104 protein-coding genes, 1 tRNA gene and 3 pseudogenes (2 of these 108 running past the window's edge) are annotated in these 115343 nt (G+C 33.5%); 41 read left to right on the forward strand and 67 right to left on the reverse strand.

Going from position 1 to position 115343, the window contains the following annotated elements; all coding sequences use genetic code 11:
• A protein-coding gene (locus EV145_RS04315) for an ATP-dependent helicase (RefSeq protein ID WP_133523999.1) crosses the window boundary here: on the reverse strand, nt 1-1008 show its start. 1329 nt of this gene lie to the left of the window's left edge; 1008 of the gene's 2337 nt are visible here — the first part of the coding sequence; the start codon lies at nt 1006-1008; its stop codon lies beyond the left edge, outside the window.
• Nucleotides 1009-1320: 312 nt separating this feature from the next.
• Nucleotides 1321-2088: a sulfite exporter TauE/SafE family protein gene (locus tag EV145_RS04320; protein WP_133524000.1), complete on the reverse strand. Its 768-nt coding sequence runs from the start codon at nt 2086-2088 to the stop codon at nt 1321-1323.
• Between the two features lie 126 nt (nt 2089-2214).
• On the opposite strand from EV145_RS04320, the gene EV145_RS04325 reads away from it, so the two are divergent.
• A complete protein-coding gene (locus EV145_RS04325; protein ID WP_133524001.1) occupies nt 2215-2736 on the forward strand; it encodes a hypothetical protein in 522 nt (173 codons plus the stop codon).
• A 76-nt stretch (nt 2737-2812) separates the two neighbouring features.
• On the opposite strand, the gene EV145_RS04330 is transcribed toward EV145_RS04325, so the two are convergent.
• The 3 genes from EV145_RS04330 to EV145_RS04340 form a co-directional block, all read right to left on the reverse strand.
• Nucleotides 2813-3712 (reverse strand): patatin family protein, encoded by a 900-nt coding sequence (locus tag EV145_RS04330; protein ID WP_133524002.1) that lies wholly within the window; start codon nt 3710-3712, stop codon nt 2813-2815.
• A 180-nt stretch (nt 3713-3892) separates the two neighbouring features.
• Nucleotides 3893-5953: a M1 family metallopeptidase gene (locus EV145_RS04335; RefSeq protein ID WP_133524003.1), complete on the reverse strand. Its 2061-nt coding sequence runs from the start codon at nt 5951-5953 to the stop codon at nt 3893-3895.
• An 8-nt stretch (nt 5954-5961) separates the two neighbouring features.
• Nucleotides 5962-6600, reverse strand: a complete 639-nt coding sequence (locus EV145_RS04340) for a transposase (RefSeq protein ID WP_133524004.1) — start codon at nt 6598-6600, stop codon at nt 5962-5964.
• Nucleotides 6601-6695: 95 nt separating this feature from the next.
• Between EV145_RS04340 and EV145_RS04345 the strand changes: the two genes are divergently transcribed.
• Nucleotides 6696-7430: a diphthine--ammonia ligase gene (locus EV145_RS04345; RefSeq protein ID WP_208110897.1), complete on the forward strand. Its 735-nt coding sequence runs from the start codon at nt 6696-6698 to the stop codon at nt 7428-7430.
• A 117-nt stretch (nt 7431-7547) separates the two neighbouring features.
• On the opposite strand, the gene EV145_RS04350 is transcribed toward EV145_RS04345, so the two are convergent.
• Nucleotides 7548-8090: a DUF1697 domain-containing protein gene (locus EV145_RS04350; protein ID WP_133524006.1), complete on the reverse strand. Its 543-nt coding sequence runs from the start codon at nt 8088-8090 to the stop codon at nt 7548-7550.
• A 228-nt stretch (nt 8091-8318) separates the two neighbouring features.
• On the opposite strand from EV145_RS04350, the gene recG reads away from it, so the two are divergent.
• A complete protein-coding gene (gene recG / locus EV145_RS04355) occupies nt 8319-10427 on the forward strand; it encodes an ATP-dependent DNA helicase RecG (RefSeq protein ID WP_133524007.1) in 2109 nt (702 codons plus the stop codon).
• A 351-nt stretch (nt 10428-10778) separates the two neighbouring features.
• Here recG and EV145_RS04360 read toward each other — a convergent pair whose 3' ends face one another.
• The 3 genes from EV145_RS04360 to EV145_RS04370 form a co-directional block, all read right to left on the reverse strand.
• Nucleotides 10779-11381, reverse strand: coding sequence for a PAS domain-containing protein (locus EV145_RS04360; RefSeq protein WP_133524008.1), 603 nt, complete (start codon nt 11379-11381; stop codon nt 10779-10781).
• Nucleotides 11382-11466: 85 nt separating this feature from the next.
• On the reverse strand, nt 11467-12327 hold the full coding sequence (locus EV145_RS04365; RefSeq protein WP_133524009.1) for a hypothetical protein: 861 nt from the start codon (nt 12325-12327) through the stop codon (nt 11467-11469).
• A gap of 24 nt (nt 12328-12351) precedes the next feature.
• Nucleotides 12352-12948, reverse strand: a complete 597-nt coding sequence (locus EV145_RS04370) for a thioredoxin fold domain-containing protein (RefSeq protein ID WP_133524010.1) — start codon at nt 12946-12948, stop codon at nt 12352-12354.
• 530 nt (nt 12949-13478) lie between these two features.
• Between EV145_RS04370 and EV145_RS04375 the strand changes: the two genes are divergently transcribed.
• From EV145_RS04375 to pheT, 5 genes are all read left to right on the forward strand, one after another.
• Nucleotides 13479-14537 (forward strand): efflux RND transporter periplasmic adaptor subunit, encoded by a 1059-nt coding sequence (locus tag EV145_RS04375; protein WP_133524011.1) that lies wholly within the window; start codon nt 13479-13481, stop codon nt 14535-14537.
• Nucleotides 14538-14627: 90 nt separating this feature from the next.
• Entirely contained in the window at nt 14628-17726 is a 3099-nt protein-coding gene (locus tag EV145_RS04380; protein ID WP_133524012.1) for an efflux RND transporter permease subunit, read from the forward strand.
• A 64-nt stretch (nt 17727-17790) separates the two neighbouring features.
• Nucleotides 17791-19101, forward strand: coding sequence for a TolC family protein (locus tag EV145_RS04385; RefSeq protein WP_133524013.1), 1311 nt, complete (start codon nt 17791-17793; stop codon nt 19099-19101).
• Between the two features lie 29 nt (nt 19102-19130).
• A complete protein-coding gene (locus EV145_RS04390; RefSeq protein ID WP_133524014.1) occupies nt 19131-19994 on the forward strand; it encodes a bestrophin family protein in 864 nt (287 codons plus the stop codon).
• A 180-nt stretch (nt 19995-20174) separates the two neighbouring features.
• Complete coding sequence (pheT, locus tag EV145_RS04395) at nt 20175-22595, forward strand: phenylalanine--tRNA ligase subunit beta (RefSeq protein ID WP_133524015.1); 2421 nt, start codon at nt 20175-20177, stop codon at nt 22593-22595.
• A 393-nt stretch (nt 22596-22988) separates the two neighbouring features.
• On the opposite strand, the gene EV145_RS04400 is transcribed toward pheT, so the two are convergent.
• Nucleotides 22989-23501, reverse strand: coding sequence for an adenine phosphoribosyltransferase (locus EV145_RS04400; RefSeq protein ID WP_133524016.1), 513 nt, complete (start codon nt 23499-23501; stop codon nt 22989-22991).
• 114 nt (nt 23502-23615) lie between these two features.
• On the opposite strand from EV145_RS04400, the gene EV145_RS04405 reads away from it, so the two are divergent.
• Nucleotides 23616-23689 (forward strand) — tRNA-Arg (locus tag EV145_RS04405).
• A gap of 617 nt (nt 23690-24306) precedes the next feature.
• Here EV145_RS04405 and EV145_RS04410 read toward each other — a convergent pair.
• The 12 genes and pseudogenes from EV145_RS04410 to EV145_RS22560 all read right to left on the reverse strand — a co-directional run.
• The gene (locus EV145_RS04410; protein WP_133524017.1) at nt 24307-24894 is read right to left on the reverse strand and encodes a hypothetical protein; all 588 of its coding nucleotides are present in this window, start codon (nt 24892-24894) and stop codon (nt 24307-24309) included.
• Nucleotides 24895-25114: 220 nt separating this feature from the next.
• Nucleotides 25115-25507, reverse strand: a complete 393-nt coding sequence (locus EV145_RS04415; protein WP_133524018.1) for a hypothetical protein — start codon at nt 25505-25507, stop codon at nt 25115-25117.
• A 172-nt stretch (nt 25508-25679) separates the two neighbouring features.
• A complete protein-coding gene (locus EV145_RS04420) occupies nt 25680-26528 on the reverse strand; it encodes a hypothetical protein (protein ID WP_133524019.1) in 849 nt (282 codons plus the stop codon).
• 164 nt (nt 26529-26692) lie between these two features.
• Nucleotides 26693-27235 (reverse strand): STM3941 family protein, encoded by a 543-nt coding sequence (locus tag EV145_RS04425; protein ID WP_133524020.1) that lies wholly within the window; start codon nt 27233-27235, stop codon nt 26693-26695.
• Between the two features lie 196 nt (nt 27236-27431).
• Nucleotides 27432-28154, reverse strand: coding sequence for an SMI1/KNR4 family protein (locus EV145_RS04430; RefSeq protein ID WP_133524021.1), 723 nt, complete (start codon nt 28152-28154; stop codon nt 27432-27434).
• A 422-nt stretch (nt 28155-28576) separates the two neighbouring features.
• Nucleotides 28577-30772: a hypothetical protein gene (locus tag EV145_RS04435; RefSeq protein WP_133524022.1), complete on the reverse strand. Its 2196-nt coding sequence runs from the start codon at nt 30770-30772 to the stop codon at nt 28577-28579.
• Nucleotide 30773: 1 nt separating this feature from the next.
• Entirely contained in the window at nt 30774-31049 is a 276-nt protein-coding gene (locus EV145_RS04440; RefSeq protein WP_133524023.1) for a hypothetical protein, read from the reverse strand.
• 3 nt (nt 31050-31052) lie between these two features.
• A complete protein-coding gene (locus tag EV145_RS04445; RefSeq protein WP_133524024.1) occupies nt 31053-31334 on the reverse strand; it encodes a helix-turn-helix domain-containing protein in 282 nt (93 codons plus the stop codon).
• Between the two features lie 98 nt (nt 31335-31432).
• A complete protein-coding gene (locus EV145_RS04450) occupies nt 31433-32977 on the reverse strand; it encodes a hypothetical protein (RefSeq protein ID WP_133524025.1) in 1545 nt (514 codons plus the stop codon).
• A 57-nt stretch (nt 32978-33034) separates the two neighbouring features.
• Nucleotides 33035-34381 carry a tyrosine-type recombinase/integrase gene (locus EV145_RS04455; protein ID WP_133524026.1) on the reverse strand — a complete coding sequence of 449 codons (1347 nt, stop codon included), beginning with the start codon at nt 34379-34381 and terminating at the stop codon, nt 33035-33037.
• 759 nt (nt 34382-35140) lie between these two features.
• Nucleotides 35141-35407, reverse strand: a pseudogene (locus tag EV145_RS04460) (IS6 family transposase); the annotation flags it as partial.
• Between the two features lie 18 nt (nt 35408-35425).
• Nucleotides 35426-35587: pseudogene (locus EV145_RS22560) on the reverse strand (hypothetical protein); the annotation flags it as partial.
• A 102-nt stretch (nt 35588-35689) separates the two neighbouring features.
• Between EV145_RS22560 and EV145_RS04470 the strand changes: the two are divergent.
• Complete coding sequence (locus EV145_RS04470; RefSeq protein ID WP_133524027.1) at nt 35690-36487, forward strand: alpha/beta hydrolase; 798 nt, start codon at nt 35690-35692, stop codon at nt 36485-36487.
• A 145-nt stretch (nt 36488-36632) separates the two neighbouring features.
• On the opposite strand, the gene EV145_RS04475 is transcribed toward EV145_RS04470, so the two are convergent.
• The gene (locus EV145_RS04475) at nt 36633-37379 is read right to left on the reverse strand and encodes an SDR family NAD(P)-dependent oxidoreductase (protein ID WP_133524028.1); all 747 of its coding nucleotides are present in this window, start codon (nt 37377-37379) and stop codon (nt 36633-36635) included.
• Between the two features lie 78 nt (nt 37380-37457).
• The gene (locus tag EV145_RS04480; RefSeq protein ID WP_133524029.1) at nt 37458-38405 is read right to left on the reverse strand and encodes an NADP-dependent oxidoreductase; all 948 of its coding nucleotides are present in this window, start codon (nt 38403-38405) and stop codon (nt 37458-37460) included.
• 116 nt (nt 38406-38521) lie between these two features.
• On the opposite strand from EV145_RS04480, the gene EV145_RS04485 reads away from it, so the two are divergent.
• A complete protein-coding gene (locus EV145_RS04485; protein WP_133524030.1) occupies nt 38522-38866 on the forward strand; it encodes a winged helix-turn-helix transcriptional regulator in 345 nt (114 codons plus the stop codon).
• Between the two features lie 388 nt (nt 38867-39254).
• On the opposite strand, the gene EV145_RS04490 is transcribed toward EV145_RS04485, so the two are convergent.
• Nucleotides 39255-39611, reverse strand: a complete 357-nt coding sequence (locus EV145_RS04490; protein ID WP_133524031.1) for a winged helix-turn-helix transcriptional regulator — start codon at nt 39609-39611, stop codon at nt 39255-39257.
• A gap of 135 nt (nt 39612-39746) precedes the next feature.
• Between EV145_RS04490 and EV145_RS04495 the strand changes: the two genes are divergently transcribed.
• Both EV145_RS04495 and EV145_RS04500 read left to right on the forward strand, forming a co-directional pair.
• Nucleotides 39747-40529, forward strand: coding sequence for an SDR family oxidoreductase (locus EV145_RS04495; protein ID WP_133524032.1), 783 nt, complete (start codon nt 39747-39749; stop codon nt 40527-40529).
• A gap of 20 nt (nt 40530-40549) precedes the next feature.
• Entirely contained in the window at nt 40550-40873 is a 324-nt protein-coding gene (locus EV145_RS04500) for a nuclear transport factor 2 family protein (RefSeq protein WP_072970865.1), read from the forward strand.
• Nucleotides 40874-41102: 229 nt separating this feature from the next.
• Here the strand turns inward: EV145_RS04500 and EV145_RS04505 are convergent, their stop codons facing one another.
• Nucleotides 41103-41201: a transposase gene (locus tag EV145_RS04505; protein WP_208110890.1), complete on the reverse strand. Its 99-nt coding sequence runs from the start codon at nt 41199-41201 to the stop codon at nt 41103-41105.
• A gap of 155 nt (nt 41202-41356) precedes the next feature.
• On the opposite strand from EV145_RS04505, the gene EV145_RS04510 reads away from it, so the two are divergent.
• From EV145_RS04510 to EV145_RS04520, 3 genes are all read left to right on the forward strand, one after another.
• Nucleotides 41357-41938 (forward strand): Crp/Fnr family transcriptional regulator, encoded by a 582-nt coding sequence (locus EV145_RS04510; protein ID WP_072970867.1) that lies wholly within the window; start codon nt 41357-41359, stop codon nt 41936-41938.
• Between the two features lie 89 nt (nt 41939-42027).
• Nucleotides 42028-42918: an MBL fold metallo-hydrolase gene (locus EV145_RS04515; protein WP_133524033.1), complete on the forward strand. Its 891-nt coding sequence runs from the start codon at nt 42028-42030 to the stop codon at nt 42916-42918.
• Between the two features lie 65 nt (nt 42919-42983).
• Nucleotides 42984-43373 (forward strand): nuclear transport factor 2 family protein, encoded by a 390-nt coding sequence (locus EV145_RS04520; RefSeq protein ID WP_133524034.1) that lies wholly within the window; start codon nt 42984-42986, stop codon nt 43371-43373.
• A 66-nt stretch (nt 43374-43439) separates the two neighbouring features.
• Here the strand turns inward: EV145_RS04520 and EV145_RS04525 are convergent, their stop codons facing one another.
• From EV145_RS04525 to EV145_RS04540, 4 genes are all read right to left on the reverse strand, one after another.
• Nucleotides 43440-44486 carry an alpha/beta hydrolase gene (locus EV145_RS04525; RefSeq protein ID WP_133524035.1) on the reverse strand — a complete coding sequence of 349 codons (1047 nt, stop codon included), beginning with the start codon at nt 44484-44486 and terminating at the stop codon, nt 43440-43442.
• A gap of 48 nt (nt 44487-44534) precedes the next feature.
• Nucleotides 44535-45017: a cyclophilin-like fold protein gene (locus tag EV145_RS04530; protein ID WP_133524036.1), complete on the reverse strand. Its 483-nt coding sequence runs from the start codon at nt 45015-45017 to the stop codon at nt 44535-44537.
• Between the two features lie 17 nt (nt 45018-45034).
• Nucleotides 45035-45625, reverse strand: coding sequence for a DapH/DapD/GlmU-related protein (locus EV145_RS04535; RefSeq protein WP_133524037.1), 591 nt, complete (start codon nt 45623-45625; stop codon nt 45035-45037).
• Between the two features lie 85 nt (nt 45626-45710).
• Nucleotides 45711-46589 carry a helix-turn-helix domain-containing protein gene (locus EV145_RS04540; RefSeq protein WP_133524038.1) on the reverse strand — a complete coding sequence of 293 codons (879 nt, stop codon included), beginning with the start codon at nt 46587-46589 and terminating at the stop codon, nt 45711-45713.
• Between the two features lie 549 nt (nt 46590-47138).
• On the opposite strand from EV145_RS04540, the gene EV145_RS04545 reads away from it, so the two are divergent.
• Complete coding sequence (locus EV145_RS04545) at nt 47139-47318, forward strand: hypothetical protein (protein ID WP_035644081.1); 180 nt, start codon at nt 47139-47141, stop codon at nt 47316-47318.
• Between the two features lie 581 nt (nt 47319-47899).
• Here the strand turns inward: EV145_RS04545 and EV145_RS04550 are convergent.
• Nucleotides 47900-48481 (reverse strand): Crp/Fnr family transcriptional regulator, encoded by a 582-nt coding sequence (locus EV145_RS04550; RefSeq protein WP_133524039.1) that lies wholly within the window; start codon nt 48479-48481, stop codon nt 47900-47902.
• A 215-nt stretch (nt 48482-48696) separates the two neighbouring features.
• Between EV145_RS04550 and EV145_RS04555 the strand changes: the two genes are divergently transcribed.
• Complete coding sequence (locus EV145_RS04555; protein WP_035644083.1) at nt 48697-49431, forward strand: SDR family oxidoreductase; 735 nt, start codon at nt 48697-48699, stop codon at nt 49429-49431.
• Nucleotides 49432-49471: 40 nt separating this feature from the next.
• Here the strand turns inward: EV145_RS04555 and EV145_RS04560 are convergent, their stop codons facing one another.
• The 10 genes from EV145_RS04560 to rpiA form a co-directional block, all read right to left on the reverse strand.
• The gene (locus EV145_RS04560) at nt 49472-49651 is read right to left on the reverse strand and encodes a DUF2867 domain-containing protein (protein ID WP_410501074.1); all 180 of its coding nucleotides are present in this window, start codon (nt 49649-49651) and stop codon (nt 49472-49474) included.
• A 330-nt stretch (nt 49652-49981) separates the two neighbouring features.
• Nucleotides 49982-50887 (reverse strand): carbohydrate kinase family protein, encoded by a 906-nt coding sequence (locus EV145_RS04565; protein WP_133524040.1) that lies wholly within the window; start codon nt 50885-50887, stop codon nt 49982-49984.
• Nucleotides 50888-50910: 23 nt separating this feature from the next.
• Nucleotides 50911-52467, reverse strand: coding sequence for a glycoside hydrolase family 32 protein (locus EV145_RS04570; RefSeq protein ID WP_035644086.1), 1557 nt, complete (start codon nt 52465-52467; stop codon nt 50911-50913).
• Nucleotides 52468-52488: 21 nt separating this feature from the next.
• The gene (locus EV145_RS04575; RefSeq protein ID WP_133524041.1) at nt 52489-53886 is read right to left on the reverse strand and encodes a DUF4960 domain-containing protein; all 1398 of its coding nucleotides are present in this window, start codon (nt 53884-53886) and stop codon (nt 52489-52491) included.
• 19 nt (nt 53887-53905) lie between these two features.
• A complete protein-coding gene (locus EV145_RS04580; RefSeq protein WP_133524042.1) occupies nt 53906-55597 on the reverse strand; it encodes a RagB/SusD family nutrient uptake outer membrane protein in 1692 nt (563 codons plus the stop codon).
• 15 nt (nt 55598-55612) lie between these two features.
• Nucleotides 55613-58717: a SusC/RagA family TonB-linked outer membrane protein gene (locus EV145_RS04585; RefSeq protein ID WP_133524043.1), complete on the reverse strand. Its 3105-nt coding sequence runs from the start codon at nt 58715-58717 to the stop codon at nt 55613-55615.
• An 18-nt stretch (nt 58718-58735) separates the two neighbouring features.
• Nucleotides 58736-60343 carry a glycoside hydrolase family 32 protein gene (locus EV145_RS04590; RefSeq protein ID WP_133524044.1) on the reverse strand — a complete coding sequence of 536 codons (1608 nt, stop codon included), beginning with the start codon at nt 60341-60343 and terminating at the stop codon, nt 58736-58738.
• Complete coding sequence (locus EV145_RS04595; protein ID WP_035644095.1) at nt 60306-61664, reverse strand: sugar porter family MFS transporter; 1359 nt, start codon at nt 61662-61664, stop codon at nt 60306-60308. Before EV145_RS04595 ends, EV145_RS04590 begins: the two co-directional genes overlap by 38 nt.
• A gap of 230 nt (nt 61665-61894) precedes the next feature.
• Nucleotides 61895-64633 (reverse strand): substrate-binding domain-containing protein, encoded by a 2739-nt coding sequence (locus EV145_RS04600; RefSeq protein ID WP_133524045.1) that lies wholly within the window; start codon nt 64631-64633, stop codon nt 61895-61897.
• Between the two features lie 337 nt (nt 64634-64970).
• The gene (rpiA, locus tag EV145_RS04605) at nt 64971-65642 is read right to left on the reverse strand and encodes a ribose-5-phosphate isomerase RpiA (RefSeq protein ID WP_133524046.1); all 672 of its coding nucleotides are present in this window, start codon (nt 65640-65642) and stop codon (nt 64971-64973) included.
• A 294-nt stretch (nt 65643-65936) separates the two neighbouring features.
• Here rpiA and EV145_RS04610 point away from each other — a divergent pair, with 294 nt between their 5' ends.
• The 14 genes from EV145_RS04610 to EV145_RS04675 all read left to right on the forward strand — a co-directional run bounded on the left by EV145_RS04610 (nt 65937) and on the right by EV145_RS04675 (nt 79887).
• Nucleotides 65937-66410 (forward strand): Dps family protein, encoded by a 474-nt coding sequence (locus EV145_RS04610; RefSeq protein ID WP_133524047.1) that lies wholly within the window; start codon nt 65937-65939, stop codon nt 66408-66410.
• A gap of 46 nt (nt 66411-66456) precedes the next feature.
• A complete protein-coding gene (locus EV145_RS04615) occupies nt 66457-67152 on the forward strand; it encodes a LytR/AlgR family response regulator transcription factor (RefSeq protein ID WP_133524048.1) in 696 nt (231 codons plus the stop codon).
• A gap of 82 nt (nt 67153-67234) precedes the next feature.
• Nucleotides 67235-69442 (forward strand): hybrid sensor histidine kinase/response regulator, encoded by a 2208-nt coding sequence (locus EV145_RS04620; protein WP_133524049.1) that lies wholly within the window; start codon nt 67235-67237, stop codon nt 69440-69442.
• 421 nt (nt 69443-69863) lie between these two features.
• Nucleotides 69864-70421 carry a hypothetical protein gene (locus EV145_RS04625; RefSeq protein ID WP_111289319.1) on the forward strand — a complete coding sequence of 186 codons (558 nt, stop codon included), beginning with the start codon at nt 69864-69866 and terminating at the stop codon, nt 70419-70421.
• Nucleotides 70422-70471: 50 nt separating this feature from the next.
• A complete protein-coding gene (locus EV145_RS04630) occupies nt 70472-70903 on the forward strand; it encodes a lipocalin-like domain-containing protein (RefSeq protein WP_166638405.1) in 432 nt (143 codons plus the stop codon).
• 11 nt (nt 70904-70914) lie between these two features.
• Nucleotides 70915-71883: an NAD(P)H-quinone oxidoreductase gene (locus EV145_RS04635; protein ID WP_133524051.1), complete on the forward strand. Its 969-nt coding sequence runs from the start codon at nt 70915-70917 to the stop codon at nt 71881-71883.
• 45 nt (nt 71884-71928) lie between these two features.
• A complete protein-coding gene (locus tag EV145_RS04640) occupies nt 71929-72480 on the forward strand; it encodes an antibiotic biosynthesis monooxygenase (RefSeq protein WP_133524052.1) in 552 nt (183 codons plus the stop codon).
• A 244-nt stretch (nt 72481-72724) separates the two neighbouring features.
• The gene (locus EV145_RS04645) at nt 72725-73765 is read left to right on the forward strand and encodes a cupin domain-containing protein (RefSeq protein WP_208110891.1); all 1041 of its coding nucleotides are present in this window, start codon (nt 72725-72727) and stop codon (nt 73763-73765) included.
• Nucleotides 73766-73776: 11 nt separating this feature from the next.
• Nucleotides 73777-74496, forward strand: coding sequence for a YoaK family protein (locus EV145_RS04650; RefSeq protein ID WP_166638406.1), 720 nt, complete (start codon nt 73777-73779; stop codon nt 74494-74496).
• The gene (locus EV145_RS04655; RefSeq protein ID WP_133524055.1) at nt 74480-74932 is read left to right on the forward strand and encodes a redoxin domain-containing protein; all 453 of its coding nucleotides are present in this window, start codon (nt 74480-74482) and stop codon (nt 74930-74932) included. The genes EV145_RS04650 and EV145_RS04655 overlap by 17 nt, the downstream gene beginning before the upstream one ends.
• A gap of 13 nt (nt 74933-74945) precedes the next feature.
• Nucleotides 74946-75461 carry a DsbA family protein gene (locus EV145_RS04660; RefSeq protein WP_133524056.1) on the forward strand — a complete coding sequence of 172 codons (516 nt, stop codon included), beginning with the start codon at nt 74946-74948 and terminating at the stop codon, nt 75459-75461.
• 115 nt (nt 75462-75576) lie between these two features.
• Complete coding sequence (fdhD, locus tag EV145_RS04665) at nt 75577-76449, forward strand: formate dehydrogenase accessory sulfurtransferase FdhD (protein WP_133524057.1); 873 nt, start codon at nt 75577-75579, stop codon at nt 76447-76449.
• An 18-nt stretch (nt 76450-76467) separates the two neighbouring features.
• Nucleotides 76468-78834 carry an FdhF/YdeP family oxidoreductase gene (locus EV145_RS04670; protein ID WP_133524058.1) on the forward strand — a complete coding sequence of 789 codons (2367 nt, stop codon included), beginning with the start codon at nt 76468-76470 and terminating at the stop codon, nt 78832-78834.
• 234 nt (nt 78835-79068) lie between these two features.
• A complete protein-coding gene (locus EV145_RS04675; protein WP_133524059.1) occupies nt 79069-79887 on the forward strand; it encodes an alpha/beta fold hydrolase in 819 nt (272 codons plus the stop codon).
• A gap of 596 nt (nt 79888-80483) precedes the next feature.
• On the opposite strand, the gene EV145_RS04680 is transcribed toward EV145_RS04675, so the two are convergent.
• On the reverse strand, nt 80484-81149 hold the full coding sequence (locus EV145_RS04680) for an IS6 family transposase (protein WP_133524060.1): 666 nt from the start codon (nt 81147-81149) through the stop codon (nt 80484-80486).
• 545 nt (nt 81150-81694) lie between these two features.
• Here EV145_RS04680 and EV145_RS04685 point away from each other — a divergent pair.
• The 4 genes from EV145_RS04685 to EV145_RS04700 all read left to right on the forward strand — a co-directional run bounded on the left by EV145_RS04685 (nt 81695) and on the right by EV145_RS04700 (nt 87263).
• On the forward strand, nt 81695-84403 hold the full coding sequence (locus EV145_RS04685) for an outer membrane beta-barrel family protein (RefSeq protein ID WP_243739196.1): 2709 nt from the start codon (nt 81695-81697) through the stop codon (nt 84401-84403).
• Nucleotides 84404-84416: 13 nt separating this feature from the next.
• A complete protein-coding gene (locus EV145_RS04690) occupies nt 84417-85193 on the forward strand; it encodes a GLPGLI family protein (protein WP_243739197.1) in 777 nt (258 codons plus the stop codon).
• Nucleotides 85194-85626: 433 nt separating this feature from the next.
• The gene (locus EV145_RS04695) at nt 85627-86016 is read left to right on the forward strand and encodes a winged helix-turn-helix transcriptional regulator (protein ID WP_133524063.1); all 390 of its coding nucleotides are present in this window, start codon (nt 85627-85629) and stop codon (nt 86014-86016) included.
• 233 nt (nt 86017-86249) lie between these two features.
• Complete coding sequence (locus EV145_RS04700; protein ID WP_133524064.1) at nt 86250-87263, forward strand: zinc-dependent alcohol dehydrogenase family protein; 1014 nt, start codon at nt 86250-86252, stop codon at nt 87261-87263.
• A gap of 338 nt (nt 87264-87601) precedes the next feature.
• Here the strand turns inward: EV145_RS04700 and EV145_RS04705 are convergent, their stop codons facing one another.
• On the reverse strand, nt 87602-88081 hold the full coding sequence (locus tag EV145_RS04705) for an energy transducer TonB (RefSeq protein ID WP_133524065.1): 480 nt from the start codon (nt 88079-88081) through the stop codon (nt 87602-87604).
• A gap of 131 nt (nt 88082-88212) precedes the next feature.
• Nucleotides 88213-88362, reverse strand: a pseudogene (locus EV145_RS22565) (GNAT family N-acetyltransferase); the annotation flags it as partial.
• 298 nt (nt 88363-88660) lie between these two features.
• Between EV145_RS22565 and EV145_RS04715 the strand changes: the two are divergent.
• Nucleotides 88661-89080: a hypothetical protein gene (locus EV145_RS04715; RefSeq protein WP_133524066.1), complete on the forward strand. Its 420-nt coding sequence runs from the start codon at nt 88661-88663 to the stop codon at nt 89078-89080.
• 101 nt (nt 89081-89181) lie between these two features.
• Here EV145_RS04715 and EV145_RS04720 read toward each other — a convergent pair whose 3' ends face one another.
• The 5 genes from EV145_RS04720 to EV145_RS04740 form a co-directional block, all read right to left on the reverse strand.
• On the reverse strand, nt 89182-89760 hold the full coding sequence (locus EV145_RS04720) for a DUF4833 domain-containing protein (RefSeq protein ID WP_133524067.1): 579 nt from the start codon (nt 89758-89760) through the stop codon (nt 89182-89184).
• A 212-nt stretch (nt 89761-89972) separates the two neighbouring features.
• The gene (locus tag EV145_RS04725) at nt 89973-90404 is read right to left on the reverse strand and encodes a GtrA family protein (RefSeq protein ID WP_133524068.1); all 432 of its coding nucleotides are present in this window, start codon (nt 90402-90404) and stop codon (nt 89973-89975) included.
• A 1-nt stretch (nt 90405) separates the two neighbouring features.
• A complete protein-coding gene (locus EV145_RS04730) occupies nt 90406-91092 on the reverse strand; it encodes a CDP-alcohol phosphatidyltransferase family protein (RefSeq protein WP_133524069.1) in 687 nt (228 codons plus the stop codon).
• 153 nt (nt 91093-91245) lie between these two features.
• Nucleotides 91246-92052 (reverse strand): phytanoyl-CoA dioxygenase family protein, encoded by an 807-nt coding sequence (locus tag EV145_RS04735; protein WP_133524070.1) that lies wholly within the window; start codon nt 92050-92052, stop codon nt 91246-91248.
• 229 nt (nt 92053-92281) lie between these two features.
• The gene (locus tag EV145_RS04740; RefSeq protein WP_133524071.1) at nt 92282-93070 is read right to left on the reverse strand and encodes an SDR family NAD(P)-dependent oxidoreductase; all 789 of its coding nucleotides are present in this window, start codon (nt 93068-93070) and stop codon (nt 92282-92284) included.
• Nucleotides 93071-93329: 259 nt separating this feature from the next.
• Here EV145_RS04740 and EV145_RS04745 point away from each other — a divergent pair, with 259 nt between their 5' ends.
• Nucleotides 93330-94952, forward strand: a complete 1623-nt coding sequence (locus EV145_RS04745; protein ID WP_133524072.1) for a serine hydrolase domain-containing protein — start codon at nt 93330-93332, stop codon at nt 94950-94952.
• 387 nt (nt 94953-95339) lie between these two features.
• On the opposite strand, the gene EV145_RS04750 is transcribed toward EV145_RS04745, so the two are convergent.
• The 4 genes from EV145_RS04750 to EV145_RS22345 form a co-directional block, all read right to left on the reverse strand.
• On the reverse strand, nt 95340-96038 hold the full coding sequence (locus EV145_RS04750) for a DUF1826 domain-containing protein (protein WP_133524073.1): 699 nt from the start codon (nt 96036-96038) through the stop codon (nt 95340-95342).
• A gap of 358 nt (nt 96039-96396) precedes the next feature.
• On the reverse strand, nt 96397-96771 hold the full coding sequence (locus tag EV145_RS04755) for a nuclear transport factor 2 family protein (RefSeq protein ID WP_133524074.1): 375 nt from the start codon (nt 96769-96771) through the stop codon (nt 96397-96399).
• Between the two features lie 52 nt (nt 96772-96823).
• Nucleotides 96824-97330: a PRC-barrel domain-containing protein gene (locus EV145_RS04760; protein WP_133524075.1), complete on the reverse strand. Its 507-nt coding sequence runs from the start codon at nt 97328-97330 to the stop codon at nt 96824-96826.
• Between the two features lie 78 nt (nt 97331-97408).
• Nucleotides 97409-97564: a hypothetical protein gene (locus tag EV145_RS22345; RefSeq protein ID WP_166638407.1), complete on the reverse strand. Its 156-nt coding sequence runs from the start codon at nt 97562-97564 to the stop codon at nt 97409-97411.
• 230 nt (nt 97565-97794) lie between these two features.
• Between EV145_RS22345 and EV145_RS04765 the strand changes: the two genes are divergently transcribed.
• Nucleotides 97795-98532: a DUF3667 domain-containing protein gene (locus tag EV145_RS04765; protein WP_133524076.1), complete on the forward strand. Its 738-nt coding sequence runs from the start codon at nt 97795-97797 to the stop codon at nt 98530-98532.
• A gap of 179 nt (nt 98533-98711) precedes the next feature.
• On the opposite strand, the gene EV145_RS04770 is transcribed toward EV145_RS04765, so the two are convergent.
• From EV145_RS04770 to EV145_RS04825, 12 genes are all read right to left on the reverse strand, one after another.
• Nucleotides 98712-99824: an alkene reductase gene (locus EV145_RS04770; protein ID WP_133524077.1), complete on the reverse strand. Its 1113-nt coding sequence runs from the start codon at nt 99822-99824 to the stop codon at nt 98712-98714.
• A gap of 44 nt (nt 99825-99868) precedes the next feature.
• Entirely contained in the window at nt 99869-100825 is a 957-nt protein-coding gene (locus EV145_RS04775; protein WP_133524078.1) for a polysaccharide deacetylase family protein, read from the reverse strand.
• Nucleotides 100826-100855: 30 nt separating this feature from the next.
• Nucleotides 100856-101701 (reverse strand): oxidoreductase, encoded by an 846-nt coding sequence (locus EV145_RS04780; RefSeq protein ID WP_133524079.1) that lies wholly within the window; start codon nt 101699-101701, stop codon nt 100856-100858.
• A 75-nt stretch (nt 101702-101776) separates the two neighbouring features.
• Entirely contained in the window at nt 101777-102277 is a 501-nt protein-coding gene (locus EV145_RS04785; protein ID WP_133524080.1) for a nuclear transport factor 2 family protein, read from the reverse strand.
• Nucleotides 102278-102312: 35 nt separating this feature from the next.
• Nucleotides 102313-103686 carry an alginate export family protein gene (locus EV145_RS04790; RefSeq protein WP_133524081.1) on the reverse strand — a complete coding sequence of 458 codons (1374 nt, stop codon included), beginning with the start codon at nt 103684-103686 and terminating at the stop codon, nt 102313-102315.
• A 36-nt stretch (nt 103687-103722) separates the two neighbouring features.
• Nucleotides 103723-104742: an MBL fold metallo-hydrolase gene (locus tag EV145_RS04795; RefSeq protein WP_133524082.1), complete on the reverse strand. Its 1020-nt coding sequence runs from the start codon at nt 104740-104742 to the stop codon at nt 103723-103725.
• A gap of 146 nt (nt 104743-104888) precedes the next feature.
• The gene (locus EV145_RS04800) at nt 104889-106652 is read right to left on the reverse strand and encodes an amidohydrolase (RefSeq protein WP_133524083.1); all 1764 of its coding nucleotides are present in this window, start codon (nt 106650-106652) and stop codon (nt 104889-104891) included.
• A gap of 8 nt (nt 106653-106660) precedes the next feature.
• Nucleotides 106661-107680: an alpha/beta fold hydrolase gene (locus tag EV145_RS04805; RefSeq protein WP_208110892.1), complete on the reverse strand. Its 1020-nt coding sequence runs from the start codon at nt 107678-107680 to the stop codon at nt 106661-106663.
• A gap of 37 nt (nt 107681-107717) precedes the next feature.
• Nucleotides 107718-108515 carry an alpha/beta hydrolase gene (locus tag EV145_RS04810; RefSeq protein ID WP_133524084.1) on the reverse strand — a complete coding sequence of 266 codons (798 nt, stop codon included), beginning with the start codon at nt 108513-108515 and terminating at the stop codon, nt 107718-107720.
• A 170-nt stretch (nt 108516-108685) separates the two neighbouring features.
• Entirely contained in the window at nt 108686-110635 is a 1950-nt protein-coding gene (locus tag EV145_RS04815) for a sigma 54-interacting response regulator (protein WP_133524085.1), read from the reverse strand.
• A gap of 14 nt (nt 110636-110649) precedes the next feature.
• The gene (locus EV145_RS04820) at nt 110650-112260 is read right to left on the reverse strand and encodes a sensor histidine kinase (protein ID WP_166638408.1); all 1611 of its coding nucleotides are present in this window, start codon (nt 112258-112260) and stop codon (nt 110650-110652) included.
• 144 nt (nt 112261-112404) lie between these two features.
• Complete coding sequence (locus tag EV145_RS04825; protein WP_133524087.1) at nt 112405-112599, reverse strand: hypothetical protein; 195 nt, start codon at nt 112597-112599, stop codon at nt 112405-112407.
• 127 nt (nt 112600-112726) lie between these two features.
• Between EV145_RS04825 and EV145_RS04830 the strand changes: the two genes are divergently transcribed.
• Both EV145_RS04830 and EV145_RS04835 read left to right on the forward strand, forming a co-directional pair.
• Nucleotides 112727-113359 (forward strand): DNA-3-methyladenine glycosylase, encoded by a 633-nt coding sequence (locus EV145_RS04830; protein ID WP_133524088.1) that lies wholly within the window; start codon nt 112727-112729, stop codon nt 113357-113359.
• A 255-nt stretch (nt 113360-113614) separates the two neighbouring features.
• Nucleotides 113615-113818, forward strand: coding sequence for a hypothetical protein (locus tag EV145_RS04835; RefSeq protein ID WP_133524089.1), 204 nt, complete (start codon nt 113615-113617; stop codon nt 113816-113818).
• Nucleotides 113819-113834: 16 nt separating this feature from the next.
• Here EV145_RS04835 and EV145_RS04840 read toward each other — a convergent pair whose 3' ends face one another.
• Both EV145_RS04840 and EV145_RS04845 read right to left on the reverse strand, forming a co-directional pair.
• The gene (locus tag EV145_RS04840; protein ID WP_133524090.1) at nt 113835-115187 is read right to left on the reverse strand and encodes an AMP-binding protein; all 1353 of its coding nucleotides are present in this window, start codon (nt 115185-115187) and stop codon (nt 113835-113837) included.
• Nucleotides 115174-115343, reverse strand: the 3' portion of a protein-coding gene (locus tag EV145_RS04845; protein ID WP_133524091.1) for a hypothetical protein. It continues 412 nt past the right edge of the window; only the last 170 of its 582 coding nucleotides appear in the window; its start codon lies beyond the right edge, outside the window; the stop codon is at nt 115174-115176. Before EV145_RS04845 ends, EV145_RS04840 begins: the two co-directional genes overlap by 14 nt.

A 115343-nucleotide genomic window follows, 5' to 3' on the forward strand; every position in this document is an offset into this window, starting at 1 on the left:
ACGGCCTTCTTCAGCATCTGTCAAACTTCGGTGGACTTTAATTTTTGGTCCAAAATCATTCGCTGTCCAAACCACTTTATCCAGTTTGGTTTTGTTATGCTCCATAACCGTATTTGCTGCTTCAACAATATTTCGTGTTGAACGGTAATTCTGCTCCAAACGAAACATTACTACGCCTTCATAATCCTTCTGGAAATTCAAAATATTATTGATATTCGCTCCACGAAAAGCATAAATACTCTGCGCATCGTCACCAACCACACAAATATTCTGAAACCTGTCTGATAAAGCCCTAACAATCAAATACTGAGAGTGATTTGTATCTTGGTACTCATCAACCAAAATATAACGGAAACGATCTTGATATTTAGCTAAAACTTCTGGAAAACGAGTCAGTAATTCATTAGTTTTCAATAATAAATCATCAAAATCCATTGCGCCTGCTTTAAAACAACGCTCAACATACTGCTGATAAATTTCTCCCAGTCTTGGTCTTTTTGCCATTGCATCAGCTTCAACCAATTCTGGATTATTGAAATACGCTTTTACTGTAATTAAACTGTTTTTATAACTAGATATACGACCTAAAATCTGTTTTGGTTTATAGATATCGCGGTCTAACTGCATTTCTTTTATAATCGAAGAAATTAGTCTGGCCGAATCCTGAGAATCATAAATGGTAAAATTGGAAGGATATCCTAAATGATCTGATTCTGCACGCAGAATACGCGCGAAAATCGAGTGAAATGTTCCCATCCAAAGATTTTTTGCTTCACTCGCTCCTACAATATCCGAAATCCTGTGTTTCATTTCACGGGCGGCTTTGTTAGTAAAAGTCAGCGACAAAATATTGAAGGCATCAACACCTTGAGCCATCAAATAAGCAATCCTAATTGTTAAAACACGGGTTTTTCCCGAACCTGCACCAGCAATAATAATCATTGGCCCGTCTTTTTTAAGAACGGGTTGTCTTTGCGCTTCGTTGAGCTGGTCAATATATTTCTGCATGTAATTTATCTCCTTTTATGCAAAAATAAGAATTTAAAGAGAAAGTTCCTAAGATGCAAAAGAAAGGTTCTGAGGTTCTAAGATACTAAGGTTCTAAGTATTTTTTTGAAGCAGGGCAATTGGCATTTTTTTGAGACATAGTTCCCGCTTTCGGCTATATCTCTCCGTTCCACTTCGAGGATACCGCCTCTATCGGGGCTATTAAACAAACAATTGGCTTTTTTAAGTTGCTTAGATTCTGAGATGCTAAGGTTCTAAGATTATGCCACAAATTTTCTACACAGCAATAAAAAAAATCAGAACCTTAGCATCTTACCTAAAAAACACATCATAAGCAAACCGAATCAACGTTCCAACTACAACTACCAAAAAGAAAATCCTAATAAAACCATTTCCTTTATTAATTGCCAGTTTTGCACCAAGCCAGCCTCCAAGTCCGTTGCTTACCGCCATTGGAATCGCGATTGACCAGATTATTTTTCCTTTGATCATAAACAAACAAATCGAACCAAAATTAGTCGCCAGATTTACCATTTTAGCATTTGCGGAAGCGTGCAAAAAATCAAAACCTAAAAGTGCGATAAAAGCAACTACAAAAAAACTTCCAGTTCCTGGGCCTATAAATCCGTCATAGAAACCAACAATCATACTAATAACAACTGCATAAATAATCTGAGTTGTTTCCGAATGATCTTTTGCAACATGCTGACCAAAATTTTTCTTTGCATACGTATAAACAAACAACAATGACAAGACTACAAGCAAAAGCGGTTTCATAAAATCATTGCTTACCATTGTCAAAATGGTAGAACCCAAAAATGCCGATGGAACTGCCAAACACATCATTATGATTAATAGTTTCCATTGAATAACCACTTTCTTTAAATATTGAAAAGCTGCAAAAGCCGTTCCGCTGAAAGCCGGTATTTTCAAAGAACCAATTACGGTCGAAACTGGCAAATTAGGCAATAAAATTAATCCCATTGGAGTTTGGATTAGTCCGCCACCGCCAACAATTGCATCGATAAACCCAGCTGCAAACGCAGCTAAACAAAGAAAAAATATTATGTATGAATCCATTAAAAGTAGTATTGTGCAGATTTTGAAAACTAGTTGCAAAAATAAGTTTTCCGTTTTGTTTATTACCAAAAATTTAAAACGGATTTCTCCTCAAAAAGTATATTTTTGCTAAAAAATTTAACCCAAATGGATTTTACAAGAATTATAGAATTAGCCAGTTATACTTTGCCTGCAATTGTAACAGGATTTGTTGCCTACAGTTTTTTTGAACTGCATATTAAAAACAATGATAAAAAGAGTGCTTTTTTATTGAATAGAGACTATCAAAAACAATCATTGCCAATACGTTTACAGGCTTATGAGCGTATGACTTTATTTTTGGAGCGTATAAATTTGACTAAGTTATTAATTCGAATCGCGCCAATTTCGCAAAATAAACACGATTATGAAAACTACATAATCGATCAAATTGAACAAGAATTTGAGCATAATTTAACGCAGCAAATTTACATGTCTGACGAATGCTGGACGATTATCACAACTGCAAAAAATGCTACAATCCAAATGATTCGTAAAGCTGCAATGAGCGATAAAGTAGAAAATGCCGATAAATTGCGTGAAGTAATATTGAATGATTTATTAGAAAAACAATCACCGAGTAATGCTGCTTTAGGATATATAAAAAATGAAGTTGCTGAACTTTGGTAGAAATAACGTTTTAGACTGCAGATTTTAGATTTTAGATTACCGAAACAATCTAAAATCTAAAATCTGAATTCTAAAATTACCTATTATCACTCATAACTTCAGACTTATTCTGAGCATATTCATAACCTTGTTCCCACCATTCTTTCATTACTTCTTTATTAAAAATCAAAGCATTATCAGTAAGTTTGGTTGGTGTGTAATATAAGTTAAGTTTTACATTCTTGTTATTTGCCATAAGTTTTCCTATAGCAATATCATGTTTTTCAACCTGATCTAAAGCAATTCGGAATAAATCAATCATTAATGAAAACGGATTTTTACCGATAACGGTTTTATCCATATTCACTTCAGTTTCCAATATAATTACATCGATTTCTGTTGCCCCGCGATTAATCGCTTCACGAATTGGTACTAAACTAGAAAATCCGCCATCGCCATATTCAAAGTTATTGCGTTCAACCAAACTCATAAACGGTACATAATTACTTGAAATCCAAGACCAATCGCAAAATTCCTCATAAGTACAATCTTTAACCGATTTATATTCTGATTCGTTTTTTGTAAAATTGGTAACCGTAACCACAACATCGGTTTTTAATTTCTTAAGTTTATTAAAATCCGAAAGTGAGAAATTATTCTGAATGTATTTTTTCAAGCCTTTACTTTCACCAAAAGTTCTCTTTCCTTTAAAAAACTGTCTTAGCACATTAAAGTGATTAATAGTCACAATATCAACACCTTGTTTATTTTTAACTACAAACGGGCAAATATTAAAAATGCTTCCCATTGTAACATTAGTATAAACCGAATGAATTTTTCTAATATGTCCCAAAGCTAAATGCGGAATAAGCAAGCTTCCTGTAGAAGTGCCTAAAAACAAATCGTATTCATGATTTTTCTCTTCGATTAAATACTGCGCAACTCCTCCGGCGAAGGCGCCTTTACTTCCGCCGCCAGAAATAACTAATGCTCTCATATGTGGTATTGTAGTTTTTTTTAGAAGATAGATAAAAGAATAAAGAGCAAAGACTTTTCTATTCGTTTAAATCTTTACTCTTGCTTCTTTATTCTATTCTCTATATTCTATTCTCTATATTATTCTATATTCTATATTCTATATTCTATACTCTTTTCTCTTGCTTCTCGCTTCTTGATTCTATTCTTTCAGCAAACGATTCAACTGGAACTGCTCATCGGGGGTCAAATTAGGCAAAATTCTTTCAAACGAGGCACGCATTTCTGAATTTTTTAATAACAATCTTATTGTTTCTCTTCCAAATTTTGAAAACTGCCACATATGATGCGTTGTAGCCGAAACTAAATTACTCAAAACCTGATCGTTAATAATTTTGAAGGCTATTAACTTTTCAAGCGCATTTTGTCTCGTAGTAGCTTCATATTTAGTGGACGAAAAACCAATTAATTCGGCAACAAGTTCATCTGGATTATTGGCATAATTGGTTGTTGATAGCGCAAGCGAAAGCCACATAGTACGAAGGTTGTAATCATTAAAACCAATCCAGTCTTTTGAGTTGTTCAAATACTCGTTTCGATGATCTGGAAAATTTCTCCAAAGCCAGTATAAGGCAATTTCTTGTGTTTGATATGATTGGTCGTTTAAAAGCGTTTCATATTCTGACCTAAAATCATCTGGAATTTTGGTCAAAGTTTCTGCAACCGTTTGACGAATCTGAATGTTGTTTGTCTGCATGGCTAAAAGCAGTAGATCTTTTTTTGCTTCATACTTATCATTTTCTAATTGATCAACAATTGCTTCTTTTACTGTATGATAAACATCCGAATTTAAAGTTTTTATAAAGAAATCTCTTTTTTCTGCTAAAGGCGTTTTTTTCAATTTATCGACTTCAAGTCTCACCTGAATTGCTTTATTTTTACTCAATAAAGCATTCGCTGTCGGCGTATCAAACAACGTCGATTCCAGCCAGGTTTTCTGAAATTTATCCAAATCAAAATCAGATACTTTTTTAATTTCGTTAAAGAAATTTTCCGTATTTACCGTTTGATAAGCATATTTTTTCAGATAACTTTTTATTGCTTTTTTAAATGCTTTATCTCCAATTGATTCATGAAGAACAAACAACGCCCACGCTCCTTTTTCGTAAAAAGTAAGCGAACTTGCCTTTGGATTCAAAACCGGAATAGAATCGGTTCTTGAAGCAAACTTTATTTGCTGCGCAGTATCATAAAGTTTGGAATAAAAATAATCATCACCAAAAATTTCGCGCTCTGCAAGCGCTGCGTAATAAGTTGCAAAACCTTCTTGAAGCCAGTGATGCTTACTACTTTCGGCCGTTATTAAATTACCAAACCAATGATGTGCCAACTCGTGCGCATCTACATTAGTATAGTTTCTGTCGGTAAATCCAATTGAATCCACCACATATCGCGTTGCAAAAAGTGTCGAAGTTGTATTTTCCATTCCGGCATATAAAAAATCGCGAACCGGAATTTCCCTATAAATTTCCCATGGATATGAAACACCAATTTCTTTTTCTAGAAAATCAAAAATGCGTTTTGAATATCGAAAGGTCGGTTCAAAACGAGCTGCATCTTTATTTTCCAAATAATATTCAAGTGGAACATTCGATTTCGATTTCAAACTTTTTTTATCATATTTTCCAATCGCAAGCATCAAAACGTAAGAGCTCATGGGGTTCTCCATTTTGTACTGCCAATGAAATAAGTTGTCTTTTTTAGTTTTATCTTTTAAAATCCCATTCGAAACAACCTGATATGCGGCATCATAAGATATTCCCAAATTAAAAATCAGTTTTTCATTAACGTCATCAAAACTCGGAAACCAATTGCTTGTATATCGTCCTTGGCCTTGTGTCCAGATTTGAACATCTTTTCCTTCAATATCTACAAAATATAAGGCTTGTTTTGGTTTTGCAGTATATTCAAAAGTTAAATGATTTTCTCCTTTTTGAAAATTGCCAATAAGCTGTAACTGCTTGCCTGAATTAACAAAAACGACGTCTTTTTTATTGATTTGCACTTTAGAAAATTCCATGTTTTTAGCATCAATTTTTATGGTGTCAATCGGTTTTAAAATCATAAAGCCGTAATCTACAATACCAGAAATTGATTTTTCTTTGGTATTTAAGGTTAATTCTCCTGAAGCAGTTTTAAAATCAACAAATTGGGTTTGTTGTGCAAAAATAAATCCAGTAAAGAGCAAAAATATGTATTTCATTGAAAGTTTTATTTTAAGGAATCTGTTTCCCAAGATTGCGGATTATTTTTAATGTAATCATAAATTATTTCGAATCGTTTATAATTCCTAACAATATGATCATGATAATTAGTTTGCCAAATTGATTCAGTTTCATTTATTTGTTTTGTTGTAATTGATTTAAAAATAGCAACAAATGATGAAATAGAATTGGGTTTTCTAGACAAATTTGATTCGTTCGAGAATTTTGACAACGATTGATTCTGTAGAGACGCACAGCAGTGCGTGTCCGCAACGTTTGTCGTCAAAGACATATTATGTTCTGTTGTCGATATGCTGGACGGAGACGCACTGCTGTGCGCCTCTACGATATGTATTGTGGTTTGAAATTCGATTGGATTTTGAATTTCTATCAATAAATGAATATGATTTGGCATAATAATCCAATTATGAAAAAACCAATTTTTACGAATAGTAATTGATTTTAAAAGTTCTTTCTCAATAACCTTTCCATTTTCATTTAAAATCATTTTACTGTTTTCAATCGTTCCAAAAATACATTCTCTATTTTTAGCAACCATTGTAATAAAATATACAGCTTCACTTGAGTAATCCCAATTCTTCAATCTGGCTGAATCGGTTTTAAATTTATCTTTATATAATGACATATTTTGGCGTGTAAACTTCCAAAGTTACAAACCTTTCATCAACAAATAGAATGAAATTTGTAAGTTTACCGCATAAAAAATACCAAATCGTGTCAATACCAAAAAAAGCATTATTCAACTGGAGCAGCGGAAAAGATTCTGCCCTTTCTTTGTACAAAATTCTTCAGAATCCGGATTATAAAATCGAATATTTAGTTACCAGTGTGAATCAGCAATTTCAGCGAATTTCAATGCATGGTATTCGCGTAGAATTGCTAGAATCTCAGGCAAAAAGCATCGGAATACCATTAAAAATTCTTGAAATTCCTGAAATGCCAACTATGGAAGTTTACGAAAACGTAATGACAAAAGCCTTGACAGAATTAAAAGAAGAAGGTATTTCGCATTCGGTTTTTGGTGATATTTTTCTTGAAGATCTACGCAAATATCGTGAGGATCAATTAGCAAAATTAGGTTTTAAAGGTGTTTTTCCAATTTGGAAAGTTCCGTCTCACGATTTGATTCAGGAGTTTATTTCGCTTGGATTCAAAACGATTGTGGTTTGTGTAAACGAACGTTATTTAGATAAAAGTTTTGTGGGAAGAATTATCGATCAAGATTTCATAAACGATTTACCAGAAAATGTAGATGTCTGTGGCGAAAACGGCGAATTTCACACTTTTGCTTTTGACGGCCCCATTTTCTCTGAGCCAATAAACTTTGAAATTGGAGAAATTGTTTATCGCAAATATGAAAAACCTCAAAATGAAAATTCATCAGATACTGCTTGTGATACAAATAGTTCTGATGCTTTTGATTATGGATTCTGGTACTGCGATTTGATTGCTTAATAATATGAAAAAGTTTGCCACGAATTACACGAATTCACACAAATCAATTCGTGAAAATTAGTGGGATTTGTGGCAAAAACACTTCTACTTTGCTCATTTTAAAATCATTAGATTCTGTTATTCTTCAGAATACATAGCCAGCAAATTTGTAACTGTATTCCAGTTTCGCATTGTTACAATAACATTCAGCTTTTTCTCGATGTATTTGCCTTCCAATCTAGTTTTTCCCGCACCAATAGCGTATTTAATAAAAATTCTATTGCCATCAATACTGGCTTCATCAGGTTTAAACTGACTGATTTTTAGATCATTTATATTTTCTTTTTTTAATTCAGTTGAAACAAATGCAACGTACAGCTTTTTAGTATCTAAATCTTTTTCCTTTAAATACGGACTGTTTTTAAAACACATTTCTAAATCTTCTTTAGCAATTACAATCACAGGAACTTCATGTCCAAAAACCTTGAAAATTTCCTGTTTAATCATGAAACCAACTTTTGACGCTTCTTCTTCGCTATCAACAAAAACATTTCCGGATTGCAGGTATGTTCTGATATTTTGAAATCCCATGTTTTCCAGCATTGTTTTCAAAGCTTCCATTTTCATCATATTATGACCCGAAACGTTGATGCCGCGTAAAAGAGCTAAGTGTGTTTTCATTTTTTTGAAATTTATACTTCAAAGATATTATTATATGTTTGATTTCAAATAAATCAATTTTCAAATTTCCTAATTAAAATCTATCTTCGCTTTTCCAAAGAGAAAGAAAATAGAGTATAGAATAAAGAGAATAGATTTTTGTCTATATACCTTATTCTATACTCTATTTTCTAAAATCAAAAATCTCAGCCCGTCTAAAAATCTAACAATCTAAGAAGTCTAAAAAAAATGTCTAATAATCTTCTTGAAACTCCAATCGAATACTTAAAAGGTGTTGGCCCGAGCCGCGGTCAATTGCTTCGCAAGGAATTGGGAATTCATAAATATGGGGATTTGGTTAATTTTTTTCCGAATAGATATATTGACAGAACGCGTTACTACAAGATTAATGAATTGCAAAATACAGGAAGTGAAGTTCAGATTATTGGAAAAATAATCAATATCAAAACTGTTGAGTTTGCTAAAAACAAAAAACGTTTAGTCGCATCTTTCGTCGATGACACTGGGCAAATTGACCTGAATTGGTTTCAAGGACATAAATGGATTCGGGAAAGTTTAAAACTGAATGAACCGCTGGTCATCTTTGGAAAATGTTCTTTATATGGAAGTCAGTTTAGTATGGCTCATCCTGAAATTGAGTTATTAACCGAACATGAAAGAAGCCTTCGTTCTGCTATGCAACCGGTTTATCCTTCAACAGAGACACTTGCAAACCGCGGAATATCCAACAGGACAATTAATAAACTGATGGAACAATTGTTTATTGAAACTCAGGCTTTGTTTACTGAAACTTTTCCTCCCTACTTAATTGAAGAATTGAAGTTAATTCCGAAGAAAGCGGCTTTATTTAATATTCATTTTCCAAAAAGTACCGATGTTTTGGCGAAAGCCCAATTCCGATTGAAATTTGAAGAATTGTTTTTTATTCAGCTTCAATTAATAACTAAAAATTTAATTCGAAAGCATAAAATAAAAGGGCATCCGTTTACCAAAGTTGGTGAATTATTCAATGAATTCTATAAAAATCACTTGCCATTTGATTTAACCGGCGCCCAAAAAAGAGTGATCAAAGAGATTCGTACCGATATGGGAAGCAACGCCCAAATGAATCGCTTACTGCAAGGAGATGTTGGTTCCGGAAAAACGATTGTCGCTTTTATGAGCATGCTTTTGGCTATCGATAATGGCTTTCAGGCTTGTTTGATGGCGCCGACGGAGATTTTGGCTAATCAGCATTTTATTGGATTGTCTGCTTTTGCAAATAGTCTGAATATCAATATCCGAATTTTAACTGGCTCGACTAAAACATCCGAACGAAAAATTATTCATGAGGAACTTGAAAACGGAAGTCTGCAAATTATAATTGGGACTCATGCTTTATTAGAAGATAAGGTAAAGTTTAAAAATTTAGGCCTTGCGGTTATTGACGAACAGCACCGTTTTGGCGTGGAGCAAAGATCCAAATTATGGAAGAAAAATGATATTCCGCCTCACGTATTAGTAATGACGGCAACTCCTATTCCGAGAACTTTGGCGATGAGTTTATATGGAGATTTGGATATCTCTGTAATTGATGAATTGCCTCCAGGCAGAAAACCAATTCAGACGGTTCATCGTTACGACACAAACCGACTAAAAGTCTGGAAATTTCTTCGTGATGAAATTGCTTTGGGAAGACAAATTTATATTGTTTATCCGTTAATTCAGGAATCTGAAAAAATGGACTACAAAGACTTGATGGATGGTTACGAAAGTATTTCACGAGATTTTCCGTTGCCACAATATTCGATTTCTATTTTGCATGGAAAAATGAAACCCGCAGATAAAGACACTGAAATGAAACGTTTTTCTGAAGGCAAAACAAATATTATGGTTGCCACAACCGTAATTGAAGTTGGTGTAAATGTACCAAATGCCAGCGTTATGATTATTGAAAGTGCCGAACGTTTTGGATTATCGCAATTGCATCAATTACGCGGGCGCGTTGGCCGTGGTGCTGAACAAAGTTATTGTATTTTGATGACCGGCCATAAATTAAGTTCCGACAGCAAAACCCGAATGGAAACAATGACAGGAACCAATGATGGTTTTGAAATTGCAGAAGTTGACTTAAAACTTCGTGGTCCGGGCGACTTGATGGGAACACAGCAAAGCGGTGTCTTGAATCTACAAATTGCTGATATTGTAAAAGACAGAGAAATTTTGTCTTTGGCAAGAAACTATGCCATGAAAATTTTAAAAGAAGACAGCGCACTTCAAAAACCCGAACACGCAGTTCTGAAAGCCGTTTTTATTGAGCTTACTAAAAAGAAGAATATTTGGAATTATATATCTTAATCTAAGATGCTAAGGTTCTGAGAAACTAAGATACTGAGATACTAAGATACTAAGATACTGAGACACTTAGATATTTAGATACTGAAGTTCTAAGTTCGCATAGCTTTCGCCTTCGCTCAGGATGATACTCGGATTGATTTAGATTTTAAACTTTATTTGTCACTTTATTTTTTGCAGTTTTGAACTAAAAAAGACTAAGCAACTTAGCCTCTTAGCAACTTTAAAAAAAACTTCACTGCATCAAACTTTACAAAATATTCAATTAGCATTTCTAGGTGATTAGATTTGTTGGGGGACAAATTCAGCATTGAAGATTTTGACTGATACAGCAAAGTTTTTTTTAATTTATACTTATTTTTTAGGATTGTCTTTCTTTTCAAAAAGTCCGCTGAACAAACCTTTGCTTACTTTATTTTTATCATCTTTTCCAGTTGCAATAAGATGATCGATATATTCCATATATGTTTTTTTGCGTTCTTCTAAAAAACCAACTAAATATTCCTCAGACGCTGACATTCCGCTAGCTTCTTCAATATGCAGTAGTTTTTTGTACAACGGCTCAATAAATTTGACCACAATATCCTCAGGAACAGACTTTCTAGTTCCAAAATAACCTACAATTTCTCCATTTGAATCGGCAATAATTTTAAAATCGGTAATAACCCAATAATATCTGCCAGTTTTCGACATGTTTTTGATGATGACATGAATATTTTTACTCGCTTTAATACTATCCCACAAAAATTTAAAAATTACTTTAGGCATATCAGGATGACGTATTATGTTATGAGGCTGTCCAATGAGCTCAAATTCATCATAGCCAGAGACGTCAATAAAATCTTCATTGGCATATAAAATGGTTCCTTTTGTATCAGTTTTACTGAGTAATACTTTATTCTTGTTCCAATCAACTTCTCTGTCGGATGGAGTTGGGCGGGTAGTTCTGGTATCCATAAATTTCTGCATTTAAAAATTAACATGTTACGTTGCTACGTAAACTATTAAATTTGATAAAAATATTATTGTTAAGTTTGTTTAATTAATGTGAAGTCTTGCCACTAACTGATTTAAAATGAATATCATTAACCAGATCATCAATCTTTTTAGCGCTTTCTCTCATCATTTCTAAATAACTCAAAAGCTGATCATTGTCTGTGTGGCCTTTAGAAACATCAATAAGTTTTAATACTGAACTTACGGGCATTTTTAAATCTAAAGTTGTTTTATGGATAAAATCATTGTACTCTTTTGTCGCCGACATTGAACTGAATTTTGCCGACGCTAATTTGATGTTTTCCAATTCGTATTCATCAGAAATTTTAGAAATATGATTTTGGCTATGCGCTTTAAAATAATACGCCCAGTATCCATTCATAAAAAACACCGCGCCAGCTAAAACCACATGTACTAAAAAGGTCTCAACATCAAAATTTACTTGAGAAAAATAGATCTGCAGGCCATTTGCATCATTATAAACATAATTTTGAAGATAAGCCAATGCACCATGGTGCAAAATTACTAAAAGAGTAAGCGGAATCTGCAATTTCCAATTTTGATAAATAATTAAAATTGTACTGGCTACAAATACCGTAAAATGCATTTCAAACAAACCATGCATTTGATAAATATACTGTGCCATAAAAATTGCCAATACAACCGAAAGCACGTATTGATAAAATTTAGAATTTTTGATAAAGAATTTGGCCGAATAGTAAGCCAGCAAATTCAGCGTCCCTACTCCTGCACCAATTTCCCAAGTATCATATTTAAAAGATAATGCAATTCCAAGAAGGAAATAAACAGCAAGAACATAATTAATAATAACATCCGATTTTTCTGTCATTGTTGACACAAAACTATGCAGGTAGTCCTGCTCATTTAAACTAGCTTTTCTTTTCATAAATTAGGTAATTTAGGGTTAGATTTATTTAGTGCATTTTGGTAATGAACATCCATAGGCTCTTAGAGCCAAAGCATCAAATGAAGGGGCATTTGTATGACTTAATAAAGAATCGATGGCCTGCTGTGCATAATTCGTTTCGGCATCTGTGCAATATCTTGTTTTGTTGTAATTGCCACGAAAATATAAATTTTGCGAGCCATCAATCAAAACGGCTTGAGGAGTTGAAAAAACACCACAGCTTTTTGCTATTTGCTGGTCAAAGTAAACAGGAATTTTAGCTTTAAACTTCTTCTGAATTTCTTCAATAGTGACGCTCTTTTCATTATTGATCACAACAATTTTAAAATTAACACGGTCACCATATTTTTTAATCAATTCGCTTACATGAGGAACATTAAAACGAGAACAAGGACACTCTGGATTAAAAAAATGAAGAAAAACGGGTTTTTGATCTATTGTGCAGCATTTTAAATCAATTTTACTACCCATTGCAACTGCCTGGTAATCCTTCGGCATTGGTGTTGGCAAACTATACTGAAATTCGTTCTTCCAAAACAAAACCGAAATAGCTGCAAGAATCAAAGAAAACCATAAACCAAGAAGTAATTTTTTCTTCATAAATAAATAGATTTAATTTAAAAATATAAACAGTTGTTAATTTTGAAATTTTATTAACACGAAAATTTTAACTCTAAACAAATAAAAAACCTACATTTATCATGATCAACTACAGAAAAAACGGCTAAAATTGCATAAAAACGCAACTGTTTGTTTAACCTTATCAATGTTACAAATAAAATCGATAAAGCACAAAATAAATCAGATAAAATACATGTAAAAAAAACACATGTAATCTTTTTCCTAAATTAATTACGGGTATTTTTACGTTTTTAACAAATAAAAACTGATAAATAAAATTATTATATTTTAGAAGTAGCTGGGAATAAAATGGTTAAAAGCAAAAACAATATTTTTTATGTCCCAATATTAAACCATTGTAAACAAAAACAGTCTAAATGATAAGCAAAGCAAAAACTTGTACATACAAATGTTAAATTAAGAGGAAGCTCTTTCGTTTTCGTGTCAAAAAGTTAAATTTGTAAGCTTACTAAAAAAAACACCAAAAAAATACATTTACCTCAAAATTTATGAAAGTAAAAAATCTAATTTATGCCTTGCTAGTTATCGGACTTGGAGGATTTATTGCTTACCGAGTGGTATCAAATAAAAGCAAAAATGACGAATCTAAAAAGTTTGGCGACAAAGACAAGCCAACAACTGTTACGGGCATTGTCGTAAAAACTGCTGTTTTTGATAATAATTTATCATTATCAGGATCGATAGAAGCAAATGAGCAGATTGAAATAAGAAGTGAGGTTTCAGGAATTGTTGAAGGTATCTATTTTAACGAAGGAAGTTACGTGAATAAAGGTCAAGTCCTTTTCAAGGTAAATGATATTGAACTAAGAGCACAACTGCGTCAAGCACAAACCCGAGAAGGTCTGGCTGGCGAAAATGAAAGGAGAGCAAAATTACTTCTTCAAAAAGAAGCCATAAGCCAAGAAGAATTTGATGTTGCAAATGCTGATTATGCTTCTGCAAAAGCACAGACTCAATTAATAAAAGCACAAATTTCAAAAACATCTGTAAAAGCGCCTTTTTCAGGAAAAATTGGTTTGCGCTCTATTTCTCCGGGAACTTATATTACGCCAACAATATTAGTAGCAAAATTAGTGAACACAGGCAAATTGAAAATTACTTTTTCTATTCCTGAAAAATATGCTGCACAAGTAAATAATGGATCAAACATTGATTTCACTGTTTCTGGTTCAGACAAAGTTTACAATGCTAAAATATATGCTATAGAGCCTGAAATTGCTGTTGCTACACGTACACTGCAAATTAGAGCTATTGCAGACAATATGGATGGAAAACTTTTCCCTGGAACTTTTGCCGATGTAAAGTTGCCGTTAAACATTATTAAAGATGCAATTGTTGTTCCGTCTGAAGCAATCGTTCCTGTACAAGATGGAAAAAAAGTTTTTATCGCAAATATGGGCAAAGCCAAAGAAGTTATGGTTGAAGCAACTACACGTACTGATGCTTCTATTTTAATTTTATCAGGTTTAAAAGCTGGTGATACTCTTGTTACAAGCGGTGTTATGTCATTAAAAAATGACGCTCCAATAAAAGTTAAAATAAAATAGTCGTAAGTCAAAAGCCGTAAAGTCAAAGTTTAAAAATTAGAAATCTAAAATTTATCCCGAGACTTCGGAACTAAAATCTAAAATCTCATTATGAGTTTATCAACCACAAGTATAAGAAGACCCGTTTTAACGATTGTACTGAATCTTTTGATTATTTTATTCGGTTTCATTGGTTATACATTTTTGGGTGTTCGAGAATTCCCTTCAATTGACCCGGCACAAGTTTCTATCAGAACAAATTATACCGGAGCCAATTCTGATATTATTGAATCACAAATTACAGAACCTCTTGAAAAAGCTGTAAATGCTATTGACGGAATTAGAAATATTACTTCATCAAGTAATCAAGGAAGCAGTAATATTACTATCGAGTTTAATTTAGATAAAGATTTAGAAGAAGCCGCGAATGATGTTCGTGACAAAGTTTCTCAAGCCATCAGAAGTTTGCCACAGGATATTGATGCACCTCCAGTTGTATCCAAAGCCGATGCTGATAGTGATGCTATCATTTCGATGACCGTGCAGAGTGATTCACGAAATTCTCTTGAATTAAGTGATTATGCCGAAAATGTAATTTCGCAACGTTTAGAAACGATTCCCGGCGTCAGCGGTGTACAAATTTGGGGACAAAAACGTTATGCAATGCGTTTATGGATTGATCCTGCAAAACTTGCCGCATACGGTTGCACCGTAGCTGAAGTCCGCACTGCTTTAAATGCTCAGAATGTAGAGCTTCCATCAGGTAAATTGACAGGTAATAACACTGAACTTACTGTAAAAACCATTGGAAATTTATCAAAACCTGAAGAATTCAACAACATTATTATTCGTACTGACGGAGATAAAATTGTTCGTTTAAGTGATATCGGTATTGCGACATTAGGTCCAGAAAATATCGAAACAAAATTAAGCCAGTCTGGACTTCCAATGATTGGTTTGGCAATTGTTCCGATGCCAGGAGCCAATTATTTAGATATTTCGGCTGAATTTTATAAAAAATATGAGGCTTTAAAAAAGGATCTTCCAAAAGATATTAAACTGAATATTGCACTTGATAATACCATTTTTGTAAAAAAATCGGTTCTTGAGGTTGCTGAAACACTTGGAATTTCAATCATTCTGGTAATTATCATTATTTACTTATTCTTTAGAGACTGGGCAATTGCTTTCAGGCCTTTAATTGATATTCCGGTTTCCTTGATTGCTACGTTTTTTATCATGTGGCTATTCGGATTCTCAATTAATGTATTGACTTTATTAGCAATTGTACTGGCCACAGGTTTAGTGGTAGATGATGGAATTGTGGTTACCGAGAATATCTTCAAAAAAGTCGAAGAAGGAATGTCACCAATTGAAGCTGCAATTAAAGGTTCAAATGAAATTTTCTATGCTGTAATTTCGATTTCAGTAACTTTAGCAGCAGTATTCTTGCCTGTAATTTTCTTAGAAGGTTTCGTAGGCCGACTCTTTAGGGAATTTGGTGTAGTAATTGGAGCTGCCGTATTAATTTCGGCTTTCGTTTCGTTGACGTTGACACCTATGTTAAATGCCTATTTAATGAAAGGTGGCGAGCAGAAAAAATCTAAATTCTATATTAAAACTGAACCATTTTTTGAAAAGATGAACAGCACCTATGCCGAATCTCTTTCAAAATTTATGGATAAAAAATGGATAAGTTTTCCAATCTTGATTGTTTGTTTTGGACTGATTTACTTGTTCTTTACGATTCTTCCGAAAGAAACTGCTCCGTTGGACGACAGAAGCTCTGTAACAATGCGTATGACAACCCCTGAAGGTTCATCATATGAGTACACAGACCGTTTCATGCAGGAAATTTCAAAATTAGTCGATGATTCTATTCCAGAGAAAAAAGTGAGTTTGGTTATTACCGCACCCGGTTTTGGAGCTTCGGCAACGAACACAGGTTTTATCAGACTTTCATTGAAGGAAGCAGATGAGCGAAAAGCTTCTCAAAAAGACATTGCTGATAAATTAACAAAATGGACTAAAAGATATCCGGAAGCTAAAACTGCCGTTCTTCAACAGCCTACAATTGCTGTAAACAGACGTGGAGGTTTACCAATTCAGTACGTTATTCAGGCTCCGAATTTTGAAAAACTGAGAGAAAAAATTCCTCTTTTCATGGAAGAAGTTGGAAAAAGCGATGTTTTCTCAACAACAGACGTAAACTTAAAATTCAACAAACCAGAAATTAACGTTAGCATCAATCGTGAAAAGGCCGAAAGTTTAGGAATTTCGATTTTAGATATCGCACAGACTTTACAGCTTTCTTTGAGTGGACAACGTTTTGGTTATTTTATTAAAAACGGAAAGCAATATCAGGTTATTGGTCAGTTTGATCAAAAAGACCGTTCAAAGCCATTGGATTTAACTTCAATGTTTGTTAAAAACAATAAAGGCGAATTAATTCAGATGGACAACGTTGTAAATGTTGAGGAACAAAGTAATCCGCCACAATTGTATCATAACAACCGTTATATGTCGGCTACAGTTTCTGCAGGTTTAGCTCCAGGAAAAAGTATCAGCGACGGTATTCAGGAAATGGACCGAATCAAGGCTAAAGTTTTGGACGAAAGTTTCACAACAGATTTGAGTGGAGAATCGAGAGATTTCGTAGAAAGTAGCTCGAATACTTCGTTTGCTTTTGGTTTAGCTTTGCTTTTGATCTTTTTGATTTTGGCAGCGCAGTTTGAAAGTTTTATTGATCCATTCATTATTATTTTAACAGTACCAATGGCGGTTGCAGGAGCTTTATTTTCACTATGGCTTTTCAATCAGACATGGAATATTTTCAGTCAGATTGGAACCGTAATGCTTATTGGATTAGTAACTAAAAATGGTATTTTGATTGTCGAATTTGCGAATCAGCTTCGTGAACAAGGCAAACCAAAACTAGAAGCAATCCTAGAAGCATCAGAAGCGCGTCTTCGTCCAATTTTAATGACCAGTTTAGCAATTGCATTAGGAGCGTTGCCAATTGCAATGTCTCTTGGAGCAGCTTCAACAAGCCGAATTGGAATGGGAGTTGTAATTGTTGGAGGAACTATTTTTTCTCTTGCTTTGACACTTTTTGTAATTCCTGCCATTTATTTAATGTGGTCAAAACAAAGAAAACATTATCCAGAGTTTGATCATATTGACGAATACGAAAAAGAAAGTATAAAATAGTAGCTACAAAATCATGAATTTTACATCTTGTTAATTCATGATTTTTTGGCAAAAGAAAATAAATATGAATATTAAAAATATATACAGCACTTTACTAATTCTCTTCTTCTGCGTTGTAAAAACTAATGCACAAGCTGTTCTGACTATTGAAGATGCTACCAGAATCGCTTTAGAAAATAACTTTGAAATTAGAATTGCAAAGAATAACTCAAAAATAAGCGAAACAAATGTCACGATTGGAAATGCAGGAATATTGCCAACCGTTGCAGCGACTGTAACAGATAACAATAGCGTTACGAATTCATCACAAACTCGTCAGGACGGAACTACAACTTCTTTAGACAATGCAAAAAACAACAGTTTAACTTACGGAGTTGGCCTAAACTGGACCGTTTTCGACGGAATGAAAATGTTTGCACGATTAGATCAGTTAAAAGAACTTCAAAAATTAGGTGATTCTGAATTGAGAAGAACCGTTTTAATCAAAATTGTACAGGTAAATTCGGCTTATTATGATCTTGTACAGCAACAGCATCAATTGGCCGCTTTAGATACTACAATCGTAATTTCTAAGCAAAGATTGACATTGGCACAAAATCGTTTCAGCATTGGAAAAGCTTCAAAATTAGAAGTTCTAAATGCTCAGGTTGATTTAAACTCAGATCAGGTTGCTTTATTACGTCAAAAAGAAACTTATGCAAACGCTAAAATTTTACTGAACCAATATTTGGCACGTGATCCAAAAATTGATTTCACAGTAACCGATTTAGTTACAGTTGATAATGGAATGAATTTTGCTGAATTGTCAGATCTAGCACATAAACAAAATCCGGCTGTAGAAGCTCAAATTATTAATAAACGTATTGCTGAACTACAATTAAAGCAAGTAAAAGCAGACCGTTACCCGGTTGTAAACTTAACATCTGGATATAATTTTTCTGAAAATCAATCCAGTTTAGGTTTTACGAGCCAGTCGTCATCAAAAGGATTTAACTACGGTTTTAATGCACGACTGAATTTATTTGATGGTTTGAATCAGCACCGAAATGAAAAAGTAGCAAAAATGGAAATCGAAAATTCTCAAATTGCTATTGAACAGCAAAATATGATTTTGGATACACAGCTGAGCACTGCATTTCAAACGTACCAAACAAACTTAGGATTAATTGATTTAGAAGAAGATAACGTAACAATTGCTAAGCAAAACTTAGATATTACGTTAGATAAATTCAGAATTGGAACCATTACAACACTTGATTTCAGAACGGCGCAGTTAAATTATGTAAATGCTAAAGTTCGTTACAGCAATGCTCAATATCAAGCAAAATTATCTGAAATTGCCTTGAGAGAATTAGCTGGAAATATTAATTTTTAAATTAAATTTGTTTTAAAAATTAATAAAAAATGATCGCGTACAATACTAAAGAGTGGTTTACCTTTATCTTTCATTTTCATAAATCAGACACTATCAGGCAGTTATTCCCTGTAATGATTGGGATTGGTATTTACGCTGCCCTTGTTGGTTATATTGAAGTGATTTATTTTGGAATTGATGAAAAACATTACCTTAAAAATATTCCTGTTATGCACGGAATATTAGGTTTTGTGATTTCTCTTTTATTAGTTTTTAGAACAAATACAGCATATGATCGCTGGTGGGAAGCCAGAAAATTATGGGGCGGTTTGGTAAACAACAGCCGTAATTTTGCTATAAAACTTTCGGCTATTTTAAAAGATGAAAATGACCGAAAGTTTTTTAGAAAGTTTATTCCTGGCTACGCTTCCATCTTATATAAACATTTAAATAATTCTGAAACAGCTAAACAGCTTTTTGAAGATGTTGACTTGGAATTGGATCATCATAAACACAAACCAAATCAGGTGAAACGAATGATGTTTCATAAAATCAACGATTTGTATGATTCAAAAAAGATAACGGGCGATCAGCTTATCATTTTAAATGCCGAATTAGTGGCTTTTACAGATATATGCGGTGCTTGTGAGCGAATAAAAAACACACCTATTCCCTATTCTTACAGTGCGTTTATAAAGAAATTCATCTTCTTTTATATTATGACTTTGCCTTTTGGTTATTCTTTAAGTTTAGGCTATTATGTTGTTCCCGTAGTTGTTTTTATTTTTTATGTTTTGGCCAGTTTAGAATTAATTGCTGAAGAAATTGAAGATCCTTTTGGTGATGATGAAAATGATTTACCTATCAAAAAGATTTCAGAAAACATTAAAAAACATGTTGAAGAGTTGATTTAGTGATCTTGTTTTAAACATATAAAAGCGTAATAACAAAGTAAGTATCAGACTTTTTATTTACTGCATTATTTATAAATTTCGACGCGCGGCTATTTTTCAGGCAAAAACAAAATTTTTTTTTTCTTACTACAACACGCAATCCTTATATTTGTATCCTCATACAAGAATAATTAAGCTAACATGAAAATATCTTACAACTGGTTAAAACAATTTATTAAAACAGACTGGACTTCAGAACAAACTTCAGAATTGCTTACAGATTTGGGTCTGGAAGTTGAAGTGGTTGAAAAATACCAATCTATAAAAGGTGGATTGGAAGGCGTTGTTGTAGGTCATGTTCTTACCTGCGAAAAACACCCAGATGCTGACAGACTTAAAGTAACAACTGTAAACATTGGTTTAGAAGCACCTGTACAAATTGTGTGCGGTGCGGCAAATGTTGAGGCAGGTCAAAAAGTTCCCGTTGCTACTATTGGAACTGTTTTATACGATAAAGATGGTAACGAATTTACCATCAAAAAAGGAAAAATTCGCGGACAGGAAAGCCACGGAATGATTTGTGCCGAAGACGAACTAGGTTTAGGAACAAGTCATGAAGGAATCATGGTTCTTGATGAAAACCTAGTACCTGGAACTGCGGCGGCTGAAGTTTTTAAAATTGCAAATGACGAAGTATTCGAAATTGGCTTGACTCCAAACCGTGCTGACGCGATGAGTCATTTTGGAACTGCTCGTGATTTGAGAGCTGGAATGCTGCAACGTGGTGTAAACGTAGAATTGATTACGCCTTCTGTAAGTAATTTTAGAGTTGATATGCGTACGTTGAAAATTGACGTAAATGTTGAAGAACCTCATTTAGCACCAAGATATTGCGGCGTAACCATTTCTGGAATTTCAGTTCATGAATCACCATCTTGGCTTCAGGATCGATTGAAAGCAATTGGATTAACTCCAAAAAATAATATTGTCGATGTTACTAATTATGTTTTGCATGAATTAGGACAGCCGTTACACGCGTTTGATGCCGCTAAAATCAACGGAAAAGTAATTGTAAAAACACTTCCAGAAGGAACAAAATTCATCACTTTAGACGATGTAGAAAGAACATTACATAAAGAAGATTTGATGATTTGTGATGAAAAAGGTCCATTGTGTATTGCCGGTGTTTTTGGAGGAAAAAAATCAGGAGTTACAGACGGGACAACTTCTATCTTTTTAGAAAGTGCTTATTTTGATGCTGTAAGCATTCGTAAAACTGCAAAAAGACATCAATTAAATACAGATGCTTCTTTTAGATTTGAAAGAGGAATCGATCCAACAATTACTGAATATGCATTGAAACGTGCAGCACTTTTAATTCAAGAAGTTGCGGGCGGAAAAATCACTTCGGATGTTGTGGAAGTGTATCCTAAAAAAGTCGAAGATTTCTCTGTTTTATTAAATTTCAGTCACGTTTATAAAATTATTGGACAGGAAATTCCGAAAGATACCATCAAAAAAATATTAGTTTCTTTAGATATTAAAGTAAACAGTGTTTCTGATTCTGGTTTAGGATTAACAATTCCTGCTTACCGTGTTGATGTACAACGTGAAATTGATGTAATCGAAGAAATTTTACGTGTTTATGGTTACAATAATATTAATTTTTCTAAAAAATTCAATGCTACTGTAGCAAATTCTCCAAGAACAGAAGATTATAAAGTACAAAACGTAATTGCTTCTCAGTTAAATTCTCAGGGTTTTCATGAAATGATGGCCAATTCTTTGACCACTGCTGCGTATGCAAAACTTTCGGCTTCATTAAAAGAAGAACATAATGTAACAATGCTGAATCCTTTAAGTAGTGATTTGTCCACTATGCGTCAGTCATTATTGTTTTCAGGGCTTGAAGCTATTTCTTATAATATCAACAGAAAAAATGCCGATTTAAAATTATTTGAATTCGGAAAAAGCTACCACAAATATCTTAATGGATACGAAGAGCATAAACACCTCACCTTGCTTATTTCTGGAAACAGAAACAAAGAAAGCTGGACAAACCCTCAAAAAACTACGGATTTCTTTTTGTTAAAAGGATATGTAAAAGGAGTTCTAGCTCGTTTGGGAATTGATAAAATTTCGAATGCGCCAGTGCAATCTGATATTTTTTCTGAAGGAACAGCAATTTGCTACAACAATGACACTTTGGTCGAAATGGGTGTAGTAAAAAAATCAATTTTAAAGCATTTCGGTATTAAACAAGATGTCTATTACGCGGATTTTAACTGGGATTTAGTGCTGAAAATTATTACTGGAAAAATTAAATATACTGAAATTCCAAAGTATCCAGAAGTACGAAGAGATTTAGCGTTGCTTATTGACCAGAGTACAACATATGAAAGTATTTTTAATTTGGCAAAACAAACAGAAAAATCACTTTTAAAAGATGTCAACTTATTTGATGTTTATGAAGGAGAAAAACTTCCAGCTGGGAAAAAATCTTATGCGTTGAGTTTTACTATTCAGGATAATACAAAAACGCTTACTGATGCTCAAATTGATAAAATCATGTCAAAATTACAGCAGACTTTTGAAACGGAACTTGGCGCAAGCTTAAGATAAAGGAATACTATTAAATACAAAACCCGACTTTAAAAGGTCGGGTTTTTGTGTTTTAAAACGTAACGCGTGTTGATAATCTCCTCGCTCCTGCTGAATTTGGATGGATTTCATCTCTCCAAAATTCTGATGAATTCATTAAACCGCGATAATCTATAATTCGGCTTTGAAAACGATATCCATAACAGGTAAAATGATTTTTAATTTGACACAAAAGGGCATATAAGCTCTAAAACCTATACAATAAGCAAATCCCTATACAATCTCATATTTTCATTAACAATGCTTTAAACGATCAAAAAACAGGCTCTATAGTTTATTTGACAGACTAGAATAAAAACCCGAATTTGATTAGTGCTTTATATTATAAAAAACACAAAATTGTTTTGGTTTAAATTAATACGTAATCGCAGAAAATATTGGATACTCTTTTATCTTTTCTCTTCCATTTAAGAAAGACAGTTCCATCAAAAAATTACATTGCACGATTTCGCCTCCCAAACGTTCTACCAATTCACAAACCGCTTTTGCAGTCCCGCCGGTCGCTAAAACATCATCGTGAATTAAAACGCGGTCTCCTTGTTTAATGGCATCAGTATGCATCTCTAAACTATCTGTGCCATATTCAAGCTCATAGGAAGCTGAAATTGTTTCATATGGCAGTTTTTTAGGCTTACGAACGGGAATGAAACCAGCATTTAATTCCTGCGCTAATAAAATTCCGAAGAAAAAACCTCTGCTCTCTGCTCCTACTACTTTGTCAATTTTCTGTTCTTTTAAAGAATTAACCAAAACCGAAAGACATTCTTTTCTTGCAATTGGATCAATTAAGAGCGGCGTAATATCTTTAAACAAAATTCCTTCTTTTGGAAATCCCTGAATATCACGTATATAATTTTCTATCTTCATTTTTTTTAATTTTTATCTTATTTTATGTTTGTATATGTCACATTTATGTCTATCTTTGCACCCGCAATAAGCAATCAACAAAGCTAATAAAAATTAGCTTAATGATAACAAAAAGGCCTCGTGGCGCAACTGAATAGCGCATCTGATTACGGCTCAGAAGGTTACTGGTTTGAATCCAGTCGAGGTCACAAAATAAATCCTTAAACATACTGATTATCAGGAGTTTAAGGATTTTTTATTTTGGTATTTGTACGATTTTTGTATTGTAGCTTAAAAGTTCTTGTAAAAAGTACGATTCACGGCAAAATAAATCTGTCGTTTTTAGCTTCAATTTTACACTTTTGCACCAAATCAAAATACCAATACAAATTTAATTGCATTGTGTTTGATATTACAACTTAATTATTAGTTACGCACTCTGTACACGTGATGAGATAGGGATATATTAATTTAAAATCATTAATGATATTTTTTAACGGTGAGGTTACGGTGAGGATTGACCCTAATGTTACCCTAATTGATTAAATTTGAAAAAAGTTGATTAATCAAATCGTTACGCACGCGAATAGATAGGAATGAGCTTTTTATTTCCGAACCATTACGCGCGCGTATCGTTGTACTTTTGATATTAATTTGACCTAAACGCGCGTAACAGATAGTTGCATATTGTATTTCCCTATCTCATTACGCGTGACAGATAGTGCAAAACAAATCATTAAAAAACCATTAATGATTATTCACAACGGTAAGATTACGGTTAGGATTAAACCATAAAAAAACCGATCATCTCTGAACGGATATGCTTTTACATCATCAATAATTTTTCAATTGTTCCTACTGGAAAACTATCAGCTTTAAGTATTTTATTATTTAGCCTTTTGAAACGTTTCGTTTCTTTGCCGTTGTAATGTGTTTTAAAATACTTTTTAAAGCGTTCTTCATATACGTCGTCTGAAAGGTAACACGCATCAAATATTTTACTTAAATCCCTATTCTTTTTACTTTCTATTTGTTTTTGATACATCAAACTATTAAAGGCTTCACGATGCAAAAAATAACCACTATGCAAATATAATTTTCTACAATGCTTTTTAGTGCTTGGACAAACAAAATATAAAACCTCTCCTTTGCCTAAATTCGAGGGTTTACTAATTATCTTAACTTTATAATTTTTAGGTTCTCCATTACATTTATAATCCAAAATAATAAATGTTTCAAAATCATTCTTTGTAACTTTTATACCAATATTTGAATGTGGTGTTCCGTTCCTACTCCAACTAACTGTACCCGATTTAGTACCATTATAAGTTAAGTAATCCCATTCTTTGAGTTTCTTTAGTGATAAAAACAAACAGTCTTCTACTGTTGTTGGATAATTTGCGTAACGTCCCATAGACAATAACCTAAATTATTAAGGAATATTGATTGTTTTTTGATAACTAAAATACGGAAAACTATCCTAATTACCTATAAATAAGCAACATAAAACTAAGCTAATCATTTCATTTTCAACAATAAACCTGAATTTACCAAATCATCCAAATACAAAACCAATTACCCATTAAGCCAATTGCCCAAATCCGTTGTAGTAGCTGTTGTACGAAGTATTTTATTTAGTTATATGGTTTTAATTTTTTATCCTTTTTTATTTCTTCAATTATTGTTTTATAGTCAAGAATTAATGTGTCAACTTTTTTATAAACAGTGATTGTATATTCTCCCTTTTTTTTATCTATAGAATCTCCAACTAAAATTTCGGACCAAAAATTACCAACTACTGAAATTTTCGAATTATTCAATACGATAGTCGGACTATTATGATTCTCTTTATCATAATATTTTTCAATGACATTTCCAGAAAAATTTTCATTCAAAATATTGTCAAAATTTTTTTTGTAGAATGATTCTTTATCGTTGTAGAAGATTTCCCAAATTAAAATGAATAGTATACATATAACAACTCCTATATTCAATATTTTTTTTAATTGAGCATTCGATAGTTCCATTGTTAAGTTTTGAATGTTTATTGGTTTATTTCGTACAACGTTCTGGCACTACAGCGGGTTTGGGATTAAATTAAGCCTTATTTTCGGATTTGCCAAATCATCCCAAATACAAGACCATTTTTCCATTAAGCCAAATGCCCAAATTGCTTGTAGCGTGTGTTATGAGCCGTTTTTATTTCAGTTGTTCAATGACTTTTTTCTCAAATGATTTAGATAATATTTCTTCGTCATTATTCCAATGTGTTAGAGTCTTTTCATCTGTTGGGCATTTATGATGAAAGCCTAAAACTTTGATTTTTGATTTCTTATTATCGCCACTAATTACAAGTTTTGCGTCATATCCTTCAAAACAAAAATCTTCGAAAATAAATAAGTCCATTGTGTCTTTCACAAACTTATCAATAGGTGGCTTTTTTGCATCAATTGTGTCCCAATAATATTTATGAATTTTGTATTTTCCAGTTGAGTCTAAAATGTAATTTTCTTTTTCTTTTTCATATTGATTAGAAATAGTTTTCAGGTAATAAATTTTTGTTTTAAGAGTATCAATAGGAAAGTCAAAAGTATATTCGTTTTTATATTCTATTTCTGAATCATAGCTAGTAGCTATAAAAGAAAAAGAGGTCAAAATAACAATAAATGTTGGATTAATAGTTGTGAAATTTTTATTAACTTTTTGATGATATGAGTAGGAAATTGGCAAAATTAGTAGTGCTAACAAATCAGTCAAATCAACAACTCTATTCAGTTTAATTATAGATAACTGATTTATAATTTCAAATAAAGCTTCGCTATAAACTGTTTTCCAATAAATGAATATAATTGCTGAGGCAAAGTATATTTTGTCTTTTAATTTAGGAAATAGAATGGTCCAAAATAAGGGAAAAATAAACAATCCTGCAAAGTCAGACAATTTTCCAGTCAGCCAATTTCCATAATAAATTTTAAAGTAAAAGTCATTCAGAAGTAAAATGGTTAAGGCTAAAATAAATCCTATTGATGTGAATTCTCTTTGTTTCATTTGATCGTGTTAGGAATTGATCTGTGGTCTAAAATGGCTCATAACGTCTTGGCACTACAGCGGGTTTGGGGTTAAATTAAGCCTATTCTTCGGATTTGCCAAATCATCCAAGTACAAAGCCATTTTCCCATTAAGCCTCTTGCCCAAATCCGTTGTAGTGGCTGTTAGCGGTTCGGCTTTTTCTCAAGTTGTTTATTTAAACTATTCTTTAATAATCTTTCCAAATCGTCAAAATCATATTTTAAAGTATTGGAAGTTATAGACAAAGAGGTTCCGTACATTTTTTCATTTGCAAGCAATAGTTTACGTTGAATGAATCCAACTCTATCAAGGTATTTGTCCGCATTATTCGTAAAAATAAGTAAAAATTTTGTCGACATTATTTGTTCAGTTTTAATTTCTGTAATGTCTGTCCAATTTATTAAACCAACACTTGATGCATTTGTATTATCAGTAATTCCATTTTCGTCAACTGTTAAACCAACTGTATTATCAAACAATTTTCTAATTCCATAAATACCTGCGACACCACAGAATAAAACACTTGCAATACCTGAAATTCTTATAAACTCAGGGCTTCGCATTATCGGTGAAATAAATTCTTCAGGATTAATTACAAAAAGTGTCCCTAACACCCCAAAAATCACTGCTCCAAGTAATAACAAAATTATTTTAGTCTTGCTTAATGGTATTTCAATTTTATTCATTTTAATACTATTGTTTCAGTTCGTTTTTGTTCTCCAGTTTCGTTGCAAGCTGACCGCTAACGTTCTGGTACTACAGCGGGTTTGGCACTAAATTAAGCCCATTCTTTGGATTTGCCAAATCATCACAAATACAAAACCAACTTTCCATTAAGCCAAATGCCCAAATCCGTTGTAGTAGCTGTTAGGCACTGGCTATTTATTTCTTTCCACCGAATAATCTTGATAGAAAACCTTGTTTCACTCGTTTCTCAACTATCCAAATTGGTTCATCACTTGGTCTTATGATTTTTGTGTTCGGTCCTGATTTACCCCAAGGAAATCCAGTTTTTATAGGTTGATTAGTCAAGTCCGCCACTAAAAACATTTCTGGTAGTTCAACTTGTCCGTTTTCAAAGTCATAATACTTTTCATTTTTTTCCATTATTCCGACTTTTTCACTCCAAATATCCATTACGGTCTTTTCGTGAATAATGTCCAAGTGCGATTGATTTCCTTTTTGTCCGAACTCGTCAACGTGTCTTATGAACTCCGTCAAATTTTCAGAGTGTTTTACAACGACAGATGGGTCGTGACAGACATAATAAACTGAATTCCAATTTCCCTTAGAGTCAATATCTAAAATCCAAAAATTCCCAAACCCATCTCCTGCAAGTTGTATTGATTTTGGAAACATTTCTTCAAATCCAAAATGACCGAATGCATCAAAACGTACTTCTTCAAGTCCATAAAACTCAAAACCTTTGCTGAATCTTAATAATTCTTCGATTTCATTCGGTAAGTTGTTATCTGGAAGCTGATTTTTCAGGTTTTCTATTTCACTGTCGGTCATTCCGTCCAGCAATTCGACTTTATACAAATCTCCGTCTTCAGATTCATATTGGTTTGAAAGAATTGATTCTAATTGTTGTTTTGATGTCATTTCTGTTCGTGTTGTTTTAGCTTGTGCCTAACTTGTATATATGTCTGACGACATCAGACATAGCACTCCTAAATTGGGTCGCTATGTCTGACAAATGTCAGGGTTTATTTATTTTCAAATATATAATAATAAACTTATAAATGATCAAAAGGACTTTTAATTTGTTGAATACTCATAGGCTTTTGCTTCTTACTTCATTTTTTTTTAAAATTAGTTAGTCTATCCAAAGAAAGTCGTCCGTTTTCGGGTTCGAATAGGTGGAATTGATTTCAATAAGTTCCTTAATATTATTAATCTCGTTTTCAAGTCGTTTACATTCGTGCCTAGTGCAAAATGCCTTTCGTATATTTTGCTCAATCGTTTGTATCTTTTGTTCAATTCCTGCAATCTCTCGGTTAATAGAATATTCCGTTCTGTCATTTTCAATTGTATTTTGAAACATAATTAATATTGTATTTAGATTCTATTTTGAATAAATCAATAATCTCGCTTACTGCTTCTTTTGTTAGCCTCATTTGTTCCGTTCGTATTAAGTCTAATTTGTGCCAATCTTTAATTTGTTTGGCCAGTTGTTTTGCTTGCCTTTCTTTTGTCTGTTTTTTATCAATTTTAGGACAAAACAACATTTTACCCGCCAAACTCTGCTCTATTATAATACTCTTTATAATAGACGATGGTTCAGCATCCAAAGTGAGGGTTTTTGAATTTATTGTCTTTCGGCCTGCCTTGTCGATTTCAAACATTTTCAAACGTAAATTGTAATATTGACCTCCTTTGGGTTTTCGGTCAATTTTATATTGGCCAATAATCCAGCGTTTTAATAAGTTCTTAAATTTTTCAAACATCCAAAAATCAGTACACAATCCCGTTGCCGTGTTTTGTGCTAGCATATTATTAAAATCAATATCATCGGTTTTGTTTTCGTTATAAATTGTAGTAATACGGGTTTGCCTAATAACTGGAACAAAATCGGTTGCGGTTTCAGCCTGCAATAAGCGTGAATAAGAAACAATGTCAAAGTTTAAATACTTCCGAATGTGCTGACAAAAAACGTGCGTTACATCTGCTTCGAGTGTGTAATCGTTTAACACTAACAAAGTGTTATAAGCGTTTTTTATTTCGTTAAAAATTGGTTTTTCTGTATCAATTTTTGGAGCGTAATAACTAAACTTTTCTTTATGGTAATTTATGCCAACGTACACGCTAAAACGTTCCTCCCTTTCAGTTTCAGCACGCCAAACAACTTCAACATAATCAGTAAATATCAAAACTATGTCAGGAATTTTGCCAATTTCATATTTGATAGCAACGCGCTTATTCGTTATTCCATTAAAATAAATTGCTTTTGGCGTGTTGTATTGGCGTGTTTCGATTTCAAAATTTGTTTTGTGCTGTTCTGTTGGCTTTAATTCAAATTGTATTATTCCATTTTCAAAAGACGTTATCAGTTGAGAATAATTCACATCACGTCTTTTTAACAAATAAACCGCATCGTGTCCGCGTGTTGAACCTTTGATTTTATTAACCTTTATAAAAATGTCCGTGTATTTCAATTCGAACTTACTGGCAAAGTGTCCAAACAAATATTCAGATGCATCTGTAACCTCTTTTATTATCCGTGTGGCCTGTTTGGGTGTCCAACCGAAACCGCATAAGTCAGTATGATATTGTTTTTGTTTAGCGGGTGATTTTCGGAACTCTCGCCAATTCAATATTGATTGAAATTTACGCTTTGCCTCATCTCTCGTTATTCCATGAGCCTTTGCATAATTATCATAAGCCGTTTTTGATACGTTTGAACCAACAAGCAAATCGATATACGATAAATGACCGCTTTTAATATCAAACTCAATCATTTCAAAGGGCTGTACTTTGCGAAGAATTCGAGGTGTCTGTATCAATTTATTGTAAATGCGGTACTCTGAAACTTTTCCCTTTTTTATTGGAAACTCATATTTGAAATTTATGCAATTATGGCCTAAACTTATAAGCGTGTTTGCAATCAAATCCAATGTTCCATAATACCAATTGTTTAAATAGTTATCTTTTGAGAAATTTGATGGTTTTACTCCCTCACCGTTCCAATTCTTAAAAGTGTCAATTTTAGTAAATGCGCGCGTCAATTGTGTTTTGTCTAAATCATTTGGCAAAATAATGCCGTGCAATCTGTAATACTCAACAACCTTAATATATTGATGTTGGCCAAACATTTTTGAACCAAAAAAATAGGCCGTTTGAATAATCAAATAAGATTCCATGAATAATTCAGCATTAAACAATTGTTTATAATCGGTTTTATCTATTGTGTAAATTGGTATGTATTGAGTATAATTACACGCGTCAAAATAACCTTTTATACTCGCAATTGTAGTTGTTCCGTTTGCTTTATAACTATGCTTTTTGTTTTCCGCATCGTAATAAACAAAAATATTATCATAAAAATAATTGATAGCCAAATATGTAAGACTGTCAAAATGATACCCGTTTATAGTATTGAAATTCGATAGATTTTCTATTCCGTTCCTTAGTGCACTTTCTGTATCGGGGTTTGCACGTCGATAGGACGAAAGTAAATTATTCAAATCAGTATCAACACTTATTGTGTTGTACTTTATCATTTCAATAATCCTTTTTAGTCGATAGATACCACGCTTGAAAACCTGTTATTTTACAACGTTTCATTTCAACTTCGAAATGCAAACCGAGTTTTTCCAAACTACGTTTATATTGAGTGAGTTTTTTTTGCAGGGTATTTAGTGCATTACTCACCATTGAATTAGTGGTAATATGAGTTTTTAGATATTCAAAATATCGGTTTTCCTGAGCTTTAAAAAAGTTATCTTTGCTTTGAAGTGTCGAAAGATAATTGCGGTGGTTAGTATTATTACTTCCCATCGCTTATTTTTTTAAAGGAATTAAACATTCCAATAATTCCGCTTTTTTGTAGTATCTGCGGTTTCCAATTCCATAGGCAATAACTTTGCCTTTATTTGTCCAATGCCATAAAGTACTGCTATCGATTTGTAGATAATCGCACGTTTGTTCTCGGGTTAATAACTCATCAGGGTTATGAATATTAAAGCTATTTTTAAAGTCTTCTAATTGACTTTTCACACCCTGTTTGATTAACTCCGTTAATGCTTCAGGACTTAAATTTTGAAGTAAGATTGAATTTTGCATTTTTTGCAATGTTTTTATGTTTATAACATTGCAAATATTGGTTTGGGCTTGTATCCTAAAAGATTACGGTTTGTACCTTTTTGGGTATGGTTTGTACCTTAATTTCTATAAAGCTCTTTTGCTCGTGCATAAGCTTGTAACCGTTGATTTGTTCTACTATGATTTGAAATTTTTTGTACAATCAAACCCTTGTAAGTTTCAGGAATCCATTCTAAAAAAGTTTTTTGATTAACGGTATTATGAATTAAGCCTTCTTTTTTCATTTCTTCAAACATAAACTTTACATCCGTCCTACTTCGTTCATTAATTTCAAACTCATCAAACATAGATTGCCATACCTCAAAAGCATTTTCTTTAAAAATATGATTGTGTAATTCTTTTTTACCTTCATCATTAAATAAAGGTTCAGTTTGTTTAGATTTTAAATTATCGGTTGCAATTGTTTTCTCATATAACTCTTTATAATCTAAGTAAAGTTTTAAATCAACTAAAAAACGAGGTGTACTACCAATCAATTGAACTTTATAATGATTATTAATAAAAGCAATGTTAAGCGAGTTTTTGCATTGATTCATTGCTTTTTTTGAATATTCACGAACTTCATCAATTTCAGAAGCCACGTCTGCTGTTTTAAATTTATTTTGTTGAGTTTGTAAAAACTCATACACATTAATATTTTCTTTGGATAAATCGACTTTTAAAGCTTCATTGGTATAAAAACTTAAAAAGTCCGTAAAATCGTTAAAATGAATTTTATTGTTTTGAGGTTGTTGAGATTGCAATTTAAGTAGATAGTCTTTGTATCTATCCTTTATTATTTTATAATCAGTTTTATTTATTGTCAAGTTTGCAAGGTTTTCTAACTCTAGTTTTATTTTTTCATTTTGTGTATAATTTCTATTATGCTTTTCCATTCTTTGGATAAAGAAAATATCTTTTAAATCATCCCAATTTTCAGGTTTTATAAAACTATCATTATTAAACTCTCTATTTTTATTGTTTTCAAAATAAATTTTAAAAAAGTTTATATCGCTTAAAGATTTTGCAATACTTTGTTTTGTTAAAGTATTTGTTGTTGGAAATATAACTTCAGTAAGTAAATCAATAACTTCGCTCATATCATTAACGAGCTTTGATTTAAATTTAAACACTTCAAATTTTTTATCTTCAGGTTCTATAAAAAAATCAAATAATTCCTTTAAATCTCTTTCTAAATCACTAAAAAACATATCATTGAAATAGTTGCATTTTGTTGATTCTCTAAATTCAATATATTTATTTTTCTGAAATAAAATTTCAGGAATATCGGCTTCTTCAAAATTTTCTTTTAAAGTATATATTTCACTAAGACCCCACTGCCAAAATCTCTGATTAGTAAAATAACCCAGTTCTAAATCTGTTGCTTTTTTATAAAGTGGCAGTATGATGTTTTTATGAATGACATCAAATTTTTGTTCTAATTCAGTTTGGATTTTATCATATTTCAATTTATGCACAAAATTTTCACGAGGTTTTAAATTACATCTTTGTTCGTCTAAATTCTGCAACTCAACAATTATATTATGGTGTTTTTTGAAGTATGAAATGTTTGAATGTAAATAATCAATAAATTGAAAGAGATGTTTTATTTTTTCTGTTATCATGGCTTTAAAATCAATGGTCTAAATACTGGAAATGTATTTCAAAAATGAAAATTTTAATTAAAAATAGTTGGTTAGTTCCATAGCTAAATCCTTGTTACTTTTACCCAAATAATTTAAAAACATTGCTTCGGTGCTATGCCCCGTAACATTGATTAAATAAGTAGTTGGAATAGTTCCGTAAAAATTAGTAGCAAAAGAACGTCTTCCAATATGTGAGGTTATTAATTCCCATTTTTTAAACATTCCAATTTCTTTGCGATACTGCTTAACCTCATCTTTATTTTTGGTTTTCTTTTGGGCTTTGTCCTCTTGGTTTAAATCTGTTAATTTACTGCCTTTAATTTCATTAGTCAATCCAGCTATACGGCAAACTTGTTTTATAAATAAATTATACTTTGGGTCTGAAATAGGTTTAGGAAAATCATTATTTCTTTTTTCTAAAATTTCAATTACTTTAGGGTGTAATGCAACTGTCATAACTTTATTGGTTTTGACTTGTGTAAACTCAATAAATGGCTTCAAATCGCCTTGTTTGTTTTTTTCGTATCTAATCATTGATTTATCAAATCGCATAAAATCTGATATTCTTTGTCCTGTATAGCAACTAATAATTAACCAGTCTTTAGCATTGTCATAATTATCATTTAAACGTCTTTTGTCAATGTTTTCAATCTTTGTAAGTTCCTCAAAGGTTAAATAAATCTTTTCAGTCTTATGCTGAGGTGTTTTAATTTTATCTAATTGGTGGCTCGTAGTAATACCGTTATGCTTTGCGTGATTACAAACTGTTTTAATAGTTCTTAAATCCTTTGAAATAGTATTTAAAGCATAATTGTTTTTTAAACAATAATTTTCAAAATCCATTTTGAATTTATCGTTTATATCAGAAATTTTAATTTTGTGATTTAATGTTTTTTGATAACGCTCTAATAAGTGTTTTGAAACATTGTATTTTTTTTGAGTACCAATTGTTATTTCATTTTTTTTGACTTCCATAAAATAATCAAAGTACTTTAAAAGTTCCGTTGGTAGTTCTTCTGCTTCCTTTGGTGGATTGTAATAAAAATCAATTTGAGTTTGCAACCATTCTTTATTTACCTCATCAGGATTAACAGAATTGAAAATTTTTAAAATGTAGTTTTCAATCTTGTTAAGTTCAGTATTTACTTCTAAGCGTCTATTTAAAATGTCAGGGTCTTTTGAGCCTTTGATTTTGATTTCTTTAATACCCTTTTCTTTGTTCGCTTTAATTTCAGCGTGATGTCCAAACCAATTGAAGTAATCAATTTCAAACTTTGTATTTGCTCCAATAACAAAATCAGTATCATTGAAACGATACAATAAACGTAAATGCAAATTTGCTTTGTCTTTAGTTGAGCGATACAAAAAGTTAACCGTAGCCATATTATAAAGTATTTGAATAATACAAATATAATTAATTTGTACGGTATTTGTACGGTAAAATGAAAGTTACATCAAACTATTGCAAAGTAAATCAAAATAAACATTTCTGTAAAGTATTGATTTTATTGATATTTTACAGTACTTTTGTACAAAATGCTAGTATAATTGATTTTGTAGTTTTGCAACTATTGTAGTTCAGTCGAGGTCACCACACTGCCAAAAGGCGCCAATTGAAGACAATTGACGCCTTTTTTTATTATACTTTACTAATTTATTAGTCTAAAGAGCTGCAGTATGCTATATTTTATTGCATCAGTATAAAAAGTTGCGTATTTAGTAGAGCTGAAAGGCAGGTTGCAATGTTTAGATTCTTCATTTATTTTTTGCTGGAAATAATAATAGCTTTGAGAGAATTGCTGCATATGGTATTAAAACAAAATTGAGTATTTACTAAAAATACAACAATTGGCTTCCAATATACAGTTCTCCAAAGACAAAATAGGGCTCTCCAGCAGCCCTAGCCCCGATAGCAGTGAAAATCCTTTTGTGCCGGGGTTCGGCACAAAAGATTGGAACGTATAGCGGGAAAAAGCTCCTAAAAAAGAATATTATATACAATTGACCCGGAGTTCGGTACAAAAGATTGCTTCGCCAGTTTGCTGACCCTCGGGTGGAACGTATAGCGAGAAGAGCTCCTAAAAAATAATATTATATACAATTGACGATGATGACCACTCCAAATTAATTGCCTAATTTATCATATAAATAACACCAAATACCTTTTACCTTAATATAAGTCTCATCTAATCTCCAGCTCGCGCCCACTCTACCTTTCCTCTTTCTCACCTCTGATTCAATGAAAGGTGTAAACTTATAAACCCAGCGCTGAATCGTAGCATGATCCACAAGCACTCCTCTAATTTTCATTATTTCTTCAACGTCACGGTAACTAAGTGTAAATCTTAATTTAAAATATACTGCCTGAAGAATTATGCATTTTGGATAACAATGACCTTTAGTATTCATTTTTTGATGGGTTTAAAATTATAAAGATAAAGTTATTCCCAAATGCGACAGAACCTCTCTTTTTGCTTCTGCAGAGGCATTAGTACTTCTGCTGTGAAAATAATTTAATATAGTTTGATAATGATTTATAATTATATGTGAGATGATACCAAAAGACTTAAACCCAGATTGATCTACTTCTTCATGCCATTTGCTTTATCTTCTATTTGATTTCTTTATCAATAGCTTTTAATTTAACAACAATATCACTTAAATTTACTTTAAAAATTTAAAACTGATAGTATGAAAAAGAATCAAATACCAAACAGACGGTTTTCTACTTTAATAGTAATTTTTCTAGTTAGTTTAATCAGTGTGCAAGCACAAAATATAAAGGGTCAAAATATTAAAAATATTGTTCTCGTACATGGTGCCTTTTTAGATGGTTCTGGTTGGGAACCCGTTTATAACATTCTAACAAAAAAGGGCTATAAAGTATCTGTAACACAGCATTCATTGCAAGATTTTGATGATGATGTGGCAGCGGTTAACCGAATTATAGAACAACAGGACGGTCCTTGTATTTTAGTTGGACACAGCTATGGTGGTGTTGTAATTACACAGGCAGGCAATAATCCTAAAGTGGCAGGGTTAGTTTACATTGCTGCTCATGCTCCCGACGAAGGTGAACTCAGGGCAGATTTAGTAAAACAATTTCCTTCAGCATACAAGTCGTTGATAAAAGGAAGTGACGGTTTAGATTATATTGATCCGGAAAAATTTCCTGAAGATTTCGCAGGTGACCTTGAAATCAATAAAGCTCGTTTTATGGCAAATTCTCAGGTTCCAACAGCAGATAAAATTTTTAAGGGAATTGTAAATAAATCAGCCTGGAAAACAAAACCCAGCTGGTATATGGTAGCTGAATCAGACAGAATTATAAATCCCGATCTGGAAAGATTTTATGCAAAAAGAGCAAAAAGTAAAAAGGTTGTCGAAATAAAAGGTGGCAGCCACGCCATTTACACTTCACAGCCTGAAAAAGTTGCAGATTTAATTAAAGATGCTTCCATTGGATCTTTAGTTTCTAAAATAAAATAGTAAGTTCACTTTTTTCAAATTGAGCAAAACATAAGAACTAAAAAACCTCTAAAAATCAAATGATCTTAGAGGTTTATAAAGTGAGTTCAAAAAAGTAGTAAAATTTAAATTTACTGATGTACTATCATCAATTCTTTTTTATTATTTACGCAGATATTCCCCCATCAATAGTAAAGCTACTTCCTGTAATATAACTGGATTCTGGCCCGGCTAAAAAATTAACCAATCCTGCTACTTCTTCCGGTTTACCAAAACGTTTAAGAGGAATTGCATTGATGAAAGCTTCCCTTACAGCATCATCCCCAGGCAACATGTCTGTATCTATTGCACCGGGTTCAACTGTATTTACAGTAATATTTCTTGGCGCTAAATCCCATGCAAGTCCCCTTGTGTAAGCTCCAATTGCTGCTTTAGTAGCAATATAATCAGACATATAAGGACTACCAATACGTTTTGCGCCCACTGAACCGATACTAACAATCCTTCCACCATCCGGCATATATTTAATAACCGAACGAACAGCTTCAGATACAGCTCTTATGTTAACATTGATCTGACGATCATATTCATCGATTCTTTCAGATGCTGTTTCCAATGGTCCTTTTACTGAGATTGCAGCATTATTAACTAAAATATCTATTTTTCCATATTTCAATGCAATCTGATCGATCGATTTTTCTAAGGCTCCTTTAATTGAGCTATCTACTTTAATAGCCAACGATTCGCCTCCTGATTCTTTTATTCCTTTTACTATATTTTCTGCTGTTTGTTCAGAACTTACATAGGTGAAGATAACATTTGCTCCTTCAGCCGCTAAGCGCTTAACAATTGCTGCACCCATGCCACGAGTTCCTCCCGTAACAAATGCTGTTTTACCTTTTAGTGTTGACATTATATTTTTTTTATGATTAATAATTAATTATGTGGGTGAATAATTGGTTGTAGAATATTTTGGAAATGGTGTAACTTATTAATCCATTATAATCACAATTTTCCCTTGCGTGTGTCCTTTTTCTATTTCAAGATGTGCTTTTGCTATATCCTTCCATGAAAAAACCTTTGATATATGCGGAACTAATTTTCCTTCTTCTAAGAGTTTTGCGACGAATTTCATATCCTGTCCATTAAATGATACCATATTATAGAATGCATTAATATTCAAGGATTTTGCTTTCAGATTTTCTTCTTCTGTTATATTTGACCAGAGACTAATTAGGCTTCCGCCTGGCTTTACCACTTCCATACTTCTCATGATATGCCCATCTGATTTAACAGCTTCAATTACGAGATCCATATCTTTCTTTAAAGTATTCTCAAAAGGACCGAGTTGGTAATCAATGAACTCGTCAGCACCCAAACTCATTACAAAATCTTTTTTAGAACTTGACGCTAAAGCAGTTACATGCGCGCCAAAATATTTTGCAAACTGAACAGCAAAATGACCTACTCCTCCACCAGCAGCTGTTATAAATACACGATCATTTTTTTTTATTCCTACTTTCTGAATTGGCTGCAAAGCAGTAAGTGCTGCGAGTGAAGTGGCAGCAGCCTCTTCGTAAGTACTATTTTTAGGCTTGATAGCCAATTGGGAGGCAGGTGCTGCAACAAATTCTGCGTATGTTCTGCCAATATAAGGATGCCTAAGTACTCCAAAAATATCATCCCCAATTTGCATATCAATAACTTTAGCTCCTTTTTGAACTATCTGACCCGAAACATCCCATCCTAAAATCAATGAAGATTCTTCGCCGAATATCCAGCTGACACTTTTATTTTCTCTAACAATAGCATCGGCGGGATTTATACTAACTGCCCTTACTTTTATTAGTACTTCATCGTCTTTAATAGTTGGAACAGAAACAGACTCAAAAGTAAAATTTTCAACCCCACCCTGCTCTTTCAGTACAATCGCTTTCATAATATATTGAGTAATTGATTATTTGTGATTTATTTTTATGTTTTATTTGAGTGCAAAGTTATTTCCATTTATCATAACTTTGTATTTAGTATAATCGATGTTACTAAGATCAAGTCATGGCGAAATCGGATAAAATAGATCAACGAGAAGCAGCAAAAGCATTAGCAGATACCATTTATGTGATTGGTGGTAAATGGAAACTTCCGATTCTTCATTCCATTTGTAGTGGGAATATAAGATTTAAAGATATTGAAGAAAGTATTCCCGGGCTTAGTCATAGAATGTTGTCCAGGAATTTGAAGGAACTAGAACAAAATAAACTCATTACACGTGTAATGTCCGATGAAACTCTTTTTTATGAATATCATTTTACTGAATACTCAAAAGAATATGGAGACCTAATGCTAAAAATGATAGAATGGGGAAAATCGCACAGAAAAAAAATAATTCAATCTACATAATTCCCACTCAATTCTTAAATATCAATAATTTTAACTTCTAGAAATTGAGTTCCGAGATTGATAAATTTGTTTGATGTGAGTTAGAATATAAATAAATTGCAAATTTACAACTACAAACAAATTTTAAATACGCAAACTACAAATCAAAACTTTTACTTTTGTGATAAATTCGTGGCACATGTGTCTTGAAATTGCCTCCAATTTTGCCACAAAAAGTTAAGGCGTTTTTTAGAATATTTCACACGTCTAAGTTTTGTGGCAGAATCGTGGCATAAGGTATTTTTGAAAACTAAAAACACAACAAAACCAAAGGTTAAGAAGTTTAGGTTCGAAGCTTTATAATTATAAACTGTCCGCAACTGTATTTTATAAAGAACTTAAACTGAAGTTATTCTAAACGTTTCAAAATTAGGGTACGTAAACGTTCCTCATGCTCATCTCCCCAATTTCCTATAGCTGAAATTACAGGAACTAGCGTTTTACCAAAATCAGTCAGGCTGTATTCTACTTTGGGAGGCACAACAGGGTAAATAATCTTCGAGACAAGTTCATGTTCTTCTAATTCCTTCAGCTGAATATTTAAAACCCTGCGTGAAGCATCAGGTATTTTACGCTGCAGCTCACTTGGTCTTTTATGTCCCTGATCGATAAACCAAAGTAAGCGTATCTTCCATTTACCATAAAGTACCTCACCTATAAGATCAAGTCCACAATTTAAGTTCGGTATTGTTTTTCTCTCATACATATTACAAAAGTAAACCTATCTACCAATTCCTGCAATAGGGGAAAAATTTATCCCTATATGAATCGTAACTCCGTACTTGTGAGGAACTAACGTACTTCCGAGATTTGTACAAAGAAATTTAAAATACTATATAAGATGGATTATCAAAATGAATTATCAGGCAAGATTGCCTTAGTAACAGGAGGTACAAAAGGAGCCGGAAAGGCAATTGCAGAAAGACTACTGCAAGCGGGCGCAACAGTAATTATTACTGCCAGAAACGCAGCAGAAAAAGAAAACAACAAACTGCATTTTATTTCTTCTGATTTAAGTACAGCAAAAGGAGCAGAAAAAGTAGTTAGTGAAGTTTTGTCCACTTATGGGAGATTAGACATTCTTGTGAACAATCTTGGTTCTTCAACAACACCCGCCGGTGGCTTCAGTGCGTTAACTGACGAAGATTGGATATCAACCCTACAAGCTAATTTACTTGCTCCTGTCAGACTTGACAGGGGATTTTTACCGCAAATGATCAACCAGAAAAGTGGTGTTATTATTCACATCGCTTCCATTCAGGGCATATTGCCGCTATACGACTCTACTTTGCCTTACGCAGCTTCGAAAGCAGGATTGATCAATTACAGCAAAAGTTTATCGAAAGAAATTACGCCAAAAGGTGTCCGCGTGCTAACTGTTTCGCCAGGATGGATAAATACAACAGCATCGATAGCTTGGTTGGGCGAGATCGCAAGAAATTCAAATAGCACTGTAGAAGAAGCTCAGCAAGGTGTCATGGACGCATTGGGTGGAATACCTTATGGCAGGCCTGCCGAACCGGAAGAAGTAGCCGAATTGGTTGGCTTTTTAGTTTCACCAAGAGCCAGTTACTTAACAGGAACAAATTTTGTCATTGACGGTGGAACGGTACCAACAATTTAAAAACTAAATATATCAAAATCATGAAATTACCACAAGTAGTAGAGCGTTTCATTGAAACGCAACACATTTTCGACAGCAAAGCTTTCGCAGAATGTTTCACCGAATCTGCCATCGTTCATGACGAGGGAAAAACCCATAATGGCAAAGAAGAAATTCAACAGTGGATTAACCATGCGATGGAGGAGTATAAATCTGCGCTGGAACCACTTAATTATGAGCAATCTGAATCAAAAGGTGTCCTGACAGCAAATGTTTCCGGCACGTTTCCCGGCAGCCCTATCGTGTTGAAATTTCATTTTGATTTTAATAATGGACAAATTCAGGATTTAAAAGTAACAGATTAAAAGATAAAAGAGAGTGACTAATTAAAATGGCGCCAATTGAAGACAATTGGTGCCATTTTTTTTCATACAGTATCAAATAAGTAAGTTTGATTAATTTTTGCGGATCAGGTGCAAAAATTAGCGATTAGGCAAAAAGAGGATCAAAACGAAAACCTGTTGAGTATAAAATTTAAACATAAATATTGCTTAGCCTCAAAAGGAAAAAATTTAAATTCCTAACACCTCTGAACTAAGATTTAATAACTTTTATTTTTACATTGAAAGATTCTGCCGAACCATTTGTACTTCTGTTATCAAAATAATTTAAAATCGTTTGATAATGATTCATAATTGTTCGGGAGACTTAAAAACATAGAAATATTTTATGCAAAAACGCCATATTCAATATAATTATCCTTTGTCAAGCTCAATAGCTTATTTAAATATTTATGTACCTTAGCTAAAGTAAAGAAATACTTTAGCAGCACTTTTACGCACTGTTGTATGAAAGCACTTTTAAAACAAAATATCGCTAAACATATTTCTCTTTCAGAAAATGAAATAGAAGATTTTTGCAATTTATTTGAGCAAAAGTTAATCCCCAAAAAAAACTTTTTACTTAGAGAAGGAGAGATTTGCAAATTTGAAGGTTTTGTTACCAAAGGGCTTTTTCGGGTTTATCATATTGATAAAAATGGTTTTGAACAAATACTCTATTTTGCTATTGAAAATTGGTGGGTTACCGATATTGATAGTTTTACTACTGAAACCCCTTCACAACTTTTCATAGAAGCACTCGAAGACAGCGAAGTGCTTGTAATTTCTAAAAAAGATAAGGAGTTTGCCTATGCTAATTTGCCTAAAATTGAAAAGCTATTTCGGGTAATGACACAAAAAACGCACGTTGCCCTTCAACGAAGAATGATAGATAACCTTAGTAAAACAGCAGAATCCCGCTATATAGAATTTACAGAAAAATACCCACAGCTAATACAACGGCTTTCTAACATACAGATAGCTGCCTATCTGGGAATTACCAATGTTTTTTTGAGTAATATTCGAAAGAAAATCGCTGTCAAAAAATAAGTTTTTCCTTTTATTTATTAAACTAGTTTAATGTTTTGAGATCACATTACGTTCCATCTTTGCAGTGTTAATTTAAACCAGCATAAGCAATGAAAGACACTATCTCAAGAGTATTTATAACAATTTTAATTTTATTTAATATGGAATCACAAGCACAAGGTTTTAAAACAATTGAAACTAAAGATTTAAAACTTCAGGTTTACAACGCATCAGAAAACAGTTTTGGTGTAGCATCGGTAATCATTTCCGGAAAGACAGATGCAATTTTGATTGACGCTCAATTTACTTTGGCGGATGCCGAAAAAGTAGCGCAGGAGATTAAAGCAAGTGGCAAAAAATTAACCACCATTTTTGTTTCTCACGCAGATCCTGATTACTATTTTGGATTAGAGATATTTAAAAAATACTTCCCGGATGTTGTTGCTTATGCATCACCTGCTTCCGTAGAAGCAATTAAGGCTACGGCGCAAAAAAAATTAGACGTTTGGGGCGAACGATTAGGTAAAGCTATTACGTCAAATGTTGTTTTGCCACAAGTTTTAAAAGGAAACAGCATTGAACTGGAAGGTCAGAAATTAGAAATTGTTGGTTTGGAAGACTTTCCGAATAAAACTTTTGTATGGATTCCTTCTATCAAAGCAGTTGTAGGCGGAATTAATGTTTTTGGAACTAGTTTCCATCTTTGGATGGCGGATGCTCAAACTACTGAAGCCCGCAAAAACTGGATTGCCGTATTAGATAAAATCTCGGCTTTAAAACCTGCAATTGTAATTCCGGCTCATGCCAATTCCAATTCTCCATTTGATATCGCTGCTGTAAATCACACCAAAAGTTACATTCAATTCTACGAAGAGGCTTTGAAAACCAATAAAACATCAGAAGCTTTAATTACTGCTTTGAAAGCAAAATATCCAACACTTACTTTTGATACTGCCTTAATGATTGGTGCAAAAGTAAATACTGGAGAAATGAAATGGTAAAATCAATCATTTACAGCCTGACGGCACTCTTTGTATTGTCAGGCTGTTCTTTAAACAAAAAGACAATGACAAATCTTGAAATAGTTAAAAGCACTTACGAAGGAAAAACTTCGGAAGAAAATGGTCGAAATTTGGCTAAATATGTTGTCGAAGATATTTCGTGGACAGAAGCTAAAGGTTTTCCGTATGCAGGAACTTATATTGGTTTAGAAAATGTAACTCAAAATGTCTTTAACCGATTAGGAAGCGAATGGATTGATTACAAATTTACTCCTGAAAATTACGTTGCCAGCGATGATAAAGTAGTCGCTTACGGAACTTACACGGGAACCTATAAAATTACAGGTAAATCATTCACTGCCAGAGTGGCTCACGTTTGGAAATTGAAAGACAGTAAGATTATCAGTTTCGAACAGTTTGTCGATAGCCAAACTGTAAATGATGCTCTGAAATAAAGTACTGTTTTTAGTTTTAAATATAAAAACCGTTGATGAATGTCAACGGTTTCTTTGATCAAGTTTTTATTTCAAATGTTCTTTAAAAAAATCATCTAATTTATCAAAAGGAATTACCTCTACTTTGTCATACAAATCAACGTGAACTGCATTAGGGATAATTATTAATTGTTTTGGTTCATTTGCTACTTTAAAAATATCTTCACTAAAATATCTTGAGTGCGCCATTTCTCCAGCGATTAAAAGCATTGGTCTTGGCGAAATTTCTTTTACATAAGCTAATATTGGCATATTCATAAAAGAGATTGGATTGGTTACCAGCCAAGCTCCATTTGAATTCACAGAATTGACGTGAAAACCACGGGGCGTTCTGTAATAATCAAAATATTCTTTTACAAATTGTGGCTCATCGCCTTTCAATTTTTCCGGCAAATTTCTTGTACCATATACCGGTTTTCCATTTTCGGCATCTTTCCAACGTTGCTGACCTAAATTCTCCAATGTTTTGGTTCTTTGTTGCAGAGTTACTGAATCATTATATCCTTTGGACATTACCCTGGTCATATCATACAAACTTGTCGTGGCAACGGCTTTTACTCGTTTATCAATAGCAGTTACATTTAAAGCAAAACCGCCAAAACCACAAATCCCGATGATACCAATTTTATTTCTGTCTACCTTTTCTTGTAATCCTAAAAAATCAACCGCAGCACTGAAATCTTCTGTATTGATTTCCGGAGAGGCCAGATTTCGTGGTTCGCCTCCGCTTTCACCTGTGTAAGATGGGTCAAAAGCCAAAGCTATAAAACCACGTTCTGCCATTTGGTTGGCATATAATCCAGACGATTGTTGTTTCACCGCTCCAAACGGTCCGCTGATGGCTAATGCTGACAATTTTTCGTTTCCTGTATTTTTCGGAAGATATAAATCACCGCTTAAAGTAATGCCGTAACGATTTTTGAAGCTCACTTTTTGACGTATTACTTTGTCACTAAGCTGAAATGTATAATGTTCTTTTGATGTATTCATTTTTTCTAAATTTGATTGTACTTTTTGTGCAGATGCAAGCCCTGTTATCAGGAATAATATTGCGATTGCTAATATTTTTTTCATTTTCTTTTGAATTATTTTTAAACTTATATTTTTCCTAATAATTTAATTTTAATTGTTTTCAAATTTCACAGCTACATTTCCGGCACCCATTGCAGTAGCAAGACCTACAGGATTGTCAATATATCCGAGTTTTGTATAACTATAGGAAGTGTTGAAGCTTTTATAAAAAAGCGCCAGCACATTGTCCCCGTAAAGCATTAAATCGCCCGCTTTGATATCTCCTCCAACTGAAGCATTTACTGAAAACGAAACAGGGAAATCATAGTACTTTTCATTACCATTAAGTTCGGTCATATTTAGGGTCAGCGGGAGCATTGCTTTCAATGCGACTGTACTTGGATTGTTATACAATGTTGCCGTAAAAACTGTTGTACCAATTGTAATTTTCATCTTAGTTGTTGAAATAGTATCGTTATTTCCATTCTCATTATTTTCTCTTGGTGCTCTTTCGTTATCATTGCTGCAACTTGCGCTACAAAAACAAAAAGCAAAAAGCATAGCGATAACTGTCACTAGAGATTTCAGTTTCATAATTATCTCTTTTAAGGTTAAACATTTTTAATGAATTTAGCCGGAATTCCGCCAACAATAGTATTATCTGGAACATCTTTAGAGACTACTGCTCCTGCTGCGACAACTGCATTTTCTCCAATTGTTACGCCGGGCAAAATCGTAGCATTGGCACCAATCCATGCATTTTTTTTGATGAGAATTGGTTTACCTGTTAGTCCTTTTCTTTCCTGTGGATCTAATGGATGATTTTCGGTAATGAGACTGACTTTTGGTCCAATTAAAACATCGTCTTCAATGGTAATTCCACCCAACGCCAAAAAGGTGCAGTCAAAATTGATAAATACGTTTTTACCAATTGTAATATGTTTTCCACAATTGATATAAAGAGGTGTAAATACAGTAACATCCTGAAGTTCTTTATCTAAGATTTTGCTTAGTATCTGTTTGATTTCTTCAGGATTTACAGCATTATTCATCTGATTAAGTAATGCTTTCACAGCGAATGCTTCGGCTCTCAATCTGCCTATTTGCGAATCATTTGGAAATATAGTTTCACCGATTAAAAGTCTCTCAAAAATATCTTTTTGAAATGGTACGGTATCGGAAATAAGGTTTGGATCTGACATAATATTTGAATTAAATAACCAGATACAAAGGTAAGACTGCCTTTAAGCAAGGTAGTAACGATTATCAAACCAAAGATTAAGAAATTCAAACTTCCGATTGACGAAATGCAGAAGGATTGGTGCCGGTATTCTTTTTGAAGAAATTATTGAAGTAGGTTGGATAGTCAAACCCAAGTGCGTAACCAATTTCAGATACACTCCAATCAGTATGAAGTAAGAGCGCTTTGGCTTCTGTGATGATTCGCTCTGTAATATGAGTCGTGGTCGATTTTCCGGTTACTTCTTTTACAGCCCGATTCAGGTAATTGACATGCACATTCAAATGTTGTGCATAATGTTGTGCTGTTCTTATTTGAAGTGGATTAGAAGTAGTTTCAATTGGAAATTGTCTTTCCAATAATTCCAAAAATACAGATGACAATCTGGTAGAGGCATTCTTATTTTGTTCGAAATTATCAGAAGGTTCCATCTTTAAAGATTCATGGATAATAAGACTGATGTAATTGCGAATCAGCTCATCTTTAAACACATAATCACTTTCCTGTTCGGTAATCATTTTATGAAAAATAGTATTGAGAAAACCTCTTTGCTCTTCTGTGATTTTCAAAACAGGTGTTCCGCCAATTTTAAAAAAAGACGATTGCTGCAGACTTTCGGAACGCTCGGCGTTTTTAAAAAACTCTTCTGAAAATAAAATAGTATAACCCGTATAAGTTGTTGAAATAGTTTCCCATGAATATGGAATGTGCGGATTTCCAAAAAAGAGAATCGTACCCTCCTGCTCATAGGTTTTATCAGAATAATGAATCTTGCTTTTACCTGTTGTCAGACAGATTTTATAGAACTCCTTTCTGCTGTACGTTCTGGTTTCGGTACCATCATCTTCTATCTGAAATGCCTTAAATCCCTGCAGTTTCAGTTCATTATTAAACACGGAAACTTCTCTTACTATCTTCTCTTTCATTTTACAAAGTTAAGAAATTCAAACTTGTTTAAAACCCTTAATTCTTAATTCTTATACTGGCCATTGCTCTTATCGGCGGACTGATAAGCTCCACTATTCTGTCCAGAATTGTACCCCCTGTAATGTACAAACTGATGCCTCCAAGTATCGAAATTGATAATAAAGAAATACTAAACTAAACTAAACTGAAATCAATACATTTAAAAAGGAAAGACCATTTTATATCAATCCCCAACAGGACATCCAAACCAACTTACTAAATCCAATGAAAGACAGTAGTTACATGTAGTAAGCCAATCTCCTCAAATCTTCCATAAAATTTATAGAAATTTGTCCCGTAGAGGTCACTCTTAAAGAAACGTTAAAACATTAGTTTTAGCGTTTTTTTTTATGCCTTGTTCACATAATTTAACCCACTTTAACTTATAAAAACAAACGGTTTGTAAATCCAGTTAAGATAACTCTACAGTATACAAACCATCTTTAAAACTCTGTAAACATTGATATTATAAAAAATCATTACCTTCATCTTAACATTAATTTAAGTTTATGGAAATTGAAGAAGAAAAATATAGAGGAAAAATTACAGCTAATAAAGCTCAAAAAATGCTTAGTGATGAAGGAAAGAATGTTACTCTGGAAGAAGCAGAAGAGATTTTAGAATTTCTACAAAAAATCGCATATGTTCAAGTAAGAAAATTTCTAAACGAAAAAGATGAAGATACGTAATCCCAAAATTGACTTGATATCCAAAAAAAGACTAATAGAAGATAAAATATAAACAGAGTATTAATTTGAATTTGGTGCAGAATCGGTGCATTAGTTCAAAACACTGAATAAAAGCAATTTATAAGCTTTAGTTTGAATCATTACTAAAAAAAATCCTATATATCTTCGTTCTAATTCACTACGTTCTTGCTTTACATACTCGAATATTACAAATTAAAAAACAGCCAATTCGACCAAAAGTTAATTTCACTCCCAGAAATTAACTTTTCGGTTATGAACAAAATAAAATACTTTGAGATACAATTAAGATACAAATTAATAGATCATTACCAAAGGCAGAAGCGATACTTTGAGTTTTATGGCAGAATCGTGGCGCATAACTCTTCACATGACACTTAATTCCTTAAAATCAAACTCTTCTCTACCTATATTCGAATAACAGAGCGTCCCTCTTCAAAATTAAAAACAATTAAATTATTCAAAAAAAATAGGTAGACTACTATTCTTATTGAGTATTTATAGATTTGTTGTTCTAATGATGCAAAAAAAATGGTTTATTTCTCTTTTATGAGGTGACTATTTTACTTAATATTCCTTCGAATTCTGCTCAGAGATTGTGGTGTTATTTCAAGATATGAAGCAATGTCACTTAGCGATACACGAGATGCAATATCAGGCTGCTGCTCCTTAAATTTTCTATATTTAGTTGTCGAATCATGTCCCAGATAACTATTCCGGATCAGAATCTTGTCTAAAAGAGTTTGTTGAATAGTTTGTGCTATAATTGATTCAATAGCAGGAATCTTTAAATAAAGTACTTCCAGTTGTTTTTTTGAAATTCTAAAAACCCGGGTATCACAAGCTGCCTGGATGCTTTCTGTAGCAATTGTCCCATTCTTGAAATTGTTTAAAATCGTGCAAAATTGATTTTCTTTTAAAAAGAAGTGGGTCACATTATTACCTTTTTCATTATGGACTAAAATTCTGAGGATACCCGAACTGATAAAGAATAATTCATCTGGTACATGCCCAGAATGAAAAAGATAATCTCCTTCCTTATGGCTGCTTTCTATTAAATATTCTGAAATTAATTCTTTTTCATTTTCTTCAAATACATGATACTGCTGCAAAAAAGAAATGAGGCTATTAGTTATGACTGGCATGTTAATCCAAATTAGTTAGGCAATCAAAATTATAACTTAATTTTGAATAATACCTGACAAAAAAACCGATTCGTTTTTACCATTTGTTAAGTGTCGTAAGTTTTATTTTCAGGAGATTTGCAATCATAATTAAATAACGGGAATTAAAGAAATATCGATAATGCCAATTGCTCTTTTTAATTATTACTAATCTCCATTTATCTAAATTTAATTTTATGAATACAAATTTAAAAACCCTTTCAGGTAAGAAAATCATTTTATTGGGCGCCAGTTCCGGCATTGGATTAGCTACTGCTATCGCTGCTTCGCAAGAGGGAGCAAAAGTTATTATAGTATCTAGTAACCAGGATCGCATCAATGATGCTCTAAGTCAGCTACCTAAAAATTCAGAAGGCTTTGCTATAGATTTAAGCAAGGAGGATAATATTGAAAGCTTCTTTACGAAAATTGGAAATTTTGACCATTTGGTTTATACAGCTGGTGAGAATCTTCAATTAAAACTTATTAGTGAAACTGATATTGATACGACAAAATCTTTTTTTGACCTGCGTTTCTGGAGTTCGGTTGCGGCGGTAAAATATGCTACGCCTTTTATAAATCAGGGTGGTTCTATTTCCCTGACTAGTGGAACCGCCAATGCACGTCCGGGAGCAGGATGGTCGGTGGCTTCGGCCATATGCGGAGCCATGGAGGCTTTTGTAAGGGCTATGGCTGTTGAATTAGCACCTATTCGGGTTAATTGTGTAGTGCCGGGTGTTTTAAAAAGTAATTTGTGGGATGCAATGTCCGAAGCCGATCGCGAGGATATGTATAGGTATTATGCAGATACTCTCCTCCTGAGAAGAGTGGGAGAAACTGAAGATGTTGCCGAAGGATTTTTATATCTGATGAAACAACAGCACGGAACAGGACAAAGCCTGGTTATCGATGGCGGGACATTGTTAATATGAAACAAAAAGCGAATTAAAAGCCGGTAATTACCGGCTTTTGTTAATAATAGCATAAAATGAAGCTTCCCATAAATTCTAATTTCAAACCGTTAAACGGCAAGACAGAATACCAGTATATTTTGCCTATAAGTCCCAGTGGTTTAAAAGTAGCATCCTGATATAAGGTATTGTTGATTATTTTAAATTGCAGCCACGCTTCGCCCGAAAGTTTTATTTGCATACAAAAGCAGTTTACCTTCCTTCTTGTGGTCGTATATTACCTTCCCGAAATCCAGTGCATATCCTGCATGTATTTGCTTCCAAATTTTATAATATTAAGATAAAAGCCTAATATCTAAAAGATATCAGGCTTTACTTCAAAAAACAAATACTTAAATTAAGTAATTAAAACTTAAACAAAATTCGAAAAACACCCAGTATTTAATAAAATTCGAATTTTAAAAAAACATAAGACCCCTCATAAGCGATATTAAACTTAATTATTGTTAAGAAGACTAACTGCAAGAATTTTGGTTTAGACAACTCATATCTCATTTAAATTTCATAAAAATTAAATTTTAATTTTTAACATCATTTTTTCAATTCTGGAAAGCGAAATTTCAGGATTAGCCCCAGGTGATTCAGCTACTAATGCACCAACTGCACAGGCAAAATCAATTGAATACTGAGGAACTTTTCCGCTTAATAATGAAGCTATCAAAGCCGCCAGAAATGAATCTCCGGCACCTACGGTGTCAGCTACTTCAACAGGATATCCCTCATTTTCATAAAGTTGGCCTTCCCACATCAGCAAAGCTCCGTGTTTGCCCCTCGTTACACACATTCCCTTTACTTCGCTTTTTTCAGCTATAAAATTCATATTGTCTTTCAGACTTGTAAACGGCGAGGACATAGCAGCAGTAATTTCTAATAATTCCTCATCATTAAACTTTATAAAATCAGCTGATTGCATGAGGCGTTCCAGCATTTCATAAGAATAATGCGGTTTTCTTAAATTCACATCAAAAACCTTATAGACTTTTTTTTGCAGCATTTCTTCCAGTGAAAGCCTTGAAACGTTATCTCGGCAAACTAAACTGCCATAAATTAAAACATCCGCATTAGCAACTGAATTCCTCGCCAAATCATTCAATTCAATTTTATCCCATGCAGACGGGTAACTGATTTCATAACTTGCCGATCCGCGCTCATTTAAGGTTACGTTGACCAAACCAGTTGGAAAATCTTCAGAAACTACAATTGTATCCGTTTCAAGTCCCAGTTGTTTCACTTGCTCTTTTATTGCTCTCCCATCTTCATCATTACCTACACAGCTTATCATAGCTACTTCGCAACCCAGCGTTTTCATTCTCAAGGCTACATTCAATGGTGCTCCGCCAATCTTTTTTTCATTGGCAAAAACATCCCAAAGTACCTCTCCGTATGCCACCGCCTTAAGGTTTTTTCCGTTATTCATTCTAAAATATTTTATTATTGTTCTTATTCAGGCTGGGTTATCTGAAGATTCGAGATTGTGCTCGTTTGTCCTTCAGCAATTAAACCCCATTTATTTTTGTCTCTTCCGTAAACGCGATTTGTGAGAGCTGCTTTTCCGTTTATGTAAACTATGACAACACTTCCTTCAGTAATTATTTCAACATCATATTTTACATTCGTCTGAAATGCAAATGGTAAACGGGTTACTTCCTGCGAAGCCGAATTATAACCGCTTATTTTACTATTAGCAATATCCAAAACCACTTTATAATAACTTCCTGTATCATTGGTATGAAAAACAAATCCAGTTGTTCCACTAGCTTTCGCTAAAGTAACTTCGGCTTTTATTTTGACTTTCTTTCCAACGCTTTTAAAAGTAACCATTGCTTTTTCTGTTTCTCCAGATAAAGAATAAGTTCCATTATTGGTTGTTGCATTAGATGAAATTGCATCTACTTCTGCAGTAGTATTCTTTTTCGAAAATAAATCCTTAACCGATTTCGGCGACTGAGTTCCTAAAGTTCCATCTGAATTCTGAATCAATTCATGGATAACCATATTCCCTGCCCAATCTTTATTTCCTAAATCATTATCAGGCGTTTTTCTGGCATTCCATCCAAAAACATATCTTTTATTTCCGTCAGAAGCCGTTTTTCCTGCGTAAAAGTATTCTCCATCAATTCTGTCATTTTCCGGTTTTGTCCATGGACCAGTTATTGATGATGAAATTCTGTAATGCGTTCCTTTATTGCCACTCCAATTCTCAGAAAAAATTAAATACCAATTGCTTCCCATTTTGAAAATATCCGCACATTCCATCATCAGATAATTATCTTCAGGCGTTGTGGTATAAATTGGAGCTTGAACATCCCATTTTCCTGATGCAGGATCAGCGCTTGTAAAATGTAACAAAACGGCTTTTCTTCCAGGTTCTGTTTGTGTACTCACTAACATTGAATATTTTTTCAATTCATCATTATAAAACACATGCGGATCTCTGAAATCATAGTTGTAATATCCCGCCGGAGCTGTAATTTTAAAAGATGGAACTTTTGTCCATTTTTTCAAATCGCTGCTGGTTGCACATAACACACTTTCTCTTGCATTCGACTGTGCAAAAGCCGGATTTTCATTGTGCCCTGTATAATAAAAATAATAAAGATTGCCCACTTTGACAACTGACCCGGTGCCAATGGCAAAATCCGGTTCAAGCGTTGTGCCATAAGGAATTGTTTGACCTTCATAAGTAAAATGGGCCAAATCTGTGCTCTGATATTCATGAATATCATGAAATCCTTTTCCCGCAGGTTTATTCTGCGCATCATGCAGAAAGTAAATGTGAAATTTTCCGTTATCGAAAAAAGGCATAATATCTCCGGTATAACCAGCACTGTAATATGGGTCGTTTGCACCCATCCATTGCGCGGGCGGAACAGGAAAAACACTTGTTATTTCAGAATTGCCTCCTGAAATCGAACCTCCTATATAATTTTCATCCTGACTGCACGAAGCCAGTGAAAAGAAGACAAAGGCGATTGTGATTATATTTCTATATTTCATTTTTATTAAATTCAAAGTGATTTATTTTGCCGCTAAATAATTGATACTATTTTGTGTCAGCAATTTAATGTTTGTAATAAACTCATTTGCCTGACTTGGCACTCCACTGCTGTTGGTTTCATTGTACCAATCGTAAGCTCCCATAGAAATTACAATTACATTTTTATTCGTACTTGTATTTGGGAATTCTGCAATTGTAACTCTTCCGTTCAATTCATTATCCCAGGCTTCACTTGCCAGATTGGTTCCTCCTGTTTGGTTTCTCCAACCTTCTCCATTATTGTATCCACCCCATTCTGGTAAAAACCACCATGCTGTATGATTTAATCTGAAAGTTCCGCTTTGCAATAAATTGGCTTTTCCGGATTCAAAAGTGGTTAGGCCTTGAAATATTGGGTGGCCTTCATAACCAACAAATGACATTCCCCATGAATTACCGTCTACAAATCCATTTGGAGGAAAATCACCAAAAACATTATTTGGTCCTTTTCCTGAAGGAACAATTCCTAAAGCATCAACATATTGCGAAGCAAAAGAAGTCAAAAGCAGGTTTCCTCCATTTGTTCTGAAATTTTTCAATGCATTTGTAACCGCAGGATTATAAGCTACAGAAGGTAAATTTGTAGCCGAATCAAAGTGCCACCAAATCACATCGATATCGCTTAAATCAGCACCGCTTTGTACACTTTCAAACGAAATATATTTAGCCCCCGGAAAATTATCAAACAGCCAGTTTGAAGCCGTAACTTCATCCATGTTTGTAATTCCCGATCTTGTAGCCGCAGTTCCTAAAAATGCAACTGTTAATCCTGTAACCGGAACTCCTACATTTGCTGTATAGTTAACGATTTTGCCATTCGATGTTATTACAAAAGTGACTGCATTTGTAAAATCAATTGTTGCGCCCGAAGCAGGTGAAATTGCAACACCTGTCGTTACTTCGATTACGGGTTTAAGCGCTCTTAAATCAGTATCTTCAGGCAAAGTCATATTAATCGTTTTATTAATATCGTTTACAGTAGCTGCAACACCATTTATCTTAAAACTCTTAATCGGACTTAAAACAGTTGTGGTTACTGTATAATCTTTATACAAATTTCCGTTAACTACTCTGAATTTTACCGGATTTGTAAAATTCATTGCTGAATTTAATTCCGGATTTGACGTAGCTCCTTCTTCAAAAACAACTTCCGGCTTTATGGCTGTTATATCTGATCCGTACGGCATTACAACAGTAATTTTTCCTGTTGTCTGATCAATGCTTCCTGAAACTCCGTTTAGTTTGAAGGAAAGTACATTTGAAGGCGAACTCACATCAAATCCGCCAGTTTCAAAATTATTTTCGCAGGCAGTAATCATAAAAATCATTGCCAATATTATAGATACTTTGGTCCAATATTTATTTAAAGCTTTTTTCATATTGCTGATTCTTTAAGGATTAATAACCTGGATTTTGTTTGTACAATCCCTGACTGAAATTGATTTGTTTCAACGGAATTGGGCAATATTCTTCTTTATGCGCATCAAAAAAAGCATCCTGATAATAGGTACGTTTTGTTTTTTCTTTTGCATAAAAGTCATTCATAACCTGATCTGTAATTCCCCAGCGAACAAGGTCAAAAAATCGGCTTCCTTCCATAGCTAATTCTAAACGACGTTCCCAACGCAACGCTTTACGGGCAAAATCCTGAGTCCAATTACAATTGCCGCCATCTACATAGGTATTGATTTTGAAGTTATTAACGTAAGGCAGTCTTCCTGTACTTTGCGCTGCCCTTTCTCTGATTTGATTAATTAACGGCAAAGCTTCAGATTGTCTTCCTAATTCAATCAAGGCTTCGGCACGCATTAAAATCACATCAGCATAACGAATCTGAATTCTGTTTTTTGAATTTCCGTAAAAAGGATCAATATTTACAACACAACTGCAATTTGGGGCAACATTTTCCTTTAAAGAAGCAAAATAGCCATAGGTTCCCGGAGATCTTACCCAAGCTTCAACATACAGAAATTCAGGGTCATATTTATAAGGCAGACCTGGCATCGCAACCGTATGATACAATCTCGGATCAACAGTATTGGCGTCTATATTTTTATAATCAAAATCTTCATTGTTGTAAGTATCAAACTCTGGTAAACCATTTGCTCCAGTTTTAAAAGCATTTACTAAATTCTGACTTGGCTTATGAAAATCACAACAGCCTAAACCTTGTGGCGTTGAAAGAACGTCTGAGAAATTCAATCTTCCGTAAAGCGTTCCGTCATTATCAGAAAATTGGATTGAGAAAATAGATTCCGGCCCGTTTTCGTAAGTTCCAGGCAGGAAGTTGTTTGCAAAATCAGGTTCTAAAGAAGCTTTTCCAACTACTTTATCTGTTGCCGCGATCACTTCCTGTAGATGCTGCTGGTTTATACCTGTAACTTTGAATGTTTCATCCTGTGTGTACGCTTGGTACAATCTTGTTTTTGCCAAATAAGCATAAGCCGCTTTTTTAGTGGCCCGCCCCACTTGTGGCTGTGTATCAGGCAAATTATCGGCTGCAGCCTGAAAATCTTCAGCAATTTTATTCCAAAGTTCTTCGTTTGAAAGTGCTTTGTTTGAAATCGTTTTATAATCTTCTACCGGAATATCTTCGGTAATATAAGGTACATTTCTAAACATGATTTTCAGCATAAAATAAAAATGCCCTCTCAAGAAACGCATTTCAGCCATTCTCGTTTTCTTCAACGGATAATCTGCTTCTGAGATTTGTTCTAAAGCTTTCAACGCTTTATTGGCTCTTGAAACACCAACATAACTGATATACCAGAAACTATCCAATTCTCCAAAATCCGGACGGATATTATTTGAGACTTCAAAAAAGTGAAAATCCTGAATGTCATTTGTACCACTTCCGCCTTTATAAGCATCATCTGAACGCACATTACCAAACGGCCATAAACTGTAAGGAGAATCGTAGTGATCATTTCCTAACTGTGCATAAGCTGCATTCATAAATCCTTCCACCGACTGCGGCGTAACAATATCTTCTTCAGACAACACACCACGCGGATCATTTTCTAAAAAATCGGAACAGGAAGCCAAGAAACCCATCACTGCAAATCCTGCGATATATAATATTTTTTTCATTTTTTTAATCTTTTGTTATAAAGTAAAATTAAGACCAGCAGTAAAAGTTGTCGGCTGAGGATATCCAAAACCAGCATTTTCCGGATCAACTCCTGTGAAGCTTTTAGCATCAATAATCAACAAATTCTGTCCGCTGATGTAAAGTCTAAAACTTTCCATATTCAATTTCTTCAGTAATTCTTTAGGAAAACTATATCCAAACTGCAAAACTCTAAGTTTAAGATAATTTCCATTTTCTACGTAATAAGTTGAAAATCTAGACTCTGCATTTCTATCAACAGTTGTCAGCGCAGGGATTGTAGAATTTGGATTGTCTAAGGACCATGCATTCAGCAAACGAGTTCCTTTGTTTGATCCCACATCATCAACGCTCCAGAAATCAGTCTGATATTTGGTGTTATTGATAACATCCACATCACTTGCACCTTCCCAAAAAGTGGTAAAATCAAAGTTTTTATAAGACAAGTTTAAATTAATTCCGTACAACAATCCCGGATTTGGATTTCCGATCCAGGTACGGTCTTTATCTGTAATTGTTCCGTCGCCGTTTAAGTCTTTGTAACGAATTCTACCAAGTCCTTTTCCTTCCTGAATTGCCGAGTTATCCACCTGATCCTGACTTGTAAACAATCCGTCAGTAACATATCCGTACATCGAATTAATTGGACGTCCTAAAATATTATCATCCAATCCGTCGCCTCCGTAGTTGTTTTTTACTTCATCCGGCAATTGTGTAATCTTATTTTTGTTTGCCGAAATGTTTCCGGAAATATCATACTTCAATCCAAATGAAGTTTCATCGTGATATCCTAAAGAAAACTCCCAACCTTTATTTTCCATAGAAGCTCCGTTTACCCAACGATTTCCACCTTCTCCAATAACTCCTAAATACGGTGGCAATACCAAAATATCATCTGTTTTTTTGATATAATAATCAATAGATCCGCTTAATTTTTGTTTGAATAAACCAAAGTCCAAACCAATATTCGTCTGTGTAGTCGTTTCCCATTTCAAATCATCATTTCCTGATTGCGTTGCGATGAAACCAGATGGAAGTAATCCGTTTCCGTTTCCTGCAATATCATAAGCTGTTCCGTAAGACGTTGCCCAAGTTGGACTTCCGCCTGCGTAACTTGCCAGATAAAGCGAGTAAACTGCCGTATTGCTGATTTCTTGATTTCCGGTTTGTCCCCAGCCTGCTCTTAATTTCAAGTCTGAAAAAACAGGAGCACTATTTTTAATGAAGTTTTCATTGCTGATTCTCCACCCCGCTGAAACTGCCGGAAATGTCCCGAATTGATTGTTTTTTCCAAAACGAGAAGAACCATCACGACGAATTGTTGCCGAAACCAAATAGCGATTATCAAACTCGTAATCTGCTTTTCCAAAATAAGAAAGCAAAGAATATACAGTCGAAGTTCCGCTGGTAAAAGATTCTCCAGTTCCTGCATCTGGATACATATAATCCGGCGTTTCGATCAAAAAGTCATTTTTACGTAACGTGTTTGTATCATAAGTATCTTTATACATCTCCGTTCCCGCCATCAAATTAAGATTGCTTTTTCCAAAATTTAAGCTGTAAATTGCTGTATTCGTCCAAGTCCATTTGTCGCTGATTGACTGATCGATTGTAACAGACGTTTGATCGTTTTGCAGATAACCTGATTTGTAGCTTCTTTGCAGCGTACGTTTTTTGTAAAAACCATAATCCATTCCGAAACTGGTTTTGATGTGCAGATTTTTAATGATTTCCAAATCCGCGTAAGCGTTACCAAAAAGACGTAAATAATCGTATTTGTTATCTTTATTATATTCTAAAAGACGAACCGGATTTTGTCTGTCGTTCATTCCTCCAACCGGTCCTCCCCAACCAATTCCGTCTACAGTATGCACCGGAATAATTGGTAAAGCTCTCAATGCAGGATCTAAAACGCCCGGATCTGTTACTTCGTTTGTACGATTTAAACTGAAATTTTCTCCGATAACTAATTTGCCATCAAAGTATTTATAAGAACTGTTCATTCGGGCAGAAATTCTTTCGAAATCTGTTGTTTTTACAACGCCTTCATTTCCATAATATCCTAGCGAAAAAACATAATTTCCTTTGTCAGAAGCATTCGAAACTGATAAATCATAAGAATTGGCAACTCCGGTTTGAGAAATTGCGTCATACCAGTCCGTATTTGAAGCTTTTATGGTTTGTTGTGCATCTAAATATTCCGGAACCAAAACTTTATTCAATTGCGGTTTATTATTGTTTACCGACCAATCAAACTGATAACGTAAATTGTTATTATTCGGATTTAAACCGTCGTTAATATTCGCCTGCCAAAGTGCCTGCCCAAACTGGTTTGCGTTTAGGACATCTAACTTTCTTGAATAATCAGAAAAGGAAGCATAGGTACTGAAATTGATTCTCATTTTACCTTCTTTACCTTTTTTGGTTGTAATGATGATTACTCCGTTTGAAGCTCGGGAACCATAAATACTCGCTGAAGAAGCATCTTTCAGAACCTGAATCGTTTCAATATCATTAGGATTTAATTCATGCATTCCAGATTTTGTCGGCATTCCGTCAATTACGTAAAGCGGATCTGTGTTGTTCAAAGTTCCAACACCACGAATTACCACTTTTGTATTTCCTCCGCTCGGCGAACCATCTGAAGATACTTTTACTCCGGCAATTCTTCCCTGCAAAGCTTTGATTGGGTTTGGCTCCGGCTGCTTCATGACTTCCTTCATGTTCACAACGGCAACTGCTCCGGTGATATCCGTTTTCTTTTGTTTGGAGTATCCTGTTACTACAACTTCATTTAGCTGGTTGTTGTCTACTTTTAAAGTTACATTGATCGTTTTTTGGCCTTTAACAGGAATAGATTGTGGAGCATATCCTATAAAGGAAACTACAAGAACCGCATCTGAATTTATATTGCCGAACGAAAAATTGCCATCAAAATCTGTTACTGTACTGGTATTTGTACCTGAAATAAGTACGGTTGCTCCTGGAAGCGGCATTCCGTCATCTGCAGAAAATACCGTTCCCTTTACTCCATTTTCCTGAGCCGTCATAAGTAGCACCGGAAAGAAGAAAAATAGAAAATAAATAATTTTACTTTTCATGAGGTTAGTGGTTTTTAGTTAGTTTATATTTAATTGGTTAATTACGAGGTTATTCAATTCAATTTCCTCCTTTGAAGAAACTGATAGAGATGTAAATGGCTGGTTTGTGAAAAAGATTTCTGTTATAACTTTTTCGCCATTGTTGTAAAATATTTCAATAGAGGTTTTATCTAAAATAATTTTAAAAACACCTTCTTTTTGATTCCCGTTTAAAGCTGCTTTTGTGATCGTTGCTGCAAACTTTTCAGAGAAATCATTTTTTCCAGACTTCGAACGATCTACAAATAAATAATGATCTGAATTATTGATTCCGAAAGTCAAAGACTCACCTTTTTCATTTGAAAGCGTAAAAGTGTACGTGTCTTGTTTTATGTTTTTCAGCTTAAAATCAATAATTGCCTTAGTTAAATCAATTTTCCCTGATCCGGAAATCGAAAGATTGCCTTTTCCTTTTAGGTTTTTCTTTTTTATAGATTTAGAAACATATTTATTGATTTCTTTTACCGGATTACTGATCAGACTATAAGCATTTCCTTTTTTTATCAACTGAATTTCGCGGGCAATTGTAGTGCTGCTTCTCCATGCAAATGTTGGAACATCTTGCGCGTACTCCCAATTAGACATCCAGCCGATAAATAATCGACGTCCGTCAGCACTTGGAACATTATTCCAAGTTACACCAGCATAATTGTCTTTCCCATAATCTATCCAAACAGCCTTTTCCTGTTCTACTCTTTTGGCAAAATTTGGGTCTAATGTAAAAGTAGTTCCATCAAAATCTCCAATAAAATATTGCGTTCCGGAACCTCCATTTACACCTCCTGGATTTAAGCTCTGAATTAAAACCCATTTGGTTTCATTTGACCCTTGTACTTTTATTTCAAAAAAATCTGGACATTCCCAAACACCTCCATGTGCCCCAATATTTTTTCCGAAATCAGATAAATATTCCCAGTTTTTTAAGTCTTTGGATTTATAAAATTGAGAACGGTCCTGTGCTGCTAAAACCATAATCCATTGCTTATTCGTTTCATCCCAAGTTACTTTCGGGTCACGAAAATCTCGAATTCCAGGGTTTTTTATGACAGGATTTCCTTCCTCAAATTTCTGCCATGTAAAACCATTGTCATTCGAAAAAGCAATGTCCTGCTGCTCGACATCAATTTTATTTTCTTTTTCTTTTGTCATATCATGCAGCGTATAAATTGCTACAATTGGAGCCGTTTTCTCCGTTCCTAAACCCGAAGTATTGTTTGAATCTACAACAGCACTTCCTGAAAAAATATATTTATTCTTATCCGGGTAAATCGCGATAGGCAACTCTTCCCATTTAATGAGATCTTTACTAACGGCATGTCCCCAATGCATCGGTCCCCATTTATTTCCATCAGGAAAGTGCTGGTAGAATAAATGATATTTTCCATCTGCATAGAACATTCCGTTAGGATCGTTCATCCAGCCTTTTTTTGGAGTAAAATGAAAATTAGGACGGTACATTTGCTCCTCTGAAGATGCTGATACTGAAACAGCAGTTGTTTGCGCAACAGCCGAATACGGTTTAAGTCCCCCTACTGAGAGGAGTATCGCACTATAAAATGCCAGCGGTAGATGTTTCTTTGATCTCATTTTTTTTGATATTTTTTTTGGTTAGATTTTCACTTAATACTTCTAAAGAAACTCCTTTGGTTTCTGGCATCAGAAAAATTACGAACAGTAATTGCAGCACCATCATCAATGTAAAAATTAAGAATACTACTTCCGGGCCAATTTCTGAAAATAGCATCGGAATTAAAGATGGGATAATTGCTGCCAAAACCCAATGTACTGAACTCCCAAATGCCTGTCCAGAAGCCCGAATGTGATTTGGAAAAATTTCGGAAATAAAAACCCAGATAACTGCCCCTTGGCCAATGGCGTGAGAAGCAATAAATAAGAAAAGGAAAATAGGTACAGATAAGCCTCCCCAATTGAAATAAAAGGCAGCAGAAACCAATCCTAAAGAAATAATATATCCCACAGAACCAATGTACATTAACAACTTTCTTCCTAATTTGTCAATTAATGCTACGCCGATTAAAGTGAATATAAGATTCGTAATTCCGATTCCGATACTACTTAATAAAGCTGTATTTTGTCCTAAACCTGCTTCTTCAAAAATTCTTGGCGCATAATATAAAAAGGCATTGATTCCCGAAAATTGGTTAAAGAATGCAATTAAAAAAGCCAATACTAACGGAAAACGGTATTTCTTCATGAAGATATTTTCATGTTTTGTAACACCATTTTCTCTGGAATCATCCATGATGTCTTTTAGGTCAGCAGACGGATCAATTTGAAACAGAACTTTACGAGCCTCTTCATCTCGGTTTTTAGATAATAACCATCTTGGGCTCTCTGGAATTGTAAGTATAAAAAGAATGTAAATAAAAGAAGGAATAGCCTGCACTCCTATCATCCAACGCCAGGCATTTTCTCCAATATCTTTTAAAAAGTAGTTGGAGATAAATGCAATTAAAATTCCAAGTACAATATTAAACTGATACAGCGCTACTAAACGTCCGCGTTTGTCAGCCGGAGCAATTTCGGAAACATAGGCCGGCGCTGCAATAGTTGAAGCCCCAACACCCAAGCCTCCAATAAATCTGAAAGCAGCAAATACAAATGGATCATTTGCAAAAGCAGCACCAATAGCAGAAAGAAAGTATAAAATTCCTATCCAGAACAGTGTTTTTTTACGACCTATTTTATTGGTTGGAATTCCACCAAAAATGGCACCTACAACTGTTCCCCAAAGTGCCATTGCCATAACAACAGATCCATGAAAAGCATCAGATGAATGCCAAAGAAGCTGTAGCTGTTTATCAGCTCCAGAAATAACTACGGTATCAAAACCGAATAGAAAACCTGCCAGTGCAGCAGTAACAGACCAAATCAATATCTTGTTCATTGTAGATGTATTAAAAACTTGTTGCTAAGATATCCGCAAAAAAAACAACTTATTTTTAATGATGTTACAATTTAATTCTATAAATACTGACAGTTTGATATTTAAATAACAAAAGCCTTATTTACAAGGCTTTAGATAATTTAAAATTTATTTACGAAAACCTTGTAGTTTCGATTTTGTTACATTAGGTTTAAAATTGATACCTAAATTGCATCAATTTTAAACCAATATTAAATGGAAGATTTGTATTCCTTTGGTGAAATTCCAAATTTATTCTTAAAAGCTGTAGAAAAATAGTTGGGAGAAGAGAAACCAAGTGAGTACGCAATTTCAGAAATATTCATATTATTTGACTTTAAAAGCTCTGCCGCCTTCTCCAATTTTACATTATTGATATGGTCACTTATATTAATTCCTATAATTGCTTTTACTTTTCGATACAACTGAACTCTCGAAACTCCGAGTTTATCAGCTAAATCTTCAACAGAGAATTTGGGATTTTCGACGTTTTTCTTAATGATGTCATTCATTTTGGTAATAAAGGATTGTTCCTGATTGCCAAATTTCGACTCAGGTTCAACACGATATATATTATTAGTATAGTAATAACGAAGTTTCTCTCTGTTGAAAAGCAGACTTGATATAGATTGTTTTAAAATAGACAGGCTAAAAGGCTTCGTTAGATACTGATCTACTCCACTTTGCAATCCTTTTAAAACTGATTCTTTATTGCTCTGTGCTGTTAAAATAATAATAGGAATATGTGACGAACGCAAATCTTTTTTCAATTCTTTACTGATTTCGTAACCGTCTTTATCTACCAAATTAATGTCACAAATGATAATATCAGGAACAATTTCCATTGCTTTTTCAATAGCATCGCTTCCGTCAGAAGTATAAATGACATATTCATTAGATAATTTAGCTTTTAAAAATGAAACCAAATCTATATTGTCTTCTATAACCAGAAGTGTATGTTTTTCAGATTCAGAAATTACATTTTTCTCATTCAAATCAGATTCTATATCAAGATTATCTGTAATTAAACTTGGTGTTTCATTTAGTTTTTCAGCTTTATTTATAATTTCAGAAGGCTGTAAATGGCTTACTCCTTTCAATAAGGTAATTAAGAATTCGCTTCCCTGTTTTGATTTCAATTCTATCGTTCCCCGATGTAAGAGCACAAACTCTTTTGAGAGATGAAGTCCAATTCCCGAACTGTTTTTATTATTATTTGAAGCCCTGAAAAAAGGATTAAAAACATTAGATAATTCATTTTCGGGTATTCCGATTCCAGAATCTTTAAAACTGATTTTAACTGTATTATCTTGATTGTCGATAATTGAAATGCTGATTTTTCCGTTATCGGGTGTAAATTTAAAGGCATTAGAAAGCAAATTGAAATACACTTTATCCATCAATCCTCTATCGATAAACAATTCCAAGTTTTTATTTTTGCAAGTAAGCTGAAAATCAATATTTCTTCGGGCAGCTTCGCCTTTAAAATTAGCCATGACTTCATTTGTGAAATCGTAAATTTTTGTATTGGAAGCTCTAAGTGCAAATTTTTGTTCTTCAATCTTCCTGAAATCCAACAATTGATTTATTAATCTGAGCAATCGATTTGAGTTTTTATGAATTAGTTTTACTTCGTCAATCAGTGCTGTACCTTTAATTTTTTCATTTTCAATCAACGACTCTACATAACTCATAATAAGCGTTATGGGTGTTTTAAATTCATGCGAAAGTCCAGTAAAGAAATTCAATTTTGCGTCGTTGCTTCTTTGAGCAATTTGAGCCATTTCCTGAATTTCATTATTCTGATCAATTACGGTTTGATTAATTCTTTCAAGCTGTTTTTTCTTTCTTGAAATAGAAATAGTTGAATAAATACTATAAATCGTCAAACTCAAAATAATCACTAAGAAAAAACTCAGCAACCGAACCAAGTTATTCTGCGAAGCATATTCTCTTTCCTGAACCTTTATCGCTCCCTGTTGTGACTCAATAACTGTTTGCTGTTGATCGACTTTATCCATTTGATTTTCGATAATTTCAGCATTATTCTTATCTATTACAATTGTATTTAGAATATTATTTTTTGCAATTGCTTCTTTATTGTACATTTTTAAAGCCAATTTCAACGCTTCATTTCCTCCTGTCGGATATAGTATTGTACCGTCTAAAACTCCGCTTTTTACCAATTCTATCCCCCCATTTACTGTATTGAGTCCGTCAACACCAATAAATTTGATTTTCTTTTCTAAACCAACAGTTTTGGCAGTTTCCCAGGCACTTAAAGCCATACGATCATTATGAGCAAAAATATATTCGATGTCATGATTTTGTAAAAGAATTGCTTTTAAAGGCACTTTGACTGACTCTTTTTCCCAATCGCCATTTATAGTGTTTTCGATCTTAAAACGCTTATTTTCTTTGATAATCTGATCAAATCCAAGACTACGTTCATATGCTGGTGAAGAACCGTTTGCTCCTGTTATTTCAATGATTTTGCCAGAACCTTTACTGTGAGAGATAATATATCGGGCAGCAATTCTGCCAATTTCGATATTATCAGCTCCAAGATAAGCAGTATAGCTTTCTCCCTCAATTTTTCGATCTACAACAAGAACAGGAATTCCTGCCTTTATTGATTTTTCTACAACTGCAGTCAAAGGTTTAGATTGAATTGGAGAGACAATAATAACATCAACTTTATTAGATATGAATCTTTCAATATCTTCTATCTGTTTCTCGATATTATTATTGGCGTCTTTTATAGTTAAATCGACCTCAGGCCTTAATGAAGCTTCAATTTTCATTGAGCTGTTCATTTGTTTACGCCAATCATCTGTAGTCATAGCCTGAGAAAATCCAACTTTTATTTTATCGCTCAGTTTTTGTTTGCAGGAAATTAAAGTTAATGATGCTAAAAAAAGCAGCAAAATATATTTTACAGTTTGATACATGAAATTATAAGTTTATGTAAATGAAAGTGACTTTCGAAAATACCTTCTTAAACCAGTAACTTGCCAAAATAATTAGGAAGGATTATTTTGTTATGACAAGTAAGAAGTGTGTATATGATTGTAAAGATAAAATTAAACTTTTAAGTTTTAACAATGACACCTCATAATTTTCTCATTATTATAATCAACAAATTTTCTTTGCCAACATTTCAGTAAAGTTCAATGTAAAATCGTGGTAACAGGGTTTTGGAGTTCCCTCCAAAAGTGGCACAGAAATCTAAGGCGGTTTTGTAAAAAAGAAGCTCACATAAAAACTATTAAATTGAATAATTCCGCTTTAATCAAAAATTATGGTTGAATCTCCTTTTCCCATGATAACTTTACTTGTCAGACCGATAAATATTCCATGTCCAACAATTCCATTAATATCATTTAACTTTTTAGATAAAGAAGCAGGATCAGAAATGATGCCAAAATCAGCATCTATAATATTGTTTGCCTGATCTGTTTTAAATGGTCTATCTCCTGCCATCCTAATTTTTCCAATACCATTTAATATTTTAATTTGACTTAAAATATAATTTGAAGCAAATGGAATTACTTCAATTGGGACTTTGAATTTTCCTATTTGTTTTACTTCTTTTGATGAATCCACTATTATAATTTCTTGTTTTGTTAATGAGGCTACAATTTTTTCTCTAAGCAATGCACCCCCACCGCCTTTGATTAAAATTAAGTCAGAGGTAAATTCATCTGCTCCATCAATTGTAATATCTATTGAATTTATCAAATTAATATCAATCAAAGGAATATTTAAAGCCTCAGCAAGTTCTTTAGTTTTATTAGAAGTTGGTACCGCTTTTATTTTTAGGCCATTGCTGACAAGTTTTGCAATTTCTCTTATTGCATAAACAGAGCTTGAACCTGTACCTAATCCCACAATCATATTATCAGTTAGTAATTTAACTGCTTCTTTTGCCGCAAGCTTTTTTTCTTGTTCTAAATTCATGTTTTATAAAATTTGTGAATCTTCAATTAAAAGTAATAGTAAATTCTATTACAAATTTATTTTTTTTAATAAATTCTGTTCTTATACAATACACTAATATTAATTTATGTTTCCAATTTGTCATTAAAAAATACTGGAGTTTTTTAACGTAAAAACTACTTAAAAGGACACCTTCTTCATTTCAACGATTCATTTTGCCTGTTTACCTAAAATCATACTTTTTAAAGAAGTTTTCTAAAGACCTTTACATAAGAAAACAAAGCATTACTGCTTATAACTTAAAAACTTGAAATTATGAAAGCAACCATTGGTATTACAGAAAAAAACACAAACGCTGTTTCTAATGAATTAGCAAAACTGTTAGCAGATGAATTTGTACTTTACACCAAAACCAGAAATGCACACTGGAATGTTACAGGCGATAATTTTCATGCGAATCACATTTTCTTTGAAAATCATTACAAACAACTAGATGAAATCATTGACAGCGTTGCTGAACGTATGCGCAAAATTGGTCACTACGCACCAGCAACCTTAAAGTCCTATCTTGAATTGACGCATCTTACAGAATACAGTGAAAGAACAAACGATGGTTTAGGATTTATGAAAGATCTATTGCAAGACCATGAAAGCATCATTGAATTTATTCGTGGCAACATTACTCCTTTTGCCGATGATTACAAAGATTATGGTTCAAGCGATTTTATTACTGGTTTAATAGAAATTCATGAAGAAATGGCATGGATGATACGCTCTTACTTTAGATAAAATAACAAGGAATAAGTATATTTGTCTAAACCAAAAACCAAATACCATGAAAGCGTTAATTGTTGATGACAATGATATTGCAAGAACTACTTTATCTCATTTGGCAAAACAAATTCCGAATCTTACTGTTGTAAATGAATATTCTAACGCCATTGAAGCGTATCATCATTTACAGGAAAATCAGGTAGATTTAATTTTTTTGGATATTGAAATGCCTGAGATGACAGGAATTGAGCTGACAAAAAATCTCGCAGGGAAAGATATCATCATCATTTTTACCTCTTCTAAAAAAGAATATGCGCTGGAGGCATTTGAATTGAATATCGCAGATTATATTCTAAAACCAGTTACTCCTGCCCGATTTTTACAGGCAGTAAGTAAAGCGCAGTCTATAATTGAAAGCCGAAAAGAAAATGTGCAATTTGGCAAAGAAGAATTCTTATTCGTCAGAGATTCGAATATTACAAGACGCTTAAAACTGGATGATATTTTTTATGCAGAAGCAATGGGCGATTATGTAAAGTTTTATACTAAAGAAAAAATGTTTGCCATCCACGGTAAAATGAAAACTGCTGAAGAACGACTGCCAAAAGATGATTTCATTAGAGTACATCGTTCCTATATCGTTTCTATTGGTAAAATCGATACTTTACAAGATGGCGGTATTATGATTAATAAAAAATTTATTCCTGTTGCAGATGCCTACAGAAAAGCACTTAACACAAGAATGAATGTATTTTAAATATCATTTTGTTTTCGATGCTGAGAAATTAGAATTCTGTCTTATTGAATTAAGATAGTACAATTTCATATACACTTATTTTATGATAAATACGTCTACCGTAATGGGTAACAAACGCTTTAGTTATTTTATAATTAGCAGTTTTATTTTATGCAGTATATTATTGATTGCTGTACAAATTAATTCGGCTCAAAATACTAAAGAACTCATACGAAATAATAATACCCTTTTAAACGAATTGCGTTCCAGCAATCATTTAAGAGAAATTGACCGCGATATTTTGGGTGTCGAAAGCAGAATTCGAGCTTCGATCGCTACTAATGACACTACACATTTAGAAGGAATCGATCAAAAGATCAGGCAGATTAGAAATTTTCTCGATTCCCTTTCTGTGGATAATGCCGATCCTGAAGAGGAAAAGTTAATACAAAGACTCAGAGTTTTGGCTCAGGATAAAATGGTCACAAAAGGAAAACTCCTGCATCGTTTTGATTCTTTAGGAAATATGGATGATGATAGCTCAATTGCTAATCCTAGAGCCAGAATAATTTCTAATGAGATTACCGATATTACAGCAAAGATTTACCATAAGCGTCAATTGCGCATGGTAGAGTTGCGAAATCTAAGTGTGGAAATGGGTCAAAGAGCAAAACTTTACGACATCTCCTTATTAGTTTTACTAGTTTTGAGTGGTGCCGTTATAGGGTATCATATTATGCGCCAATTTAGAAGACAACATTTTCTGATTAAAGAATTGGATATTGCAGAAAAAAAAGCATCGATCGCCGCTCAGACCAAAGAAAATTTTCTGGCTAATATGAGTCATGAAATCAGAACGCCGCTTAGTGGTATTTTAGGTTTCACCAATTTATTACAAAAAAGGCCTTTGGATGAAACTTCCGCAGAATTTGTGAATTCTATTCAGCGTTCGGGCGAAAATTTAATGACCATTATTAATGACATACTCGATTTATCTAAAATTGAGGCTGGAATGATGCGTATTACGCCTGGAATATTCAGCATCAACGGATTATTGGATTCGGTTGAAACGCTTTTTTCAGAACGTGTAAAAGAAAAAAAATTAACCATCTCCAGTAAAGTCGATACTTCGATCCCTGATACTTTAATTGGTGATGCCACGAGATTAACTCAAATATTAGTAAACCTCATTGGAAATGCCATAAAATTTACCCATCAGGGATCTGTAAACATTGAGGTCCATAACAAACTACAACATGAAGACAAGATCATTGTAGGCTTTAAAATTACGGACACGGGAATTGGAATTGATAAAGAAAAGCTAAATGAAGTCTTTGAAAGATTCAATCAAGGTGAAGACTCCACAACTCGAAATTACGGTGGGACTGGCCTAGGATTATCAATAGTAAAAAAACTGATTTTATTGCAAAACGGTGATATTGAAGTAAAAAGTGAACAAGGAAAAGGAACAACCTTTAGCTTTTATATTCCGTATGATATTGCTAAAGAACAGCTCAATTCTAAACCTATTGCCAATATTAACCACTTTAAAGATATCTCAAATACCGCTTTGAGAGTTTTAGTTGTAGATGACAACGCGATCAATCAAAGTTTAATGAAACATTTGCTTTCTCAATGGAATGTTGATTTTGAAATGGCTTCTAACGGTTTGGAAGCAGTAGAATATTTAAGCAAAAAAGATTGTGATCTTGTATTAATGGATTTACAGATGCCTCAAATGGATGGATATACGGCTGTTCAGCAAATTAGAGAAATCTTAAAACTAGATATTCCCATAATTGCCATGACGGCACATGCCCTGCCTGGCGAAAGAGAAAGATGTTTGAGCCGAGGAATGAACGAATACATTTCAAAACCTATAAAAGAGGAAGAACTTTTTAAACTGATTGCTGCTTTTGGACTGAAAGAATCAAATTCCGAAGAAACAAACGTTATACAATCTGATCCTGTTTTTCAACATATTGATCTTTCGTATATGCAATCTGTAAGCGCTGGCAATAAAGCGTTTGAACAAACTGTCACCAAACAGTTTATTGACAATGTGCCACTACATTTGGAACAGCTTATGACGGCTTATCAAAATCAAGATTTTAAAATGGTGAAACTTAGAGCACATGACTTACAATCAAGTGCTGCTATAATGGGACTATTGCCTCTTTTAGAAGAAAAACTTGATATTCTTGAATTGGCTACAGAACAAAATGCAACTTTACATCAAATTTTAAATGATGTCGAAAAGATTTTGAACTCGTCTCTCTTAGAAGCTAAAGTTTTTTTAGAATCACTGTGAAATAAATAAGACAAGAGCTCGTTTTAAATTCAAGAAAAACCATCTTACTATATATTATTCAATTGAAAGACTGTCTGTAAAAGGCGGTCTTTTTTGTTTTTTTTCATTTTAAAATATAGCTGTATAAAATGCCCATTTAAATAATCATACATTAATGATTGCAGGCGTAATTATCGTTGTGTCCCAGTGGTTGAAACCACTGGCTATGTTTACCCATATTGAGATGATTTTTCGTTCCAATTTTAAAACATAGCCCGAGGTTTCAACCTCGGGAAACGTATTAAATACAGATCTATGATAACAACAAACGATTGATTTCGCTCTTTAAACGAGTGTTTTTGCCCATTCGATGAATAGTGGAATGCTACACGAATGTAAGGCGGTAAATTTACTTCAGTTAAACATTTAAAACCAAGAAATCATGGAAATCATCCAAACCAAAGAAAACGCATTATCACATTCAGCAGTAACTGCAGTTATTAATGCTCCAATTGAAAAAGTAAATATTGCAGACTGGCTTTTAAATCTTCCTGATGCAGAATACCAACGTTGTTCCACTCAGCATATTGGTGCAGGAATTACCAGCACCTATGAAGGCGAACCTATGTCTATTAATGTAGAAACAATTGGCGATGCTTTAATGGTACAGCATTATGTGGCAACAGTTCATCGTCCAGATTATTGCCGTATGCTGTCTATCTCAGATTCTATTACTAAAAACGGACGTACTAAAGTTCAGGTTTTATGGGAACTTAAAGTAACCAAAATTGATGAAAATACTTGCCTTTACACCAATGAGATTCATGCAACTGCAACACCAGAAATGTTTGAATACTTAAAAGAACATGGAGTAGATCTAGCTGGCGCTGCTGCTTCAAGACAAGCTGCTTCTGATGCACACAATCATGAGGAAACTCCTAACTTTGCTAAAAGCATAGAAAACAAAGCATTAACTGGAAAATACAATCAGCCTTTTTAATAGTATAGAAATCGAGCGCACCAATGTGCGCTCTTATTATTTTGAGTATTATGAAAAATAATTTGTTTGAAATACTAATCGGCTCTTGGACATTAGTTGAATTGATTGAAGTACCTTTAAGGGATGGAAAAATTACAAATCCGATGGGAACCAAACCAAAAGGCATTATTATTTATAACAGCGACGGCTATATGTCGGCACAAATAATGAATACTGATTTTGAACATTCTGATACCAAAGACAGTACCTCTTATCTCGCCTATTCTGGTCCCTTCAAAACTGATGATGAAAAACAAATAGTCAGCCATACCATGTCTGTTTCACTTTTTGAAAATTGGAGAAATGAGACACAAAACAGAAAAGTTCTTTTTAAAGATGGATTGCTTCATTTAGAAACAGAGAAACCATTTATAAGCAATTCACGTTGGGTCATTCATAAACTCACTTGGAAAAGAACAGAACAATTAAACAAAAACCATTAATCGCAAACCAAATGAAAGCAATAGTTATAACTCAATTTGGAGCTCCAGATGTACTTAAACTGCAGGAATATCCAACTCCAGAAGTAAGCGGAGACAAAGTATTAATAGAAGTTAAAGCAGCAGGTTTAAACCGCTCTGATATCTTCCAGCGTGAAGGGAATTATCCTGCACCAGCTGGAATTTCATCTGAAATTCCAGGTTTGGAAGTTTCAGGAATTGTAGTCGAATGCGGACCAGATGTTACCGATTTAAAAATTGGTGATAAAGTCTGTGCTATTCTCGCTGGCAGTGGTTATGCAGAATATGTAAGCGTTCGGGAAGGTCAATGTCTGCCAATTCCAGCTGGACTGACTTTTGCTGAAGCAGCAAGTTTGCCTGAAACGGTTTTTACTGTATGGTCAAATGTTTTTCAGAGAGGAAACCTAAAATCTGGTGAAACTCTTTTGATTCACGGCGGCAACAGTGGCATTGGCATTACGGGAATCCAAATTGCCCATTCTCTTGGCATTCGTATAATTGTAACAGTAGGATCTGATGAAAAAGGTCAAAAATGTCTCGATCTTGGCGCTGCATCATATATTAATTACAAAACCCAAGATTTTGAAACCGTTTTGCAGGAAGAAGGAGTCGATGTCATTTTAGATATGATTGGCGGTAATTACCTGAGTAAAAATGTAAATATCCTAAAACCCGAAGGCAGATTAGTTCATATTAATGCCGTAAGCGGCAGTCATGTAGATCTTGATATTTGGAAAGTAATGATTAAACGTTTAACAATTACCGGAAGCACCTTAAGAAGCCGAGACTATGATTTTAAAAAACAGCTAGCCAAAGAAGTGCAAAAAAACGTCTGGCCATTAATCGAGTCAAAACAATTCAAACCGATTATTTTTAAAACCTTTCCTTTCACCGAAGCTCCTGATGCACATCGATTATTAGAAGATGGCAGTCATACGGGCAAAATTATTTTAGTTCGATAATTAGTCCGAATAAACCTTAAACCTCAACCAAAAATAAATAGTAATATGGAAAATCAAGGCGCATCTGTTGTTATTACGCACCATATTTTGGATGGAAAAGAACAGGAATATGAAAAATGGCTGGATGAAATTGTTCCCATTACCAAACACTCCAATGGTTTTATCGATTTGCAGATCGTACGGCCAATTCTGCATTTAACGTTTGTTTACACGGTTATTATCCGATTTGACACTATTGAAAACCTTAAATACTGGATGGAATCGGAAGACCGTAAAATGCTCATTAAAAAAGCAAATCCATTATTCAGAAAAAATGACAACTACCAGATAAAATCAGGTTTGGATTTTCTTTTTAATGCAAAAAACGAAGGAAACAAAGTTCCTGTTCGCTGGAAACAATTTCTTGTAACATGGTCTGCTATTTATCCATTGTCCCTTTTAATTCCTTTATTGGCACTCCCCTTTTTGAGATTTTTGAAAGTACCGTCAAATCATTATTTTGATGGATTAATAATTTCGGGCATCATAGTCTTTTTAATGGTATTTGTTGTAATGCCCAATTATACCAAACTGATCAAAAAATGGCTTTATAAATAATTAAAACTTCCCTCATTATAAAATCAAAAATCACTGTAGTTTGCAGTGATTTTTTTGGTTTAAACTCTAAAGAAACAAATCCTCTATAATCAGAAAGCTTCAAATTATTCCTAAAGTTTCTCTTACTAAATTCAACGACTCATTTTGCCCATTTAACGAATTCAAACTATACTCAGCATATATCTTCAATAGCTTTACAATAGAATTAAAAACCAATACAATTAATCATCAAAAAGCTATTATTATGACTACCGAATTATTAAGTTTCAAATACGAACTAGAAAAAAAAGAACCACGCACCAATGACGGCGGTACAACAAGAGGAGCTTCCGTAAAAGATTTTCCAGCTTCTATTGGCATCGCAGGAGTTTCAATGCGACTACAGCCGGGAAGTATGCGCGAATTACACTGGCACGCAAATGCAGCAGAATGGGCTTATGTTATTTCAGGAACGGTTCGCACCACGATTATTCATCCAAATGGTAAAAGCTACACTGATAATTTTGAACCAGGCGATGTTTGGTATTTTCCAAAAGGATACGGACATTCAATTCAAGCAACAGGAACAGAAGAATGCCATTTTATTCTAATCTTTGATAATGGTAATTTTTCCGAAGATCACACTTTCAGCGTTACCGATTTTGTATCCTGCATGCCACCAGAAATTGTTGCTCAAAACTTGGGAATTACTTTGGAAGAAGTAGCCGCATTACCTCAAAAAGAAGCCTATTTTGCAGCCGGGATTGTTCCTGACGAATTATCATTTACTGCCGCTTCCCGACCTGAAGAATCAGATATTGAATTGACCAATTTACACCGTTATCCCTTGCATTCTCAACAACCTAGAATAATTCCAGGTGGCGGTTTGCAAAGATTGGTAACAAGCAAAGAATTTCCTATCAGTACCACAATGGCGGGATCTATTATAGAATTACAGCCAGGCGCTTTAAGAGAAATGCATTGGCATCCCAATGCTGATGAATGGCAATATTATATTTCTGGTCAAGCCGAAATGTCTGTTTTCTTAGCAGAAAGCACAGTCGTTACCGAACAATTCAACGCTGGAGATGTCGGTTATGTGCCAATGGGTGCAGGACATTACATTAAAAATACTGGAAATACCGTTTGTAAAATCTTAATTGGATTTAATAGTGGCACCTATCAGTCTATTGATTTAAGCGAATGGCTTGCAGGAAATCCAAAAGATGTCGTGGTAACGAATTTTGGTTTGGAAGAAGGCGAAATTGAAAAATTTCCTAAAAGCAAACTGTTTATTCAACCGTAATCATAAGTATTGTGGATGCCAAAACACAGTTCATAGATTCGTCTGAACAAACTAGATCGCAGGAGAAACTAGCCATATTTTTAGCCTTTATTGCAGGCTTTCTTGATGCTGCCGGTTTCCTGAAATGGAAAGTATATGTCTCTTTTATAAGCGGAAACAGCACACAATTGGGAATCGCTTTATCCAGTGGCAAACTCAATGTACTTCTTTCGTCTTTAACGGTAATTGGCTGTTTTGTTTTCGGAATATATGCTGGAACCTGCATTTCGTTGTGGAGAGAATCCAAAATTCAGACACTGCCATTTTATATCGTTTCAGGCATATTGATTGTCTATACAATGGCATCCAATTATTATACGATAAACAACGGATTGTCGATACCTATCATTCTATTTTCAACTGGTGTTATGAATACCATTGTAACGTCTGTTGGAAGTCAAAAAATAAATACCGATTTCGTGACGGGAACTTTGAATAGTCTGGCTAGAAATACAGCCATGTTAAGTCTTTCCCGCAATAAAAACAGTCGGAAGTTTTATAAACTCAATGCTATACGGCTTTTACTATTATGGATTGGCTTTTTACTAGGGGCATCTGTCGTACCAATTATACTTCCGTTATTCAAAAATTGGACGCTTATTTTGCCTGCTTTATTACTACTTGCTTGTGCATTGTTACTGCCGATTACTGACTTTAACCTTAAAAATAAATCTTATGTTGAAGAAAAATGACGTTGCGCCAGATTTTACCTTATTTGCAACACCCGATCAAAAAATCACTTTATCAGAATTTAAAGGAAAAAACGTGATTTTAGCTTTTTATCCTGCCGACTGGAGTCCAGTTTGCAGCGACCAAATGGCACTTTACAACGAAATGCAGAAATATTTCAATAAATATGATGCTACAATTTTCGGTATTTCTGTAGATAGTAAATGGTGTCACATGGCCTTTTCTCAATCAAGAAATCTGCATTTTCCTTTACTGGCTGATTTTGAACCAAAAGGAGACACTTCAAAAAAATATGGCGTATACAATGAGAAAGAAGGTGAATGCAATCGTGCCCTTTTTGTAATTGACAAAGAAGGAATTATACAATGGAGTTATCTCTCGCCAATGGCTATAAACCCAGGAGCAGATGGAATTCTTGAAGCTTTAGAAAAACTATAAAAACCAATCAATTATGTCACTAAAACCATCGGTCAGTAAAACTGATCATATACAAGGAAAAAAAGATGCTGATATAGTAATCGTAGAATACGGAGATTATCAATGTCCCTATTGCGGTGCAGCTTATCCTATTCTTAAAGAAATGATGACGAAATACGGCAAACAGATAAAATTTATTTTTAGAAATTTTCCGTTATCAGAAATGCATCAATACGCCCGTCCTGCCGCAATTGCGGCAGAAGCCGCAGCATTGCAGGGAAAGTTCTGGGAAATGCATGATGCCATCTACGAAAATCAGAGAATTCTAAGTGAACCTTTTTTATTAGAATTAGTAGAAAAATTGGAGCTAGACCCACATCAATTCAATGTGGATATTAAAAAATCTGAACTTGCCGCAAAAGTAGATTCCGATTTTGAAAGCGGTATTTTAAGCGGTGTAAATGGCACACCTTCTTTTTTTGTCAATGGTAGAAAATTTAACGCAGGCGCAGAAGATCTCTTGCAACTGATGAGTGAAATCGTGAAATAAATAGTTCAAAAATTAAATCTAAAAATCGAATAGTATGCTCTCAATTAATGAATGAAATTATATTTTTTGAATCTATTTTTAATTAAATTTACGTAACAACTTCAATTACAATATCATGGAAATAAATTATACGGAATTAGTTTCCATCAAGCACGTAAGTGTTCAAAGAATAGAAAATAACGGAACCTCATCGTTTTTAGATACGCTTTCTGTTGAAGAACCTCTTGAAATCAGGCTTTCTTACAGTCCTAATTCAGAGAGAATTCAAAAGAACATTTCGGTTACCATGCGAACTCCTGGCAATGATGTTGATCTTGCGATTGGTTTTCTGTTTACAGAAGGAATTATTGCTTCTTTTGAAGATATTCAAGATGCTTTTGCAATAAAAATGAATTGCTTGTCACAAAAACAAAACATTGTTCAGGTTGATCTTAAAGAAGGTTTTACTCCAAATTTGATGCAGACAGATCGAAATTTCTATACGACTTCAAGTTGTGGCGTATGCGGAAAAAGTTCGATTCAATCTATAAAAACGGTAAGCCCATTTGGAAATTTGATGAGATCGCAGATCCAGATTCATGCATCTGTTTTTTATCAATTACCCGAAAAATTAAGAATTGCTCAAAGCGATTTTGAATCCACTGGCGGTCTTCATGCCTCAGGGCTTTTTAATACTCAAGGCGATTTGATTCTTTTAACTGAAGATGTTGGAAGGCATAACGCATTAGACAAATTGATTGGAAGATCTCTTGCAAATCAATCGCTGCCATTAAATGAACATATTTTGCTTCTAAGCGGAAGAGCCAGTTTTGAGTTAATCCAAAAAGCAGCAATGGCGGGAATTTCTATTATTGCTTCTATTGGCGCTCCATCCAGTTTGGCCGTAGAACTAGCGACAGAGTTTAATATTACACTTTTAGGATTTCTAAAAGAAAACCGATTGAATATATACAACTCATCGGAACAAACCGTAATCCTAACACAATAGCCATTAAACCATAATACAATGAAGAAAGATCTACAACAAAAAACAGCTGATTTAAGCCATAAATTACCTGAAGCAGAAAATCCGTACCAGCTTTCGAAACTTAAATTAACAAAAGTAGAAAAATGGGCTGCCGGCGTTCCTGCGGTTATGGCTGCGGTAAGCGATCTTATAGAAGACAAAACCATTCTAAGAGGCGGAAAAGCTTTATTTAAAATGAATCAAATGGGCGGTTTTGACTGTTCCAGCTGCGCATGGCCAGATCCTGATGATGATCGATCTCCTTTGGGCGAATATTGTGAAAACGGAGCAAAAGCTCTGGCTGAAGAAGCTACAACCAAAAAAGTTGATGCTGCTTTCTTTAAAGAAAACTCTGTTTACAGCCTTTCAAAATTGGACGATTACCAAATTGGAAAAATGGGAAGATTGACCGAACCTATGTATTTGCCTGTTGGCGGTACACATTATCAGCCCATAAGTTGGAATGAGGCTTTTACAAAAATTGCTTCCCATTTAAATGCGCTTGAATCTCCAAATGAAGCGGCCTTTTATACTTCGGGAAGAACCAGTAATGAAGCTTCCTTTCTTTATCAGCTTTTTGCAAAAGAATTTGGAACCAATAATATGCCAGATTGTTCCAATATGTGCCACGAAACCTCTGGAACAGCTTTGAAAACTACAATCGGAATTGGAAAAGGAACGGTTACTCTAGAAGATTTTTATGATACCGATGTGATTGTGATAATCGGACAGAATCCAGGAACAAATGCTCCAAGAATGCTGAGTGCTTTAGAAAAAGGCAAAAACAATGGCGCAAAAATTATTGCGGTTAATCCGTTACCTGAGGCTGGCTTAATGGGATTCCATAATCCACAGGCTATAAAAGGGATAATTGGATCAGGCGGAAAACTTACAGACCTTTTTCTTCCGATAAAAATAAACGGCGATATGGCACTTTTAAAAGCTATTGAACTTTTGCTAATTGAATTAGAAAAGAAAAACCCAGGTGAAGTTTTTGATCATGAATTTATCAAAGACAAAACAACTGGTTTTGAAAATTTTGAGAAACAGTTTGAAAATTTAGACTTGGATCATCTTGCCTTTCTATCTGGAGTTCCAAAAGATTTAATTATAGAAGCAGCAAAAATACTGGCTTTCAAAAAAAGAATTATTGTTTGCTGGGGAATGGGACTTACCCAGCAGCCAAATGGTGTCGATATGATCCGAGAGATTGTCAATATTTTATTGATTAAAGGAAGTATTGGTAAACCCGGCGCAGGAGTCTGTCCCGTTCGCGGACACAGTAATGTTCAAGGAAACAGAACCATGCTTATTGATGAAAAACCTACCAATGAACAATTAGATCGTCTTCAAAATTATTTCGGATTTAGTCCGCCGAGAAATCACGGTTATGATGTAGTTGGAACGATAAAAGCGATTCATGACGAGAAAGTAAAATTTATGTTCTGCATGGGCGGTAATTTTCTATCGGCGGCACCAGATACGACTTATACCGCAGAAGCATTTCGAAAACTGAAACTGCTGGTGTGTGTCTCGACAAAACTCAATAGAGGCCATTTGATACACGGAAAAGAATCTCTTATTCTTCCTACGCTTTCCCGAAGTGATATGGATATCGTTAACGGAGAAGTGCAGATTATTAGTACAGAAAATTCTATGGGCGTGGTGCAGTCTTCAAAAGGCGTGCTTAAACCTATCTCGAATCAATTGATAAACGAAACTCAAATTGTCTGCCGAATGGCGATGGCTGTTCTTGGAGAAAAATCAGTCATCGACTGGAAGCGATACCACGACAGTTATGATGATGTGAGAGAAGCTATTGAAAATTGCATTCCAGGTTTTGAAAATTACAATAGTAGAGTTCGCGAAAAGGGCGGTTTTTATTTGCCTAATGCTCCTCGCCATGGTCAATTTACGGCTAAAGAATCTGCTGATCGTGCGGCATTTACTTTAACAGAAATTCCAGATAATGAATTGGAACCAGATGAATATATGATGGCCACAACTCGTACGCATGACCAGTTTAATACTACTATTTATGGTATGGATGACCGCTACAGGGGAATAAAAAATGAACGACGTGTTATTTTTATGAATCAAAATGATATTGATAAAGCAGGATTTAAAGCAGGAGATAAAGTAGATCTCTTTAATTATAATGATGGCATAGAAAGAATTGCACCTTTATTCCTTATTGTTTCTTATCAAATTCCAGAGCGAAATACAGTCACTTATTTTCCTGAAACCAATGTTTTGGTTTCTGTAAATAATGTGGTGAAAGAAAGCAATATGCCGGCATCTAAATACGTGAAAATAAAAGTAAAAAAACACGATCCTGCCATTTACGAAAAGATAAAACACATGTAATTCTTTTCAAATAAAAATAAGTTAGCGAAGACTTTTGAGGCATTTATTTAGATTAAAAATAGTAATAGCGCTGTTACAATTCATTACTTAATCTAGGTTAATCGACTGCTCTACTCTTCCTATATAAATTTGTCAAAGAAATCTAAGTCAAATAAAAAATGATAAAAACTTAGAATTTAACGACAATACCAAAATTAGGATACTCTTAATTTTATTAATCTTAAAACCAAAAAAATGAGCACAATTACAGTAAAAGACGGAACAGAAATTTATTATAAAGATTGGGGAACAGGACAACCTATCGTTTTTCACCACGGATGGCCTTTATCAGCAGACGACTGGGATGCGCAAATGATGTTTTTCTTAAAACAAGGATATAGAGTTATTGCTCATGACAGACGCGGACACGGTCGTTCTGGTCAAAGTTCTGAAGGTAACAACATGGAGACCTATGCTGCAGACGTAGCAGAATTAACCGCTGCACTTGACTTAAAAGATGCGATTCATATTGGCCATTCAACCGGCGGAGGCGAAGTAATTCGCTACGCATCAAAATATGGAAAAGGACGTGTTTCTAAAGCCATTATTATTAGTGCTGTTACGCCGATCATGATCAAAAATAAGGCAAATCCTGATGGTGTCCCATTGTCTGTTTTTGATGAAATCAGAGAAGGAACCGGATTTAACAGAGCACAATATTTCTATGATTTCCCAATCGCTTTTTACGGATGGAACCGTGAAGGAAAAACAGTTCAGGAAGGTATCAAACACAATTGGTGGCGTCAAGGAATGATGGGTTCTGTACTGGCTCATTATGAAGGAATTAAAGCTTTCTCTGAATCCGATTTTACTGAAGATTTGAAAAGTTTAGACATACCTGTATTGGTTCTTCACGGAGAAGATGATCAGATCGTTCCATATAATCAGGCTCCTAAAGCTGCTGCTCTTTTGAAAAATGGAAAATTAATTTCTTATCCTGGATTTCCTCATGGTATGCCAACAACAGAGGCAGAAACAATTAATAACGATATTTTAGAATTTATCAAATCTTAAATATATCCTGATTTTTTAAATAAAAGCCTCCAGTCTACATTTTGATTCTGGAGGTTTTTATTTTTGATTTCTTTGATGATCTGTTGTCTAAAAATTAAATTGTTTTCGTGTTTAAACATTTGATATCATAATCGAATAACAAAATAGATAAAACTTTACTCATAACAAATATGTAAAGCAGTAAATCAAATTTTGTGGCAAATTCGTAGCATATGAGATTTGGAGTGGATATCTTTTTTGACGCAAAAATTTAAGGAAGTTTTTAATAAAAGAATTTAACTATCTGCTTTTTGATACTACATTTTTCAATCAATCCCCAACAGGACATCCAAACCAAATTCTTTAAGCTAATGAAAGACAGCCTTTACCAGTAGTAAGCCAATCTCTTCAAATCTTCCATAAAATTTATAGAAATTTGTCCTGTTGCTGTCACAAAGCCAAATGGCGCCAATTGAAGACAATTGGCGCCATTTTTTTATTTAACCCTTATCAATAAATGAGTTTGACTCGTTTTTGCTTTATTTTCTTCATAAATAAACAAACTGGCTCTGTCGCATCTGTCAGAATAAAGTATAAGAATTTAAGCTATTTAAAAGTTAGCCCGCTAATTTACAAAAGGATTCAAACATAGTTTTTCCGGGATTAACCATCTGATTCTTTCTAAGCATATGCACAACCTCAATACCGCTTAAAGTTCTCTTTGCAGATTCAAAACTTTTAAAGCCTAATCCGTTTTGTATGCGCCACTTGATAAATCGATGGTCCTGTTCGACAATATTGTTCAGATATTTACATTGCCGGATTTTAATCTTTGAGAACGAGCGCCTGTTATAGACTTTGATCGCTGCTGTATTAGAACCACTTTTATCAATGTTTATTACTCGTGGCGTGCCGTTAGTACTAATTGCTTTAATTAGAAAAGACTGAGCGCTCATTCTCTGTCTTTTCTTAGTCAAAAGAAAATCAACCGTATTACCTAATTTATCTACTGCCCTGTACAAATAACACCAAATACCTTTTACTTTTATGTAGGTTTCATCCAATCTCCAGCTTACCCCCACTTTGACCTTTCTCTTCTTCATCTCTGATTCAATGAAAGGCGCAAATTTATAAACCCAACGTTGGATCGTAGCATGATCCACAATCACGCCCCTAATCTTCATTATTTCTTCAACATCTCGATAACTTAAAGTAAACCTAAGCTTAAAATATACTGCCTGCAGTATAATAGACTTCGGATAGCGATGACCTTTTGTATTCATAAGTTTAAGAATTTAAAAAAGGCAAAGATAAAACTTAGTTGTAGATGCGACAGAACCAAACAATATACCTGTATGAAAATATTGTCAAAAAAACAAATTGGCAACGTAAATAATTCATAAAAATAAAAGTAATGTCCTTTTTAATATTGTAGTATTTTTATTTATATTTGAACCATGCACACATTTAACTATTATAGTAATAATTATTAATTAATATCATTAAAACTAACACCGCTAACCGCCAAAACCTTCCAAAAAAATTATGAATTTCATAAAACCAAGTCACTATACTTCAGCAACTCCGTATCAAAAGGTGCTATTTCAATTTCTATTTTAGAATCTACAATCTTACTTACTCAAAAAAACAAATCACACGACAAGTGCATTTTATTTCTATTTCTCAAAAAATAGAATAGAACTATAATGCCTCTTTTTCAAAAAACCACAACCAATTAATGAGACAAACAATTCTAGTATTATGTTACTTTCTTTTTTTATCAAATACTTTACAAGCACAAACATCAGGCACAGTTAAAGGATATGTAATGGATACTATAAACAATACTCCTTTAACAAAAGCATCAATCTCTTTGTTAAGAGCAAAAGATTCTGTTTTAGTAAAATTTACACGAGCTAAGGAAAACGGAACTTTTGAGTTGAATAATATTAAAGCCGGTAAATTTATTTTACTAGTTTCTTATCCCAAATATGCTGATTTTGTAGATCAATTTTCTGTTGATTCCACAAAGTTAATCAAAGATTATGGTAAAATTAATTTGGCTGATAAAGGAAGATTACTATCCGAAATAATTATAAAAGGCAATAGAGCCGCCATGAAAATCAAAGGAGATACGTTAGAATTTGATCCAAAAGCATTTAAAATAGAACCTAATGCAAAAGTGGAAGATCTGATAAAACAATTCCCAGGAATACAAATTGATAAGGATGGGAAAATTACCGCTCAAGGCGAAACTGTAACCAAAGTTTTGGTTGATGGTGAAGAATTTTTTGGTGATGACCCCACTTTAGTTACAAAAAACCTGCGTGCGGACATGGTTGATAAAGTACAATTGTACGACAAAAAAAGTGATCAAGCCGCTTTTACAGGAATTGATGATGGTCAAAAAACCAAAACGCTGAATGTTAAACTTAAAGAAGACAAAAAAAATGGTTATTTCGGGAAAGTAGAGCTCGGAGGAGGAACTAATGATTTTTACAAAGGTCAAGCCATGTTTAATAAGTTTTGGGATAAGAAAAAACTAGCAGCTTATGGTATTTTAGGCAACACAGGACAAGTAGGATTAGGATGGGGAGATAAAGATAAATATGGCCAAAACAGTTATCAGGTAACTGATGACGGCGGTATTTATTTTACAAACAATGGAAATGATGAATTTGACAGTTGGGATGGACAATTTAATGGTGAAGGAATTCCAGTAACTCAAACTGGCGGAATACATTTTGACAATAAATGGAACAACGATAAAGAATCTATCAATGTAAATTATAAAATTGGCGATATAAAACTTTCAGGAAATCGCAATGATATTAACCAGCAAAATTTAAGTTCTAGTAGCATTTATAATACTTCAGACAAGAATTTTGAGAAAAACATGACTAAAAATAAACTTGATCTAACTTATGAAATTAAAATTGATACTACTTTAACTTTAAAATTAAATGTTGATGGATTATTCAAAAAAAGTAATTCAAGTGAAGCAGAAATGCGAAAAGGTACGGATGAACAAGGTAACCAGTTGAATAATTTGAACCAGAGAACTACAAACGACGTTGATGATAAAACATTTAATTTTAATACTTTATTAACCAAAAGACTTAAAAAAACGGGCCGAACATTATCTCTTAATTTAAGCCAATCAAGTACAGATAGCAAAAGTGATGGCTATTTAAATTCTAGAGCTGAATTTTTTACACCATCCGTAATTAGTCCAGATAGCACCAAAGTAGTTGATCAAAATAAAGTCAATAATATTAAGAATACAGCTTTTAAATCAAATTTAATCTATACTGAACCATTATCCAAAAGCCTAACTGTAGTTCTTAATTATGGATTCAACATTAGTAACGGAAAAGCTGATCGTAAATCTTTTAATCAATCTCCAAATGGTGATTATAATGTTTTGGATTCCATCTTTAGTAATAATTATGAATTAGATCAAACAATAAACCAACTTGGAGCGATTTTTAATTACAAAAAAAACAAAACTGTTTTTTCTGTTGGTTCTAAATTTAGTGGTGTAAAATTTAAGCAATATGATGTTTATAGAGACAGTTCTTTTGATCGAAAATTTGTCAACTATATGCCTCAAATAAGCTATCAATATAATTTTAAACAAAGAGAATCACTGCGTTTGTCGTACAACGGAAACAACGATCAGCCAACATTAGAACAAATACAACCGATACCAAATAATCAAAACCCATTAAATACGATTTTGGGTAATCCAGATTTAGATCCTTCTTTTAAAAATAATTTTAGAGGAAATTATTATTCGTATAAAGTACTTAGCAATCAATATTTTTCGGTTAATGGATCGTATAATTTTACACTAAATCCAATAATAAGTAATGTGATTACAAATGATAGAGGACAAAGTATTTCTCAATTTGTAAACTTAAAAAACAAAGCTGCAACAAGTTATTTTTTGAATAGTAATATTGGCAAAACAATCAAAGCCATTGACATGAGAGCAGGAATTGGTTTAAGCGCCAGTAAAAATTTAAACTATAATTATATCAATACAAAACTGAATCAAACTAAAAACTCAAGTTATTCCTTTGAATTAAGCTTATCAAAGAATAAAGAAAAAAAATATAATTTTAATGTCAACTTCGGACCTACATACAACATTGCTAATGCAAGCATTAACGAAAATAGTGACAGTAATGGTTGGGGTTTTAATGGAAATTTCTGGTCTAGTGTACAATTGCCTTTCAAACTAGAAATTAGCACCGATGGTAATTATCAATATAATGGAAAAACGCAAGTGATTCAGGAGAGTTTTGAACGTTTTATTTGGAACGCATCTATCACCAAAAAATTCTTAAAATCAGATAATTTAAAAGTTTCTATAACAGGAAGAGATCTTTTGAACCAAAATGTAGGATTTAATCGTTCTGCATTCAACGGAAATATCAACCAAAGCACTTATACGACTATCCAAAGATACTTTATGTTCTCTGTAAGCTGGGACTTCAGCAAAATGGGCGGAGGAGAAATTAAACAAAACTAAAATCATGAAAACAATGATGAATCGCATCTTAATTTTAATAATTGTATTGACAAGCTGCAATGCTTTTGCACAAAATGATCACTTTGTACAAAATGGCATTATCGAATTTGAAAAAAAATCAAATATGTACGCTTTGATTTCAAAAAAAATAAAAGGAGAAACAGAGAGTTATTATAAATTAGCTTTTGAAGGTTATAAAAAAAACAATCCACAATTTAAAACTACAAAAAGTACACTCACCTTTTCAAAAAACAAAAGTTTATACAAATGGGATGAAACCAATGAATCAACAAGCAACAACAATTGGATTGCAGATGATGCTATGGCTAATTTAAAAAATGTTATCGCCACAGATCTAGATACCCAAACCAGCATTACCCAAAAAAACGTTTACGATGATTTATATTTAGTTACAGATAGTTTACGTAAAATTGACTGGAAAATTACCGATGAAACCAGAGAAATTGCGGGCTATGAATGCCGCAGAGCAAATGCGATAGTTCTCGATTCTGTTTATATTGTTGCCTATTACACAATTCAAATTCCATTTGCTGGTGGCCCTGAATCTTTTACAGGATTACCCGGAACAATTTTAGGATTGGCTATGCCACACGAAAATATGACATGGTTTGCTACAAAAGTTACAGAAATTCCAGTTTCTGACAAAGATTTAGCCCCACCAATTAAAGGCAAACCCACTGACAATAAAGGACTAAACAAAATACTTTTGGATGCTTTGAAAGACTGGGGAAAATGGGCAAGAAAAACATTACAAGCCTACTCTTTATAACAATTCAAACTTATTTCTTACACAAAGACTAATATAAATGGTTCCTGAGATTTCCCGAATATATCTACGGAGTCTTTAATAACATTTAAACCTCTACTATACATACAAATTGTAGATTCAAAAAAAACATAATTATCTTACAAATTCACTTTAAAACAAGCCAATTTCTTTAAAATTTAAAGAGACAACTATATAATAGTTGTCTCTTTTTTATATCCAAAAATATATATTCTTCAAGCCTTTGCTACATTTTAGGGTTCGATTTTTTCTCGAGAAATCCTTAGTAGCGAGAAATAATCAAAAAATTACAGATCGATTTTGAACCGTTTTTTTATTCATATTTTAAATAGAAAACCAACAATAAATAATTATTGGCAAATATTAACTATTTTTGAATAGTAGCTTGTATTGGCTGCCAGTAGTACTAAATGATATGAGCACAAAGAAATTAAACTCTACAAATACTTTAAATGAATATTACCTTGATGAAAGATGCACTTTAAACAAGGTTGTACGTATTATTGGAAAAAGATGGGTGTCGGAGATTTTAGTACTTATAAAACAAGATGTTACACGTTTTTCTGGTTTGAAGGAATGTTTAAATGGCATTTCGGATAATGTACTTTCCAAAGTTTTAAGCGAATTGGTTGCTGCTAAATTAATTGAAAAAGAAGTTTTTAAAGAAATTCCGCTTCGTGTCGAATACAGTATTACAGACAGTGGAGAGGAATTGGTTAAAGTCTTGCATGAACTTTGTAATTGGGGCAAACAGCATATTCCTTATGAAGTTCGTATTCAGCCAACTTCAATGAAAAAATCTTAAGGTTTATCGGTCATCATTTCAGCTGTTTTTCTTCTTTTATTATATTCTGAAACCAATAAATGTTTTTATAGCCTGTATAGCGCTTACTCACTTATTTATGAGTAACTCACAATTGGCGAACACGGATTAACAGCTTTGATTAAGCCCTACATTTGTAGTCCCAATTGAGAAACGAAGTCTGGAATATTGTATTTAGAATCAGATTTTGTGTATCCTCATTGGCTTTTAATCATATGAAAGCTTATCAAATAACGAAGGACTACAGCATCGAAACTTTAAAACTAGTTGAAAAAAATAATGCCAAACTGCTCCCAAATGAAATTTTAATTCAGATAAAAGCAGTTTCTTTAAATTACAGGGATTTGCTGGTCATTAAAGGCATTGATAAATGGAAACCACCCCTTGGGCGAATTCCCGTTTCTGATGGTGTTGGAATTGTAATAGAGACTGGAAATCAGGTAACGGAAGTAGCAGTAAATGATCGTGTCGCAGGTTTATTTTTCCCCAATTGGATGGATGGAAAACTGTCTTCTGAAAAATTAGTCAATTCATTGGGAGGAAATGCCAATGATGGAATGCTTCAGGAATATGTCATTTTAAAAGAAAATGAAGTAATTAAAGTTCCTGATTATCTTACCAATGAAGAAGCCGCTACCCTGCCCTGTGCTGCAATAACCGCCTGGCATGGTTTAATGGAAAAAGGAAATATTAAAGCCGGCGACAGCGTACTGATCCAAGGAACTGGCGGGGTATCTTTATTTTCAATGCAGTTTGCATTAGCTGCAGGAGCAGAAGTTATTTTATTATCCGGAAGTGATGACAAATTAGAACGTGCTAAAAAACTGGGCGTAAACCATTTGATCAATTATAAAAGTGTACCGCAATGGGAAAATGAAGTCATGAAAATCACCAACGGACTTGGAGCAAAACACATTGTAGAAGTTGTAGGCAGTGATCATATCAACAAATCTATCGAAGCCGTTGCCCTTGACGGAACAATATCTGTAATAGGAATAATGAATGGACTTACCGGAAATATAAATACCGCACAATTAATGAGCAAACAAATTAAAATGCAGGGCATAAACGTTGGTTCTAAAGAAATGTTTCTGAGAATGAATAATGCATTAGAAGCAAAAAAAATTCATCCCATTATAGATTCGGCCTTTTTATTTCAGGACACAATTGATGCTTTTAAGAGACTTGAAAGCGGATCCCATTTTGGGAAACTGGTCATCACATTTTAAAATATATCATCACTAATTAAATACTGGCAAATTAAGAACTGGAATGATTTTAAATTCATGGAGACGAATTTACATCAATCTCAAATAGGCACATCCAAAACAAATTCATAAAGCCAATCAAATACAGGCATTACATGTAGTATGACAATCTTTTCAAATCTTCCATAAATTTCGCAGAAATTTGTCTTGTTGAGGTCACAAAAAAAACTCCAAATCATTGATCTGGAGTTTTTTTATGCTCTTATTTCACTATTTAACTATTATACAAAAGCAGTTTTAATTTCACGTCGGTTGTCTTGACTTGGCTTCAAACCATTCTAACACACATAATTTATTAACTACTGAACGTAATAAGGCACACTATACAAGCATCGTACTGGATTTCCACCTTTGATTGCCGGAATCCAATTTGGTGACAATTTTAAAACTCTTTCTAGTTCTTTTCCCGAACCATAACCAAAATCACGAAGAACTTTTGTATTGGAAACACTTCCATCTTTTTCAATTATAAAATTAACAAAAATACCTCCTGTGGCTTCGTTTTTAATGACTTCTTGTGGAGTAACATAATTTTTGTTTAAAAAAGCATGGAACTTCTCTATGCCACCAGGAAATTTTGGAAGAACTTCTACCGCAGATGTATTATAAACTTCATTATCTTCTGGCTTACTATCATGATGCTTTTCCAATTTTATTGTTTGTTGAGGAGCAGTCTTTTCGATATTTTTATCAGCTGGTTCTTCCGCTTCGGAAACACTTTTATTTTGACAGCTAAATAACAGTAGAAAATTTATGGTTATTAGAAAATTTCTTAACATAGCTTTTTTGTTTAGTGAAAATATTAGGTGTTTTAAACTATTTTTATAGAGGTAAAAAAACGAAATTAATTGCAGCCAGCAATAAAAAGAGGAAATAACGCCAATAAAAGAAATTGGCGTTAACGGTCTTGTTAATCATTTAGTTTCAGTTTCATCATAATATCTGTTTGTTCATCATCTCCCAATTTAAAAATGTGTCTGTCAAACTCAACAAAACCATTCTTTTCATAAAACCGGATTGCTCTTAGGTTTTCTTCCCAAACACCCAGCCAGACATATTCAGAAGCCGACCACGCGGATTTTTAATCCTTGCCCGAAAAGTAAATCCTAACCAAATTTAAAAAAAGAAGATCCCATTTTTATTAATATAGAAACGGAACAGAAAGAATTTTCGCGATATCGTTGTGCCCATCCGAGCGATCGGGAATTAGTCTTTGTGAATAATAGTACTAAGCGAGAATATCCTTAACACCATCACAAACAAAAACATAAACACTTGTTAAACAATTAAATATAAAAAATATTCGTAAATTGGTTAATAATTTAAACCTGTTTTTTTAAAAATTAAAAATCAACATTATGAAAAAGTACATTTTATTTCTAGGTTTTATGTTTTCAATAGCTTCATTTTCACAAAACATTACATCAAAAACTGAGAATGCTAACGCTGCACAATATGAATTGCTAAAAAAAGTTAATGAATATTATCCAGATATAAGCTTAAGTGATAAGGTTGTCAATTTTTACGTTGGTGATAAAATAATTGACACGAAACAGGAATTTGCTATAAAAAACACAGAATTTTCAAGTTACGAACTGAGTATTAGTCCTGATAACAAAAGGGTCGTATTTAATTTTGTATCAGAAAAAAGTGGAAAAATTTATGGTGCTGTTGTTCTCGTTAAGGGTAGTTATGTAAGAACAACTTTTAATGAAAATTTAGGACTGGTTGATATAATGGTGAATGGTAAATCTGCTTGTATACAAAACATAAAATAAAATCTTTACAAATACAAACCGGCTGACTTTATGCTGCCGGTTTCTATTTGTATCACATTTGAAAGGTCAACCTTTCGCTCATCTAAATAATAGTAGTTGCCTTATTTCAACAACATTCTTTCCATAATTGTTTTATTTGAAGAAGCATCAATTCCTGTAATTTCGGCATATTTTACATTTGGGAACCAAAAAGAACCTCCTTCAATGCGCACAAATATTTTTTCTACCTGAATCTTTTTCTGATTTACACTTACAAAAACATGATATTTTTGGTCTGAATCTAACTTTTTCAAGGTTAAGGGTAACTTTTTATACGATACAAATTGAAGTTCAAACTCCTCATTATTTAAGGATTTACTTTCTATTCCGTAGGCAAATTTGCGTTGTAAATAATTAAAATCTTTTTTTTCTCCCTTCTCAGCGTATCGAATCCAATAGGCTATTATAGGATTGCTTTTGTCTATTTTTCCATTTTCCTGATAGTTTATGGCATAAATAGCAGTGTTTATATTCGGGTCTCGCTGAATGTAAAACAGCATATTATCTATATTTTTCGGCGTTGGAAAATGTAATGGCGATGGATTTTTGGATTGTGCCAATAGATTTCCAGAAATTATATTTACTAAGATCGTTATAACGATTAGTGCTTTTGTAAAATATTGAAATGGTAATTTATTCATAGAGAAATTTTTTATAACCCCTAAATTAAGGCAAAAACTATAAAATTATTTAAAGGTTTAATCAGGAAAGTAATTAGAAAAATCCGTTTTTATCAGCGTTTTCGCTTTAGCGAATCAGTAAAATCAGCGTCTAATTTTGACGCGGATAAAACAGATTTACTTCGTAAAAACGCGGATAAAAACGGATTTGATTTGCCATAATTATTTATACACTAATTTGATTCGATTGCATTCTGTTTTTCGTTTACCCTAAAAACCCAATATTTAATCAGTGGATAATTAAATCCATACGAAACAAAAAGATCCGTGATTAATCTCCCGATTCTATAATCGATTTGGAATACTTTTTGAAAAATAAGCGTACCAAATGATTTTAAGGAAATGCTTCCCAATACAACCAACCCAAATTTAAAAAGCTGATTATTGATGTGGTGGCTATAACCCGATTGATTTTTAAATACCCAAAATCTATTGATGCTGAAATTGATAATGGCGCCAACGGTTCCAGAGATTAGAATAGAAAAGGTAAAATGCAATTTGAATACTTCTGTCAATAAAATCATCAGACCATAATCGGTAATGCCTCCTAAAAATGCAGCAACTTGTGCTTGTAGAAAAGTGAAAATGGATTTTTTACTGAACATATCAGTCTTGGTTTTTATCTTTTAAATCGCCCAACTTTAAAAGTTTTAAGCTGTCTATGATATTAATTATAAGCAATATAATAGTGATTAAGCCAGCCAAATAGGTAATTGATCCAGGAAATAAAACTTCTGTAATTAAAATGAATGCAATAATAAATCGAAGTTCTGTTGGGCCAACAAAACCAGAATCGATACTGTATTCATTTGTAATTTTGTAGCGCAACTGACTGATGATGATAGACCAGCCATACAAGGCGACAAAAGCAAAGGCTACTATTTGTGTGCCATTTTTAGCATATATGTAGTAGCCAAAGCCTATAAGTATAATACCAATCCAATCGGCAATAATATCGAGTGCAAAACCATACCATCGGCGCGGAATATTTCTATAATAAGCCAATCTTCCATCTAAAGAATCGCCTAACCAATTTATAGCCAATCCGATAATACCCAAAAGCAAATACCATTTTGTAAAATTAGTACCTAAAACAAAAGCTAAAAAAACCAATCCCGAACCCAATGTACCCAATAAAGTGAGTATGTTTGGAGAAATGAATTTCGGCACTTTTGGAAGCAAAAACACAATCGTTAACTGTTCTGCTTTTTTTAAAATATTAGTTCGCTGACGGTCTGAAAATGTTCTTTGTGCAATTTCAGTATAACCTTCAATCTGTGTTTCTTTTCCCATTGATAGCCCAATATTAGTAAGCCTGATAGTAAAGCCAATCTAGTTTTATAATTTTCAGTTTTATTTTTCTTTGCGTATTTTTAAAGAAATTGCTGGTTCTTTTTAGCTTACCTGATCTAACCAGATAACTAAATGCAATGACAATCAGCATAATTATTTAACAATACCTGCAAAACGTTGATAGAAAACCGTTGGACTATTCTCATCTTTAGGAGCATATTTTCCGGCTATAATCGGAACATAAATAACTCTTCGTCTGCTTTCTTCGCCACGGATAGTTGATTCTGCCACTCTGTGCCACAAACGGCCATCATGAATGGTTAAATCTCCAGCTTCTGGATTTATAGCAACTTCCTGTGGATCCGGTTTATTATCTAAAAAGTACTTTTTACGGAAAAGCATTTGATAAATACTTTGTTTGTGCGTACCCGGAATAATTTTAAGGCCACCGTTTTCGGGTTTTAAAGTGCTTAAGTGAATACCCACATTTAGCATCGGGTTTAATTTTGCGCCATAAAAAATATCTCTTAAACCATCTGTATGCCAGCCCATTTTAGTAAACTTACTTTCTGGCCCATTGATATAATGATTGAAAACCATTCCGTCTTTCTCTTCAGTACCTAATCTTGCACCCTCGCCTGCCAATGGTAGTAATCCATTAAATCTTGGATCAAGTAAAAGACCGCTTAAGGTTTGATGATGCTGATTGATAAAAGCAAAACGTTGTACAATAGGAGATCCATCTAAATCTTTTCCATATTTAATTGGAACACCATTTACTTTTTGAAGGTCATTGTCAATCCATTTTTGCTGCACTTGCTTTGACGCATCAATGATGGATGAAACAGTTTCCGGATTTATAAATTTTTTGAAGTGGATAAAACCATGTTCGTTAAAAAAGGCAATTTGCTCATTAGTTAATTGCTCAGTAAGGGTAAAAGTTTTATAAGAAGATACCATAATAAATATATTTAATAATTGAAATAATAGTGTTTGTAATTTTATCTAAAGTATTAGCAACAGCAACAACAGCAACACATTCGCATAGTGTTGGCGTGCATTCGATCTTTAGTAAAATTAAACTCATTTCTCATATTAGATATACTCTATAGAATTAGTAGATATTTACACAAATGTAATATAATTTCTTATTTGCAAAGAATATTTTTTTATTTTTTTTTTGAAAAATTTAAATTTTATAAATTCCGGCAGCCGTTTTTTCGATAAAAGCCTTTGGTAGTATACGGTTCGCGTAAACCGAAATGATATTGGTAAAACCCGGAATAACTTCTGATTTTTTGTTGAACATGGCTTTTACGGCGATTTTTGCCACTTCATCAGGTTGCATATTGAACTTTTCAGCCATTTTATTAAGAGGGTTTACACCAGCTCTAGCGGCAAAACCAGTATCAACCGGGCCTGGACTAAAACAGGTTACTGAAATTGAAGTTTGGGCAAGTTCAAAACGTAAGGCACGGGTAAAAGATAAAACAAAAGCCTTTGTAGCGGAATAAACCGCTAACGTAGGTACAGCCTGGTAGGCAGCAGTACTCGATATATTTAAAATGTAGGCTTGTTTTTCTTGTGAAAGTATGGGCACTAATAAATGTGAAAGTTCTACAACTACATTCATGTTAAGCTGCATCATACCAAGCTGATCGGTTAGAGAAGACTGATTAAAATCGCCCCAGACACCATAACCCGCATTGTTAACTAAAACGCCAACAGGATAATTATTGCTTTTTATCCAATCGGTTACTTTTAGTGATGCGCCGTTTATCGAAAGATCAATAGATAAAAAAGAAGCATTAATGCCGTATTTAACCTTCAGCTCATCAGATAGTGTTTTTAATTCGGCTTCACTTCTTGCAACAAGCAATACTGGATAACCCTGTTTAGCCAATTCATAAGCAATAGATTTTCCAATGCCTTTGCTGGCGCCAGTTATTAAGGCATACGGTTTCGTTTTTTCGCTCATTTTATTAATTTTATCTTCCAAATATAAAGATTAATTATAAACCGTAGAGTGTGAAATGTGCATAATGGTAACCCTCTGCCTCCCTACCCTCTGGGACTTATTGCACTTCGAATCCAACCCTAATTACTTATTTTATAATACCCCGTCAATCCCAAACAGGACATACAAATCAGATTTTTGACGCAATTCAAAGACTTATTACGTAAACAATTTATATTTTTGTTTAACCACAAAAAAAGACCAACAAAAAAGACTTCCCATGAAAAAAATCAGAATATTTCTTTGTTTACTCCTACTTATATCTATTGATTGCACTTCACAGACATTAAACGATACTATTGCCCTTATTAATAAAGCGATGGCGATTTATTTACCAGAAAATCCAGGTTCTCAATTATCCATAAAGAAAAATGGAAAAATCATTTTCTCAAAAGCTTATGGAATGGCAGATTTAGAGCATAATGTGCCTCTAACCTTAACATCAAAAATTGAAGCTGGTTCCGTTTCTAAGCAATTTACCGCGGCTGCAATTTTACTGCTGGAACAACAAGGAAAACTTTCTTTAAATGATGATGTTAGAAAATATATTACAGAACTTCCTGATTATGGAAATATTATCACTCTGGAACAAATGATGCATCACACCAGCGGCTTAAAAGATTGGGGATCCATTGCTGGTCTCACCGGATGGGGTAGAACTACAAAAACTTTTACAAATAATGATGCTTTACTAATAATCACATCCCAAAAGACCTTAAACAATAAACCTGGGGCCGAATTTATCTATAGCAATTCTAACTATACATTATTTGCAATTATAGTAGAAAGAGTTACTGGCTTAAGTCTGGCAGAGTTTACTAAAAAAAATATCTTTATTCCGGCAGGAATGACACATACAGAATGGAGAGACAACCATAACCGAATCGTAAAAGAAAGAGCTATAGCCTATAATCTTGAAAAAGATGAATATCAAACTAATATGCCAAATGAAGATGCGTATGGCAATGGCGGTTTACTAACAACCACTGAAGATTTATTAAAATGGAATGAATTTTATCAATCGGGTAAATTTGGAACTCCTTCACTATTTTCCAAACAATGTAAAACTGAAAAATTCAATAATGGCAAAATGAATAATTATGCTGCAGGTTTATTCATTATAAAATATAATGGCTATGAGCAAATTATGCATGATGGAGCTACAGCAAGCTACAGGGCATATTTAGAAACATTTCCAGAATTGAATCTTTCAATTGCATTCTTGAGCAATACCTCACAATTTGATAACAGTAAAAACTATTTGGGCGATATTGTGAGGGATCTTTTTATTTCAGAAAAAGAAAAGGCTAAAACTGAAGAAAAAGAAAAAACAATAAATATAGCTCAATCGGTTTTAGATAGTTATGCTGGCTGGTATAAAAATGACAGAACTGGTGTGGGAACTGAAATAGAAATAAAAGATGGAAAACTTTTCTTTAACAAGCTTCCATTTGAATCAGAATCTGAATATAGATTTAAAAATGGTTCAAGGATAATTGAAATAAATCACAAAAAAGGTCTTTTAAATTATATCACTAATACTGACACTATTACTTTTTCAAAAGTTCAAATTGCAGAAAATTCAAACTTAGACTCTTTTACCGGGAAGTATTTTTCTGCCGAAACCAATTCTACACTAATGATCTTTCAAAAAGAAGGAAAATTATTCGTTCAATTAAAGCCAAAGAATGAATATCAATTAGTTTCAACTTATCAAAATGCTTTTAATATTATGGATTTCGGTGGGAATCTTTACTTTTTAAAAGACAAAAAAAATAAAATTAGCTCAATGAAAGTAAGTTTATCCAGAGCCCGAAATATAGAATTCGTTAAATTACCGTAAACTTATGCTTGCATGTATACAAGGCAATTTATACAATTCAAAAACTTGTCCTAAAAGTGATTTAATAGCTCAGAAAATAATTTTAAAACTCAATAATCCTTATAACTTATTAATGGAATCTGGCAATTTTATAGTTTCAGAATATAACCTCGAAACCATAAAGTAATGGTCTGATTATTATGCAAAAAACTTTGATTTTATTAGGAAACTCAATGATGATTGCAAATCCTTTGAAAAATAAAACCATTATATGGTTTATCCATTCTTATTTCAAAAAAATACGATCGGTTTTTAATATTTAACTTCTACAGGAATCACAAACCGCTTTCGACGGGTTTTCAAGAATTTAAAAAAGCTTCCTCAACTCCATTGTATCAACGATTTCCTTTAACAAATCAACAATAACCTATATTCCCCTTCATTTTCTATTGGTGCCCTATGTATGCAAGGCAGTACTTGTTGTTTTGGATGATCTACAGCCAAGCGCCAAAGATGTCCTACTCCTAAATTAATAGGTTTTGCATCCGCCTGTACCTGATAATGCAGATCAAAATAATTTTCCTTCAAAAAGCTTTCAAACTCTTCCTCTGTTCCATTATAAAGCTCTTTTAGCTTTGTTCGGATTTCTGGAATTAGAATCTTCTGCTTCGCTTGAGAATTAGAAACAATGTCGCTTGCAGCACCGTGATAGGTACACAAAAAAGTATCGGTTGCAATGGGCGATCGATCAACATGAAACGAATAAACGTCAGTAGATATAAAATCAAATTCATCATCACGTTCATAACACTTCAGCAAATTAAGTGAAGGCGAAGCTCCAAAATCAGTTAATGACTGTAAGTCATTTAAGATTATTTCTCTTGCTATATTCCCCTTTTCTGATAGTTGAAGTTCGCTTAGATCTTCTGGATAAACTTCTGTTATATTTTCTTTTAAAGATAACTTAGCTACAATTTCATTAAAATCTCCATCCAAATCTCTGTACCAGCAAAGTGCATTCATTTCTCCCTTGAAATTGGTAGTTACAAGATCAGAAAAAGTAGCTGCCACTCCAATTTGGCTGTTGTTTGAAAATGTATTGCTCATAGTATAATATTAAGAAGCTCGTTATTTCATGCGTTGCAAAATTAGGTAATAGTAGTTTTTTTATCAAAATTCTCAAAACATTAATCTAAATCTAGGTTTAAATAATATTCATATTGATTTACAATACCAAGCCCAATCGCTTTATCTTGAACGGGTATGCTTTGAAATTGTTGTACTTCAAATTTTGGTCGATTTTCTGGGATATTCAAATCACATTTGATACTTCTTGAAAATCATTTGTTTTCTCCCAAACTTGAAAACAAGTCACTTTCTTTAAATCATGCAGTAAGTATCACGTAAAAGTAAAACCGCTAAACTACAAAGCTTAGCGGTCTTTTCTATCTCTTATTCTTATAAACTATTGCTTCAATTCAGCTTCTGTATGCAGTGCGCAAACCCAATTATTATCATGTTTAATCCAAGTCGAAGTGCAGGCGCATTTCATAGGCGAATTTTGTTTATCCCCTACTATTCCTAATTCTATTAAATATCCTATTATTGCTGTATTTTCGGCAATTAATTTTGCTTCCACATCATCAATACTTAATACTTTTATTTTGTCACCATCACCAGACTCAAACATCTTTTTAAACGTAGATTCGTTTACACTTTGGACACCATTTTTACCAGCAATTACGCAAGGAAACAGAGTAAGATTTTTTACCGTTTCATAATCATGATTTTCCATTCCCTTCCAATATTTTTTTTCCAGTTCAATAATTTGCGTTTCCATAATCAATCTTCTTTTATTAATTAAACAGTTGTAGGGATTTTAATTACAAGTCCTATTTGTGGTCAAATTCCCTTCGGTTGTAAAATGAGTCATCCTCACTATAATACACAGAGTCAGGATCATTTTCAGGATAGTAGGAATTCATTACTCTTCTTTCATAATCCCTATCAAAATTGTTTTGTCTGTTGTATCTGTTCGTGCTTCTAAATGTATCATAACCAATACTGTTAGCCATCACAATTTTTGTGTCTTTATTTATGCTTACAGATCCAATGGGTATAATAATATGGCTGTCGCCGTCTTTATAGATAAACTCCTTTCCATTGTCGTTAGCTATAACATTATGCACCTCATTGCGACTGTCTTCAATTAATTTTTTATCTACTTTCACATCCAAGTAAACAACACGCTGCATATCTTTATTGACCCAAAGATTATCAATTGTGCCAATAGTATGGTTGTCAGCGTCTACTATTTTCCATCCTCTTACATCAGAATAATTTGATGCAATTTTATAATCGGATAGTTCGTCTAGTCTGTATAAATTTTTATTTTCCATAATTTCTTATTTAGTATATATGTTTTTAAACGGTGAAAAAAACAATTTCAATTCTGCCTTCCATCCGTTCATTATGCACTATTGCGAACTTGTAGTGTTTTCGATTTCCGTGCTGTTTTCACTTTGAACTTCATGATCTACATAAAAAATATAGTAGATAAGTCCAGCAATTATCAGTACTACTGCAATCCACGGCCATACTGCTTTCTTTTTCTCAATTTTAATCTCTGCCATAACATATTTTTTTTGATTAATTACTAGTTTTAATGTACTACTAAAGATACAAACGAGAAAAGAGTAAGAAGTACTAGATTTCAGCAAGATGTTATACAATTCCCAGTAGATTTTGTTCCTGTACTATTTTTTTATTTGCTTAAAAGAACCATTACTATTTTTTAAAAATTAGTTACATTCGCGAAACCAAGGATAAATATTAATTGACAAAAAACATTAGAACTAAACCAATGACCAATAACTGTTTGAATTGTAATGAAGAAATTATAGGGAAATTTTGTAGTAATTGTAGCCAAGCAGCGTCAACACATCGGTTTTCTTTGTCTCATGTTATTAAACATGATTTTATTCATGGAATATTTCACTTTGACACAGGCTTTTTCTACACTATAAAAGAATTATTTTCAAGACCCGGACACAGTATTAGAGAATACGTTCAAGGAAAAAGAACAAAACATTTTAATTATTTTGCGACCATAATTCTTTTACTGACTATCAATTATTTTCTAAAAAAATGGACAAAAATTGAAGTATCTACTTTGTTCAATGAATCATCAACCTCTGGACTTTTTAAGGTTTTAAAAGATTTCTCAAAATTTACAGCTTTTCTGCACATTCCCATTATTGCGTTTGTCAGCTATTTATTTTTCAAAAAAAGCAAACAAAACTATACAGAGAATCTGGTACTCAATTTATATTTGTTATGTGGAGTTTTAACGATAAGCCTTATTTTACCAATTTGCATGCTTTTTACTGCAAACAGAGAGTTTCTGCTTAATGTAAACGTTTTTCTGTCGGTACTTACCTTTTTATATATAATACTTTTCTATTATCAATATTTTTCTGTATTCGATTTAAAAAAACACAAGCTAATCATTAGGGTTATTATTATTGCAGTCTTGTACTTGGCGACAAAACAGGTAATAAACAATATTTTAAATATTATCGGGCTTAAATATTTGCACTAAATAAAGCTAAATGGTTCTTGCTTAGAGCCGATGATGGTGTTTTAAAAACGATATAACATTAAAATATTATTCAAATAATTTTAATGGGTTGATAAACTAAAATCCCCTTTCATAATGAAAGGGGATTCGGTAATAACTTAAAAGTTAGTCAAACCTTAAAAAGAAATTCATTGCAGATTTTAATCTGCTTTGTAAAATGGATAATCTGTATAACCTCGGGCTTGACCTCCTCCAAATAAAGTATGAGTATCTGAAATTTTATTTAAGCCTAAACTCTTTTTTACTCTAGCAGGGTAATCAGGATTAGTTAAAAAATTTCTTCCAAAGCCAATTAAATCTACTAGATTATCCTGAAGTAATTTTTCACCTTCATCAGGAGTTTTATTACCTGTAGCAATAATAGTATTTTTAAATATATCCCTAAGTTTGATTCTAAAATCAATTGGAATTTGAGGTGCGTCATCCCAATCAGCCTCGCAAAGATGAATATAAGCGACATCTAATTTGTTTAATGCGGTTGCCGCTAACATTATAGTTTGCAAAATTTCGGGATCGTTCATATCCTTAAAGCTGATAAATGGCGATAGTCTTATTCCTGTTTTTTCTTTTCCGACTGCATGGACTACTGCTTTTGAAATTTCAATCAATAACCGAATTCTATTTTCCTTGGTTCCACCATATTCGTCAGTTCTGGTATTACTATTGCTTCGCAAAAACTGATCAATCAAATAACCATTTGCGCCATGAATTTCAACACCATCAAAATTGGCTTCAATGGCATTTTTAGCACCTTGCACAAATTCTTCAATAACAGTATCTATATCGGTTTTATTCATTTCTCGAGGTTCTTCAACCGGAACAAACGTTGCGTCTCCATTGAGAGCACCATCAAAAATATAGACACTCGTGTTTTGAGCCGTTAATGAAGAAGGAGCTATAGGCTGCAATCCATTAACTTTTGAACTGCTTACTCTGCCTACATGCCATAACTGCAAAAATATTTTGCTTCCACTTTTATGTACAGCGTCGGTTATTAATTTCCAGCCTTCAATTTGTTGTTTGCTGTAAATTCCTGGCGTATTAGCATAACCTTTTCCCTGTAAAGAAACCTGAGTTGCTTCTGTAATTATTAAACCCGCTGTGCTTCGCTGAGCGTAATATTCCGCCATCAAAGCATTTGGTACATCATCAGGCTGTGAAGCTCTTGAACGTGTCATGGGAGCCATTAAAAAACGGTTTTTTAATTGATTCTGATTTAATTTATATTCCTGAAATAATTTTTGATATTCCATTGTAATTCCTTTTAAAAATTCGACAGTCAATCCCTTTAACTAGATCATTCTCGCATAATGCTCTTGTCCTCATAAGCCATTTTAGCAATCTCGTCTTTTCGTTTAAAACTGACTCCTTTATGTTTTTGAATGTGAGAGAGTATTTCTGTAGTTGCAGCAATCATTTGTGGTGTTCCTCCTATTCGATCATGAAAACTAATTGACATTTGTCTGCGTTTTTTTTCAGATTCCTTATAAAGCTGATCAAATTCTAATATAACCTGACGCACAAACTGGTCTGCGCTAAAATTCTTTCCCTCAATCAATACGATATCATTACAGCGAATAGTGTATGGAACTACTGCAAAATCTTTTTCTTTTACTTTTATCAAAAATGGTTCGTCACGGCTTAAATCATCAATATGATATTTAAAACCAAGTTCCTGCAAAATTTCTAATGTATTAGTTCCTCTTCTAAGCCAGTTTGCATTATAGCCAACTGGTTCAAAACCGGTTATTTTTTTAATAGCATCTGCCCCATCTTTGATAAACTTTTTTTCAGTTTCGTAGGGCATAGAATATTGCGTTGCCCAATCCATTCCGTGCGCGGCAGCTTCATGACCTCTTTCTACAATTTCCTTAGCAAGAGCAGGATTTTTTAAAACGGCAGATCCTACCATGTGAGAAGTGACTTTAATACCAAATTTATCCCAATTGTCCAGCATTCTGGGAATCCCTTCTTTATAACCATATTGATACCAGGTTTCGCCCGGAAGATCAACAAATCCTTTTTGCATGTTTTGCGGAAAAGGACTCTCAGCATTTACAGGCTGTCCTCCTGCCTCAAACTGCATAGAAACTGATACTACCAAACGTGATCCGTCCGCCCATTTAGCCGCAGAATTTTCTTCATTTGTTAATTGGTCTGTTTTAAGAATGCTTGCGGACAATGTATTTATTGGCATCAAACCAGCAAGACTAGCAAGACCCGCTTGTTTAAGAAATGTTCTTCTGTCTTTCATATTATGATTCTTATTTTAGTAATAACTAAATTATGACTTGAAATCTGTTGAAAAGGTAAGTTCTTTATTGATTTCAATTTCATTTTTCAACGAATCAATCTTGTAATTTGCAAATCCATAAGCATCTGAGCCTGTAAGCAAACGAAGCGGTGGTTCGGGATTCTGAGTAACTTTTATAATTAATTCAGCTACTTTATCTGGATCTCCTGGTTGTTTACCCGGAATATCATTTTGATGCGCTCGCACACCTTCGCGAATACTTGTATACTCTTCAATAGGATTTGCCGCTGTTATTAATGAAGAAGTATTTAAGAAATTAGTACGTACATAGCCCGGTTCTATAATAGTCACATTAATTCCAAATGGCTTCACTTCCTGTGCAAGTGCTTCAGAAATGCCTTCAACAGCAAACTTAGTACCGCAATAAATTCCCCAACCCGCACCGGCAATTAAACCAAAAACGGATGAAAGATTAATAATATGTCCAAATTTTTCTGCTCTCATGTGAGGCAATACAGCTCTGGTAACATTAAGCAAACCAAAAACATTGACATCAAAATTAGCACGAACTTCAAGATCAGAACTTTCTTCTATGCCTCCAATTAAACCATAACCAGCATTATTAACTAAATAATCAATTGAACCAAATTGTTCTATAGCTGAAGTGATTGCTTGTTTTACACTTTCTTCACTAATCAAATTGACTTGTAATGGCAAAAACTGATCAGAAGAATTCCCAACCGCTTTTTTAACCGAATCTACATTTCTTGCAGTGGCAACAACATTAAACCCTTGGGCTAATAGTTGTTTTACCAAAACAAGGCCAATACCTTGAGAAGTTCCCGTAATAAACCATGTTTTTTTATCATTTTTCATAATCTTATTCTTTTAAGTTTATTTATCTTTTTAAGTCTTTAATAACATTCTATAAACAAGAAGTTTAATTCTGTTTTATTTAAGAACTTTTTCAATAATCAGCGTTTCTTCATAGAGTGAAAACTTGCTTATCAAATTATTTTCCACTGTTATATGAATGGCAAGTGGCATTTTAAAATGTTTACCATTTTTTTTCACTGTTCTTTCTACAAAACCAAAAACAGATACTTCATTACCACGCAATAAAAAAGACTGTACTTCGAGTTTCTCACTTCCATCAATAAAATAACTGAATAAGGTTTTGAATAACACTGAAATCTCTTCTCGTTTAGAGCGATGTCCTGTCCATGGCATATATTTAGATTCAAAAATATACCAGTCCACATTTTCCGAAACCATCGAAGCTATTTTTTCAGGATTTTTGGCTCCAATATATTCGAAAAACTTTTCTGCGGTTTGTTTTGTCTTAAGTTCCTCATCTGAATAGACTTGTGCCTGTATTGAAAAACCAATCAATAGCAATAATGCTGTTAATTTTGCAGTCTTTATTTTTGATTGCATTTGGATTTTTTCCATAACTATCTGTTTTTAAAATTTTCTTTTAATAAAGCTTAAAAATTAAGCTGCATTGTAATTCCGGCGAAAAAGATATCCTTTCCAGTTCCAGAAGCTTTTATATATTCTCCTGCATTAAACCAAGTTCCCTCAAGACGAAAATATAAATAAGGATTAGGCTGCCAGATCAATTCTGTTTCTAGTTGATTTCCTATTTTCTTTGCCGTTGTAGTATCGCCTGGATAAATTAAGATAGTATTAGGTGCATAAATTCCGTCGTTGCTGCTGTATCTCCAAAACATATCGTAATCAATAACCCAATCAATAGTTTTACTTAACTCAAAGCTTACTGCCGGATGAAAATCAATTAAATTCGCCGGACCGATTACAGAAGCTAATCCAAAATAACCTCCACGGGGAAAAAGCGGATTAAAAGTTTGCAATCCATTATCTCCTACTTCTTTATCCCCGCTTATTGCCTCGGCTTTAAAACTTAATTCAGGATGAAATTTCAACTCATTAAAACGATACCCAGCGTTGATTGAGGCGGTCCAGGCACTAATATTTTTAGAAGCAAAATCTCCAAATTGATATAAGGCTTCTCCGTCATAGCGCCAATTTTCTGTCTTTCCCCAAATTCGTGTTCCTATAGAATGTCGTGTTTCTTTTCCGGCTCCGTCATTAAAAGAAGCTTTTGTTCTTTTGTAACCTAAATAATACACATCAATATTTTTAATAATCGGTGCCTTATTAATGACAAAGTAGCTTCCCCATAATTGTCTGTCTTTACTCGAATGATCATCAAAAATACCGTCGTGAGCCACTACAAAATGGCTATAGAAAAAATCGCCCGAAATATTATCTTTTGAAGTCATAACTTTAATTCCATCAAAAGACTGGCGGTTATTTGGCCCGTCTCTCACGGCAACCAAACGTTGTGATCCATAAGTCAACTCTTGCCTTCCGGCTCTTACAATCAGTTTTTTGCTTTTTTCATTTATGACATTAAAATCGGCGAAAGCCTGATGAACCTCGAGCGGATTCAAGTCAACAGGACTTGGATCTACTCTTCCATCTGCCAGACTGCTTTGCGTTTGTACAAATGCCCTGAAAAATTTTCCAGCATGAAAATCAGCATGAAACAAATATCTTGACAATATATAGCCATCATTATCTTGTGGCCCATCTCCCCAATTTTCATTTTTAGCATAGAAATATTGATACCTGATACTTCCTCCAAAACTGATATAATATTTTTGTGAAGAAGAAAGCGGTAAAAATTTCATCGTTTTGTACCAGTCATTCTTTACTGTATCATTTTTTAGAAAACTGTAATTTTCATCGTATCGCAATGATTTAAAATCAGGATATTGCTGTGCAAAACAGCCAAATGAAATCAGTAAAACCAGCAATAAAACCCAATTTTTCATAACGCTGTTTTTTAATTGTGCTACCTTTAGACAAGTTTATTTAGTACTGTTTTGTTTGATGTCTTTATAAGCATTCGGAACGTTGAAATTAAAGTGAAGCCAATTAAAAAGTTCGTATCCTTTATTAAACTCTTTCATTGTAACAGTAGCTTTTGTTTCTTCTAAAGTCAGACCTTTTTTAACTGCGCTTTCGACATTTGTCTTTAAGACTTCAACATAATCAATAGTATATTTAATTCCTTTTTTATTGGTAATTCGGCCATGACCGGGAACAACAATATCATTGTCGCCAATCATATTATAAATTTTATTGAGATTATTTACCGGCTCCAAAAAGTAACCATCAAAAAGCCATGGAATAGTTGGACTCTCTGCAATAAAAGGGTTTCCGGCCCACAAAACATTTTCTTTTGCCGATTTTAAATAAACAAAAAGATCAGCTGGAGATTGTGCAGTTCCTACATTGATAATTTCTACAATTTTACCACCACCCAAATCTAGTTTAAGACTTTGATTGATTGCAATAGTAATATCTGCTGGACGATAAACGCTTTCTTCAATTCCTCTTCCAGCACCAAAAAGCATGATCATAAATTGTTTTATTCCATCATAATTCTTAGAAAGGTTTTCTTTGCAGAATTCATTTTGTATCAGAATAGTTTCTTTTGGAAGAAGATAATTTCCAAAACAGTGATCGCCATGATCGCTCGTATTTACGGCATACACAATTGGTTTTTGAGTAACAGATCGAATTAATTTGTACAATTGATCGTATAATCTTTTGCTCAACATCGTTTCGATTAACAAAACACCTTTATCTCCTACAATAAACCCCGCAGAAGTGGCTTGCGGAATTCCTTTTGTAGTTTCGGTTTCGGTTGTTGAGGGCGAAACGGCGTACACATTATCTGATATTTTATGCAATTGCAAAGTCACTTTGTTAGCATCCCAAATCGGAACTTCAGGAGGCATAGGCATTTGTGCATACGTATTTTGTGTCGAAAAAAAAGCGACTGAAAAAATTATCGCAATTAAAATGGATTTATAATTTTTCATGATTTGATATTTATAATGTTTTAAAAGTTTGCCCACAGATTGAACGGATAAAGCGGATTTTCGCGGATGAGTTTAAAAAAAAATCAGTGACAATCCGTTTAAATCCGTTTTATCTGCGTGCAATTCTCATTTCATGCAGCGTGCCATTATTTTTGATAACCTCCAAAGTATTTTACGGGAGACCAATCTGGAATTACTGCAGGAATTTCTGGATTCAATGCTTTATATTCCGCGGAAGCGAAAACAATTTTACCGTTAACAACTGTCAAAACCGATTCGATTTTTCGAACATCATCTGGTGTAACCGAAAAATAATCGTCGGATAAAATCGCTAAATCGGCATACATTCCTTTTATTAATTTTCCTTTGTCTTTTTCTTCTCCAGAAAACCAGGCGCTTCCAGACGTGTACAATTGTAAAGCGGTAAATTTGTCCAAAGTCTGATCTTTAGGCCAGAACTGCATACCGCCAATTGTTTTTCCTGTAAGCAACCAATGCAATGACATCCACGGATTGTACGTTGAAATTCGGGTAGCATCTGTTCCAGCTCCAACAGGTATTCCAAGTTCAAGCATTTTTTTAATTGGAGGCAATTGTGTTTTTGGAGCTCCGTACAATTTATTATACAATTCTCCCTGATAATACATTCTAAATTGCACCGCAACACCGCCACCTAATTTTTTAACACGTTCTAATTCTGAAGGTGTAATGGTTTCGGCATGATCAAAAAACCAACGTAATCCATTAAACGGAATTTCTTTATTTACTTTTTCAAAAACATTCAGCATTCTGTCAATAGACTCGCCATAAGTTGCATGAAGTCTAAAAGGCCATTTGTTTTTGGCTAATAATCGAATAATAGGTTCCAGATCTTTTTCCATTTCATCAGATAATACGATTCTGGGTTCCAGAAAATTCTCAAAATCAGCTGCAGAGGCTACGATATTCTCTCCAGCACCTTCTTCAACATAACTATTTGCAACAATCAGATTATCATTTTTATTGATTTGAGTTGTGGCAACCCATTTCTCATAATCTTGCAATTCTTTGCCTTTTTGCTGTGCAAACAAATAATAAGAAATTCTTAGGCTCAGCTTATTCTGCTTCGCCAATTCCAATGAAGTTACATAATCTGCCGGAAAGTTTTGGCTTCCGCCTGCAGCATCAATTACACTTGTAAGTCCGAAACGATTAAGCTCATGATTAAACTGTATGGAACTGTTAAACCGTTCTTCTGGATTTAGTTTTGTGGTTAGCCCTAATGTAGTATAAATTGCTTTGGGCGTTTCTTTGGCATACATCAAACCTGTTAAATTTCCTTTAGAATCCTGTTCCAAAAGGCTTCCTTCATACTTTGTGTCTTTTGTATAACCCAACACTTCAATTCCTTTTTTGTTTAGGAAAGCTTTTCCGTATAAATAGGTTATAAATAAAGGTTTATCAGGAACTGCCGCATTGATTTCGTCAATTGTAGGCTGCCTTTTTTCTTCAAACTGAAACTCGTTCCAGCCTCCGATAACTTTAATCCAAACACCATCTGGCGTTCTTGCAGCTTGTTCTTTCAGCATTTCCATGGCACGTTTTAAGGTTTTTACACCGTCCCAGCGCAACTCAGAATTATAATTCAAGCCTTCGCGAATAACGTGCATGTGGCTGTCATTAAGTCCCGGAATTACTGTTTTTCCTTTCGCATCAATTAATTTTGTTGTCGAAGATTTATAGGCTGAAAGTATATTTTTCTCAGTTCCCGTATCCAGAATAATTCCATCTTTAATTGCAATTGCCTGAACAAATTCATTTTGTTTTTGCATTGTTGCAATTTTTCCGTTGTAGATAATCAGATCTGCTTTTTGTTGGGCTTGCGATAAAAGCCCAACAAAAAGCAATACTGATAACAGTAGTTTTTTCATGATTTTAGTTATTTTGCCAGAAAAAAGGCTAGTAAATCTTTCTGTACTTGTGCTGTATTTTCTTGAACAAGCCAGTGACCAGAACCAGCAATTTTAGATTCTGAAACATTTTCAGCAACTAATTTGGAGTGATCTTTTAGGAAAGCCGCCGCAAAATACTCTCCGCCCATTGCTAATAATGGCATTTTTAGTTTTTTCTTCGCAAAAATAAGATTGTCCTTTCCGTCTTGGTCAAATGCACCAAACCATTTGAAAGCAGCCGTAGTGCCTCCTTCAACGGCATATGCTCTAATAAATTCTGTAGTTTCTTCAGGAGTAAAGGGATCTTTTACGTGTCCTACAACTGGCCAGAAATTAGTTAAGAATTCTTTTTCTTTGCCTTTTACAATATCTCCAGAAGCTGGCCATGCAAAAAATCCAAACCACCACGCAGATCCTTTAACATTAGACCAAACTGGCTCAATTCCAGGTAAAAGAGCATCCATTAAAGCAACTTTTTTTACTTCGTTCCCGTACTGTGCGGCGTAAGCATAAGCCACCATTAATCCGATATCATGTCCTGCCAAATTGATATTAGTATAACCTAATTTTTTTACCAATTCGTGAATATCAGATGCCATTGTTTTTTTGTCATAACCTCCTTCAGGTTTGTCAGATTCGCCAACACCTCTCAAATCGGGAGCGATTACAGTAAAATGTTTTGATAATTCTGGCAATAGACGATTCCACATATACCAGTTTTGGCCAAATCCGTGAACTAAAACAAGCGGATCACCTTTACCACCTATAACGTAATGAATTTTAATTCCGTTTACTTCAGCTGTAGCATGCTTAAAATTTGCAGGTGGATTTGCCGGCACAGCTTGTGTCGTTTCTGTTGATGTTTCTGATTTTGTTTCTGTTGTCGGAGTTTCTTCTGCTTTTTTATTACAAGAAATTACCATCAATAATAAAAGTCCTAAGGCTAAAAACTGAATAGGTTTTCTTTTAAAGTTTAAAAAAGTTGAGTTAAATAAATTCGTTTTCATGATTTTAAATTTTTATTGGTTAAAAAATAATTGGTTATTATGAATTTTGAACTGGAAGTTTTTCGATCCAGTTTTGTATATAAAGTGCAATTTCCTGCCAGCCAGGCTGATTTAAGACAAAGTGATTTCTTTCAGGAAAAACCTTGAAATCTGTAATAGAATCTTTGTCGGTATATTTCTTGTAATTGGAATAATTCAGCGATTCGGGAATAGTATGATCTGTAGATCCTGCAATTAGAAGCAATGGTTTATGAGGAGCGTGAAAATCTACTTTAGCTGCTGCAGTTATGGTATCGCGAACTATTAATTTAGATTCAGGAACTACAGAGTCGCAATATGCTTTGTCCTGCCATTCTTCAGGCATTCCATTTGTAAATGCATATTGCCACTGACTAAAACTCATTAAAAAAGTTTTTTTTGCAGAAGTAAAAAATCCAAGCGGTCCCCATCCAGCTTTTAAAAAAGAAAATTTGAAAGTCATGATTCCCTGAGGAGGAACCGAATGTATTGCAATTGCAGCTGCCGCTAAATTGCGCTGTAAAAGTATCTGTGCTGTGAGGCCGCCAATCGAATGGCCAATTATAATTGGTTTTTGAGGAAGGCTTTTTGCAATATCCTCAAAATATTCAATTAAATGAGTTAATCGCAGACTTGCAATTTGCGGATCAGGATGGCGATCACGCAAAACAGTTGCCGGAGCATCCTTGTACGGCCATGCCGGAGCCAATGTTTTAAAGCCTTTGCTTTCAAAAAAAGTTTTCCATTCGTCCCAACATTTATTACTGACAAATGCACCTGTAATGAAAAGTATTGTAGTAGGGGTTTCAGTTAGCATAATACATGTTTTAATGTTATGCCAAAGAATAAACTAAAACCGAACCTTTTTTACAAACAACTAATAATCAACGTATTAAATTAAACAAACTTGTTTAGAACGAACTATATTTCGTCGTAAAACGAAAACAAGGCAACGTAATAACGTTCCTTAACAATTACAACTAACAATTAAAAATGACTTCTCTTTATACCTAATTTTTGCATTCTGGATGCTAATGTTGTTGGCGGAAGTCCTAAAATCTCTGAAGCTCCTCCTGTTCCTCTAATTCTTCCATTACATTTTTCAAGGACATTTATAATGTGTTCTCTTTCGTTTTCCTGAATAGTTTTAAAATACCATTCGTTTGATGTATTATTTATTTTAGTCTCATCAATAACTGGAAGCGGAATATGCTCAATAGTATCTGTCTTTGCTAAAAGAATACTTCTTTCAATAAGATTTTCGAGTTCCCTTATATTTCCTGGCCATTGATAGGACAAAAGACTTTTTAATGCACTTTCAGCTATTTCAGTTACATTTTTTCCGGTTTTAAAACTATATAAAGAAATAAAATGACGAGCAAGCAGACCAATATCTTCCTTGCGTTCTCGCAATGGTGGCAACTGAATCGGAAATACATTTAACCTATAATACAGGTCAAGCCTAAAACGGCCGTCAGCAACTTCTTTTTCAAGATTACAATTGGTAGCAGCAATGATACGGACATTTACTTTTATGGGAAGATTTCCTCCAACGCGCTCAATTTCTTTTTCTTGAATCGCCCGTAGCAGTTTTGCCTGCATTTCCAAAGGCATGTCTCCAATTTCATCTAAGAATAGCGTACCCTTATCTGCTTGTTCGAATTTACCAATTCGTCTTTCAGATGCGCCAGTAAAAGATCCTTTTTCATGTCCAAATAACTCCGATTCAATAAGGCTTGGTGGCAAGGCAGAACAGTTAATTTTTACAAACGGTTGCCCTTTTCTATTAGAAAGCTGCTGGATGCTATGCGCAATACTTTCTTTTCCAGTACCACTTTCGCCAGTAATTAAAACTGTTGTATCAACAGGTGCTACTTGCAAAATATGATCAAATAATTTTAGCAGAATGGGACTTTTTCCTATAATCGCTTCAAAACCTGTTGTTTTTACATTTTTTCCTGTGCTATGATTTATTGAAGATGATCCTTTTTGGTCTAATTTTTTGTCATGACTAATTAAATTTTCAATCGCGTAAATCAAAGATTCTTGCAGTCTTTCGCATAGGGTTAAATGATTTTTATTGTAATTATTAGATTGTCTGCTGAAAAAAGACAAATATAATCCGCCATTTTCATGAAGTGATATAGGAACAGGCAACATAAGATTGGATTTCATATTCATTGAATTTGCAATCAACTTTTTGATTGGGGTCTTATCGCATATTTTTATAAAATCCTGGTCATTATAGAAAGTTGCTTCGGTTTCAACTTTACTTTTATTTCGTAATTCATTTATTTCAGATTCTTTTAAGGCCGTAATATTTTGCAATTCTTCAATTCCTATTCGCTGGTATTCATGTAAACCGGTTCTTGCATAACCCAAAACTCTGCTGGTTAATTTATTATCAATATAAAAAACCGCCATTACAAGATCAAACGAAATAAGTGACTGCAAGGCGATAATAATGTTAAAAACTCTATCATCCCAAGAACCGCTTTTTTGTACTATTGTTTTTAATTGTTTCTGAAATAAAAGCTCTTTTCTAATAGAAGATTCAATTCCGTGTTCTTGATGATATTCGGCAATTTCAATTGTTACTAATAAATCTTTTTCTCTAAATGGCTTTACCAAAAAACCGTGAGGATGTGTCAATTTCGCTTTACTCAAAACTTCTTCGTTAGAATTTGCAGATAGATAAATAAAAGGAATATTTTCTTCTTTTAATATTTCCGCGAGGTCAATACCCGTTTCTTTTCCAGAAAGAAAAATATCTAATAAAACCAATTCTGGTCTTTCCTGAGCTATATAATACTTGGCATCAGTAACAGACCGTGCCATTCCAGTAACAGTATGTCCCGCTTTTTTTAGCATCAATCGCAAATGATTTGCTTCTACAAACTGATCTTCAACAATAAGGATTTTTAATGATTTTGACATTTTATAGCATTATATTAATGGAGATTATTTTCGTTATAAGTAAATTCTAAAGTTATTTTAGTTCCATTTAGATTGGTAATTAAAAACTTCCCTTCAATATCGGCAGATAAGCCATGCATTAGTTTTACTCCCAATGAAGGATTGTTGTAGGGATCAAAATCGTGTGGAAGCCCAACACCATTATCTTGAATAATTAATTTATAATTTTGATTGCCGGCACTTTTAAGCGAAATATTAATAATCCCATTTTTTTGATTTGGGAAAGCATATTTGATAGCATTTGTAACGGCTTCATTGAAAATAAGACCAATTGGAATTGAATGTGACAAAGGCAAATTGAAGGTGTCTACATCAAGAATAAATCTTATCCGGTTTCTAATTTCGAATGAATCTTTTAAATATTCTGTTAATTCAAATATATAGGATGGCATGTCAATCATTGATAAATTCTCTGATTGATATAATTTTTGATGAATTAATGACATTGCCTGAATTCGATTCTGACTATTATTAATGGCCTGAACGGCTTCTTCATTCTTTAAAAATTCTACTTGGCTTGCTAATAAACCAACAACCATGTGCAGATTGTTTTTTATTCTGTGATGAATTTCCCGCAATAGCCATTCTTTTTCGACTACCAGTTTTTCTAATGCAATATTTTTTTTATTGATCTCATTTTGTTGTGTTTCGAGCACTTTGTTTGTCTTTTTCTTAAACGTAAAACTTTTATAAAGTAATCCCAGAATTATGAGTAAGAGTACCACAAAAATTACCATCGAATTGCGCAAAAAAACTTCGTTTTTAAGTTTGCTTTGCTGGAGCAGGGTCTTATTTTTGAGTTTAATAATATCCATGCTCCTTTTTTCTGTTTCATAAATAATATTCAATCTCGAAGAAATAGGATAAATGTCATTTTCTTTAAGATGGGCTGCTTTATAGAAAAAAATAGCTTTTTTTAGCGAATTCAGGGAGTTGTGAAAATCTGAGATTGAAAAATACAATTCACTAATTTCTCTATAGCAGTCGCCAGTTCTTTTATTGTTTCCACATTTTTCAAATAAAGCTGCGGCTTTAAAAATTGGAGGCAATCGCTCTTCAATGGGTGCATTAGTCCGCATTTTAGCTGACCATATCATTACCCATGATTCTGCCAAATCATTTGTTTTATTTGTTTTGGATAATAATGCTATTGCTTTTTTGGCACTGATTTCTATCATAGCATTATTATTTCTCAACTCATAAAGCATTGAAAACTGCAGATAACATTTACCGGCATAAACATCAGAATGTAAAAATCGGCTTAAGCGAAGGGCATCGTCAGCATACTCAAATGCTTTTTCTAACGTTTCAGGATTATTAAACGACGCTTCATACCAGTCGCTTAATTTCAATAAAGTTTTAATTTTATCGATATTTCCCTGTAATCCGGCTAACAATCTTTCCGCTTTTTTTACCTGCTGCAAAGTATAAGGTGGTTCGTAATCAAAATCATTTTCCAGAGCAATTAGGTTTTTTTCTGCTATTTCGTTTTGATTTTCGTTTTTGAAAGGAGCCATTGCATTTGCATCTCCAATTGTAAATAATATAAGGAGAAAAACAAGTATTCTGTACTGATTAGCAAGCATCTTCATATAATTAAACAGGCTATACGAAGGTATTGATAATTATGTATTTATATTTAAAATAATAAAAAATTGATTGCCAACGAAATATCGTTGGCAATCAATTTATAAAAAAGTCCCAGCGTATTCTCTGGGACTTTTTTTACTTTAATTTTTTTCTTCATTGTCTAATTTGTCATCAAAATCAGGTTCCTTTCCCTTGAATTTATGAGTGTCTGAATCATAATTTTCATCGTTTGTTAAAACTTCATCATGATCTCTATATTGATGTTTTCTTGTGTCACTTCGATTATCAGAACCGCTTTTTTTAGCAGCATCTGAATTTTGATTGTTTGTTTTCATAATCTATGCGATTTAAAATTTAAATAAAAGTACTTTAAAACCCACGTATGATACTTATACAATCATTCTTAAAAGTTATAAAATAACAAAGTAAAATAGCTTTATTTTGTATAAATAAAACTTAGAAATGAGTGCATCATCTATAAAATACCCTTATAAATTACCTTATGCTTATTATTTGAATAAGGATGTTATTTTTCTGGCTAAAGACCTTTTAGGAAAAGTACTCTGTACTCAAATTGATGGAAAGATAACTACGGGCATCATCGTAGAAACGGAGGCCTATTTTGGTATTCATGATAAAGCTTCACATGCCTATGGAGGCAGACGAACGAATCGGACTGAAATAATGTACAGCAGTGGCGGTATTTCATATGTTTATTTATGTTATGGCATTCATCATCTTTTTAATATTGTTAGTTCTGTTGAGGGTGAACCGCATGCTGTTTTAATTAGAGCAATTGAGCCATTATCAGGAATAGATATTATGGAAGAAAGAAGAAATATGCCTATTTCTAAACCTGCAATTTCATCTGGACCCGGTTCTGCCGCAAAAGCTTTAGGGATTGACAGTTCATTTAATAAAAAGGACTTGGGAGGTGATGAAATTTGGGTAGAAGATCATGGCATCAGCTATTCACAAGAAAAAATTCTGGCCGTACCGCGCATAGGTGTTGCGTATGCGCAGGAAGATGCACTTTTGCCGTGGCGCTTTTTTATTAAAGGAAATAAATACGTCAGCAAACCTAATAAAATATAGAAATTAAGTAAATGGGAATTATGAAAGCTTTTATTAAAATTTCAATAAAGCTTTCATGGTTCATTAGCTTACATTTACAAGTAAACAATCACACCTTCATAGCGTAAAACTGTAATTTCAAAAGCGGTCAAAAAGAAGTTTCTGTATGTAAAATAGATACTTTGAAAATAGCAACCATTGGCCAGACTGAAATACATTTTTTAAGACAAATTTATTCTATTAAGATTAGGTTTCATAACTCTAAAATTTCAAGTCATGGAAAATTTAAAAATAGACACTAACAAAAATTATTGCAACATCTCTAAAACAAAGATTTATAATGGTGACAATAATGAATTAATATATATAAAAATCTATCAGGGAGATTGGGGTGACTGGGATGATGAACCTTCAAATACAACTACAGATACTACTTCTCAAAAGTTCGTTTATGATAAAACTCCTGATGCAGAAAAGTAATTATTTTAATTCCCTTCTAAAAAGTTAAATCGGAAGAATACTTCGATTTTTCTGTCGTATTATTTTGAGCTATTTTTTGAATTTCTGCATCAATCTCAATGTCATTTTTAAAAATTATGCGCAATGTGTCAACAATTTCGTGTGATGTAATTTCATTAGAATAGCCCACAAACTCAATTACCTTATCTTTTCTTTGATGCATTTTGAAACCCGCTAAAGGAAGTTCAGATAAGCGATTAGAAATATCTATATTATTGATTTTAAGATCTGATTTTGTTACAAAAACTACTGGGTTTCGTGCTTCTAAATCAACTAAAAACGGAACACCATTTTCTATTTTTAAACTGCAAAAATCGCCAGTTCTATAGCGTATCAAAGGAAGAAATGGGTTGCTTCCACCGGTAATAACTAATTCGCCTCTTTCTCCATATGGAAGTTTTATATCTTGGTGTTCATCAAAAATTTCTAAATATAAATCTGGACGAATAACTTGATGCCCGATACCAGATGCAAAGGCAATATTCCTGCATTCTGTAAGCGAATAAAGATCTATAACAGGACATTTAAAAAATGCTTCCAATTTGCTTTTGGCGCCTTTTGTTAATTTCATCGCCGAAGATATCAGGGCCTTGGGTTTTAATTGAAGTTTTAAATCTAATAATGCAATAAATGCTATTGGGTCTCCTGTCAAAATTTCTGGATTGTATTTTTCGAGGTACTTTTTTGCATCGTCTGGATGGTTCCAGTCTGCTGGATTTAGGTTTATTTTTAAAATTCCAGCGCCTCCTAAATAGGTTGATAAAGATGCGTAAGTCAATGTTTTTTCTTGCGCGCAGATTAAAGCAATTGCAGTTGTATTGTTACTTTGGGTTATTGTAATATTAAACGCTGCAAGCACAGATTCGATTTGTGGCAACCAACTTGCTTGAGAAACCGAATCAAAAAGAACATCTAATTTTGAACCTGTAGATCCAGAAGTATGATAAACCAAAAGTTCCTCTAAATTTGCTTCATTTGAAACAAATAGATATGGAAACTTTCTGATATCTTCTCTGGAAGTGGTTGGAAAATTATCAAAATCATTTATTTTATTCTGATAAAATGGAACAGTTTTAATACACCAATCAAAATAGTCTTTCAGCCAAATTGGAGTTTGCCCCTCGTTCCAGAACACTTTTTTATCGTAATATTTCTTTTTATAAGACTTTACTCTTAAAAGCTGTGCTGCATTTAATCTATCACCGCTTTTAAAATTAAATTTTGGCGCAAAAGCATCTTGTCTAAGTTCATTTAAAAAACTTAAATCATCAAGCAACGGGAAACGCTCCTTGTCGGTTAATGCTATTTGAGGGCCACTATTCGCGTCCATAAGTATTTGCAGCTTCACGGGCTTTTTTTTCAGCCATTTCTCTTTGAATCTTCATTATTCGTTCATGCGCTTCATAAGATTCTTTTAAAACTCTATATCGCTCTTCACTGTTTATCGAAGCTAATTTATCTGCCGCTTCATTATGACTTTCGCCGT

Source organism: Flavobacterium sp. 245 (genome assembly GCF_004362055.1).
In the GTDB taxonomy this organism is placed as follows: Bacteria; Bacteroidota; Bacteroidia; order Flavobacteriales; family Flavobacteriaceae; genus Flavobacterium.

Bases quoted from the DNA above. Each gene is read 5' to 3' on its own strand.
- EV145_RS04320 (WP_133524000.1), bottom strand. From the start codon at position 2,088: ATGGATTCATACATAATATTTTTTCTTTGTTTAGCTGCGTTTGCAGCT.
- EV145_RS04325 (WP_133524001.1), top strand. From the start codon at position 2,215: ATGGATTTTACAAGAATTATAGAATTAGCCAGTTATACTTTGCCTGCA.
- EV145_RS04330 (WP_133524002.1), bottom strand. From the start codon at position 3,712: ATGAGAGCATTAGTTATTTCTGGCGGCGGAAGTAAAGGCGCCTTCGCC.
- EV145_RS04335 (WP_133524003.1), bottom strand. From the start codon at position 5,953: ATGAAATACATATTTTTGCTCTTTACTGGATTTATTTTTGCACAACAA.
- EV145_RS04340 (WP_133524004.1), bottom strand. From the start codon at position 6,600: ATGTCATTATATAAAGATAAATTTAAAACCGATTCAGCCAGATTGAAG.
- EV145_RS04350 (WP_133524006.1), bottom strand. From the start codon at position 8,090: ATGAAAACACACTTAGCTCTTTTACGCGGCATCAACGTTTCGGGTCAT.
- recG (WP_133524007.1), top strand. From the start codon at position 8,319: ATGTCTAATAATCTTCTTGAAACTCCAATCGAATACTTAAAAGGTGTT.
- EV145_RS04360 (WP_133524008.1), bottom strand. From the start codon at position 11,381: ATGGATACCAGAACTACCCGCCCAACTCCATCCGACAGAGAAGTTGAT.
- EV145_RS04365 (WP_133524009.1), bottom strand. From the start codon at position 12,327: ATGAAAAGAAAAGCTAGTTTAAATGAGCAGGACTACCTGCATAGTTTT.
- EV145_RS04370 (WP_133524010.1), bottom strand. From the start codon at position 12,948: ATGAAGAAAAAATTACTTCTTGGTTTATGGTTTTCTTTGATTCTTGCA.
- EV145_RS04375 (WP_133524011.1), top strand. From the start codon at position 13,479: ATGAAAGTAAAAAATCTAATTTATGCCTTGCTAGTTATCGGACTTGGA.
- EV145_RS04380 (WP_133524012.1), top strand. From the start codon at position 14,628: ATGAGTTTATCAACCACAAGTATAAGAAGACCCGTTTTAACGATTGTA.
- EV145_RS04385 (WP_133524013.1), top strand. From the start codon at position 17,791: ATGAATATTAAAAATATATACAGCACTTTACTAATTCTCTTCTTCTGC.
- EV145_RS04390 (WP_133524014.1), top strand. From the start codon at position 19,131: ATGATCGCGTACAATACTAAAGAGTGGTTTACCTTTATCTTTCATTTT.
- pheT (WP_133524015.1), top strand. From the start codon at position 20,175: ATGAAAATATCTTACAACTGGTTAAAACAATTTATTAAAACAGACTGG.
- EV145_RS04400 (WP_133524016.1), bottom strand. From the start codon at position 23,501: ATGAAGATAGAAAATTATATACGTGATATTCAGGGATTTCCAAAAGAA.
- EV145_RS04410 (WP_133524017.1), bottom strand. From the start codon at position 24,894: ATGGGACGTTACGCAAATTATCCAACAACAGTAGAAGACTGTTTGTTT.
- EV145_RS04415 (WP_133524018.1), bottom strand. From the start codon at position 25,507: ATGGAACTATCGAATGCTCAATTAAAAAAAATATTGAATATAGGAGTT.
- EV145_RS04420 (WP_133524019.1), bottom strand. From the start codon at position 26,528: ATGAAACAAAGAGAATTCACATCAATAGGATTTATTTTAGCCTTAACC.
- EV145_RS04425 (WP_133524020.1), bottom strand. From the start codon at position 27,235: ATGAATAAAATTGAAATACCATTAAGCAAGACTAAAATAATTTTGTTA.
- EV145_RS04430 (WP_133524021.1), bottom strand. From the start codon at position 28,154: ATGACATCAAAACAACAATTAGAATCAATTCTTTCAAACCAATATGAA.
- EV145_RS04435 (WP_133524022.1), bottom strand. From the start codon at position 30,772: ATGATAAAGTACAACACAATAAGTGTTGATACTGATTTGAATAATTTA.
- EV145_RS04440 (WP_133524023.1), bottom strand. From the start codon at position 31,049: ATGGGAAGTAATAATACTAACCACCGCAATTATCTTTCGACACTTCAA.
- EV145_RS04445 (WP_133524024.1), bottom strand. From the start codon at position 31,334: ATGCAAAATTCAATCTTACTTCAAAATTTAAGTCCTGAAGCATTAACG.
- EV145_RS04450 (WP_133524025.1), bottom strand. From the start codon at position 32,977: ATGATAACAGAAAAAATAAAACATCTCTTTCAATTTATTGATTATTTA.
- EV145_RS04455 (WP_133524026.1), bottom strand. From the start codon at position 34,381: ATGGCTACGGTTAACTTTTTGTATCGCTCAACTAAAGACAAAGCAAAT.
- EV145_RS04470 (WP_133524027.1), top strand. From the start codon at position 35,690: ATGAAAAAGAATCAAATACCAAACAGACGGTTTTCTACTTTAATAGTA.
- EV145_RS04475 (WP_133524028.1), bottom strand. From the start codon at position 37,379: ATGTCAACACTAAAAGGTAAAACAGCATTTGTTACGGGAGGAACTCGT.
- EV145_RS04480 (WP_133524029.1), bottom strand. From the start codon at position 38,405: ATGAAAGCGATTGTACTGAAAGAGCAGGGTGGGGTTGAAAATTTTACT.
- EV145_RS04485 (WP_133524030.1), top strand. From the start codon at position 38,522: ATGGCGAAATCGGATAAAATAGATCAACGAGAAGCAGCAAAAGCATTA.
- EV145_RS04490 (WP_133524031.1), bottom strand. From the start codon at position 39,611: ATGTATGAGAGAAAAACAATACCGAACTTAAATTGTGGACTTGATCTT.
- EV145_RS04495 (WP_133524032.1), top strand. From the start codon at position 39,747: ATGGATTATCAAAATGAATTATCAGGCAAGATTGCCTTAGTAACAGGA.
- EV145_RS04500 (WP_072970865.1), top strand. From the start codon at position 40,550: ATGAAATTACCACAAGTAGTAGAGCGTTTCATTGAAACGCAACACATT.
- EV145_RS04505 (WP_208110890.1), bottom strand. From the start codon at position 41,201: ATGAATCATTATCAAACGATTTTAAATTATTTTGATAACAGAAGTACA.
- EV145_RS04510 (WP_072970867.1), top strand. From the start codon at position 41,357: ATGAAAGCACTTTTAAAACAAAATATCGCTAAACATATTTCTCTTTCA.
- EV145_RS04515 (WP_133524033.1), top strand. From the start codon at position 42,028: ATGAAAGACACTATCTCAAGAGTATTTATAACAATTTTAATTTTATTT.
- EV145_RS04520 (WP_133524034.1), top strand. From the start codon at position 42,984: ATGACAAATCTTGAAATAGTTAAAAGCACTTACGAAGGAAAAACTTCG.
- EV145_RS04525 (WP_133524035.1), bottom strand. From the start codon at position 44,486: ATGAAAAAAATATTAGCAATCGCAATATTATTCCTGATAACAGGGCTT.
- EV145_RS04530 (WP_133524036.1), bottom strand. From the start codon at position 45,017: ATGAAACTGAAATCTCTAGTGACAGTTATCGCTATGCTTTTTGCTTTT.
- EV145_RS04535 (WP_133524037.1), bottom strand. From the start codon at position 45,625: ATGTCAGATCCAAACCTTATTTCCGATACCGTACCATTTCAAAAAGAT.
- EV145_RS04540 (WP_133524038.1), bottom strand. From the start codon at position 46,589: ATGAAAGAGAAGATAGTAAGAGAAGTTTCCGTGTTTAATAATGAACTG.
- EV145_RS04545 (WP_035644081.1), top strand. From the start codon at position 47,139: ATGGAAATTGAAGAAGAAAAATATAGAGGAAAAATTACAGCTAATAAA.
- EV145_RS04550 (WP_133524039.1), bottom strand. From the start codon at position 48,481: ATGCCAGTCATAACTAATAGCCTCATTTCTTTTTTGCAGCAGTATCAT.
- EV145_RS04555 (WP_035644083.1), top strand. From the start codon at position 48,697: ATGAATACAAATTTAAAAACCCTTTCAGGTAAGAAAATCATTTTATTG.
- EV145_RS04560 (WP_410501074.1), bottom strand. From the start codon at position 49,651: ATGCAAATAAAACTTTCGGGCGAAGCGTGGCTGCAATTTAAAATAATC.
- EV145_RS04565 (WP_133524040.1), bottom strand. From the start codon at position 50,887: ATGAATAACGGAAAAAACCTTAAGGCGGTGGCATACGGAGAGGTACTT.
- EV145_RS04570 (WP_035644086.1), bottom strand. From the start codon at position 52,467: ATGAAATATAGAAATATAATCACAATCGCCTTTGTCTTCTTTTCACTG.
- EV145_RS04575 (WP_133524041.1), bottom strand. From the start codon at position 53,886: ATGAAAAAAGCTTTAAATAAATATTGGACCAAAGTATCTATAATATTG.
- EV145_RS04580 (WP_133524042.1), bottom strand. From the start codon at position 55,597: ATGAAAAAAATATTATATATCGCAGGATTTGCAGTGATGGGTTTCTTG.
- EV145_RS04585 (WP_133524043.1), bottom strand. From the start codon at position 58,717: ATGAAAAGTAAAATTATTTATTTTCTATTTTTCTTCTTTCCGGTGCTA.
- EV145_RS04590 (WP_133524044.1), bottom strand. From the start codon at position 60,343: ATGAGATCAAAGAAACATCTACCGCTGGCATTTTATAGTGCGATACTC.
- EV145_RS04595 (WP_035644095.1), bottom strand. From the start codon at position 61,664: ATGAACAAGATATTGATTTGGTCTGTTACTGCTGCACTGGCAGGTTTT.
- EV145_RS04600 (WP_133524045.1), bottom strand. From the start codon at position 64,633: ATGTATCAAACTGTAAAATATATTTTGCTGCTTTTTTTAGCATCATTA.
- rpiA (WP_133524046.1), bottom strand. From the start codon at position 65,642: ATGAATTTAGAACAAGAAAAAAAGCTTGCGGCAAAAGAAGCAGTTAAA.
- EV145_RS04610 (WP_133524047.1), top strand. From the start codon at position 65,937: ATGAAAGCAACCATTGGTATTACAGAAAAAAACACAAACGCTGTTTCT.
- EV145_RS04615 (WP_133524048.1), top strand. From the start codon at position 66,457: ATGAAAGCGTTAATTGTTGATGACAATGATATTGCAAGAACTACTTTA.
- EV145_RS04620 (WP_133524049.1), top strand. From the start codon at position 67,235: ATGATAAATACGTCTACCGTAATGGGTAACAAACGCTTTAGTTATTTT.
- EV145_RS04625 (WP_111289319.1), top strand. From the start codon at position 69,864: ATGGAAATCATCCAAACCAAAGAAAACGCATTATCACATTCAGCAGTA.
- EV145_RS04630 (WP_166638405.1), top strand. From the start codon at position 70,472: ATGAAAAATAATTTGTTTGAAATACTAATCGGCTCTTGGACATTAGTT.
- EV145_RS04635 (WP_133524051.1), top strand. From the start codon at position 70,915: ATGAAAGCAATAGTTATAACTCAATTTGGAGCTCCAGATGTACTTAAA.
- EV145_RS04640 (WP_133524052.1), top strand. From the start codon at position 71,929: ATGGAAAATCAAGGCGCATCTGTTGTTATTACGCACCATATTTTGGAT.
- EV145_RS04645 (WP_208110891.1), top strand. From the start codon at position 72,725: ATGACTACCGAATTATTAAGTTTCAAATACGAACTAGAAAAAAAAGAA.
- EV145_RS04655 (WP_133524055.1), top strand. From the start codon at position 74,480: ATGTTGAAGAAAAATGACGTTGCGCCAGATTTTACCTTATTTGCAACA.
- EV145_RS04660 (WP_133524056.1), top strand. From the start codon at position 74,946: ATGTCACTAAAACCATCGGTCAGTAAAACTGATCATATACAAGGAAAA.
- fdhD (WP_133524057.1), top strand. From the start codon at position 75,577: ATGGAAATAAATTATACGGAATTAGTTTCCATCAAGCACGTAAGTGTT.
- EV145_RS04670 (WP_133524058.1), top strand. From the start codon at position 76,468: ATGAAGAAAGATCTACAACAAAAAACAGCTGATTTAAGCCATAAATTA.
- EV145_RS04675 (WP_133524059.1), top strand. From the start codon at position 79,069: ATGAGCACAATTACAGTAAAAGACGGAACAGAAATTTATTATAAAGAT.
- EV145_RS04680 (WP_133524060.1), bottom strand. From the start codon at position 81,149: ATGAATACAAAAGGTCATCGCTATCCGAAGTCTATTATACTGCAGGCA.
- EV145_RS04685 (WP_243739196.1), top strand. From the start codon at position 81,695: ATGGATACTATAAACAATACTCCTTTAACAAAAGCATCAATCTCTTTG.
- EV145_RS04690 (WP_243739197.1), top strand. From the start codon at position 84,417: ATGATGAATCGCATCTTAATTTTAATAATTGTATTGACAAGCTGCAAT.
- EV145_RS04695 (WP_133524063.1), top strand. From the start codon at position 85,627: ATGAGCACAAAGAAATTAAACTCTACAAATACTTTAAATGAATATTAC.
- EV145_RS04700 (WP_133524064.1), top strand. From the start codon at position 86,250: ATGAAAGCTTATCAAATAACGAAGGACTACAGCATCGAAACTTTAAAA.
- EV145_RS04705 (WP_133524065.1), bottom strand. From the start codon at position 88,081: ATGTTAAGAAATTTTCTAATAACCATAAATTTTCTACTGTTATTTAGC.
- EV145_RS04715 (WP_133524066.1), top strand. From the start codon at position 88,661: ATGAAAAAGTACATTTTATTTCTAGGTTTTATGTTTTCAATAGCTTCA.
- EV145_RS04720 (WP_133524067.1), bottom strand. From the start codon at position 89,760: ATGAATAAATTACCATTTCAATATTTTACAAAAGCACTAATCGTTATA.
- EV145_RS04725 (WP_133524068.1), bottom strand. From the start codon at position 90,404: ATGTTCAGTAAAAAATCCATTTTCACTTTTCTACAAGCACAAGTTGCT.
- EV145_RS04730 (WP_133524069.1), bottom strand. From the start codon at position 91,092: ATGGGAAAAGAAACACAGATTGAAGGTTATACTGAAATTGCACAAAGA.
- EV145_RS04735 (WP_133524070.1), bottom strand. From the start codon at position 92,052: ATGGTATCTTCTTATAAAACTTTTACCCTTACTGAGCAATTAACTAAT.
- EV145_RS04740 (WP_133524071.1), bottom strand. From the start codon at position 93,070: ATGAGCGAAAAAACGAAACCGTATGCCTTAATAACTGGCGCCAGCAAA.
- EV145_RS04745 (WP_133524072.1), top strand. From the start codon at position 93,330: ATGAAAAAAATCAGAATATTTCTTTGTTTACTCCTACTTATATCTATT.
- EV145_RS04750 (WP_133524073.1), bottom strand. From the start codon at position 96,038: ATGAGCAATACATTTTCAAACAACAGCCAAATTGGAGTGGCAGCTACT.
- EV145_RS04755 (WP_133524074.1), bottom strand. From the start codon at position 96,771: ATGGAAACGCAAATTATTGAACTGGAAAAAAAATATTGGAAGGGAATG.
- EV145_RS04760 (WP_133524075.1), bottom strand. From the start codon at position 97,330: ATGGAAAATAAAAATTTATACAGACTAGACGAACTATCCGATTATAAA.
- EV145_RS22345 (WP_166638407.1), bottom strand. From the start codon at position 97,564: ATGGCAGAGATTAAAATTGAGAAAAAGAAAGCAGTATGGCCGTGGATT.
- EV145_RS04765 (WP_133524076.1), top strand. From the start codon at position 97,795: ATGACCAATAACTGTTTGAATTGTAATGAAGAAATTATAGGGAAATTT.
- EV145_RS04770 (WP_133524077.1), bottom strand. From the start codon at position 99,824: ATGGAATATCAAAAATTATTTCAGGAATATAAATTAAATCAGAATCAA.
- EV145_RS04775 (WP_133524078.1), bottom strand. From the start codon at position 100,825: ATGAAAGACAGAAGAACATTTCTTAAACAAGCGGGTCTTGCTAGTCTT.
- EV145_RS04780 (WP_133524079.1), bottom strand. From the start codon at position 101,701: ATGAAAAATGATAAAAAAACATGGTTTATTACGGGAACTTCTCAAGGT.
- EV145_RS04785 (WP_133524080.1), bottom strand. From the start codon at position 102,277: ATGGAAAAAATCCAAATGCAATCAAAAATAAAGACTGCAAAATTAACA.
- EV145_RS04790 (WP_133524081.1), bottom strand. From the start codon at position 103,686: ATGAAAAATTGGGTTTTATTGCTGGTTTTACTGATTTCATTTGGCTGT.
- EV145_RS04795 (WP_133524082.1), bottom strand. From the start codon at position 104,742: ATGAAAAATTATAAATCCATTTTAATTGCGATAATTTTTTCAGTCGCT.
- EV145_RS04800 (WP_133524083.1), bottom strand. From the start codon at position 106,652: ATGAAAAAACTACTGTTATCAGTATTGCTTTTTGTTGGGCTTTTATCG.
- EV145_RS04805 (WP_208110892.1), bottom strand. From the start codon at position 107,680: ATGAAAACGAATTTATTTAACTCAACTTTTTTAAACTTTAAAAGAAAA.
- EV145_RS04810 (WP_133524084.1), bottom strand. From the start codon at position 108,515: ATGCTAACTGAAACCCCTACTACAATACTTTTCATTACAGGTGCATTT.
- EV145_RS04815 (WP_133524085.1), bottom strand. From the start codon at position 110,635: ATGTCAAAATCATTAAAAATCCTTATTGTTGAAGATCAGTTTGTAGAA.
- EV145_RS04820 (WP_166638408.1), bottom strand. From the start codon at position 112,260: ATGCTTGCTAATCAGTACAGAATACTTGTTTTTCTCCTTATATTATTT.
- EV145_RS04825 (WP_133524087.1), bottom strand. From the start codon at position 112,599: ATGAAAACAAACAATCAAAATTCAGATGCTGCTAAAAAAAGCGGTTCT.
- EV145_RS04830 (WP_133524088.1), top strand. From the start codon at position 112,727: ATGAGTGCATCATCTATAAAATACCCTTATAAATTACCTTATGCTTAT.
- EV145_RS04835 (WP_133524089.1), top strand. From the start codon at position 113,615: ATGGAAAATTTAAAAATAGACACTAACAAAAATTATTGCAACATCTCT.
- EV145_RS04840 (WP_133524090.1), bottom strand. From the start codon at position 115,187: ATGGACGCGAATAGTGGCCCTCAAATAGCATTAACCGACAAGGAGCGT.